Genomic DNA, 112,649 nt, shown 5'->3' with positions numbered 1-112,649 from the left:
TTTCAGGAGGCCGGGTATTCCGCCGTGATCTGTGGCCCCGGCGATATCGCGCAGGCCCATCAGCCGAACGAGTTTATCGAGGTCGCACAGTTCAATGCGGGACAGCGGTTCTTGCAGGATCTATTGGACCGGCTGGCCTGAGCGGTTCCGCCCTACCGCATAGTATTTCGACGCGACGGCATTTTTGCCGTCGCTTGATAAAACACATGAATTGACGGACGGTGGCGCATGTTTACGTTAGCGCTGCCACTAAGGTCGATCAGCCACCCGGATGGAGCCGTGTTTGGCTGGCAGCGCCAATGGCCCCGTTTTTGATGTCCAGGGGTGAGTTGGTTCAAATGGGTTCACTCACGGCCGGATAGGGTTAGACGAGGAAAGAGAGACTATGCCGATCAAAAACCGTCTCGCCGACATGCATGGCGAAATCACCGCTTGGCGCCATCATCTGCATCAGCACCCTGAACTGATGTATGATGTGCATGAAACCGCCGCTTTCGTCGTGGAAAAACTGCGCGGGTTTGGGATCACCGACATTACAACGGGCATCGGGCGCACAGGTGTGGTGGCGGTGATTGACGGAAAAACCAATACATCTGGTCGGGTGATTGGCCTGCGCGCTGATATGGATGCGCTGCCGATCACCGAAGCCACGGGGCTTGAATATGCCTCTACCAAACCGGGACTGATGCATGCCTGTGGCCATGACGGGCATACCTCAATCCTGATGGGCACCGCCAAATATCTGGCCGAGACGCGCAATTTTGACGGCCGCGTTGTGCTGATTTTTCAGCCCGCCGAAGAAGGCGGCGCCGGTGGTCTTGCGATGTGTCAGGATGGTCTGATGGATCGTTGGAACATTCAGGAGGTTTACGGGCTGCACAATGCGCCGGGCATTCCGGTTGGCAGCTTTGCCATCCGTCCGGGACCTTTGCTGGCGTCCTCGGATGAGTTTGAAATCACCGTGACGGGCGTTGGCGGTCACGCTGCCACGCCGCATGAGGCGGTTGATACCACTTTGGTGGCGGCACAAATCGTCGTCTCGCTGCAATCGGTGGTGGCGCGCAACGTGGATCCATTGAAATCCGTGGTGCTGACCGTTGGAACGTTTGAAACCGACAGCACGGCCTCCAACGTCATTGCCCATACCGCCCGGCTGCAGGGCACCGTGCGCACGCTGGCCTCCGAATGGCGCAGCAAGGCCGAAGAGCGCGTGCGCCGCATCGCGCAGGATATCGCAACAGCCTATGGCGCGCAGGCAGAGGTGGTCTGGACACCGGGCTATCCCGTGACGGTGAATTCCGAGGCGCAGACGGCCTATGCGGCGGAGGCCGCGCGCGCGGTGTCCGCCAATGTAGATGATGCCACCGATCCCATCATGCCATCCGAAGATTTCGCCTACATGCTGGAAGAACGCCCCGGCGCCTATATCTTTCTGGGAAATGGAGATACTGCGATGTGTCATCATCCCGCGTATGTGTTTGACGATGATGCCATCCCGCTCGGCTGTAGCTGGTTTGCTGAATTGGTCGAACGACGTATGCCCCCAAGCTGAGGACCCCGATGCCCGTCAAAAACCGCTTTGCAGATATGCACGCAGAAATCACCGCCTGGCGACACGACATTCATGAGAACCCGGAAATCCTGTATGAGACCCACCGCACCTCTGCGCTGGTGAAGGACAAGCTGGCTGAATTCGGCTGCGATGAAATCGTGACAGGCCTGGGCCGCACGGGTGTTGTGGGTGTGATCCGGGGCCGGGCGGATACGCAGGGGCGCTGCATCGGGCTGCGCGCAGATATGGATGCGCTGCCGATGCAGGAACAGACCGGGCTGGCCCATGCCTCGAAAATACCGGGTGCCATGCACGGCTGCGGCCATGACGGGCATACCGCGATGCTGTTGGGGGCAGCCAAATACCTCGCTGAAACGCGGAATTTTGACGGCACCGCTGTGGTGATCTTTCAACCGGCCGAAGAGGGCGGCAATGGCGCCGAAGCCATGGTGAAAGACGGGCTGATGGACCGTTTCGCCATCGACGAAGTCTACGCGATCCACAACACGCCCGGCCTGCCCACAGGTGCTTTTGCCATCCGCTCGGGCGCTTTGCTGGCGTCGGTGGATGAATTTGTCATTCGCCTTCAGGGGCGGGGCGGGCATGCGGCCAAACCCAATGAGACCGCAGACACCACGGTGATGATGTGCCAGCTGATCTGTGCCTTGCAGACTGTCGTGGCGCGCAATGTCGACCCTGTGATGCAAGGCGTGCTGACCGTCACATCAGCTGAAACCGCGTCGCACGCTTGTAACGTGATTGCGGACGCAGCTGAGCTGCGTGGCACCATCCGCACCCATTCCCGCGAGGTGCGCGCGCTGATCCCCGAGCGGCTGCGTGCCATCACCGCCGGGATCGCGGCGACGTTTGACTGCACCGCTGAGGTGGAGTTTGTGAACGGTGTGCCCGTTACCATCAATGATGCCACTGCGACCGAACACGCGCGCGCGGCAGCGGATGTTGTGTCGGGCGGCTGCACAGAGATGCCATTGTCGATGGGCGGGGAGGACTTTTCCTTCATGTTGGATGAACGCCCCGGCGCGATGATCCGGCTTGGCAATGGCGACAGCCACGGGCTGCACCACCCAAAATACGACTTCAACGATGAGGCCATCCCGGCCGGGTGCAGCTGGTTCGTCACGATGGTGGAGCAGCTGCTGCCGTTGGAATGAACACAACAGACGCAGGCCCATCCTGATGGGCCTGTGTAAGACATTTGAACCGCGCAGCCGACCGTCCGTGCCAGGATTTGCTGGTGCCGATACGGCCATCACAAAAGACGCGGCCATCACAAAAACGGTCGCCAGACAAACGGTGACCACACAAAACGGCCAGCAAAAGCGGCCTGCGCAATAAAGACCAATGCCAACACTGCCTGTGCAGAAAGGACCAGATTATGCCCGTAAAAAACCGATTTGCAGAAATGCAGGACGAAATCACCGCTTGGCGTCGTGATATCCACCAGCATCCTGAAATCCTGTTTGACACCCATCGCACCTCTGCGCTGGTTGCGGAAAAGCTCGAGGCGTTCGGTTGTGACGAGATCGCAACCGGGATTGGCCGCACCGGTGTTGTTGGCGTGATCAAGGGCAAGTCTGACACATCGGGTAAGGTCATTGGCCTGCGCGCTGACATGGATGCGCTGCCGATCCATGAACAGACGGGGTTGGAGTATGCGTCCAAAACCGATGGCGCGATGCATGCCTGTGGCCATGACGGGCACACTGCGATGCTGCTTGGTGCGGCGAAATACCTGGCTGAGACCCGCAATTTCGATGGCACTGTTGTCGTGATCTTTCAGCCCGCCGAAGAGGGCGGTGGCGGCGGTCGCGAGATGTGCGAAGACGGTATGATGGCGCGCTGGAACATCCAGGAGGTCTATGGCATGCACAACTGGCCTGGGCGTCCAGTCGGATCCTTTGCTATTCGCACCGGTGCTTTCTTTGCTGCCACCGATCAGTTCGACATCACATTCGAGGGGCGCGGCGGCCATGCGGCCAAACCGCATGAAACCATCGACACCACCGTGATGTCGGCGCAGGCCGTGCTGGCACTGCAATCCATTGCGGCGCGCAACGCGGACCCCATCGATCAGATCGTGGTCTCGGTGACCTCCTTCGCCACCTCCTCCAACGCGTTCAATGTCATCCCACAAAGCGTTGACCTGAAGGGGACTGTCCGCACCATGGACCCTGCGGTGCGCGATCTGGCGGAGCGGCGGATCAAGGAGATCTGTAGCGGTATCGCCGCAACCTTTGGCGGGACAGTCAACGTGCGCTACCACCGCGGCTATCCGGTGATGGTGAACCACGACGAGCAGACCGAATTTGCCGCCAAAGTGGCCGCAGACATCGCTGGATCCTGCGAGGAAGCCCCTTTGGTCATGGGCGGCGAGGATTTCGCCTTCATGCTGGAGGAACGGCCCGGCGCGTATATCCTGGTGGGCAATGGCGACACCGCTGCGGTGCATCATCCGGAGTATAACTTCACCGATGATGCCATTCCTGCGGGATGCAGCTGGTGGGCGGAAATCGTCGAACAGCGGATGCCAGCAGCCTGATCAGGGTAGGTTTACCTGTTGATTGACACGTGATGTCCGCCCCGCATGGTCGGGGCGGGCTTGATCCCAGGGCGCTTTGTTATCTGCCGGTGGCGATTTGTGATCCGGCAATGCCAGGCATTACCCCGCGGACCAAAGCGCCTCATAGACTGCATTGATGCCATCGGCCTCCGTGCGTGCACTAAAGCTGTGGATCGCCACGTCGCGGGCCCGCGCGGCCATCTCGGCGTAGCGCTCGGGTGACTGAAGGATGGCCTCTGCGGCCTCGACCGCGGGCGCAACCGCCCCAAGGGGCACCACCTGGCCCACCGTGCCTTGTGCCGAGAACGACGTGTAATACCCTGCATCAGTGCCCACAAAAGGCACGCCACTGGCCAGCCCTTCGAGCGGGGCCATGCCATAGCCTTCGTACCGTGGCAGCTGCATCACCAGTGACAGGGACCGCATGATGCGTGGCAGATTGGTGGCCGGAATTTCACCAGGAAACAGGATGCGCTCTGTCAGCCCTGCGGCGGCGATCGTCGCCCGCAGACCTTTCAGAAACCCCTGATGTTCACGCGCCGCTTTGCCCAGAACCAGAGCGATTGCGCCGGGGTGACTGGGCAGCAGGCGCACCATGGCCTCGACAAATTGATCGGTGCCTTTTTCCGGGCGGATGCGGCCGACGGTGGCAATGCCAAATGTGCCACCATACCCCAGAGCAGCCCAGGCGGTTTCGCGGTTGTCCGCGGGTTTGAACAGATCAGTGTCGACGCCATGTGGCACCACTGCGCGCACATGGGGGACATAGGTCGCGGCGGCCTCTGTGGTGGCGATCACCGCATCCATGCGGGAGATCAACCAACGCGGAAAGGCCGAGTGGCGACGCTGCGCTGCGGATGTGAACACGATTTTGATTGGCAGGCGTAACACATCCCGTGCCCAGAGGGCGGCGCGCATTTCGGTGTTGCGTCGCACATGCCAGATCGCAAAGGGACGGTCGGATGAGTGCACGCGGGATTGGGTCCGCGCCATCGCTACAGTGATCGGCTCCAGACAGCCGGGCAGGCCACGCCCCACCAGCGCCATATCGTGTTGGCCCATCTGCTGGCGCACCACATTGGCCGCGGTGGCCGAGACCCCGGTGAAGTTGCGATTGAAGTTGGTAACAAAGAGGTCTGGCATAATTTCGCAGGTTAGTTTTCTGGTCGGGCGACATCAGCCGCGCCAAGAGACAGCCGGTCGATCAGCAAATCCACCACGCCGTCCAAAGCAGCGGCCTGCCGGGTCACCACATCCGCAGCCGCGGCACGGGCCTGGTCGAGAGCGTGGGGATCACCCAGCCAATGACGTACTGCCGCGCCGAGGGTGGCGCTGTCGGTGACTTCGACCGCGCCGCCTGCATCGATCAGCGGCGGAAAAGTCTCCATGAAGTTGGTATAGCCCGGCCCCGTGATCACCGCAGCACCCGCCTGCGCAACCTCGAACGGATTGTGGCCGCCAATCGGGGCCAGGGATCCACCCAGAAACACAATGGGCGAAAGCGCATACCAACTGCCCAATTCGCCCAGCGTGTCAGCCAGATAGATCTGTGTTCGTGATGTCAGCGGCTCGGCGCGGCTGCGCTGCGCAACGGTCAGCTCCGCCGCACGGATCAGGTCGGATATCTCATCGGCCCGCTCTGGGTGCCGTGGCGCCAGCACAAGGCAGAGCTGCGGGTTCTCTGCCAGCAGGGCCTTATGGGCGGCCAAAACGGTCTCTTCTTCGCCCCGATGGGTCGAACTGGCCACCCATACGGGCCGTCCCGCAAGATCATCGCGCAGATCTGTCAGCAGGCTCTCATCCACGGGCAGTGGCGCGGACCCGGCCTTCAGATTGCCGCTGGGATGAACCGCAGCTGCATCAGCGCCCAGATCGATCAACGCATCTCGCATCTGGGCATTTTGGCTCAGCAGCAGATCAAACTGCTGCATCATGAAGGACGCGGTGGCAGGCTTTGATGCCCACCGTTTGATGGAGCTTTGCGACAGGCGGGCGTTGACCAAGGCCAATTTGACACCAGCATGTCGCGCCGCTTGCAAGGTAACGGGCCAGAGTTCGCTTTCGACAAACAGTGCGGCATCCGGGCGCCAATGGCTCAGAAAACGGCGCACCGCTGCGCTGCTATCAAGCGGCGCAAACTGGTGACGGCAGTGCGACGGCATGCGGCGCTCCAGCATCTGGGCTGATGTCGCCGTGCCAGATGTCAGCAGAAACTCTGCCGCGGGCAGCCGTAGTGTCAGTTTTTCGACCAGGTTCAGACCTGCCATGCTTTCGCCGACCGAGGCCCCGTGGATCCAGATCAGCGGGGCTGCTTTGTCGGTTGATGCTGTATCAGCTGCTGACGCGCTCTGGGGCGATGTCTGCGGGCGCGGCAATGTGGCAAACCCCAGCCGTTCGCGCTGGCGCTGATCTGGCACCCCCTGATCCGCCAGTTTGGCGGCCACTTTGCGATAGGCCAAAGGCGCAATCAGAGAGGTCGCCGCACGGTAGATGTGAAACAGCGCCGTCGGGTCATGGGAGGCGGGGGTCATTTCAGCCGCCGGTGTGGCTCATATGGCGGGGCATCTGACCATCCAGCCGCTGGCGGGAGTAGTCGAAATCATGGCCTTTGGGTTTCAGCGTGATCGCCGTACGAATGGCCTCTTGCAGCGCGGTTTCATCATCTGGATGCGCCCGCAAGGGCGCCCGCAGATCCGCCATGTCCTCTTGGCCGAGGCACATGTACAATTCACCCGTACAAGTCAGCCGCACGCGGTTGCAGCTTTCACAGAAGTTATGGGACAGCGGTGTGATGAAACCGATTTTCTGCCCGGTTTCTTCCAGCCGCACATAGCGCGCAGGCCCGCCCGTGCGCTCCACCAGATCGGTCACCGTGTAATGATCCTCATAGGCGCGGCGGACGTCTTTGAGGGACCAATATTGGCCCAGGCGGTTTTCGTTGCCGATGTCGCCCATGGGCATCACTTCGATCCAGGTCAGATCCATGTCCCGTTCTGCACACCAGCGCGTGATCAGCGGCAACTCATCTTCGTTGAAACCTTTTAGAGCAACAGCGTTGATCTTGATCCGCAGCCCGGCCTTCTGCGCCGCGTCGATCCCACGCATCACCTGCGGCAGACGCCCCCAGCGGGTGATATCGGCAAATTTGCCTTCGTCGATGGTATCAAGGGACACGTTGACCCGGCGCACGCCCGCATCGAACAGGGCCTGTGCGTATTTTTCCAGCTGCGAGCCATTGGTCGTCAGTGTCAGCTCTTTCAGAGCGCCGCTGTCGAGATGGCGGGTCATGGCGCGGAAAAACGTCATGATCTCGCGGCGCACCAAAGGCTCGCCACCGGTGATCCGCAACTTCTCCACCCCGAGCCCCACAAAGGTCGAGCACAGGCGATCCAGCTCTTCCAGCGTCAGGAGCTCCTTCTTGGGCAAGAAGGTCATGTTCTCGGACATGCAATAGACGCAGCGAAAATCGCAGCGGTCTGTCACTGATACGCGCAGATAGGTGATGGCGCGTGCAAAGGGATCGATCAATGGAGCTGTCATAGCCCATAGGTAAAGCTGGCGAGGCGCTGGGACAAGGGGGAGAGAGCGGCATCTGCATCGCAACAGACGATTTATTGTCATGAGCGTGTCACTGGCGGGTTCTACAGGTGAGTGTCGCAGATGATTGGCACGGGGATCTGTTGCCTGGTATTGGCGCTGGCCATTCCGATGGCACGCCGCTAGGGTCGGCTCATGCGGTATTCTGTTTTGTTATTTTCTTCGATCCTGGTGCTCGGTGGTTGCGGCCAACTGCAGTGGAGCTCGTCCATCCTGGGCCCCAAAGCCAGCGAGAGTGGGGCCGGGACATCATCGGCACTCGGAAACGCAGGCAGCGTGCCTGCGGCCCCGCCAGTGGACACAACGCCAATCGCGCCTGCTCCTGGCACCACAGGGACCATCGGATCTGGGACTGGTCAAACAGTTGATCCCTTTGCCACAACGGCCCGGCCATCCAGCGCTGCGCCTGCGCGCAGCTACACCGGACGCTCATCCACCATCGCCAGTCTGGGGGATCCTTCGCAGCCGGGGCTGTGGATGGAAACCTCGCTGGTCAGCACCCCGCAACGCGCCCGACTTGTCAGCGCGCGCGGCACCGAGGCTATCGTGACCCTGCGGCCAAGCGCCGGAACCGCGGGCGCTGGTAGCCGACTGTCGATTGATGCGATGCGCGCTTTGGGGTTGCCGTTGACGGAATTGGCGGAGCTGCAGGTGCTGCCCGCAGGCTGAGCCGCTTGATCTGACCCGCTCAATCCAACCTGCGTGATCCGCACAACCTGGGCTATGCCCAGGTTTAGTCGCCGGGGTCAGCTGCCGGTTTTTTCAGCTGCCCCAGTTTCCCCGGTTGGTTCAGCAGCCTTGCGCAGGTATTTTCCGGCTTCCTTGCGGGCAAACGCCTTCATCTGGGGACCGTGCAGATCCAGAAAATTCTGGCAGCGCGCAGCATCGTGTTTAGACAGATCACGCAGCCACCAGGCGATGCATTTCTGGATGAACCAGTCCCGGTCAGGCACATAGGTTTCCGCCCAGCCCAAGATCCGATCGCGGGCGGCGTTTTCGGCGGGCTTCGGATTGGGCAGCTTGGCCCAGGGCAGGGTGGCCACCATCGCGGCGCGCCGGGTCCACATATGCTCGGAGGTGGTCCAGCTCTCAACCGTATCCAGCCGCTCGGGGGCGGCCATCAGACGTTTGCTGAGCGCAGAGCACACATGATCGGCAATGGCCCAGCTGTCAAACTCCGGCACCCAGGATACCAGCAGATCCCAGACCTCTGCGTCGTCTTTGATGCGGGCCTGCGTCAGCAGCTTGGCGGCCAGAATACGGGCTTCAAAAATATCGCTCTGCCAGAGATCGCGCGCCAGGGTAACGCGCCCGGCCACATCCAGTTCCCGCCGCCAGTCTTTTGACAGCTCGTTCAGCACATCATTGGTGACGCCCAGAACCACGCGGGTTTGTTTGTGATAGGCGGTTTTCGCCCCCACCTGCGCCGGATCGGCGTGGTGGCGCAGGGTTTCCAGAGCGTCGTCAAAGGTCATCTGGGTTATTCCACCGTCACGGATTTGGCCAAGTTGCGCGGCTGGTCCACATCGGTGCCTTTGGCGATTGCGGTGAAATAGGCGATCTGCTGGGCCGGCACCGCATAAAGGATGGGCGCAAGCGCATCGGGCACCTGCGGCATGATGATGACCTCATGGGTGCCATCTCCGGCCAGTTTGGCGCCTTCTGCATCCGTGACAAGGATCACCTTGCCACCACGGGCCATGACTTCCTGCATGTTGGAGACGGTTTTTTCAAACAGCGCATCACGCGGGGCGAGCACAACAACCGGCACCTTTTCGTCGATCAGCGCGATGGGGCCGTGTTTCAGCTCGCCGCTGGCATAGCCTTCGGCGTGGATATAGCTCAGCTCCTTCAGTTTCAGCGCGCCCTCTAACGCCAGGGGATACAGCTGGCCACGGCCGAGAAAGATAATGTCCTGCGCCTTCGCCAGGCTGCGCGCAGAGCTTGCGATCTGCTTTTCACCAGCCAGCGACTGATGGACCAGTCCGGGCAGGGCGCGCAGATCACCCGGCATGCCGTCGGGCAGGGCAATGCCCCGCTGTTGGGCCGCCTTCAGTGCCAGCATCAGAAGGATCGACAGCTGGCAGGTGAACGCTTTGGTCGAGGCGACGGAGATCTCCGGCCCGGCGTGCAGCGGCAGCACCACATTGCTTTCGCGCGCGATCGAGCTTTCGGGAACATTCACAAGCCCCACGATCTGCTTGGCTTTGCCCTCCATGTAACGCAGTGCAGCCAGGGTGTCGGCGGTCTCACCGGATTGGGACACAAACAGCGCCAGCGTGTTGTCGGCAACCGGTGGCTCGCGGTAGCGGAACTCAGAGGCGACATCGACTTCGACGGGCATCCGCGCGATCTGTTCAAACCAGTATTTGGCGACCATGCAGGCGTAAAACGCTGTGCCGCAGGCCACCATGGTCAGGCGGTCGATCTTGGTGAAATCCAGATCGTCTGGCAGGGTGATGTCGCCATCTGCCCCACAATAGGCCTTGAGCGCGCGGTCGATGGCCACGGGTTGTTCGGCGATTTCCTTCGCCATGAAGTGTTTGTGGCCATCCTTGTCGACGCGGGCGTTGTCCAGCTGGATCTGGCGCTTCTCGCGATTGGCCTTGTCGCCGCGACTGTCCCAGACATCTAGGCTGGTGCGCGTCAGAACGGCGAAATCCCCCTCTTCGAGATAGGTGATCTGATCGGTAAACGGCGCCAGCGCAATGGCGTCAGAGCCCACAAACATCTCACCGGCACCGTGACCAACCGCCAGCGGCGATCCCTTGCGCGCGGCGATGATCAGATCTTCTTCGCCCTCGATCAAAAACGCCAGAGCAAAGGCTCCATCCAGCTGCGCCACCGTGGCGCGGGCGGCATCCACCGGCGCGTGACCATCGCGGATCAGGCTTTCACAGAGCAGCGCAACGGTTTCCGTGTCCGTATCGGTTTCAAAGGAAATGCCGCGTTTGCCGAGATCCGCGCGCAGATCCTTGAAATTCTCGATGATCCCGTTGTGAACAACCGCGACCGAGCCCGCGCGATGGGGGTGGGCATTGCCAACGGTGGGTGCACCATGAGTGGCCCAGCGGGTGTGGCCGATGCCGGATTTGCCCGCCAGCGGTTCATGGACCAGAAGATCCGACAGGTTGACCAATTTGCCAACCGCACGCCGCCGCGACAGGGTGCCTTTGTTGACGGTGGCGATGCCTGCGCTGTCATAGCCGCGATATTCGAGCCGTTTCAGGGCTTCCACCAGGATGGGGGCGACCTCGTGATTGCCCAGGACTCCGACGATGCCACACATTATTCGGCTCCTTTTTTCAAACGGGCTTTCTTGGCGCGCAAAATATCCATCAGCTTGCGCGCACGACCGGGTTTGTTTTCTTGTTCTGCACGACCGAGGGCCAGCGCGCCGTCTTCGATGTTTTTGGTCACGATTGTGCCAGTCGCTGTCATCGCTTCATTGCCGACGCTGACCGGTGCAATCAGCATGGTGTTCGAGCCGATAAAGCTGCGGGCGCCAATTTCGGTCCGATGCTTCATCACGCCGTCATAGTTGCAGGTGATGGTGCCGGCCCCAATGTTGGTTTTTTCCCCAACAGAGGCATCGCCGATATAGCTTAGGTGGTTGACCTTGGCGCCTGCGGCGATCTCGGCATTTTTGATTTCGACGAAGTTGCCGATATGCGTGTCTTCGGCCAATTCCGCGCCGGGGCGCAACCGGGCGTAGGGGCCCACTTTTGAACCGCGCGACACGTGGCAGCCCTCCAGATGGGAAAACGCGCGGATCTGCGCGCCGCTCTCAACGGTGACGCCGGGGCCAAAGACCACATTGGGTTCGATCACGCTGTCGCGGCCAATCACGGTGTCAAAGGCGAAATAGACGGTCTCTGGTGCCATCAGCGTCACACCGTCCTCCATCATCGCCATCCGGGTGCGGGCCTGAAACACCTGGTCGGCCTGGGCCAGATCAACGCGGGAGTTCACGCCCAGGGTCTCAGCCTCATCACAGGAAATCGCTGTCACGCGCAGGCCCTCGGCGCGCGCCAGTCCAACCAGATCCGTCAGGTAGTATTCACCCGACGCGTTGGCGCAATCGACCTTGTCGATCAGATCAAAAATTTGCGTGGCCTGGCCTGCCATGAGGCCCGAGTTGCAAAAATCGATCTGCCGTTCGGCGTCGGTTGCGTCCTTGTATTCGACGATCCGCTCCAGGCTGTTGCCGTCCATCACCAGTCGGCCATAGCGTCCGGGATCGGCCGCGGTAAAGCCCAGCACGACCAGATCCGCGTCGCTGTGCGCCTCAATCATGCGCTCCAGCGTATCTGCGCTGACAAAGGGCGTATCGCCATAAAGGACCACGATGTTACCCGCAAATCCGGCGAGAGCATCGCGCGCCTGTGCAACCGCATGAGCGGTGCCAAGCTGTTCTTCTTGAACGATAACCTCGACATCTTCGTCAATCTCGGCCAGCGCGGTGCGCACGGTTTCTGCGCCATGGCCTGCGATGACGATGGTGCGCTCCGGCTGGAGCGTTTGCCCCGCGACCAGCGCGTGTTGCAGCATCGGCGCATGGGCAATCGGATGCAGGACCTTCGGCAGATCCGAGTTCATCCGCGTGCCTTTGCCTGCGGCCAAAATGACGAGGGCTGTGCTCATGTTTTCTTTTCTCTTTGTCTTTTCAGCGTCTCCGTTTTATCCGCTAACAGCAGGCGTGCAAGGTAAAGCGCCATCAAACAACGTTGCGCCCTGCAATATGCGGTGGCGGAAATGTGCCGAAAGGGGGCGAAATGCGGACGGTGATATTCGATCTGGACGGGACGCTTGCGGATACATCCGGTGATCTCTTAGCCGCAGCAAACGCCTGTTTCCGTCAGATGGGGCTTGGCGATCTGCTGCATCCCCCTGCGGATTCCGGTATCGCGCTGCGCGGCGGGCGCGCGATGTTGACAGCCGGGCTGCAGCGGGCGGGCCAATTTGAAGAGGCTCTGGTGGATCGCTATTATCCCGTGCTGCTCGAACACTACCGCGAGGCCATTGATCTGCACACGGTTCTTTATCCTGGTGCGATGGCTGCGGTCGAACAGTTGAAGACCGATGGGTTTCGTGTGGGCATCTGCACCAACAAACCCGAAGCCCTGGCAGAGCAACTGATGCAGAGCCTTGGCGTGCGCGATGCATTTCATTCCTTGGTCGGTGCGGACACGCTGCCAGTGCGCAAGCCAGATCCCGAACCCCTGCGGGAGGCGGCGCGCCGCGCGGGCGGTGACCCGGAACGCACCATCTTGATCGGTGACACAGCCACAGACCGGAACACCTCGGCGGCGGCGGGCGTGGCCTCCGTGCTGGTGACCTTTGGGCCGGGCGCAGAGGATGTTTATGGGCTGGACCCCGAGGCGCTGTTGGCCCGCTTCGAGGATCTCCCGGCGCTGGCTGCACAACTCCTGCCGCTGTGAGGCCATTTATGATCGGGGTGATCTGCACAGGCGCAGCGGTCTAAGCGATCCGCCGGGACCAGTCTGGGCCGTGCCGTCATGCCAAAACCGACGGCGCGGATACATGCGGGCTTGACCTCCTGCCGTCGCGGTTTCACAAACATCCCATGAGCGAGATTTTCACTGGCAGTTTCACCCAGCAAGAACCCATCCCCGAAGCCGCGATCGATGCGGCTGTGGCCGTCATGCGCCATGGTCGTCTCCATCGCTACAACGTTGCGGAAGGGGAGGTTGGCGAGACCACACTCCTCGAAGAGGAATTCGCCGCGCAGATGGGCGTTCCTTATTGTTTGGCGGTGTCGTCCGGTGGCTATGCCTTGGCGACAGCCCTGCGTGCGGTGGGTGTGACGCCGGGAGATTCTGTCCTAACCAATGCCTTCACCCTCGCGCCCGTGCCCGGCGCGATTGCAGCGGTTGGGGCGCGTCCTGTTTATGTCGAGGTGACCGAGCAACTGACGTTGGATCTGGATGATCTGGCGCAAAAGCTGCGCGCGCCTGATGCTGCCAAAGTGCTGATGCTGTCCCATATGCGCGGGCATCTGTGTGATATGGACCGTTTGATGGAGATCTGCACCGCCGCCGGTGTCACGGTGATCGAGGACTGCGCTCATACCATGGGGGCATCCTGGAACGGGACGCCATCTGGCCTGCATGGGGCCGTGGGCTGTTACTCCTGCCAGACCTACAAACACGTCAATTCCGGCGAGGGTGGCCTGCTTGTCACCTCTGATCCGCAGATTGCGGCCCGCGCGATCATGATGTCAGGCTCCTATATGCTCTATGCCCGCCACCGTGCGGCGCCACCGCCTGATGTGTTTGAGGGCATCAAATATCACATGCCAAATATCTCCGGGCGGATGGACAATCTGCGCGCGGCGATCCTGCGGCCGCAGCTGGCCGATCTGGACCGGCAGGTCAGCCGTTGGAATGATCGCTATCGCCGCCTCGAGCAGGGGCTGCGTGAAACGCCAGGATTGACCGTGGTGGAGCGTCCCGAACAGGAAGTCTATGTCGGCTCCTCGTTCCAGTTCCTGCTGCTGGATTGGTCCGCGGCGGGAGTGGAACAGGTGCTGGAACGCTGCGCGCAACGGGGCGTGGAGCTGAAATGGTTTGGCGGCGCTGAGCCGGTGGCTTTCACGTCACGCTATGACAGCTGGCGCTATGCAGACGCCCCCCAAATGCCAGCGACAGATCGCATCCTGGCAGGTGTCATCGATATGCGGGTGCCGCTGACGTTTTCATTGGAAGATTGCGATCAGATCGCCCGCATCATCCGCGCAGAGGTCGCAGCCGCCTATCAGAGCCAGGGGCAGTTGCCCTTGCGCGACTGACGTCGGCGACTCCGTTTCAGGTGCTGGTCTCGCCGCCGGTGCTGCGCGGTCGCGCCAACCCTGGCGAAGCCGCAGCAATAACCAAGGGCCTCCGCTCAGCGGGTGTCGACGACGGGTTGATGGTTTTTCTGCAACCGCTCAATCAGCCGCTTTTGCCGGTTCCGAGCCGGGATCAGGCGCGCGCTATCACAGTCCCCCGCGAACCGATCAGTCAGATCCGGAAACAGCGTGCGCAGCTCGTCTTGCGCCGCAGGCGACAGGGCGCGCAGGGATTGGGCCGTCAGCAGTAGGCTCTCGCTCGGCGCGCCATTGGCCCGGATGATTTCATGATCGTCAAACACCAGATGGAAGTAGGACACCGCCTGCGCCGTTTCTGCCAAAGCGATACCGGGCAGTGACACCAGCCGGATTGCAGGCACCATTACCTCGGCCGCGCCAAACATGCGTTGCGCCACCTGAGACCGCACGACCATGCGATGCTGCCGCGACACCCGCAATGGCGCGTTGGGCACGCCGTGGCCCAGTGCGCCCGCCGAAATGCAGACCGGGCGCAGTTTGTCGTGCTGCTCCAGATCCTGCGCTGTCAGATTACTGCGGCCGATCCATCGCACTGGGCGAGGCCCGTTTTCGGTCGAAACCAGATCGCCTGCACGCAGCGTTTCGATTTTGCGGGGGCCGGAGGGCGTGTCGATCTCGGTGCCACCACAATAGCAGACCATGATGGCCACATTGTCGATGATCGCCCCAAGGCTGTCATTGTTGCCGATTTCCGTGAACCGAAGCGTGTAGTCGCCCGCATCGGTGAAATCCACCGCCAGTGTCACCTGGGTGAAGCTGTTGGTGGTCGGTAGAACCGTCATGCCGGAGATCACATTGCCGGATGAATCCAGGACCTCCATCACAAATCCATCGATGCCCGCCTGTCCCAGCGCCGCGTTGCGCAAGGCCACATCCAGCGTGACTTCGGTGGACACCGGATCGGTCACGGTGAAGGTCTGCTGCATCACTGTCGTGGCGCTGCCATTGCCATCAATTTCCGACACGCGATTGGACGAGCCGTTCCCGAGATAGGCGCCTTCGCGATAGCTCGCCTCAATATCGGTTCCGGTCCAAAAAGCCGAGCCGCTGTTGAACGTGCCGTTGAGGATAAGATTCTGCATTCTTTAACATCTTCACAAATGTATCGTTTACTCAATTCGCCGTTGAGTAGGGCGGTAATATGGCAGGGTACAGTCAAGAATGGGTGAATTCCGTCCGTTGCGTCATTTCAGCACGACATTTGCGGCGGCTTGTTGACTGTCGGGGCGGGTTGAGGCTATTAATGAACAAGTGTTCAATAAAGGGCGTCATGGGAGGATCACATGTTCACGGCCAGTATGACTTTCGATCTCGGCGATGAGGTCAACGCACTGCGCGATATGGTGCATCGCTGGGCGCAAGAGCGCGTCAAGCCAATGGCGCAAGAGATCGACCAGAAGAACGAGTTCCCTTCCGAACTGTGGAAGGAAATGGGCGATCTGGGCCTGTTGGGTATCACGGTGCCCGAAGAATACGGCGGGGCTGGCATGTCCTATCTGGCGCATACCGTCGCCATCGAAGAGATTGCCCGCGCCAGCGCGTCGGTCTCTCTGTCCTATGGCGCCCACTCCAACCTCTGCGTCAACCAGATCAAACTGAATGCCAATGACGCGCAGCGGGAAAAATATCTGCCGCGCCTGATCTCTGGCGAACACGTCGGGGCGCTGGCCATGTCCGAGGCGGGGGCCGGATCAGATGTTGTGTCCATGTCGCTGCGCGCGGAAAAGCGCAACGATCACTATCGTCTGAACGGCAACAAATACTGGATCACCAACGGCCCGGACGCCGACACGCTAGTGGTTTACGCCAAAACCGACCCCGACGCAGGGTCCAAGGGGATCACCGCGTTTCTGATCGAAAAAGAGATGACCGGTTTCTCCACCTCCAAGCATTTCGACAAGCTGGGCATGCGCGGCTCCAACACCGCAGAGCTGGTGTTTGAAGATGTGGAAGTGCCATTTGAAAACGTGCTCGGCGAAGAGGGCAAGGGCGTTCAGGTGCTGATGTCCGGCCTCGATTATGAGCGCGTGGTGCTGGCGGGTATTGGCACTGGGATCATTGCCGCCTGTATGGACGAGATGATGCCCTACATGAAAGAGCGCAAACAGTTCGGCCAGCCGATCGGGAATTTCCAGCTGATGCAGGGTAAGATTGCCGATATGTATACCGCAATGAACACGGCGCGTGCCTATGTCTATGAGGTGGCGAAAGCCTGTGACAACGGCACGGTGACCCGCCAGGATGCAGCGGCCTGCTGTCTTTATGCTTCTGAGGTGGCGATGACCCAGGCACATCAGGCAGTGCAGGCCTTTGGCGGTGCGGGCTATCTGAACGACAATCCGGTGGGGCGTATCTTCCGCGATGCCAAGCTGATGGAAATTGGCGCTGGCACCAGTGAAATCCGCCGGATGCTGATCGGCCGCGAATTGATGGGGCAGATGTAACTGGCCGCGCTCTGCTGGCTGCCACTGCACGTGAGGAGTGTCATGCGTCTGATGTTCTGGGCCCCATTTGTTCTGCTGACGGTGTTGTTGGCGGTTTTGGGGTATCGCTATGGCGGGCTGCGCCAGGGTCTGACAGAGACGGATGCCATCAACTTCTATGCGCAGCGCTATCTGCAGCAGCATGCCGAGGCGCAAATGCCAGGCACTGCGGCGCCGACCGATTGCTTCGCCACGCCAGGACGCGGTGTCTGGGTCTGGCTGGTGCTGACCTGTCAGCCCACGGCGAGCACGCCGGACCGGCTGTTTCGATATGAGATCAACTGGCTTGGTGGGCTCGTCTGCGAGAGCGGGCCAGACACAGCCACGCCATTGGCACCGCAGACCTGACCGGTCGCACAAATGCCGCGGGCTGGGTGCCTCACCCAGACCAGACGGGCGTAACAAAACAAAAAAAGACGCCGCAAGTGCGGCGTCTCATCAGTATCGCAATCGTTGCGGCCATCAGGCCTCTGCAACGAACAACAGGAATTGGGATCAGAACCGGTGCACGTAGCCGAAGCCGACAACAACCGGGTCAATCTCTGCGGTTCCCACTGCGGCACCGTTCAGGGTGACGTCGGTTTCGATATCCATGTAACGGACATTGAAGCGCAACGCCCCGCGGTCGGACACCTGCCAGTCGGCGCCAAGGTTCAGCGCCAGACCAATGCTGTCATCCAGCGAGATCACGCCAGCCGGTGTGGTTTCCTCAAAGAAGGTGGTGTAGTTCACACCAAGGCCCACAAAGGGTTTGAAGCGCCCTTCGGTGGGGAAGTGATAGTTGACCGACAGGGTGGGCGGCAGATGTTTGGTGGTGGCCGCATCGGCGCCATTCAGCCGGATATCATGTTTGAACGGGCTGGCGGCCAGCAGTTCGATGCCGATGTTGTCGCGGATGAAATACTCGGCGGTGAAGGTCAGCGCGGTGTCATCATCAATGGTTGCAGCAGCGCCGCCGACGGTGCCGTTGTCGGACTTCGGATTGACGTTGGCAATGCCGATGCCGACGGTCCAATCGCCCTGGGATTGTGCCACAGCCGGTCCAGCCATAGCGACGATGGCGCTCAGTGCGGTGCCCAGGGTCAGGGCGGAGATCATACGGGTCATTTGGGTTATCTCTCTTCTGTCTGTCGTGACAGGACCATGCACCACGATGCCCGCCCGTGCCCTGATCTGGATCAAGAACAGGGCATCCTATCCCCAAGACAAGTAAGACAAATCTGCATGGCTGCTATGCAGAAACCGGAGGGCTTCCACTCATGACAGCGACCACCTATCCGGGTTTGCAGCCCGATGGCTCCTGGCAGTTTCCCGAGACGCTGAATATGGCGGCGCAGGCGTTGGATCATCCCGATGCGCATCTGGCGCTGATTGATCTGACAGGGGCGGAGCGCCGGGATGTGACCTTTGGCGCGCTGCACGCCCACGTTGATCGCATCGCCCGCCATCTGATGACCATGGTTCAAAAGGGCGACCGGGTTGGCGTCTTGCTGAGCCAGTCGGTGGGCTGCGCCGCGGCGCATCTGGCGATCTGGAAAACCGGTGCCATTTCGGTGCCATTGTTCAAGCTGTTTCAGCATGACGCGCTGGCCACACGCATCAACGATGCGGGGCTGCGTTACGTTCTGACTGATGCGGCAGGCCAGCAGCAACTGGGTGATTTGGCACAGCCGCTGCGGGTGGAGCCGCTGTTGCAGCCTGATGCGGCTGTCGCGTCTGATGGAGCCGTCGGATCTGGGGACGCCGCCCCTGCGCGCCTGGCCTTTGCGCAAACGGGCCCGGACACCCCGGCCGTGCTGATCTACACATCCGGCACCACCGGAACCGCAAAGGGCGCGCTGCATGGCCATCGTGTGCTCTGCGGTCATTTGCCGGGGGTGGCGATTAGCCATGATCACCTCGGGCAGGCCGGGGATTGCCTGTGGACCCCTGCAGATTGGGCCTGGATCGGGGGCTTGTTTGATGTGCTGATGCCGGGTCTTGCGCTTGGCGTCCCTGTGGTGGCCGCGCGCCTTGATAAATTTTCGCCAGAGGCCTGCGCCGACATCATTGCCCGCGGCGCGGTGCGCAACGTGTTCTTCCCGCCCACAGCCTTGCGCGTGTTGAAATCTGCGGAGCAGGGGCTCGACGGTCTGCGTTCCGTTGCCAGCGGCGGGGAGCCCCTGGGCGCAGAGATGCTCGCCTGGGGCCAGCAGAATCTGGGCGTCACGATCAACGAATTCTACGGCCAGACCGAGTGCAATATGGTCGCCTCGTCCTGCGCTGTAGATTTTGCCCCGCGCCCTGGCTGCATCGGCAAAGCGGTGCCCGGCCATGGGCTGGCGGTGATTGATGCCGACGGCCACCCAACGAATGAGGAAGGCGATGTCGCGATCCGTCGAGGCTCTGCTTCTATGCTCTTGGAATATTGGAACCGGCCGGAGGCCACCGCCGAGAAGTTTCGCGGTGATTGGCTGATCACCGGAGATCGCGGCATCTGGGAGAGCGATTACCTGCGCTTTGTGGGCCGCGAAGATGATGTGATCACCTCTGCAGGTTATCGCATCGGTCCGGCAGAGATCGAAGATTGCCTGATGACCCACCCGGCTGTTGCAACGGTTGGGGTGGTTGGCAAACCCGATGAATTGCGCACCGAAATCGTCAAAGCCTATGTGGTGGTGAAACCGGGCTACGCCCCCGCCGAAAAAGAGCTGCAGGATTACGTCAAGCAACGCCTCGCACAATACTCCTACCCCCGCGAAGTGGAATTCCTCGACGCGCTGCCAATGACCGTGACAGGCAAGGTGATCCGCAAGGAGCTGAAGGCCCGCGCGATCGCGGAGGCCGGTCAATGATCTCGCCTGTTGCCACCCGACCGTGCGCACCCAGCACGTGCCGTACATTTTCACCCCTTAGACTGAGCCTGATTCTAGGAGAGAGCACATGAAACTCACATCCAAGGCGATGCCCTCGTCAGACGGCTTCAAACAGAACCGCTTCGCCCATCTTGAGGCCCTTGCACAGGTCAGTGAGGTGGCAGAGGCCGCGCGCATGGGCGGCGGCGAAAAATCTCGTGCCCGCCACGAAAGCCGGGGCAAGATGTTGCCGCGCAGGCGTGTGGCAAACCTGCTTGATCCGGGTGCTCCGTTTCTGGAAATCGGCGCCACCGCTGCGCATGCGATGTATGATGGCGCAGCACCCTGTGCGGGCGTGATTGCGGGCATTGGGCGGATCCACGGTCAGGACGTCATGGTGGTTTGCAATGATGCCACCGTGAAGGGTGGCACCTATTATCCCATGACGGTCAAAAAACACCTGCGCGCGCAGGAAATTGCAGAGGAAAACCATCTCCCCTGTATCTATCTGGTCGACAGCGGCGGCGCCAACCTGCCCAATCAGGACGAGGTCTTCCCGGATCGCGACCATTTCGGGCGCATCTTCTACAATCAGGCGCGGATGTCGGCGAAGGGCATTCCGCAGATTGCGGTCGTGATGGGGTCCTGCACCGCAGGTGGCGCCTATGTGCCCGCCATGTCCGATGTCACCATCATCGTGAAGGAACAGGGCACGATTTTCCTGGCAGGTCCGCCGCTGGTGAAGGCCGCCACCGGCGAAGTTGTCTCTGCCGAGGATCTGGGCGGTGGCGATGTGCACACCCGGCTTTCTGGCGTGGCGGATTATCTGGCCGAGGATGACGCCCATGCGCTGGCCCTGGCGCGCCGTGCGGTCCAGTCGCTCAACCTCACGAAGCCGCTGAATGTGAATTGGGCCTCTCCCGAAGATCCGGCCTATGATCCCGAAGAGATCCTGGGCGTGGTGCCGGGCGATCTGCGCACGCCCTATGACATCCGCGAGGTGATCGCACGGCTGGTTGACGGCTCCCGTTTTGATGAATTCAAACCGCGCTTTGGCGAAACCCTGGTGACCGGTTTTGCCCATGTCAAAGGCTGTCCCGTGGGCATCATCGCCAACAACGGCGTGCTGTTCTCCGAAGCCGCGCAGAAGGGCGCGCATTTCGTCGAACTGTGCAGCCAGCGCAAGATCCCGCTGGTGTTCTTGCAAAACATCACCGGTTTCATGGTGGGGCGCAAATACGAAAACGAAGGCATCGCCCGCCATGGCGCCAAGATGGTGACGGCGGTGGCGACCACCAATGTGCCAAAGGTCACAATGCTGGTCGGCGGCTCCTTTGGTGCGGGCAACTACGGCATGTCGGGCCGTGCCTATCAGCCGCGGTTCCTGTGGAGCTGGCCGAATTCGCGCATCTCGGTGATGGGCGGTGAGCAGGCGGCTGGGGTTCTGGCCACGGTCAAACGCGACGCCATCGAACGGCAGGGCGGCAGTTGGAGCGCGGCGGAAGAAGCCGCTTTCAAGCAACCCACGATCGATATGTTCGAGGAGCAGAGCCATCCGCTCTATGCCTCAGCGCGGCTGTGGGATGATGGCATCATTGACCCGCGCAAATCCCGTGACGTGCTGGCGCTTTCGCTGAGTGCGGCCCTGAATGCCCCGATCGAAGATACGCGCTTTGGCGTGTTCCGGATGTGAGGATCTCCGATGTTTGACAAAATCCTGATTGCCAACCGCGGCGAGATTGCCTGCCGTGTTATGGAAACCGCACGTGCGCTGGGCGTGAAAACCGTCGCGATCTATTCCGACGCAGATCGCGGCGCAAAACATGTCGCTCTGGCAGATGAAGCCTGCCACATCGGCACCGGACCGGCCCCTGCCGACAGCTATCTCTTGGGCGATGATATCATTGCAATCGCCAAATCAACCGGCGCGCAGGCGATCCACCCGGGCTATGGATTCCTGTCGGAAAACCCCGAATTTGTGGATGCCGTCGAGGCGGCTGGCCTGACGTTCATTGGCCCTTCAGCCGATGCAATCCGCAAAATGGGTTTGAAAGACGCCGCCAAAGTTCTGATGGAAGAGGCAGGCGTTCCGGTGGTTCCTGGCTATCACGGCGCCAATCAGGATCCGGACTTTCTGGCGGCTGAGGCGGAAAAAATCGGCTATCCGGTCCTGATCAAAGCCGTCGCGGGGGGCGGTGGCAAGGGCATGCGCCTTGTCGAGGCTGCCGGTGATTTTGCCGAAGCCTTGAAGAGCGCGCAGGGTGAGGCGACCACCGCCTTCGGCAACCCGGATGTTTTGATCGAGAAGTATATCCAACAACCGCGCCACATCGAAGTGCAGGTCTTTGGCGATGGCACCCAGGCGGTGCATTTGTTTGAACGCGACTGCTCGCTGCAGCGCCGCCATCAAAAGGTGATCGAGGAAGCCCCCGCACCGGGCATGACCGCGGAAATGCGCGCAGCGATGGGGCAGGCCGGTGTACGCGCAGCAGAGGCCATTGGCTATAAGGGCGCGGGCACCGTTGAATTCATCGTGGACGGCTCGGACGGGCTGCGCACCGACGGGTTCTGGTTCATGGAGATGAACACCCGACTGCAGGTGGAACACCCGGTCACGGAGCTGATCACCGGTGTCGATCTGGTGGAATGGCAGCTGCGCGTTGCCGCGGGCGAGAGCCTGCCTGTTCAGCAGGCGGAGCTGTCCATCACCGGCCATGCGTTTGAAGCGCGGCTCTATGCAGAGGATGTGCCCAAAGGGTTTTTGCCTGCCACCGGCACGCTGTCGCATCTGGCGTTTCCTGACAGCTGCCGCGCCGACAGCGGTGTGCGCACCGGTGACACGATCAGTCCCTGGTATGACCCGATGATTGCCAAGGTCATCGTGCATGGCACCACCCGCGATCTGGCGCTGTCCCAACTGCGTCAGGCCTTGGCGCAGACCGAAGTCGCGGGCACCGTGACCAACCTGTCGTTCCTCGCCGCTCTTGCTGCCCACGACGGCTTTGGCCGTGGGGCGGTGGACACCGGGCTGATTGCACGGGACCTGAGCGATCTGACGGCGATCCCGCCCCTCGCGGCCGCGCAATGGGTGGCTGCGGGACAGGCTGCGCTTGATCTGACAGGGGCAGAGGCCGAGGCTGGTTTCACGCTCTGGGCACCGTTGCGCCGTGCAGTGCAATTGCGGCTGGGGGAAGACCTGCTGGATCTGGCCGTGGAGGTTCTGGGGCCAAAAGCGCAGCGCTGGATCTGGGAGGACACCACCCAGGAGATCCATCACGATGGCCAGACCTGGCGTCTGAACGGCGTTACCCTGCCACAGGTCGCCGTTGCGGATGGGCAGATCACCGTCTTTGGCCGCCACAGCCTCGCTTTTGACCTTCTTGATCCGCTGGATCGTGCCAGCGACAGCGGCGGCGACAGCGCGGTGATCGAGGCGCCGATGCCGGGCCTTGTGAAGGCTGTGTTTGCCGAAACGGGCGCTGAGGTGAAAGAAGGCGACAGACTGGCTATCCTTGAAGCGATGAAAATGGAACACTCACTCTTGGCAGCGCGCGATGGGACCGTCGCCGAGGTGCTGGCAGCAGCGGGGGATCAGGTGGAGGCCGGTGCCGCGCTGGTGCGGTTGACCGAGGCGGACGACTGATCAGGGATGCCTGAGGATGTGGCGCGCATGGGCCAGCGTTTTAAAGAACAGGTTTAGGCGGAGGAGTTTTCATGGGTGACACTGTCGAGATTTTTGAAGTTGGGCCACGCGACGGGCTGCAAAACGAGAAACGCGATATTCCCGTGGCCGAAAAGGTCGCGCTGATTGACCGGCTCAGCCAGGCTGGGTTCCGCCGTATCGAGGTGGCCAGTTTCGTCTCCCCCAAATGGGTGCCGCAGATGGCGGGCTCGGGTGACGTGCTTGCAGCGATTTCTCGCACCAGCGGCATTCGCTATGCGGCGCTGACCCCGAATATGCGGGGGTATGAGGATGCGCTGGTCGCGAAGGCGGATGAGATTGCAATCTTTGCCTCCGCCTCTGAGGGTTTCTCCAAGGCCAACATCAACGCCAGCGTGGCAGAATCCATCGAGCGGTTCACCCCGATCATTGAGGCCGCGCGCCACATCGACCTGCCGGTGCGCGGCTATATCTCCTGTGTTGCGGACTGCCCTTTTGATGGCCCCACCGATCCGGGCAAAGTGGCTGATCTTGCGGATCGTCTGTTTGCCATGGGGTGCTATGAAATCTCATTGGGCGACACCATCGGACAGGCCACGCCCGATTCCATTGCGCGCATGTTGCTTGCGGTGCGTGACCGGGTGCCGGTTAGCCGTTTGGCGGGACACTATCACGACACCTCTGGCCGGGCGATGGACAATATCGACGCCTCGCTGTCGTTGGGGGTGCGGGTCTTTGATGCGGCGGTTGGCGGTTTGGGTGGATGCCCCTATGCGCCGGGTGCGGCGGGCAATGTCGCCACCGAAGCGGTTCATGATCATCTGACGCGTCTGGGATATGATACCGGGCTGGATGGTGCTGTCCTTGCCGATGCGGCCGATATGGCGCGGGCGATGCGGGGATAACATGGCGGGTCTCGTCTGCCTGTCCGGCCTGCCGGGCGTCGGGAAATCCAGTGTGGCGTGCGCGCTGTCTGATATGTCTGGCGCGATCTGGCTGTGTCTGGACGAGATCGAAACCGCGATGCGGCACTCGCATATGAAGACAGACGACCTGGCGGATGCGGGCTATGCCGCAGCGCAGGTGATGGCGCAGGCCGCGCTGCGACAGGGGCATTGGGTGATCTCGGATTGTGTCAATCCCATCGCCCTGACACGCACAGCCTGGCGCAAACCTGCGCAGAGCTTGGGGGCCAGACATATTGACGTCTGGCTGACCTGTTCTGATCTGGCGCAGCACAAACATCGCGTCGATCACCGCAGATCCACCATCGAAGGATGGCAGCCCGCTGACTGGGCCAGCGTGCAGCAGCGTCACTTCGAGCCGTTTGATGGCGCAGATCTGATCATCGATACGGCGGCACAGTCCCCCGAACATGTGGCGGCTGAAATTTTCCGCCACATCCAGACCACCTGAAAGGCAAGGCCATGTATGAAACTCTCCTCCTGTCCACGGACGCACGCGGCGTCGCCACGCTGACATTGAACCGTCCGGAGAAACACAACGCGATGTCGGGCCAGATGCTGCAGGAGTTGAAAGCAGCGGCCGCTGCGATTGCCGCCGACCAGAGCATTCGCGTGGTTGTCCTGACCGGCGCGGGTAAGAGTTTCTGTGCCGGGGGCGATCTGGGGTGGATGCAGGCGCAGATGTCTGCGGATCCGGTGACGCGCGGACGCGAGGCGCGGGTGCTGGCAGAAATGCTGATGGCGATCAACACGCTGCGGCAACCGGTGATTGGCGCCCTCCAGGGCAACGCCTTCGGGGGCGGGGTCGGCATGGCTTCGGTTTGTGATGTGGCCATCGGGGCGGATCATATCAAAATGGGGCTGACGGAAACCCGCTTGGGGCTGATACCGGCCACCATCGGCCCCTATGTGGCCGCGCGGATGGGCGAGGCGCGTGCCCGCCGTGTGTTCATGGCGGCCCGGCTGTTTGATGCGGCAGAAGCAATCGATTTGGGGCTTTTGGCCAAAGCCGTGCCCGCGCAGGATCTCGCCGCGGCGGTGGAGGCGGAGGTTGCGCCTTATCTCAGCTGTGCGCCCGGTGCTGTGGCCTCCGCAAAGGCACTTCTGCGTGATTTGGGGCCGAGAATTGATGATGCGGTAATTGATCGCACCATCGCCGCCCTGGTGGAGCGTTGGGAAGGTCCAGAGGCCCAGGAAGGGATCGCTGCATTTTTTGCCAAGGAAAAACCATCCTGGCAGCGTTAATGCGGACTTTATTGCCGCTTTTTCCTGTCAGATACGTGTCTTTTACCAATGGTGCCTTATCCTATGAAAAAGCTTGGGATTCTGTAGCGCCATACTGACCCTCCACACATGTTATCGTCGCGTGATCCATTAACCATGGGTTGGTTGACGGGTGGGGGGCAGGGGGGTAGACACAAGCCCAGTCAACACGCCAATTGACGGTGCATGATAGCTTGTGCGCGCGGAAAGGAGCTACTCGTGGAAGAGATGTTGAGGGAATACCTCCCTATTCTGGTGTTTCTGGCCGTGGCGGTCGGATTGGGGCTGGTCCTGATTCTGGCAGCTGTGGTGCTTGCGGTTCGCAACCCGGACCCCGAAAAGGTCAGCGCCTATGAATGCGGGTTCAACGCCTTCGATGACGCCCGCATGAAGTTTGACGTGCGATTCTATCTGGTGTCGATTCTGTTCATCATTTTCGATCTCGAAATCGCCTTCCTGTTTCCCTGGGCTGTCGCCTTCAAAGACATCAGCGATGCGGGGTTCTGGTCGATGATGGTCTTCTTGGCGGTCCTGACGATCGGTTTCGCCTATGAGTGGAAGAAGGGGGCCCTGGAATGGGAGTGATGACGGGAGCAAACACCGCCGGTGTCGACAAGGAAATGGTCACCCAGGCGCTGAACAACGAGCTGCAGGACAAAGGGTTCTTGCTGACCTCGGCAGAAGACATCATCAACTGGGCGCGCACTGGATCGTTGCACTGGATGACCTTTGGTCTGGCCTGCTGCGCCGTTGAAATGATGCACACCTCTATGCCCCGCTATGATGCGGAGCGTTTTGGCATCGCGCCGCGTGCCTCCCCGCGTCAGTCAGACGTGATGATCGTTGCGGGCACGCTGACCAATAAAATGGCACCCGCCCTGCGCAAGGTTTACGACCAGATGCCCGAACCTCGCTATGTGATCTCGATGGGGTCCTGCGCGAATGGCGGTGGCTACTACCACTACAGCTATTCGGTTGTGCGTGGCTGTGACCGCGTGGTGCCTGTGGACGTATATGTGCCGGGCTGCCCACCCACCGCAGAGGCGCTGCTCTATGGCCTGATGCAGCTGCAACGCAAGATTCGCCGCACCGGCACCCTGGTGCGTTGATCCGCTTTGGTTGGAGAAAAAGCGAATGACTGAAGCCCTGAAAGAACTCGGTGCCCTGATTGAGCTGAAGCGCCCGGACTGCGTGCTTGGCTGGGATGTCAGCTTTGGTGAGTTGAACGTGGATGTCGCCCCGGCCAATATCGCCGGTCTGGTTGAATTCCTGCGTGCCGAACCACGGTGCAAGTTTTCTTCGCTGGTGGACGTGACGGCGGTGGACTACCCCGAGCGCGCCAAGCGGTTCGATGTCGTCTATCACTTCCTGTCGATGTACCAGAACCACCGGATCCGCCTGCGGGTGTCGATCCGCGAAGATGAGATGCTGCCTTCTATTGTGGATGTGCATCCCTCTGCCAACTGGTTTGAGCGCGAAGTCTTCGACATGTTCGGCATCCTGTTCACAGGTCACCCGGATTTGCGCCGGATCCTCACCGATTATGGCTTCCGCGGATATCCGCTGCGCAAGGATTTCCCCACCACCGGATACACCGAGGTGCGGTATGACGAAGCGCAGAAGCGCGTGGTCTATGAGCCGGTGAATCTGGTTCAGGAATATCGTCAGTTTGACTTTATGTCTCCCTGGGAGGGCGCAGAGTACATCCTCCCCGGTGATGAGAAGGAGGGGGCGAAGTGATGGACGGCTCCAAAATGGATGATGCCCTGACGGGCGAACAGAAGATCCGGAACTTCAACATCAACTTTGGCCCGCAGCACCCTGCGGCGCACGGCGTTTTGCGTCTGGTGCTGGAGCTCGACGGCGAGATCGTCGAGCGCTGTGACCCGCATATCGGCCTGCTGCACCGCGGCACCGAAAAGCTGATGGAAAGCCGGACCTATCTGCAGAACCTGCCGTATTTTGACCGGCTGGATTATGTGGCGCCGATGAACCAGGAACACGCCTGGTGTCTGGCCATCGAAAAGCTGACAGGCACAGAGGTGCCGCGCCGTGCCTCGCTGATCCGGGTGCTGTATTCTGAAATCGGCCGCATTCTGAACCACCTGCTGAACATCACCACGCAGGCGATGGACGTTGGCGCGCTGACGCCGCCGCTCTGGGGGTTCGAAGAGCGCGAAAAGCTGATGATCTTCTACGAGCGTGCCTGTGGTGCGCGCTTGCACGCAGCCTATTTCCGCCCCGGTGGGGTGCACCAGGATCTGCCAGATGCGCTGATCGATGACATCGAAGCCTGGAGCCACACGTTTCCGGCCGTGATGGATGACATCGACGGTCTGCTGACGGAAAACCGCATCTTCAAACAGCGCAACGCCGATATTGGCGTCGTCACCGAAGAGGACATCCTGAAATACGGCTTCTCCGGTGTGATGGTGCGCGGTTCCGGCCTGGCCTGGGATCTGCGTCGTTCGCAGCCGTATGAATGCTACGACGAGTTCGAGTTCCAGATCCCAGTGGGCAAGAACGGTGATTGCTACGACCGCTATCTGGTCCGCATGGAAGAGATGCGCCAGTCGCTGTCGATCATCCGTCAGGCGATCAGCAAACTGCGCGAAACGCCCGGCGACATTCTTGCACGTGGCAAGCTGACACCGCCCAAGCGTGGCGACATGAAACGGTCGATGGAAAGCCTGATCCACCACTTCAAACTCTACACCGAAGGGTTCCATGTGCCCGCAGGCGAGGTTTACGCCGCGGTCGAAGCCCCGAAGGGCGAGTTCGGCGTCTACCTTGTGGCGGATGGCACCAACAAACCGTATCGCGCCAAATTGCGCGCGCCGGGGTATCTGCATCTGCAGGCAATGGATTACGTGGCCAAGGGTCACCAACTGGCTGATGTGGCGGCCATTATCGGCACCATGGATGTCGTATTTGGGGAGATCGACCGCTAATGCTTCGTCGTCTGCATTCCGAACAACCTGACAGTTTTGCCTTCACGGCGGACAACCAGACCTGGGCCGAGGCGCAGCTGACAAAGTTCCCTGATGGCCGTCAGGCCAGTGCGATCATTCCGCTGTTGTGGCGCGCCCAGGAACAAGAAGGCTGGCTGAGCAAGCCTGCGATTGAATATGTCGCGGACATGCTGGGGATGGCCTATATCCGCGCGCTGGAAGTGGCGTCCTTTTATTTCATGTTCCAGCTGCAGCCGACCGGGTCTGTTGCACATGTTCAGATCTGCGGCACCACGTCTTGCATGATCTGCGGTGCCGAAGATCTGGTTGCTGTCTGTCAGGAAAAGATCGCCAACAAGCCCTTCACCCTGTCTGCAGATGGCAAGTTCACCTGGGAAGAGGTGGAGTGTCTGGGCGCGTGCACCAATGCGCCGATGGCGCAGATCGGCAAAGACTACTACGAGGATCTGACAGCGGAAGGTTTCGCCAAACTGCTTGATGATCTGGCCGCCGGGCAGGTGCCCCTGCCGGGCCCACAAAACGGTCGTTACGCGGCAGAGCCCCGTACTGGTCTGACATCGCTCACCGACTATGAAAGCGGCAAGACGCAGTATAATGCCTCAGTGCAACTGGCGGCGGATATCGGCGATACGGTCAAGCGGATTGATGGTGGCGAAGTGCCGATCCTGACGCCTTGGGTTGCCGCTGATGGCAGCGTCGCGGGTCGTTCCGCCTCCGAGCAGCCGCCTGCCGCGCCCAAAGAACCTGTGACAGCCGCCAAACAAGCCGCTGCTGCCAAGGCCGCAGCACCGAAAGCACCGGCCGCCAAAGCACCAGCCGCCAAGGCGGATGTGGCCGATGCGGGCGAAGAAAAAGCCCCCGAAGTGCTCACTGCCTCGCGCGAGGGCGGTGCCGATGATCTGAAACTGTTGAAAGGCGTTGGTCCCAAATTGGAAAGCATGCTCAATGAGCTGGGCTTCTTCCACTTTGACCAGATCGCTGCCTGGAGCGAGGCAGAGATCGCCTGGGTTGACAACCGTTTGAAGTTCAAAGGCCGCATTCAGCGCGATGGCTGGATCGAGCAGGCCGGAAAGCTGGCGGCGGGTGAGGTCACCGAGTTTGCCAAGACGGCAAAGGCCGACGGCCGGTATAACGACGACTGAACGGCTGATCCCGCAGGGGATCGGTTGTGGATAGGAACATATGAGCGACGACCACAATAGAGCACTGGCGCAAAAGGGACGGCATATCGCCGTGGTGATTGCCGCAACCACCATCGGGTGGTTGGCGATGTCCCTGTTCGTCGGGCCCGCGCTTGGCCTGGCGGGACGCTATGCGCTTTTGTTCGACTTTGCCGCGCTTGGCGGTTTTGTCTACGCCGTGGTCAATATTTTTCAACTCTGGCGCATGCGCCAGGACAGTCAAAGGTAGGCACAAATGCTGAAGGACCAGGACCGGATCTTTACCAACCTTTACGGGATGCATGAGCGTACCCTGGCAGGTGCCAAGAAAAGGGGCCATTGGGATGGCACCGCGGGTCTTATTCAAAACGGTCGCGACTGGATCATCCAGACCATGAAGGATTCCGGGCTTCGGGGCCGTGGTGGTGCGGGTTTTCCCACCGGGCTGAAATGGTCGTTTATGCCCAAGGAAAGCGACGGGCGCCCATCTTATCTGGTGATCAACGCCGACGAATCCGAGCCCGGCACCTGCAAAGACCGCGAAATCATGCGCCACGATCCGCATACGCTGATCGAAGGGGCGTTGATTGCGTCTTTCGCGATGCAGGCGCACACCTGCTATATCTATCTGCGTGGCGAATACATCCGCGAGCGCGAAGCGCTGCAGGCGGCCATCGACGAAGCCTATGATTCAGGCCTGTTGGGTCGCAACGCTGCAGGCTCTGGCTGGGATTTTGATGTGTTCCTGCACCACGGTGCGGGTGCCTATATCTGTGGCGAGGAAACCGCCCTGATCGAGAGCCTTGAGGGCAAAAAAGGCATGCCGCGGATGAAGCCACCGTTCCCGGCGGGGGCCGGTCTTTATGGCTGCCCGACCACTGTGAACAACGTGGAATCCATTGCGGTTGTGCCGACCATCCTGCGCCGGGGCGCGGATTGGTTTGCCTCCTTTGGCCGTCAGAACAACGCAGGCACCAAGCTGTTTGCGATCTCCGGCCATGTGAATGCGCCTTGTGTCGTCGAAGAGGCGATGTCCATCAGTTTCGAAGAGCTGATCGAAAAGCACTGCGGCGGCATCCGCGGGGGCTGGGACAATCTGCTGGCTGTTATCCCCGGTGGATCGTCCGTGCCATGTGTGCGCGGTGAGAACATGAAAGACGCCATCATGGACTTCGACTACCTGCGGGGTGAGCTGGGCTCCGGCCTTGGCACCGCGGCGGTCATCGTGATGGACAAGCAGACCGATATCATCAAAGCGATCTGGCGGCTGTCGAAGTTCTACAAACACGAAAGCTGTGGCCAATGTACGCCCTGCCGCGAAGGCACCGGTTGGATGATGCGGGTGATGGAGCGCTTGGTGCGTGGCGAGGCCGAGCTGGAAGAGATCGATATGTTGTGGGATGTGACCAAACAGGTCGAAGGCCACACCATTTGTGCCCTGGGCGATGCGGCTGCCTGGCCGATCCAGGGTCTGATCCGCAACTTCAGAGAAGAGATCGAAGATCGCATCAAAGCGCAGAAAACAGGGCGTATGGGTGCGATGGCGGCTGAATGACAGTGAGAGTGTAAGACAGTTATGACCGTACGGATAAACAAAACCTTGGCAGCGCTCAGCGTTGGCATCCTGGCTCTGGCCGGATGCGGCGACCTGACCAGCAACCGACCGATTTATGCTGGTGTGCCGTTCAAGGCGAAGGCCAAAGCTGTCGACAAGAAAGACAGTCTTGCGCCGTTTACCGTCACGGTGAATGACGCCACACGATCGCTGGAGGGCGCACGCCTTGCAGCGCATCACGAAGGCACCCGGTATTGCGTGCAGGCCTATGGATCCTCGCAGATCACCTGGGCTGTAAATCCGCTTGATGCAGATGCAGCGGTGCCGCTGGTCGGTGCTGATGCGCTATATGAAGGGGTTTGCACTCCGTGAGCCAAACACTGGCATATCCTGTTGCAACGGCCTGCTCAGCCCGGGCGATGTTATTGACTAACATCGTTCCATCGCTGTGCTTTGCAGGACCACAAGCAACAAAAGGATGCGCTATGGTGCTGGCTGCTATCAAACCCCTGGTCGCCGCGATTGCGGCTGCGGTGCTGTTTCAACCCGGTGCTGCGGCTGCGAAACCTTCGCTGCGCGATGTGCCTGAAATTGAAAACCCTTTGTTTGCTGTCGCCGTGGCAAAAGAGGTCGCAGACCACTGTGATCGCTTGTCTGCGCGATTGTTCAAAGGGTTGGGTGAATTGCGCCGTCTGCGGGCGCGGGCCAATGACCTTGGCTACAGTGATACCGAAATCCGGGCCTACATCAGCTCGGACGCGGAAAAGAAACGGATGCGGGCCAAAGGCGAGCGCTTTCTGGCGCAAAATGGCGTGTCCTACGAGAAAACAGAAACATTCTGCACGTTTGGTCGCGCAGAAATCGAGAAAAACAGCGCGATCGGCGTTTTATTGAGGGCGAAATAGACCATGTCTGACCTCCGCAAGATCAATATTGACGGAACCGAGATCGAGGTGGATGGGGCGATGACCCTGATCCAGGCTTGTGAAGAGGCTGGGGTGGAAATCCCGCGTTTCTGCTACCACGAGCGCCTGTCCATCGCGGGCAACTGTCGCATGTGTCTTGTTGAAGTGGTGGGGGGCCCGCCGAAACCGGCAGCCTCCTGCGCGATGCAGGTGCGCGATCTGCGGCCGGGACCCGAGGGGCAGGCACCACAGGTGAAAACCAATTCACCCATGGTCAAGAAAGCCCGCGAAGGGGTGATGGAGTTCCTGCTCATCAACCACCCGCTGGATTGTCCGATCTGCGACCAAGGCGGCGAATGCGATCTTCAGGATCAGGCGATGGCATATGGCGTGGATTTCTCCCGCTTCCGCGAAGCCAAACGCGCCGTCGATGATCTGGACCTTGGTCCTTTGGTCGGCACCGCCATGACCCGCTGTATTTCCTGCACACGTTGCGTGCGCTTCACCACCGAGGTGGCGGGCATCACCCAGATGGGCCAGACCGGTCGAGGTGAAGATTCCGAAATCACCTCTTATCTGAACGAGACGCTGGATTCGAACCTGCAGGGCAACATAATTGACCTGTGCCCGGTGGGTGCTCTGACGTCGAAACCCTACGCGTTTACCGCGCGCCCTTGGGAGCTGGCGAAGACGGAAACCATTGATGTGATGGATGCGCTTGGTTCCAACATCCGGGTGGACACCAAAGGGCGTGAAGTGATGCGGATGCTGCCTCGCAACCACGACGGGGTGAATGAGGAATGGATCTCTGACAAGACCCGCTTTGTCTGGGACGGACTGCGCCGCCAGCGTCTGGACCGCCCCTATGTGCGTGTCGACGGACGGCTGCGTCCGGCAACCTGGCCCGAAGCCCTGGAAGCGGCGGCCACGGCCATGCGCGGCAAGAAGATCGCTGGCCTGATCGGTGATCTGGCCCCGGTCGAAGCGGCTTATGCGCTGAAACAGTTGGTTCAGGGTTTGGGTGGCGAGGTCGAAGCCCGCACTGACAATGCCCGCCTGCCGATCGGCAATCGCGCCGGTTACGTTGGTACCGCCGCCATCGAAGATATTGATACGGCACGTGAAATCATTCTGGTTGGCACAAACCCGCGCGATGAGGCACCGGTGCTGAATGCACGCATCCGCAAGGCCTGGCTGCGGGGCGCCAACGTCAAGCTGGTGGGGCAGCCTGTTGATCTCACTTTTGACTACGAACATCTCGGCACTGATCGTGCGGCGCTGTCTGGTCTTAGCGCCGCCGAGGGCACGCTGGTGATCGTGGGTCAGGGCGCGCTGCGCGAGGCCGATGGGCTTGCGGTGCTGGCCAAGGCACAATCGCTGGGCGCGCTGTTGGTTCTGCACACCGCAGCCTCCCGTGTTGGCGCGATGGACATTGGCGCTGTGACCGAGGGTGGCCTGCCTGCGGCCATTGATGGTGCGGATGTGATTTACAACCTTGGTGCGGATGAAGTCGACATCGATCCGGGCGTGTTTGTGATCTATCAGGGCTCTCACGGTGATCGCGGCGCGCACCGCGCGGACATCATCCTGCCGGGTGCTGCCTATACCGAAGAGCACGGGCTGTTCGTCAACACCGAAGGACGGCCACAGCTTGCAATGCGCGCGAGCTTTGCACCGGGTGAGGCGAAAGAGAACTGGGCAATCCTGCGGGCCTTGTCCGCAGAGCTGGACGCCAAACTGCCCTATGACTCGCTGGCGCAGCTGCGCAGCGCGCTGGTCGCAGAGGTGCCGCATCTGGCCCGCATCGATGAGGTAGCCGACAACACCGATGAGGCATTGCCCGCCGAACCCCTTGGCAAGGCTGACTTCTTGCTGGCGGTGAAAGACTTCTATCTGACCAACCCGATTGCGCGGGCGTCCCAGCTGATGGCGGAACTCTCCGCCGGTGCGAAGGCGCGCAATGCAGAGCAGATTGCGGCCGAGTGATCCGCGCCGCCCTCATATTGCCCTGGCTGGTTGCAGCCTGTGCCGAAGCGCCCTCCCGCGCGGAAGCGGCCTTTGCGCCCGAGTATCGCGGCGTGAAGACCGATCTTCTGGAGGGGGATCTGGTACAATTCCATGTCACCATGGTCGGCGCACGGTCGAGTGAGGATCTGGACAAATACGCGGCCTGTGCCGCAGCACAATACGCGCTGATCCGTGGTTACGGGTTTGCGCGTCATGTGCGCACAACAATGAAACAAACAGGTGGAGAGCAAATGGCAGATGCCGTTTACACAATCTCCCCAGCGCTCCCGAGCGGATTGCGCACCATCGACGCCGAAGTCGTGGTGGCGGACTGCGCGGAAAACGGAATACCCACGGTGTGAGGACCTATGGCTGACTTCTTTAACACCCCAGGCGGCATCGCCGTTTTGATATTGGCACAGGTCCTTGCGGTCGTGGCCTTTGTCATGGTTTCGCTTCTGTTCCTCGTTTACGGGGACCGGAAAATCTGGGCGGCGGTGCAAATGCGACGCGGCCCCAATGTGGTGGGGGCGTTTGGTCTGTTGCAGACTGTCGCTGACGCGCTGAAATATGTGGTGAAAGAGGTGGTGATCCCCGCTGGGGCGGATCGCGCCGTGTTCATTCTGGCGCCGCTCACCTCTTTCGTGTTGGCGATGATTGCCTGGGCGGTGATCCCGCTGAATGACGGCTGGGTCCTGTCTGACCTGAACGTCGCCATCCTCTACGTGTTTGCGGTCTCCTCCCTCGAGGTCTACGGCGTCATCATGGGCGGTTGGGCGTCGAACTCCAAATACCCGTTCCTTGGCTCGCTGCGGTCCGCGGCGCAGATGATCTCTTATGAGGTTTCTATCGGTCTGATCATCATTGGCGTCATCCTGTCCACGGGCTCCATGAACTTCGGTGACATCGTGCGTGCGCAGGACGGGGATCTGGGCCTGTTGAACTGGTACTGGCTGCCGCATTTCCCGATGGTGTTCTTGTTCTTCATCTCGGCCCTTGCGGAAACCAACCGCCCGCCGTTCGATCTGCCCGAAGCGGAATCCGAACTGGTTGCGGGCTATCAGGTGGAATACTCGGCGACTCCGTTTCTGTTGTTCATGGCCGGTGAATATATCGCGATCTTCTTGATGTGTGCGCTGATGTCGCTCTTGTTCTTCGGCGGCTGGCTGTCCCCGATCCCGGGCTTGCCTGATGGCGTGCTGTGGATGATCGGCAAGATGGCGTTCTTCTTCTTCCTGTTTGCGATGGTGAAGGCGATCACGCCGCGCTACCGCTACGACCAGCTGATGCGCCTGGGGTGGAAAGTCTTCCTGCCATTCTCCTTGGTCTGGGTCGTTTTCGTTGCCTTTGCGGCCAAGTTCGACTGGTTCTGGGGCATCTATGCCCGCTGGGCCATGGGAGGGTGAGCGGTGTTTGACACAACGATGGCAAATTCGGTCACGCAGAACTCCGTGACCACGAACAAACAACACGGTTTGCAGGCCCAGAACATGCGCGCCGCAAACCAAATGCGAGTAGGAGGCTGACCGATGGCCAATATCGACTACACACGCGCCGCCAAATACTTCCTGCTGCAGGATTTCTGGGTTGGTTTCAAACTGGGGCTGAAATACTTCTTCGCCCCGAAAGCCACGGTGAACTACCCGCACGAGAAAGGCCCTCTGTCGCCGCGTTTCCGTGGTGAGCATGCGCTGCGCCGCTACCCGAACGGCGAAGAGCGCTGCATTGCCTGCAAACTGTGCGAAGCGGTTTGTCCGGCGCAGGCGATCACCATCGACGCGGAACCGCGCGAGGATGGCAGCCGCCGCACCACGCGGTATGACATCGACATGACCAAATGCATCTACTGCGGCTTCTGCCAGGAAGCCTGCCCGGTGGATGCCATCGTCGAAGGTCCGAATTTCGAATTCGCCACCGAGACCCGCGAAGAGCTGTTTTACGACAAGGACAAACTGCTTTCGAACGGGGAGCGCTGGGAGGCGGAAATCGCGCGCAATCTGGAATTGGATGCACCTTACCGATGACAGACGCGAAGACCCCATTTGAAACCATGATGGCGCAGGCCCAGGAGATGGCCAAAGCGCTCAACCCTGCGTTGGAGAGCTTCGTGCCCTCCGGTGCCTTCAAGGAGTTTGAGACGCTGTGGCCCAAAATGCCGAAAGACGTGATGGAAATCATGTTCGGCAACGCGGTGAACGCGGACGGGCTGGATGCCAAAACGCGGCTGTTGCTGACGCTGGCGGGGCTGACCATGCAGGGTGCGCAAGCGGACACTGCGATCCGTCAAACCGTGCGCCACGCCTTAGAAGCGGGTGCCAAGAAACAAGAGATTGTTGAAACAATCGGGCAGATGTCGGTCTTTGCCGGCATCCCGGCCATGACCCGGGGGCTGGAATTGGCCCGCGAGGTCCTGGACGCCAAAGGGGACGATGTCACATGACTGTTTTTGCCTTTTACCTTTTTGCGCTGAGCGCGATTGCCGGCGGGTTGCTGACCGTGATCAGCCGTCAGCCCGTGCATTCGGTGCTGTGGCTGATTTTGGCCTTCATTTCTTCGGCAGGGTTGTTCGTTCTGCTCGGCGCTGAATTTGTCGCCATGCTGTTGGTGATTGTCTATGTGGGCGCGGTTGCGGTCCTGTTCCTCTTCGTTGTGATGATGCTGGACGTGGATTTTGCCGAGCTGAAGGCCGAGATGGCGCGCTATATGCCGCTCGCGCTGCTGATCGGGGTGGTGATCCTGATGCAGTTCGTGATGGCCTATGGCGCCTGGGAAAGCGCGCCTGCGGCGGCCGACCAGCTGGCACAGCCCATTCCAGATGATCGCCACAATTCAGAGGCGCTTGGCCTCATCATTTATGATCAATATTTCCTTCTGTTCCAACTGTCTGGTCTGATCCTGCTGGTTGCGATGATCGGCGCGATCGTGCTGACACTGCGCCATCGTCAGGACGTCAAGCGCCAGGACGTGGTCGCGCAGATGATGCGCGATCCAGCAGCTGCGATGGAGCTGAAGGATGTGAAACCGGGGCAGGGGCTTTGACGCGATGATCACCATTGAACATTATCTGACCGTCGCGGCGACCTTGTTCGTGATCGGCATCTTCGGTCTCTTCCTGAACCGTAAGAACATCATCATCCTGCTGATGAGCATCGAATTGATGCTCTTGGCGGTGAATATCAATCTGGTGGCCTTCTCCTCCTTCCTCGGCGATCTGGTCGGTCAGGTGTTTACCCTGTTTGTCCTGACGGTGGCCGCAGCCGAAGCAGCGATTGGCCTGGCGATTTTGGTCTGCTTCTTCCGCAACCGGGGCACCATTGCCGTCGAAGACGTCAACGTGATGAAGGGCTAAAGCACTATGGAAACCATCCTTCTCTTTGCCCCCTTGGTCGGGGCCATCCTGTGCGGCTTTGGCTGGAAGTTCATCGGCGAAACAGCCGCCACGGTGACCGCCACAGCGTTGTTGTTTTTCGCAGCCTTCCTGTCCTGGATCGTCTTCCTGACATTTGATGGCACCACCGAGACCATCAACATCCTGCGCTGGATCGAAAGCGGCTCGTTGTCGACCTATTGGGGGATCCGTCTGGACCGTCTGACCGCGATCATGCTGATCGTGATCACCACGGTGTCGGCGCTGGTTCACCTCTACTCGTTTGGCTACATGGCGCATGATCCGCAGTGGAAAGACGGCGAAAGCTACAAGCCTCGCTTCTTTGCCTATCTGTCGTTCTTCACCTTCGCGATGTTGATGCTGGTGACCTCCGACAACCTGGTGCAAATGTTCTTTGGCTGGGAAGGTGTGGGCGTTGCCTCCTACCTGCTGATTGGATTTTACTATCGCAAGCCGACGGCCAATGCCGCCGCGATGAAGGCGTTTATCGTCAACCGCGTGGGCGACTTTGGCTTTGCGCTGGGGATCTTTGGCCTGTTCCTGCTGACGGATAGCATCAACTTCAGCGACATTTTCGCAGCCACCCCTGAAATTGCCGAGACCCAGATTTCGTTCCTGTGGACGGAATGGAACGCTGCCAATCTGATTGCCGTGTTGCTGTTCGTGGGCGCGATGGGCAAATCGGCGCAGTTGATCCTGCACACCTGGCTGCCGGACGCGATGGAAGGGCCGACACCTGTGTCCGCGCTGATCCACGCCGCGACCATGGTGACCGCCGGTGTATTCCTGGTGTGCCGCATGTCGCCGCTGATGGAATTTGCAGACGAAGCGATGGCCTTTGTCACGGTTCTGGGTGCAACGACCGCATTCTTCGCGGCCACTGTTGGTCTGGTGCAGACTGACATCAAGCGCGTGATCGCGTACTCCACCTGTTCGCAGCTGGGGTATATGTTCGTGGCGGCCGGTGTTGGCATGTATTCCGCGGCGATGTTCCACCTGTTCACGCATGCGTTCTTCAAGGCGATGTTGTTCTTGGGTGCGGGCTCCGTGATCCACGCGATGCATCACGAGCAGGACATGACCAACTATGGCGGTCTGCGTAAAAAGATCCCTTATACCTTCTGGGCGATGATGATCGGGACCCTCGCCATCACCGGTGTTGGTATTCCGTTGACAGGTTGGATCGGCTTTGCAGGCTTTGTGTCCAAAGATGCGGTCATCGAAAGCGCTTATGCCGGTGGGTCGATGTATGGCTTCTGGATGTTGGTGATCGCGGCTGCGATGACATCCTTCTATTCCTGGCGTCTGATCTTCCTCACCTTCTATGGCTCGCCGCGTGGTGACAAACACACCCACGAGCACGCGCATGAAAGCCCCTTGGTCATGCTGATCCCGCTCGGTGTGCTGGCGCTTGGTGCGGTGTTCTCCGGTGCGATCTGGTACAAGAGCTTCTTTGGCTACACTGACACGGTCGGCAAATTCTATGGCATTCCCTATGCCGAGGCCGCTGCTGACAGCGCCGACCAGGCGGATCTGAGCCATTCAGACGATGCCGTGGCCAAAGGCAGCAAAGGTGCCAAAGAGGGCGCGCCGCATTATGTCTTCACCGGGCAGCCGGGAGAGGGTGCTTTGTATATCGCGCCGGACAATACCGTGCTCGACGATGCGCACGATGCCCCCAAATGGGTCAAGCTCTCGCCGTTTGCTGCGATGCTGGTCGGCCTGATTGGCGCGCTGTGGTTCTATATCTGGAACCCCTCGCTGCCAGCGCGGATGGCAAAAACGCACGAACCGCTGTACCTGTTCCTCAAGAACAAATGGTATTTCGACGAGCTGTATAACTTTGTCTTTGTCAAACCGAGCCTGGCCATCGGTCGGTTCTTCTGGAAACGCGGTGATGGCAGTGTCATCGACGGCGCCTTGAACGGTCTGGCAATGGGCATTATCCCCTTCTTCACGCGCCTCGCAGGGCGTGCCCAATCGGGTTATATCTTTACCTACGCCTTCTGGATGGTGCTGGGTATCGCGGCGCTGGTCACATGGATGTCGATCGGCGGAGGAGCGCACTGATGGACAATCTTCTTTCTATTGTCACCTTCATCCCGGCGCTTGCCGCGGCGATCTTGGCCCTGTTCCTGCGCGGAGACGACGAGGCTGCGCAGCGCAACGCCAAATACGTCAGCCTGTTTGCGACCACGATCACCTTCCTGGTCAGCCTTGGCATTTACCTGGAGTTCGACCCGAACAACACGGGCTTCCAGTTTGTGGAAGAGGCGGAGTGGATCTTTGGCCTGAAATACAAACTGGGCGTTGATGGGATTTCGGTCCTGTTTGTCATGCTGACCACCTTCGTCATGCCGCTGACCATTCTGGCCAGCTGGGATGTGAAAACGCGGGTGAAGGAATACATGATCGCGTTCCTGCTGCTGGAAACTCTGATGCTGGGCGTCTTTATGGCGCTGGATCTGGTGCTGTTCTACCTGTTCTTCGAAGCCGGTCTGATCCCCATGTTCCTGATCATCGGCATCTGGGGCGGCGCCAACCGGATCTACGCATCGTTCAAGTTCTTCCTCTACACCTTCCTTGGCTCGGTTCTGATGTTGGTTGCGATGATCGCCATGATCGCCGACGCCGGCACCAGCGATATCGAAGCGCTGCTGACGCATACATTTGCATCGGGCGCATTTGATCTGATGGGGCTGCATGTGGTTGGCGGAATGCAGACGCTCCTGTTCCTGGCGTTCTTTGCATCCTTTGCGGTGAAAATGCCGATGTGGCCGGTGCACACCTGGCTTCCGGACGCCCACGTTCAGGCGCCGACAGCGGGGTCTGTTGTGCTGGCGGCAATCCTCTTGAAGATGGGGGGCTATGGCTTCCTGCGCTTCTCCCTGCCGATGTTCCCGGTGGGTGCAGAGGTCATGGCCGATCTGGTGCTGTGGATGTCTGCCATCGCGATTGTCTACACCTCGCTGGTGGCGATCGTGCAGGACGACATGAAAAAGCTCATCGCCTATTCATCGGTCGCCCACATGGGGTTCGTGACCATGGGTATTTTTGCCGCAAACCAGCAGGGCATTGACGGTGCGATCTTCCAGATGCTGAGCCACGGCTTCATCTCGGCTGCGCTGTTCCTGTGTGTGGGGGTCGTTTACGACCGGATGCACACGCGCGACATCGATGCCTACGGTGGTCTGGTGATCCGCATGCCTGCCTATGCTTTGGTCTTTATGTTCTTCACCATGGGCAACGTTGGCCTGCCGGGCACATCTGGGTTTGTGGGTGAATTCTTGACCCTGATGGGCGCGTTCCAGAAAAACACCTGGGTTGCGGCTGTGGCGGCGACGGGTGTGATCTTCTCGGCCGGTTATGCGCTGTGGCTCTATCGCCGGGTGGTGTTTGGCGACCTGATCAAGGGCAGCCTGAAAACCATTCAGGACATGACCGGACGTGAGCGGTTCATCTTTGCGCCGCTGGTTGCCATGACCATCCTGCTCGGCATCTACCCGTCGCTGGTGACCGATGTGATCGGCCCGTCGACCGAGGCGCTGATCGCAAACTACAATCAATCTCTGGCCGCTGCGGATCTCACCTCAGCGACCCAGGTCGCATCTCAATAAGGGGGAAGGGGCGATGATCCCAGCTGATCTCACCGTTATCCTGCCAGAGATTGTTCTGGCGCTCTCTTCGATGGCGGCTCTTTTGGTCGCTGTCTACACCCGCAAGGATCTGCTCGCTCCGGCGCTGGTTTGGGGGATGGCCGCTCTGATGCTGATCCTGGCCATCTGGATCGGCACCAGCGGAGGCGCAAGCCGTCAGGCGTTCAATGGCATGTTCATTGACGACGGGTTCGCCCGGTTTGCCAAAGTGGCCATTCTTCTGTCTGCTGCCGCCGTGCTGGTGATGGGCCAGGAATACATGCAGCGGCGCAATATGCTGCGGTTTGAATATCCCATTCTCGTCGCGCTGAGTGCGGTTGGCATGATGGTGATGGTGTCCGCGGGCAACCTGATGTCGCTGTACATGGGGTTGGAGCTGCAGTCGCTTGCACTGTATGTGGTGGCCTCGCTGCGTCGCGACAGTCTGAAGTCGACCGAAGCGGGTCTGAAGTATTTTGTGCTCGGCGCGCTCAGCTCTGGTCTGCTGCTGTATGGCGCGTCTCTGGTCTACGGCTTTGCGGGCACCACGGATTTTGCAGGTATCTATGCGGTGGCGCAGCACGGCGAGGTGTCGCTGGGTCTGCTGTTCGGTCTGGTGTTTGTGATCTCCGGTCTGGCGTTCAAAATCTCCGCCGTGCCGTTCCACATGTGGACACCCGATGTCTATGAAGGCGCGCCCACACCGGTGACAGCGTTCTTTGCCTCCGCACCCAAAGTGGCGGCCATGGGTCTGTTCGCGCGCGTCATGCATGATGCATTCGGTGCTGCGGTTCAGGATTGGAGCCAGATTGTCGCCCTGCTGTCGCTGTTGTCGATGTTCTTTGGTGCCATCGCAGCAATCGGTCAGCGCGACATCAAGCGCCTGATGGCTTATTCCTCCATCGCGCATATGGGTTATGCGCTGATGGGGCTGGCCGCCGGCACCGCTTATGGCGTGCAGGCACTGCTGGTTTATATGGCGATCTACGTGTCGATGAATATCGGGACCTTTGCCTTTATCTTGATGCTGGAAAAAGACGGCAAACCGGTCACCGATATCAGCGCGCTGAACCTCTATGCGCGGCGCGAACCGGGCAAGGCGGCTGCGATGCTGATCTTGCTGTTCTCGCTGGCAGGTGTGCCGCCGATGCTGGGGTTCTTTGGCAAGATCTATGTGCTGACCGCAGCCTATGAGGCTGGGTTGGTCTGGCTGGTCGTCTCTGGTGTGATCGCGGCTGTGATCGGTGCATTCTACTATTTGCGCATCGTTTACTACATCTACTTCGGCGAAGAGGGCGAGGAGCTGGACAGCAATCGCTCGCCGGTGCTGTGGGGCTTCCTGATGGCTTCCGCTGCGGTGATGTTGCTGGGGATCATCAATATGTTCGGCCTCGAAGGTGCTGCGGCTGCGGCTGCGGCCACTCTGGTCAACTGATCGTTGATCGCATAAACAACAGATTGGAGGCCTGGTCCGCTGGACCGGGCCTTTTTGCCTTGAAGGGATGAAGCAATGACGGATTGGCCAGAGGGTTACGGGCGCACCATCCTGGAGGAGGTGGACAGCACGCTGGACGAGGCCGCCCGCCGGGCGCCAACCCTCAGCGGGCCGGAGTGGATCCTGGCGAAACGTCAGACCAAGGGGCGGGGGCGGCGTGGTCGCGCCTGGAAAGAGCCCAAGGGCAATTTCGCAGCAACGCTCGTGATGCACCCCAAAGGGCCGCCAGAAGATGCCGCGCTGCGCAGTTTTGTGGCCGCCCTTGCCGTGCACGAGGCCTGCACCGCGCTGTGTGGTGAACTGAGCGGTCTGGACGTCAAATGGCCCAACGACGTGCTGCTGAATGGTGGCAAGCTGGCCGGCATCCTGCTGGAAAGCGCAGGCAGCAATGGTGGCGTCAGCCATCTGTCTGTCGGGATTGGTGTCAATCTTGTTGAAACGCCGATGAGGGAATGGCTGGAACCCGAAGCGGTCTGGCCGGTGTCGCTGTTGTCTGAGACCGGTATTCAGGTCACGCCAGAGCAGTTTCTGTCGGAAGTGGCCTTGGCCTTTGCGCGGTTGGAGCTGCAATTCACCACCTATGGGTTTGGTCCCATCCGCACCGCCTGGCTTGCCCGTGCTGCCCGTTTGGGCGAAGTGGTGACCGCGCGGACCATGACCTCCGAAACCGAGGGCACGTTTGAAACGGTGGACGAACGCGGCAATCTGGTGTTGGTAACGGCCAAGGGTCGCGTCAGCATTCCAGCGGCCGAAATCTTTTTCTAGGCGAGGGGGCAGCACATGCTTCTGGCGGTTGATTGCGGCAATACAAATACGGTGTTTTCGATCTGGGATGGCGATGGTTTCATCGGCACCTGGCGCACGGCGACAGACTGGCGGCGCACGGCTGACCAGTATTTTGTGTGGCTGGACACGCTGATGCGGCTGCAGGGGATCGACGCCAAGATCACCGATATGATCATTTCCTCCACCGTGCCCCGCGTGGTGTTCAATCTGCGGGTGCTGGGGGATCGCTACTACAACACACGGCCTTTTGTGGTGGGCAAAGCCGATTGTGCGCTGCCCGTTGCCGTTCGGGTTGATGAGGGCACCAATGTTGGACCAGATCGTCTGGTGAACACGGTGTCGGGCTTTGACAAATATGGTGGCAACCTCATTGTCGTGGATTTTGGCACTGCCACCACCTTCGATGTTGTTGCTGAGGATGGCGCCTATATCGGTGGCGTGATTGCACCGGGCGTGAATCTCAGCCTCGAAGCCTTGCACCAGGCGGCTGCCGCACTACCACATGTGGATATCACCAAGCCACAGTCCGTGATTGGCACCAATACGGTGGACTGCATGCAATCCGGTGTCTTCTGGGGCTATATCGGTCTGGTGCGCGAAATTTGCGCCCGCATCAAAGCAGAGCGGGGCGTTGACATGAAAGTCATATCTACAGGCGGGCTGGCGCCTTTGTTCCAGCAAGCAGCGGATTTGTTTGACGCATGGGAAGACGATCTCACCATGCATGGTCTGCAGATCATTCACAGGTACAATAAGGAAAACGGTCTCTAAGTATGAGCACTGAACGTTTGATCTACCTGCCCCTTGGTGGGGCTGGTGAAATTGGCATGAATGCCTACGTCTATGGCTATGGAAAGCCGGGCAAGGAACGCCTGATCCTGGTCGACCTTGGGGTGACTTTCCCCGACATGGACAGCACACCCGGTGTGGATCTGATCATGCCTGACATCAGCTGGCTGCGTGAACGCGCAGATCAGCTGGAGGGGATTTTCATCACCCACGCCCATGAGGATCACATTGGTGCGGTGGCGCATCTCTACCGCGATCTGAACACACCCATCTATGCACGGGCGTTCACCGCCAATCTGGCGCGTCGCAAAATGGACGAAGCCGGGCTTGATAGTGAACAGGTCCACACCGTGTCGCCCTGGCCGGAGACGACCGCTCTGGGGCCTTTCTCGGTTGCGGTTGCGCCAATCTCGCACTCCATCCCCGAAAGCGGGGGGCTGGTGATCGACACGCCTGCCGGACGCGTGGTCCACACCGGTGATTTCAAAACGGATCCGACCCCAATTGTCGGTGAGCCGTTTGACCCAGACATGTGGGCGGAAATCGCGAAGGATGGGGTGAAGGCGCTGGTGTGTGATTCCACCAATGTCTTTACCCTGCATCCCGGCCGCTCCGAGCAAGAGGTCGGCCCTGAAATCGCACGTCTCGTCGGCGAGGCCGAGGGGATGGTTGTGGCCACCACGTTTGCGTCGAATGTGGCGCGGGTCAAAACCCTGGCAGAGGCGGGTCACGCTGCGGGCCGGTCCGTCGTGCTGATGGGGCGTGCCATGTTGCGCATGATCGAGGCCGCGACGGAAACTGGCGTGCTATCCAGCTTTCCCAAAGTTGTCAGCCCCGAAGCCGCACAAGAGCTGCCCCGTGAGCATCTGATGTTGATCGTGACCGGCAGCCAGGGGGAGCGGCGGGCGGCCTCTGCGCAACTGGCGCGGGGCAAGTATCGCGGCATCGAGGTCAAAGAGGGCGATCTGTTCCTGTTTTCCTCAAAGACAATTCCCGGCAACGAACGCGGCGTCATCCAGATCATCAACCAGTTTTCGGAAAAAGGCGTTGATGTGGTGGATGACAGCTCTGGGCTCTACCACGTGTCGGGCCACGCCAACCGCCCCGATCTTGAGCGGATGCACGATATCATCAAACCGCAGATCCTTGTGCCGATGCACGGCGAACACCGCCATTTGCGCCAGCACGCACGGCTTGGCGAGGCGAAGGGCATTGCCAGCATCGTCGCGGTCAATGGCATGATGATCGATCTGACCGGCGATGTCGCGAAGGTGGCAGAGTATATTGATACCGGCCGGACCTATCTGGATGGTACTGTCAAATACGGCGCCTTCGACGGTGTGGTGCGTGACCGCATTCGCATGGCGCTGAATGGTCATGTGGTGGTGACGCTGATCCTTGATGAAGAGGATGAACCGCTGGGCGAGCCGTGGTGCGACATCAAGGGGCTTGCCGAAACGGGCAGTTCCAACGCCGCATTGGTTGAAGTGATGGAAGAGGATCTGAACCAGTTTGTGATGCGCGCGGATGCAAAGACCCTGCGCAATGATGACAAGCTGGAGGAAAACCTGCGCCGCATCGTGCGCCAGACCGCACAAGCGGAGATTGGCAAGAAACCAGAAGTGACCGTGGTGATCAGCCGTATGCGCTGATCCCACGATCCTCTGTCTCAAACAGCAAAAGACCCGCGGCATCCTGGATGCGGCGGGTCTTTTTATTGGTGATCACCGGCTATCGCCAATCCCCAAAGGTTGGGGCCTAGGCTGCCAATCACGGCAGCCTGCGCTGATCAGGCGTGGCGTGGGCGCGCAAACAGGCCAGCAATTTTGCCGGGCAGGGCGGCGACGGCACGCCCAATGAAGCGCAGTCCATCGGCCATGGCTTGTGCGCGCAGTTCATGCGCACGTTTTTCGATCTCACGGATGTCTGCGGCGGTTACTTGGGGGAAATCCAGGTTGTCCATATCGGGCCTCGTTTCGGTCGGATGTCGTTCTGTCTTGACCAAGAGATAGACCCGCAGGCGGGAGACGACATCTGCCAAAATGATCATTGCCGCCATGCTGCAGATGCAAAGGTCAGGTTTGAAAGGCCATGTCTGTATGTCCTGGGGTCATGGCGCTGCACCATTTGGCAGAGCGCTGCCGTTCCTTATCGTATCAGCCCAAATGCAAAAGGCCGTCCACTGGGACGGCCTTTTGTCAAATGATCTCGCGAGCCATTTCGCATGAGGTCGTATGAGGTCGCATGAAGTGCTCAGTCAGCTGGCGCGGCGCTCTGCAAAGCTCAGGGCGATGAAGCTGGGCAGGTGGTCGCCCATGCCAACGACGACACGGTCGTTGTTGCCGTTGCGGCCGCGGGAGTGACCGGATTTCTGATGCCCTTTCGAAGCCGATTTGCCAGGACCAGAGGCCGGTTTGCTGTCCCCGGCGTTAGCGGCCTCGCTCTTTGCGGTGTCGCTCTGTGCGGTGTCAACTGGGCGATCTTCGACGTTGGCCGCCTCGGTGACGGTTGCGTCCTCCTTGGCGGCGTCCTTGTTGCGGCCACCACGGCGGCTGCGGGTCTTGCGCTCTGTCGCTTCACCGTCCTTGGCGTCGTCCTTATCTTTCGATTTGGCTTCTGCCTTGGCCTTTTTGAAGGGATTTTCGATGCGCGGGATTTCCTGTTGCACCAGACGCTCGATGTCTTCGAGGTTTTTTTCGTCCTTTGGCACACAGATCATCATCGCGGTGCCATCGCGCCCGGCGCGGCCGGTGCGGCCGATGCGGTGGACATAGTCCTCGGCGTGGCCCGGAACGTCAAAGTTGAACACATGGCTGACGCTGGGCACATCCAGGCCGCGTGCTGCCACATCAGAGGCCACAAGAATCCGCAGGGTGCCTTCGCGGAACTCATCAAGCGTTTTCATCCGCTGCGCCTGATCAAGGTCACCATGAATGGCCGCGGCGTTGTAGCCGTATTTGCGCAGCGATTTTGCGCAGATGTCCACATCCGTCTTGCGGTTGCAGAAGATGATCGCGTTTGTGCATTTTTCGCCTTCCTGATCAATCAGGTGGCGCAGCAGCTTCCGCTTCTCGCTGCCTTCGCGATCCCGGCGTGAGGCTTTGAACAGCACCACACCCTGTGTGATGTTTTCCGAAGTCGTCGCCTGACGCGCGACTTCGACCCGCTCGGGGGCAGACAGGAAGGTGTTGGTGATCCGCTCAATCTCGGGGGCCATTGTGGCCGAGAAGAACAGGGTTTGGCGCGTGAATGGTGTCAGCCCGAAAATGCGTTCGATGTCCGGGATGAAGCCCATGTCGAGCATCCGGTCCGCTTCGTCGACGACCATGACCTTTACGTCCGACAGGATCAGCTTGCCGCGTTCAAAATGGTCCAACAGACGGCCGGGCGTGGCGATCAGCACGTCAACGCCCTTGTCGATTAGCGCGTCTTGTTCTTTGAACGATACACCGCCGATCAACAGTGCTTTGGTGAGTTTCAGGTGCTTGGTGTAAGCATCAAAATTTTCGGCCACCTGGGCGGCCAGTTCGCGGGTCGGGCAGAGCACCAGGCTGCGCGGCATCCGGGCGCGGGCGCGGCCACGGGCGAGCAGGGTGATCATCGGCAGCGTAAACGACGCCGTCTTGCCGGTGCCGGTTTGGGCGATTCCCAACACATCACGGCCTTCGAGGGCGGGCGGGATAGCGCCAGCCTGAATCGGTGTGGGGGATTCGTAACCCGCTTCCTCAACAGCTTTGAGGACTTTGGGGTTCAGGTTCAGATCTGAGAATTTTGTCATTTGCGTCCGTTTTTGCGGACTCTGACCTGGCCCGCCCGTGTATCACAATGTCTGGCCCGCATGGTCTTGCGTCCTGTCTGGCCGGATCTGCCGCGGGGGATAGCAAAAACTGTTGTCACCGTCAATTAATGGGCGGTTTTCTCGCTCTGTTGGCTCAAAAACCGACAAATACGAAACAGTTTAGTCAAATCCTGGGAAGTGTTTTCGTCGCTTGCGGTTCAAATCCAGTGATCGGTGCCGAATGAGACCCGCAGCCTGCAACCGGTCAAACACCTGCGAGTCGACGGCATGCAGCTCATCATAGAAGCTGCGCAGCCCATCGTCGCCGCTCTCCGCTATAATCTGGGTCAGCAGATCATGGGTGTTTATTGCGTCCCTTTTGCCAAGGACACTGGGCTTCAGCTCTGCCCGGTAGGAGCCGCGGCGCAGGCGGAAGCTGTGCAGCTTTTGCCAGCTGTCCCAACTCGGCGCGTGAAAGTGGCAGAGGTCCACGCCTGTCAGCTCGGGTGTGGTGGGGCAGACGATGCCGTTTTGAAACAGGTTGTGGATTCTAAATTCGATGTCGGGCAACCCCGTCCGCGCGATCACCTTGCCTGCGGTATGGCTGAGGAAACCACCCGCAAGGTGGTGCCCATAGCGGGGATAGATCTCGCGCGTTTTTCTGATGCGTTCCGGGCCACGCGGCACCATCGCTTTGAAGCAACCTGTGCGGTCTGGCAGGGCTTCGATTGGGCGCACGCGTGTGGCCATCTGCTCAGGTGGCAGCGCCGCCAGCATCTGCCCCAAGGGGAGGGGATCCGCGAGCCCATCTGACCCGACCGGTTGTGGACACAGAAACTCATCCACATCGATATGGGCAATCCAGTCGGTCTGGATACGACCGTAGGCATGGGTGGCGTTCAGTGTCTGCCGCACCTGATGTTTCTTCGGGCGGGCCGTCTTGCGGCGGGACCAGTGCTGATCATCACATGTCGTGACCCGAATTTTTGGATGGGCCTTCAGGTGTGGAAACACCTCGGGGTTCGGCTCATCCAGATAGAGATGCAGCCGATGGGCGCCCAGATCCAGATGATGCGCGGCAAAATCGAGAATGGCCTGCGCGGGGGCTTTGATCGTGCTCACCACGCCCCAGGTTGCCGCGTGGCTCATCGGTGCGAATGCTTCTTGTAGCGTTGGATGCGGCCAAAAATACTGCGTTGGTCCGCCATCACAAAGCGCAACAAATGTTGGCCAAGGGGTCGGAACACCTCATCGGTTTCGCTCATCCGCCACAACCGGGCCAGCATCTGTTTATCAAGATCCCCATGCGGCAGGTTATAGGGTTTTTGGCCAAAGCCCAGATCATCCAGTTTCTTGCCGCGCACCCGAGGGAACCCGTTGTCATTGGCCCGACCGCTGAGCCTGCGTTCGCTGTCATGCAGTTGCATCAGCTGAAACAGCATGTGCAGACCCTGACCGCCAAGCCGCTGTTCGATGGTGTCGCCGTGATCGGCGAATGTGGCGGCAGCCGAAACCAGCCAGCGGATCGGCAGTTGATCGGCAAGCGCATCGCCCTGTTCCTGCCATATGCGCAGGAACAGATGCCGGGCTTCGGGCGGCGGGGTGCGCCTGCGCAGGATCGCGATGACCAAGGCATGGAGCGCCCAGAGTTGCGGCTGGCCGGTAAATTCGTGCTGGAGCGCCTGCCACTTGTGGTCGATATGGCGCGGTGGCAGGGCGTCGGTGTCCGGGGAACGGTCGACATCTGCCACTGGCGCCCAAAGCGCGGCAAGGTTCACGGTCGATTTCGGCAGGGCTGAAAGCGGATCCAGAAAGGTCGCTTCCTTGCGCTCGAGATCGCGCATCAGTTTGAAGAACCCGCCTGGATAGGTTTCCTGTTCTAGATCCATGGCGGGGTCTTCCCTGGGCTTGGCCTGGATGTGGCCTGGTTTGGCTGTAGGATTGAAAGGGCACGTTGGCCTAGACCATCATTTCCTTCGTCGCGGTCAGTTTCAAGTCCGGATAGTCGCGCTCTACGCGATCAATGTCCCACTGAAGTCGCGTCAGATAGACGATGTCGCCATCATGATCGTTTGCGATGTGCTGTTTGTTTGCGGTGACGAATTTATCCAACGCCTGTTTGTCGCCGCTGACCCAACGCGCAGAGGTAAACTGCGAGGCTTCAAATCGCACTGGCAGCCCGTATTCCATTTCAATACGCGAGGCCAGGACCTCGAACTGCAGCTGGCCGACCACCCCGACGATGAAGCCTGAACCAATGGAAGGTTTGAAGACTTTGGCGGCGCCTTCTTCGGCAAATTGCATCAACGCTTTTTCCAGATGCTTGGCCTTCATCGGATCACCGGCCCGCACGCCTTGCAGCAATTCGGGGGCAAAGGACGGAATGCCGCTGACCCGCAGTGCTTCGCCCTCGGTCAGCGTATCGCCGATGCGCAGCTGGCCGTGGTTCGGGATGCCGATGATATCGCCTGCCCAGGCCTCTTCGGCCAATTCGCGGTCAGAGGCGAGGAACAGAACCGGGTTTGACACGGCCATCGGTTTTTTGGTGCGCACATGGGTCAGTTTCATGCCGCGTTTGAAATGCCCGGAGGCCAGCCGCACAAACGCCACGCGGTCGCGGTGTTTGGGGTCCATATTGGCCTGCACTTTGAAAACAAAGCCGGCCACTTTCTTTTCGTCTGGTGCGATCTGACGGGGATTTGCGGATTGGGGCTGCGGCTCGGGGCCATAGGTCGAAATCCCGTCCATCAGCTCTTTAACCCCAAAAGAGTTGATCGCGGAGCCGAACCAGATCGGCGTCATATGGCCTTCCAGCACGGATTGCGGGTCGAGTGCGGGCAACAGCTCGCGCGCCATTTCGACCTCTTCCAGCAGCTTTTCCAACAGATGTTCGGGCACGTGTTCCGCGAGCTTGGGATCATCCAATCCGTCAATCTGGATGCTCTCGGCAATCTTGTTGCGGTCCGCGCGGTCCATCAATTCCAGGCGATCGCGCAGCATGTCATAGCAGCCGATGAAATCGCGCCCAACCCCGATGGGCCAGCTGGCCGGGGTCACGTCGATCGCGAGGTTTTGCTGGATCTCGTCAATGATTTCGAAGGTATCGCGGCTTTCCCGGTCCATCTTGTTACAGAAGGTCAGGATCGGCAGGTCGCGCAGGCGGCAGACCTCAAACAGCTTCTGTGTCTGACTTTCCACGCCCTTTGCGCCGTCAATCACCATCACGGCCGCATCCACTGCGGTCAGTGTGCGATAGGTGTCTTCGGAAAAGTCGGAGTGACCGGGCGTGTCCACCAGGTTGAAGCGATAGTTCGCAAAGTCGAACGACATGGCCGATGCGGATACGGAAATACCGCGGTCTTTTTCCATCTGCATGAAGTCGGAGCGCGTCCGCCGTGCTTCACCCTTGGCGCGGACCTGACCGGCCATTTGGATCGCACCACCGTACAACAGGAATTTTTCGGTCAAGGTGGTCTTGCCGGCATCCGGGTGTGAGATGATCGCAAAGGTGCGGCGCCGGGCGATTTCAGCAGGCAGGTCGGGGCGGTTTGTGACGGTATCGAGCATGCCCGCGCGTATATCAGGAATGGGGGGCGAGGCAAGGAAAACAACGTCTTTGCCGGGCCAGGACAGGCCGCGGCGCAACTCTGCACGTCAAGCGGGCCATGTGGGAAGATCATGCAGGCGGGTAGCGCGCGGCGCTGTGCAAACATCGGACAGGCCGCCATGGCAAACAGGGATGTAAGATGGCCCGGAGGAGAACCTAGAGACTGGCGGCTGTTCTGTGGTCCTTTGTCTGTTGCTGCGGTCTAGCGGGCTTTGCCAGATCGGAGTTTGCTGTGCTCTCTGTCGTGTCGCCTGTCGTGCGCAGACCACTGGCGGTGCGGAAATGACCTGCGGCAATCTCGCTTCGCCGCTCCAACCAGCCGTTGGGCAGAACTGTGCGGGTCACCGGGGTCAACAGCAGGCTTTCTGCTGCGATGTGATCGGCAAAAACGATATGATGCCGGTTCAGCAACAGCATGAAATAGTCCACAAACCCGTTGTCAGCCTCGACAATGTCGATCCCATTGATCAGATCGCGGGCCCGGACCAGATATTTCGCAGGCCCCCGTTTGCGCAGATCGTCGCGATCATGCACCAGCAGGCGATGGTCGGGGCCAAAGATCACATCGCGCTCGTTGCATAGGGCTCCGGCGCGAACAAGAACCGGTTTCTCTGTTCCCACGCTTTGGCTGGTGGTCTGTCCGATCCAACGCACCTCTTGTGCGCCTGCGTCGCGTGTCAGCAGCCGGTCGCCTGGGCGAATGGTTTCGATGCGGCGCTGTGTGCCGTCGGCCAAGGTGATCTGTGTGCCACGGCTGAAGGCAACACAGGCCAGGCGGGCAAATCGCTCTGCCAGGCCCTCGCGGGTTTTGCCAATCAGGGTGTAACGTTGTCTTGGCACATGGGGCGTCAGCGGCAGCAGGTAGGTTTCTGCCACGCAGGTATCGTCTGTCAGTTCGACCAGAACCAGCGCCTCCATCACGCCGCCATCCGTGGCCATGAAGGTCACAAGACTGTCCAGCGCAATCGTCGCGCCAATCCTACCGGTTTTGCTGCCCTTGCAGATCTGCAGTGGCCCCGATCCATTACGCCCCAGCCGAATTGGCTGGCCCAGTGCGGTTGCGGTGAACTGATAGATGTCATCCAAGGCCAGATCATCATAAAGGCCAAGCCCGTCGCCGAGGTTAGCACCGCAGTCCACCCGCAGATCCTCAGCCTTGAACACGCGCAAAATCTGTACGGCAGAGGGCGGAGGGGAGATTGAGGAGACCATGGACACACCTGGAGACGTCGAAAACACGGCGCACGCGCCTAGTGTTTCGTATCGGCGGTGATTGTGGCGACAAGCGGACCGAAGCGGGGTCGTTTTGCGAACAGACCGCGGGCGATGTCCCACTGCGCATCATGTCACGGGGGGCGTCGTTTTTTCCTGCCGCCGTCTGGCCAAGCTGGCCCGAACCGTGCAAGGGTCTGGCAAACCCGGGAAACGCGCCAGCAAACGGCCGCGTGGTGGGTGACAAGATGGTTTTGTTTCGCAGCGGTTCGAATCGCTGGGACAGGCCCCGTGATAGAGATGGAGGATTGGCCATGGATTTGGGATTGGCAGGTAAGCGCGCGTTGGTTTGTGCCAGCAGCAAAGGTCTGGGGCTGGGCTGCGCAGAAGCGTTGGCCGAAGCTGGCGTCGATCTGATCATGAACGCCCGCGGCGAACAGGCGCTGGAGGCGTCTGCCGTAGCAATCAGAGATGCCTACGGTGTGAAGGTTGTGACCGTTGCTGCCGATATCACATCCGCGGACGGGCAAGCCGCGGTTATCGCCGCCGCCGAAGGGGTCGATATTTTGGTGAACAACGCGGGTGGCCCACCACCGGGCCTCTGGAGCGATTGGGACCGGGATGATTTCATCGCGGCTCTGGACGCCAACATGTTGGCGCCAATCGCCCTGATCAAAGCGCTGGTGCCCGCGATGATGGATCGCGGCTGGGGTCGGGTGGTAAACATCACGTCGCAATCGGTGAAAGCCCCGATCCCGGTGCTGGGCCTGTCCAATTCGGCCCGTGCAGGTCTGACAGGCTATGTGGCGGGCACCTCCCGTCAGGTTGCAGGGTCTGGTGTGACCATCAACAACCTGTTGCCCGGTATCCACGCCACGGATCGGGCGGTCTCACTTGATTCCGGCGTGTCCGCCGCACAGGGTATTTCCATGGAAGAGGCCAAGGCACAGCGCTGCGCAACCATTCCGGCAGGCCGCTATGGCACCCGCCAGGAATTTGGCGCGACCTGTGCGTTCCTGTGTTCGCAGCATGCCGGGTTCATTGTCGGGCAGAACATTCTGTTGGACGGTGGCGCAGTGAACGCAACCCTTTAAGGTTGACCCGTGGCATCCGGCTTTTCCTTGAAAGATCAGCTTTTCAACGGCGAGAAAGTCACATTTCTCGCCGGGCTTTTTGCGGCTGTTGAGCCGGGCTTTGATGCTGAGCGGTTCCACCGGGAGGTGATGGCCGAGCTGCCGCAGCTGGAGTTGAAGCAACGCATCAGCTTGATCGCGCAGGTGCTGGATCGCCATCTGCCGCAATCGTTTGATCAATTGAGTACTGTGCTGTTGGCGGCGCTGCCTGCGCCGCTGGATCCGGCAAAGTCTGATGATGATTTTGGCGATTTCATCTTTGCGCCCCTGGGTGAACTTGTGGGTTTGCGCGGGTTGGATACTGCGCCTAAGGCGTCCCTGGATCTCTTGGCGGAACTGACGAAGCGGTTTTCGATGGAATGGGCGGTGCGGCCGTTTCTGACCCGTTGGACAGATCTGACCTTGCGGCGAATGGAAACCTGGGCCGAGGACGACAACTATCACCTCCGCCGGTTGGTGAGCGAAGGCACGCGCCCACGTCTGCCCTGGGGGCAGTCGGTGCCTTTGCGGCTGGATCAGCCGCTGCCTTTGCTGGACAGGCTCTATCAGGATCCCACCCGCTATGTGATCCGATCGGTGGCCAACCATCTGAATGACATCACCAAAAAAGATCCCGATCTGGTGATGCAGCGGTTGCAGCAGTGGCGCGCCCAAGACCTGCGCGATCCGGCAGAGTTTGATTGGCTGACCGGGCACACATTGCGGGGGCTGGTCAAACAGGGCCACAGTGGCGCGATGGAAATGCTGGGCTATGACCCTGCGGCTCCGGTGACGGCGCATCTGCAGCTTGCGGCCTTGCCGGTCCGCATCGGACAAGCGCTGGAGTTTGAATGCCAGCTGAATGGCCCAGCTGGAACGCCCGTGCTGGTCGACTACCGGCTGCATTTCCAAAGACCGGGTGGGCGGTTGTCGACCAAAGTCTTCAAGCTGAAGCAAACGCGCCTAACGGGCGGCAACACCGAGCTGCGCAAACGCCACCCGCTGAAAGCGGATGCCAGCACCTTCACACTCCTGCCGGGACGCCACCGGCTCGATCTTCTGGTGAATGGCATTGAACGCGGCAGCCTGACCTTCGATTTGCTGGATCGGAGCACATGACCGACTGTCCCTGCTGTTCTTGGATGACAGGCTGTTTATGTCGCAGCATTCGGGTGCCTCTTGCCGCATCGATTTTTGATTGCTATGGCGCGGATCAACGGCGCATCTGCCGTTTGTCTGATGTCTTGCCACCTGTGAAAGTCCGGATATGAGCCAAACTTCGCCCCTGTCGGCGCCTGATGCAGGTCAGACCACGGCAGCCAACCGCCGCCCGCCGCGGTTGGAAATCCGCAATCTGTCCCGCAGTTTTGATGGCCGCACCGTTGTTGACAACGTGTCGCTGCAGATCGAAGCAGGGCAGGTGATGTGTCTGCTCGGCCCTTCTGGCTGTGGCAAATCCACGACGCTGCGGATGATCGCCGGTGTGGAAATGCAAAACGCGGGCGAGATCTATGTTGATGGCGAGTTGATCTGCGACACCGTGTTTCGTGTCCCGCCGGAGCGGCGAGAGATCGGGCTGATTTTCCAGGATTTTGCGCTGTTTCCGCATCTGAGCGTGGCGGACAATGTCGCCTTCGGCCTGAAGGGCAGCAAAGAACAGAAGCGCGCGCGCGTGGTTGAATTGCTCGACCGTGTGTCGCTGTCGCGTCATATTGATGCGTTCCCTCATCATCTGTCTGGTGGTGAACAGCAGCGCGTGGCCCTGGCGCGGGCACTGGCGCCGAAACCGCGCATCATGTTGATGGACGAGCCTTTTTCTGGTCTCGACAACCGGTTGCGTGATGGCATCCGGGATGAAACCCTGGCCTTGTTGAAAGAAGAAGACGCAGCCGTTCTGTTGGTGACCCATGAACCCGACGAAGCGCTGCGGATGGCGGATGAAATCGCATTGATGCGGGGCGGCTGCATCGTGCAACAGGGTGCGCCCTATACGGTCTACACCCATCCGGTTGATCGCGCTGCGGTGAGCTTTTTCAGTGATATCAACGTCCTGACCGCAACCGTACAGGATGAGGTCGCGCAGACGCCTTTTGGTGCGTTTGCAGCAACCGGCCAGGCCAATGGCAGCCAGGTCGATATCGTGTTTCGCCCGCAGCATGTGAAGATTGATTTCGATCGCTCGGGGCGCGGCCCCAATCCGACGGCGCAGGACGGCACGGCCGCCCGTGCCACCGTGCAGCGGGCACGGTTTTTGGGCAACGAAAGCCTGGTTGAATTCCGGATGGATTTTGACGACCGCGTGCTGAAAGTCACCGTTCCAAACGTGTTCCTGCCTGAACCCGGTCGAGTGATGTGGCTGGCGGTTCGGCGCGATCGCTGCTTTGTCTTTCCGGCAAAGACCTAGGATGAGCCGCGTCTATGGTGCCGCCTATTGGTCCGCTGTTTTTGTGGGACCAGAGGTGGGGTCATAGTCTTCCAGCCGTTTGCCCGGCTCGTCCACAAAGAGTTCGGGCAGCGCCTTGGCAATTTCGATCAGATCAACGCGAAACACCCGAAAATCCTCCCGCATTTCGCACCACCCGGTCAGGGTCCAGACACGCCCCCAGTATTCCATATGCAGGGGTCGAATGACCCGCTCGGTGAGGGTGCCATCAACGCGACGATAGGCAAGGTGCAGTTTCTGGCGCGCTTTGATTGCGGCGCGCAGCACTGGCATTTGGGAAAACCCGCGTGCTGCATCCGCAAAAGGGTAGACCGCAAATTTCCAGGCATCGGCCTCGGCAATTGTCTTCTCCGGCAAAACCGCATCAATTTTAGAGGCCAGTGAATCGGCGGCAGATTTCAATTCAGGGTCCGCCGCCTCTGCCACAATGGCCATACCGAGGTTCAACGCCTCCAGCTCTTGGGGTGTCAGGGTCAAAGGCGGCAGGCTGATTTGTTCCCGCACGAGATAGCCGACGCCGCGCTCCCCTTCGACCGGGATGCCAGAAGCGACCAGCGTGTCCATGTCACGATAGATCGTGCGCACAGACACCTCCAGTCGTTCGGCAATATCCTTTGCCTTATGGAGTTTTCCGTCTCTCAGGATCTGAATGATATCGAACAGGCGGTCGGTGCGGCGCATGGTGTAGCCTTGAAGGTCCGACCAACGAAGGTCAAGGCCCGTGGCGCCCAGCAGGCCGCCGTTGCCCCGGGTGCCACAGGGCACATGGGGTGAGCGCGGCCTACTGCGGCGCTGTCATGATAACACGTCTGGCTTAGCCCACGTCAGGAAGGGCGAGAACAACCGTTTCATGCCGCATATTTGCACTGTCCGGGGCAATCGCGGCAAAGATGTCAGGCGCAAAGGCTTGCTGTTCAAATGCGGCTGCGGCCTGCGCTGCGCTTTGGTGGTCGTGCCAGAGAACGTAGTCGGTCCATTGTCCGTCTGGTCCTTCGCTCAGCTGACGATGGCAGAACCCGGCTTGGTCTTTCACAAACGCCTCTGTCTGCTGCATCAGCGCGAGGAATGCCTCTCGCTTGATGGTGTCGCGCAATTTGAATGTCACGATCTCGGCTGTCTGTTTGTCCATCTCATGTCTCCTTTGGTTGGGATGGGTGAGATTTACCAAGGTGCAACTGACATAAACCTGTCAGTTGCGTGTCTAGCTGGTCCAAATCGCCCGGTTTTATTCATCTCAAGCTAGCAGAAACCCGGCTCAGCCCTTTGTGAGCGCCGGTGCCCGGCGTAAAACCAAGACAAACAACTTTACGGGTCTGCTACCTGCGACCCGCTGCAGAAGGAGACACTGCTCATGCTCAACAATATTGGTCTTCCGGGCCTGCTGCTCATCGCCGTTGTGGTTCTGGTTCTTTTTGGCCGTGGCAAGATTTCGTCCCTCATGGGTGAGGTCGGCAAAGGCATCACCGCCTTCAAGAAGGGCGTGAATGACGGTACCAAGGAGCTGGAAGAGGACGTCGACGCCGAAGCCGCGCGCGACATCACCCCGGCTGCTGACAAAGACAAGGCCTGAGACGCGGATGTTCGATCTCGGCTGGACCGAACTTCTGGTCATCGGGGTGGTGGCATTGATTGTTGTGGGGCCAAAGGACCTGCCGGTTCTGTTCCGCAACGTGGGTCGGTTTGTCGGCAAAGCCAAAGGCATGGCGCGTGAATTCAGTCGCGCGATGAACGACGCTGCCGATGAATCCGGGATGAAGGATGTCGCCCAGGGCTTCAAGGCTGCGGCCAATCCGATGAACACAGCCATGGATGGCGTCAAACAGGCGGCGCAGGACATGGCAAAGTCCATTGATCCGACCAAATACGAACCGGGCAGCGAGACTGAAAAACTCTCCGCCGAGCGGGCTGAGGCTGCCAAGAAGATCCAGGCCGCCACTGCACGCGCTGCGGCAGAGCGCAAAGCGCGCGAGGCGCAGGAAGCGCTTGCCAAAGCGGATGAGGCAGAGGCTGCGCTGACCCGAAAGGATGAGGCCCAATCATGAGCAAGACGGAGGAGATAGACGACTCAACCGCGCCGTTGATCGAACATCTGGCCGAGCTGCGCTCGCGCCTGATCCATTCTGTTATGGCCTTTATTGTCGGCATGGTGATTTGTTTCACCGTGGCCACGCCCATCTTCAACTTCTTGACCGCGCCGCTGTGTCAGGTGCTGGCCGAAGGGGGGCAAGACTGCGCCCTGATCTTCATCAGCCCACAGGAAGGTTTCTTTGTGGCGATCAAGATTTCATTCTTGGGCGGTTTCATTCTGGCATTTCCCTACATCGGCTTGCAGATGTGGCGGTTTGTGGCGCCGGGCCTTTACAAGAGTGAAAAGGGTGCGTTTCTGCCGTTCCTGGTTGCTTCGCCCTTCATGTTCCTGCTGGGCGCGAGCTTTGCGTTCTATGTCGTGACACCGCTGGCATATGATTTCTTCCTGGGCTTCCAGCAATTTGGTGCCTCTGGCGAGGCTGTGACCGGCGAAGAAGTGAACCAAGGGCTGAGCGTTGTGTTTCAGGGCTCCGCGCAGGAGTATCTGAACCTGACGATCAAGTTCATCGTGGCTTTCGGTTTGTGTTTCCAGCTGCCGGTGCTGCTGACCCTGATGGGTAAGGCCGGTTTGGTCAGTGCCGATGGCTTGGGCGCGGTGCGCAAGTATGCGGTTGTGGCGATTTTGGTCCTGGCTGCGCTGGTGACGCCACCGGATGTGATCACCCAGATCATTTTGTTTGTCGTGGTCTACGGGCTGTATGAGGTCTCCATTTTCCTTGTGCGCCGGGTCGAGGCCAAACGCGAAGCAAAGCTGCGGGCCGAGGGCTACTATGATGATGAGGATGGCCTTGATGCCCATCCAGAGGATGATCTGGCCGCTCTGGACAGCAAGGCAGACAACAAAGAGTGATCCGCTCTTCAGGTTTTGAATTGGAAAAGCGCGCTGTCCTGGCGCGCTTTTTCTTTGTGGGATGTTGCGAAATCGCTGCGCTCTGACTATTGAGCCGGGGAACGCAGGACCATTGCCCGTGCGGGCGTTTGATTGTCTTTTGCGCGCCAAACCGGAGATGACATCATGACCGACAGCAAACGCATTGTTCTTTCCAGCGATCACGCGGCGATTTCTTTGCGCCAGAGCGTGGCCGAACATATCGCCAAACAGGGCTGGGAGGTGGTCGACATCGGTCCAACCACGCCGGAAAGCACCCATTATCCGCTGCATGGTGCGGCTGCCGCCGAACGCGTGGCTTCCGGAGACTGTGCGTTGGGCATCATCCTGTGCGGCACCGGGCAGGGCATCATGATGGCCGCCAATAAGGTCAAGGGCATTCGCTGCGGCGTCTGCTCCGACACGTTCTCGGCTGCGATGATCCGTCAGCACAACAACGCCAACATGCTATCGATCGGCGCACGTGTGGTCGGCGAGGGGCTCGCGCTCGATATCGTGGATGCCTTCCTTGGCGCCGAGTTCGAAGGCGGTCGCCACGCCACCCGTGTGGACATGATCGAGCCATCCTGAGCCTCCGGGCATCTGCCGCCGCACTGATCTGCGGTTTCTGCCGCAAGCACATCGTAGAAAATCATAATTCTGGACCGCGCGGTGGCCTGCCGTGCGGTCCATTTGCGTTTTGCGGCTCCGGGTTCTTGCCCGTCCCAACAGAACGTGCTTTGTCGCGGTAAGACCCAGGTTCGAGACAGGGAGAGAACTGATGGATCAAGCCGCATTGACCCGTATCGCCGAAGCGCTTGAGCGGATGTCGCCTGCGCCTTTGGAGGCGCCTGATTTCTCTGCCGCGTCCGCCTTTGTCTGGCATGTCGGGCCGGACCGGTTGGAGCCGGTGCCGCAGGTCAGCCGCGTTGATCTGGACTTGTTGGTGGGTATTGACCGCGCGCGAGAGACACTGTTGGACAACACCCGCCGCTTTGCCGAAGGGTTTTCGGCCAACAACGCCCTGTTGTGGGGCGCGCGGGGGATGGGCAAATCCAGTCTGGTCAAAGCTATTCATGGCCGCCTGTCCGCCGAGCATTCGGATTTGAAGCTGGTGGAATTGCAACGCGAGGATCTGCCATCGGTTGCCAGATTGCTCAATCATCTGCGCTCCGCCTCGCAGCGGTTCCTGCTGTTTTGTGACGATCTGTCGTTTGGCCATGATGACCAGCATTACAAAAGCCTGAAAGCAGTCTTGGATGGTGGTATTGAGGGACGGCCAGAGAATGTGCTGTTTTATGCCACTTCCAATCGGCGTCATCTGATGCCACGGGACATGATCGAAAACGAACGCTCCAGCGCGATCAACCCATCCGAAGCGGTGGAGGAAAAGGTGTCGCTCTCCGATCGGTTCGGGCTGTGGCTTGGCTTTCATCCCTGTGATCAGGATGCGTATCTGTCGATGATTGCGGGCTACTGCGAGGCCTATCGCGTCGTGGTGGATGCCGAAACGCTGAAAGCTGAGGCCATCGAGTGGCAGGCTACGCGCGGGTCACGCTCTGGTCGTGTGGCCTGGCAGTTCTTTACTGATCTGGCGGGGCGGCATGGGGTTGCGCTGCGCTGATCCCGGTTGATCTGAACTATTCTGAAACATGACAACACCCGCCTGCGCCTGTTTGGCATCACGCGGGTGTTGGAAGCTGCTCACCTGCTGGAGGTCGTCTGCCCGAGGCCGGTCCTCGCAGCGTGATCACTGCAGATATGGCAGCGGGTCGACGCTCTCAAATCCGTTGCGCACTTCGAAATGCACATAGGCGGATGGATCGTCGCGCAGCGTGGCAATCGTCTGGCCGCGGGTGACACGATCTCCTTTGTTGACGGCGATGTTGTCCACATTGGCATAGACCGTCAGCAGCTTGGCATCGTGGCGCACAACGATGATCGGGACATCGTTTGAATCCTTGGTGATGGCGGCCACGGTGCCTGCGTCGGCGGATTTCACTGCGCTGCCCGGTGCGGCTGCGATATCGATGCCATCATTCTTGCCCTTGGCATAAGTGCGGGTGATCTTTCCCTGAACCGGGTAGATCATGGCCGCTTCGCTGCTGCGTGTGGGTGTTGGCACATCCACTGTGGGCACTTCTTTGGGAATCTCTGCGGCGGCCACCACGGTTTCCTGTGGCAGCGGTTTTGTCGCGCTTGGCGGTGTTGGGGTTGTGCTGCCTTCACCGGGGGCGGTGACACTGACCTCGTTGTCGCGGGTGGCCGTGTTTCTGGCCGGGGCGCTTTGATCTTTCAGGGGGATCAGCAGATATTGCCCCTCGCGGATCGCAAAATCACTGCCGAGGCCGTTCCAATCCGCCAGGGATTTCACCGGCACCTGATAGAGGCGTGAGATGGTGTAGGCGGTTTCACCCCGTTTGACTTTGTGGCGCACGGGTTCGGGCCCATCCTGGACCTTTGGTGCAGCTGCGGCAGTTTGCGCGGGTTTTGGCGCAACGGTTGATCCCGCGCCCGGCGTCAGCGGTTTTGTGCTGATGTCCGACTGGGATGAGCCATCTGTTGCCGATGAGGGCGCATTGTCGATCGCCTGGCCCGCGAGCGATGCGATGTCCACGCCGCCATTGTTGATCTGGCGGGGCTGTTCTGGTGCGGAGGAATTCGGCGCGCGGCGGGGTAGGGCGATGATCTCGCCCTGGCGCAGCGGATCGCCGGCCGCGATCCCGTTGAAGCGCGACAGCTCTCCGACGGGCAGGTCAATCCGCTCTGCCACAGAGGCCAGCGTATCCCCACGGCGCGCAACAGCGACCTGGTAGGACGGATAGGTGATCAACCCGCGGCTATCGGGTTTGGGGCGGCTCACCGTGGCGGTTTGGGCAGCTTCAGTGGTGTTGAACGCACCGATCTGGCCCCGCAAATCGTAATCGAGTGGCCCCTCACAAGCCGCGAGAACAGCCAGCAATGGCACGGCAATCGCGGCCCGGCGGAAGGGGGAATGGTGTGCGGTAAACTTCATTGTTGCTCTCCTCGGAACTCTGGTCCTGCATTGCTTCTCCCCTTGTCCCAGGGGTTTTGCAGCCGCCATCTAGATCAGTCCCTAGATGGGTCGGCAGGAGCGGTGGGGCAAGTACCCCTCCCTTACGTGTCTTTGCCAATTCCCTCAAGGAGGGGAACAAAACGCACTGGGCGCAATTCATCGTATTGCAGGCCGGTTTCGGTCTTTTGGACGCGGATCAGGGTCTGGACGGCGTCCGATTGGCCCACAGGCACCACCATGATACCGCCGGTCTTCAACTGCGCCAAGAGCGGACCAGGCGGATCCTCCGCCGCGGCGGTCACGATAATGCGGTCAAAGGGGGCCTGTTCGGGCAAACCATGGCTGCCATCACCAACCATCGAGGTGACATTGGGCAGATGCAGCTGTTCAAAGACCTGCCGGGCCTCGCGCACCAGCCGGGCATGGCGGTCGATGGTGTAGACGCGGCGCGCCAGCTTGCTGAGGATTGCCGCCTGATAGCCTGATCCCGTGCCCACCTCCATCACCGTATCGCGTGGGGAGATCTGCAAAGCCTGGGTCATCAGACCGACAACAGACGGCTGTGAGATGGTCTGCCCGCAGGCAATCGGCAGTGGCGTATCCTCATAGGCACGCTCGGCAAAGAGGCCGCGGACAAAATGCCCGCGGTCAATCTGTTCCATTGCATCCAGCACCAGCGGGTCCGTCACCCCACGGGAGCGCAGCGCAAAAAGGAACTGCATTTTGGTTTCGGCAGAAGGGGCGGTCATTCGATCCCCGTCAGGTGGTCCATGGCATCTGTTGCCGTCAGATCCGCGCGCATCGGCGTGATCGAGATATAGCCGTCCAGATTGTTCGCCGCATCGGTGCCTGCTTCGGTTGCGACCTGTTGGTCACCACCCCGGATCCACAGATAGCGGCGGCCATTGGGGGACAATTGTTCCTGCGCCGAAAAATGGCTGCCTTTGCGAAAGCCCTGGCGAGAGATGCGACGACCCTTCACGTCGGCTGCGGGCACAGGGGGGAAGTTGATGTTGTAAAACAGGCGGTAGTCCGATGGGTTCTCTGGCGATGCTGCAAGGATTGACTGGATCAAATCCGCGCCGTGATGTGCGGCTGCTTCATAGGGGACATCGCTGTTTGCATTTCTCGGCCCCAAGTATTGCGACAGTCCCATTGCCGGAATGCCCTGCAACGCGGCCTCCATCGCACCACCCAAGGTGCCGGAATATAGTACATTTTCTGCCGAGTTGTTGCCCCGATTCACGCCCGACAGCACCAGATCGGGTGGGTTGTCTTTCATCACCACATGCAGCCCGGCCAAGACGCAATCCGCAGGCGAGCCTTCGGCGGCGAAGCGGCGCTCCCCCAGCTGGCTCAGCATGAAGGGGCGGGTGTAGCTGATGCAATGGCCAACGCCGGATTGTTCAAACGCGGGCGCGACTGTCCAGACCTCACCGTCGGGGCCTGCAACCTCGGCAGCGATCTGCTCCAGAACTGCCAGCCCTGCGGCGCTGATGCCGTCGTCATTGGTGATCAGAATGCGCATTGCCTTGCCCCCTCATGGCCCTGTGCGATCCAGACGGGCCCCTGTTGTTCCGATGAATGCGACCTGAATATGTGGCAGGGGGAATTGGGGCAAGTCTTTCCCAGTGCTGGGGCGAAAGACAAAGACTGGCGGTGGAACATGGCGGCATAGCTGCCACAGGTGGGGCGCCCACGCGCCCCGCGTGCTGTCAGGATGGGCACAGGCTTCACCGCCGACCTGCCCGACAATTTGGGGAGGGCAGGTCGTAGGTTAGAGTAGGTCCGGATAGACCGGGGTTGCCGATGTCAGTCTGCAGTTCCCAGGATCTGGGGCAACAGGCGCGCGGCCTCATCCTTGGGGCCCGCCAATGCCTCACGATCCTCACCCGGGAAGAAGCGGCCGCGCAGGGCGGTCGACATCGGTGCGGGTTCAAGGATCTCCACACGGGGTCCAGTTTTTTCGGTTTCAACCTGCCAGCTGTGGGCCAACGCCATTTGCGCTGCTTTGGTCGCGCCATAGGTGCCGAAGAATTTGTCGCCGGCGCGTTTGTCGTCAAAGAAAACCGCTTTGCCTGATTGTCCGAGCAGCGGCGCGACATAGGGGATCAGAACGGATGTGGCGGTTGCATTGACAGCCAGCGATTTGGCCCAGTCCTTGGCGGCGACAAAATTGGCCGGGCTGAGCGGGGCTGCGTGGATCGCGGTGTGCAGCCACAGATCCAGCTGTCCCCAGCGGTCGTGAATGCCACGGCACAGGGTGGCCATGGCGTCTGGCACGGTGATGTCCATTGGCGCCAGCGTCGCTGAGCCACCGGCCGCTTTGATCCGATCGTCCAGTTCCTCCAGCGCGCCGGTGGTGCGGGCGACGGCCACGATGTGGTGGGTCGGGGCCAGCGCCTCTGCCAAAGCCGCGCCCAGGCCGCGAGAGGCCCCAGTGATAAGAGCAAGTTTCTGTGTCATGGCCGTCTTGTGCGGTGCCCGGCGGCTTGGGTCAAGAGCGGAAGCGCGCCCGCAGGCGTGGTTGGGTATGTGTCGCAGGTAGGGAGGCGGGCACAGGGAGGGACACGGGAGAGGGGAGACGTGGGTGCGCGTGGTCAGCGCCCTGGCATCGTCAGACGGGAGGATTCGCCACGGCGGTGCAAAATGAGCCCCTGGTGATCGATGGCGATCACTTCAGAACCAGATACGCGGCTGCCCAATTGCACAATGCGGGTGCGCCCGCTGGGCAGGCGGACCATCGCATTCATGCGGGTGCTTTCGCCAAACAGCCCCAGCAGGCTGATGTCGCCTTTGGGCAGCGCGTCAGTTTGGGTGGCGTGATGCGCCACATTTGCAGGTGTGCGATCTTTGCGGTTGATGGATGTCATTGGGTTTGAAACGTCTCTTCTGTTTCGCTGTGACTGCGCGGGGCGTGCGCGGCTTTATGGGGACAACGCGGGGAGTGACAGTGCAAAGCGCATGGGCCGCGCAATGCAGGCAAAGCCTCGCTTGTCAGGGTGGAAGGGGCGGCATCAGATTGCCGAATGCCACGATGCTGGGGTGTGCGAATAGCGCGCACCCTCTTGACGTCGCAGATGTGCCACGGCGTCTGCGCAGGCCATGGTCTGGCCTGTTCTGGGTTAGGAGTCGTAGACCAAAGACGGCAGATCGTGGCCGTAGGCAAACAATAGGCTCAATAGCTCTTCAAGGTTGGCGCCGATCATCTGCAAATTATAGAGCGGGTTTTGCGGATCAGAGATCTGCAGGTCTGGGTATTGTCCCTCGGGGCGCATATGCAGCATGGCGGCAACCGCAGGGGCCCCCTCGGGTGGGATGGCATTTGCCAGTTCGGCCCGCTGGCTGCCCAGCTCTTCGGCATCGCCCATTTCGAAGCGCTCCAGAAAGGCGTCGAAATCGCTCTGCTCCAGCCGTGCCCAGGTGCCGAGGATGAACTCCTCGCCGCGGGCATCGGTCAGCGGGATCGCCAGCACAGCACGGATGAACCGCAACTCACCCAGGCGGCAGAAATCCTCGGTCAGGATATCTCCCTTTTCAGCGTTCAGCGCAGAATTGTCCTGCACCAGCAAATCATCGGGGCAAATATCAGGACGGTCGCAGCTGAGGCTGAGCAACTGGGCAAATGTCGCCCCACAGCAGCGGCATTGACGCTGTGAGCTGAGCATACGGGCGAGATGAGGATCCAATGGGCGGCCTTTCCGCTGAGGCAATAGGGCACAGAAAAAGGCGCTGATCCGCTGATCGGCGCCTTTCCTGAGTCGATCTGATGTGACTGCGCTCTTACTCTGCCGCGCTCTTCATTTCAAACCCTTGATCCACCATATCGGCCGGAACCACGGGATATTCGCCGGAGAAGCAGGCGTCACAATACTGCGGGCAGTCGGCATTGCGGCCTTCCACCTGACCGACAGCGCGATAAAGCCCGTCCAGCGAGATGAATTTCAGACTGTCGACCGCCAGATGCTGGGCCATTTCGCTTTCGGACATGGTCGCTGCCAGCAGCTTGTCGCGGTCTGGCGTGTCGACACCGTAGAAACAGGGCCAAGCCGTCGGAGGGGAGGCGATGCGGAAATGGACCTCTTTGGCGCCCGCATCCAGGATCATCTCCTTGATTTTGCGCGACGTGGTGCCCCGCACAACAGAATCGTCAACGAGGATGACCCGTTTGCCTTCGATCAGAGCGCGGTTGACGTTTAGTTTCAGACGCACGCCCATGTTGCGGATCTGCTCTGTCGGCTCGATGAAGGTCCGTCCCATGTATTGGTTGCGAATGATCCCCATCGCGTATGGGATGCCCGATTCCAGCGAATAGCCAATGGCAGCAGGTGTGCCACTGTCGGGCACCGGACAAACCAGATCGGCTTCGACCGGGTTTTCTTTGGCCAGCTCACGCCCGATGGCTTCGCGGGTCTCATAGACAGAACGCCCGCCCAGAATTGAATCAGGACGGGAGAAATAGACATGCTCAAAGATGCAGAACTTGGAAGGTTGCTGGCGGAACGGAAACAGGCTTTCGATCCCGTCGCTGGTGATCACCACCATTTCCCCCGGTTCGATCTCTCGCACAAAATCGGCACCGATGATGTCCAGCGCGCAGGTTTCAGAGCTGAGCGCATAGCCATCCCCGATCTTACCCAGAACCAGCGGGCGAACACCCAGCGGGTCTCTGACGCCGATCAGCTTGGTCCGGGTCATGGCAACAACAGAGAACGCACCCTCGACGCGGCGCAGGGCATCTTCCATCCGTTCTGGAATGTTGCGCTGCAGTGAGCGGGCCATCAGGTGGATGATGCATTCACTGTCAGATGAGCTTTGAAAAATCGAGCCCCGTTCAATCAGTTCACGGCGCAGGGCATTGGCGTTTGTGATGTTGCCATTATGCGCGATGGCCGCGCCGCCCATGGCAAATTCACCAAAAAACGGCTGCACGTCGCGGATCGCGGTCTGGCCTTTGCTGCCCGCAGTGGAGTAGCGCACATGGCCAATCCCGATGGGGCCCGGCAGGGCAGACATAACATCCTGAGAGGTAAAGTTGTCGCGGACATAGCCAAACCGGCGGGCGCTCTGGAACCCTTCGACCGGGTCATGGGTCACAATACCGCCGGCCTCCTGTCCTCGGTGCTGCAACGCGTGCAGGCCGAGTGCGACGAAATTGGCAGCGTCCTTGACGCCGACGACGCCGAAAACGCCACATTCTTCGCGCAGCTTGTCATCATCAAACGGGTGGGCGGGGGGCATTTGCGGCATCGGCAAGGCGGTTTGGCTCCGAATCCGGTTTTGAGGATGCCCTGCACATAGTGCCTTTGACCCGATATGTCACCTAAGGATAACAGTTTCACGTCAGAAGGATGAAAAAACCGCGCTCTGGTTGTGCTGGGGTGATCCGGGGTGTCGGATCTGACGCTGCACTCCATGAGAGGTCGGGTTGAACACGCGCGCAGCAGGCCGAGGCTCAACAGTTGGGATATGTACGGTATGTGGTGGCAGTCGTGTGCGCTGCCGCCGGTATCATGCCGCCAGAAGGCCACGCAGCATGTCGAAGGCAGAGACCATGTCATCCTGATCGTCGGTTGCGTTTTCGTCGGTGCCTGCAACCTCTGCCAGCGATTGGCCGTTTTCTTCGGCCAGGATTTCGCGGGTTTCGATCAGGGACAGATCGCAGAAGGCCGACTCGCCGCCGTTGTCAGCAGGCACATGGATCAGCATGCCGCATTCGGCCCAGATCATTTCTTCTTCTTCAAAGGTCAGGAAAATCCGCGCCATCTTGTCTGGCAGGGCGCTGGTGATGCCGTTGTGGCCCACCAGGGAAATCGCCTTGGTCATGGCGGTTGGCACGTCAAAGCGCTGCTCAATGCTGGCCAGTTCCAGACCAACCTTCTGGTCTGCAGGCAACAGCAGGTCGTTGTCATTGCCCAATGCGCCTGCTGGCACATGCACCAATGGCGTCAGGCGCGGAACAGCGTGCTTCACGGATTTGACTTCCTGCGCACCGCCATCAAGCGTGTAGACCATGTCGCCTGGTTTGATGTGGCGCGCCTGAACGAACCCACGGTCTGTTTCGACCATCATATGCGGCACCAGCCCACCATTGCGCGGACGCGGACGGCTGCGCGGCGCTGCGGTTGTCTGCACAGAAGGAAAGTCCAGCAGCAGACCAACAGGCTGACAATCGGCGAATGATGTCGAATGATCCAGCAGCATGGCGATGTCCTTCTAAACGAGTGGGTGACGTTCTGTCTGACACCAATGTGCGCTGCGAATTGGGACGGAAATGGGGCAAGCTTTGGGCCGAATGAGACAAACCAGGGGTTTTCGGGGGATAATCCTGCCCAATTTGCCCGATTGGACCCGATATTGCGAAAAAATCACAGGATTTGTTAACTCTTTTGGGTCTTCGCACCGCTCTTCGTGTCTTCGGGAAGCCCCGAAATAAGACCGTCTAGATCCGATTCTTATTGGTTAATAAAGCGTTAATAAGGCTTTTTCATGTTAATCAGTGTTAATGCGCAGGCGGAGGCGCAAGTGCACCTGTTTGTTGAATTTTCACAAGTGTCTCGGCTGAGATTTCCCAGCTGCGGTGCGCCTTCGCGCCGCTTTGACCGGCCGCTGTTGCCTAACAGGACTTCTGTTTTGCGAGTTGTGTTTGCACTGCCTAAACCGGCACGGCCGTCGCCTGGCACCCGAGGGTCACAATAAAAAGAGCGCCCCAAAGGGCGCTCGATCACATCTGGCTCTGACCCGATAAGGGGCAGGGATCAGCGGTTGCAGGCGCTGATCAGCGTTTCATATTGGCTGGTGACCCAACCAAGCGCATCTTCCGGGTTGCGCTCTTCGATCTTGCCAATCATCCGTTCAAACACGACTGCGGATCGGCTGTCATCAACGATGGTAAAGCTCTGACCCGTCATCACAACGTTATAGAGGAAGAAGGAAATCGCAACGAGCAGGATGCCCCGCAGCACCCCAAAGAAGAAGCCGATGCCCTGATCCAACCCGCCAAGGGCAGAACGCTGTACCAGCGAGGCAAACAGCGGTGTGAAGAAAGACACCACAATCAAGGCGATGGCAAAAACGGCGGCAAATGCGGCGATAATAGACAGTTCACAGCTGTCAGCGATGAATTCGCCGATCACCGGGATCTCCGCCATCAGCGGCTCTACCTGTGGTGCGAAAAGAAACGCAAGCACCGCCGCAGCAATCCATCCGGCAATTGCCATAGCCTCGCGGACAAAACCGCGTGAATAGGCCAAAAGCGCTGATACAACGATGACCAGGGCCACAACCCCGTCGATAATGGTGAAACCTTCCATGTCCCTCGCCCGTTAACCTGCGGTCCGTATTTTATGCGGCACTAGCCGGCGCCGAAGTAGTCTCCGACAAATCCCGCCAAATCGGAGGCCTGACGCTGCGCCAGCCCTTCGATCGATACGGATTTGCCGCCACCCGGTGCTATAGCAGCCGTGAAACCAAGTTTTTGCGCTTCTTTCAACCGGTTTTCCGTCTGAGGTGCGGGTCGAAGGGCTCCTGAGAGCGATATTTCTCCAAATACCACCGTATCGCGTGGCAGGGCGGTGTCTTCTCGCGCACTCAGCAGCGCAGCGGCAACCGCAAGATCAGCCGCCGGTTCCGAGATCTTCATGCCTCCCGCGACATTCAAATAAACATCCAAGCCCGCAAACGGGATCCCACAGCGGGCCTCAAGCACCGCAAGGATCATAGCAAGGCGCGAGCTGTCCCATCCCACAACGGCGCGTCTGGGCTGTGAATGCGGGGATGGCGCCACAAGGGCCTGCATCTCCACCAACACGGGCCGCGTGCCTTCGATGCCGGAAAACACCACGGATCCCGGTGATGGGTTGCCGCGTTCTGACAGGAACAGAGCCGAGGGGTTCACCACCTCGCTCAGGCCGCCGCCGGTCATTTCAAACACACCAATCTCGTCAGCAGGACCAAAGCGGTTTTTCACCGCCCGTAAAATGCGGAATTGGTGGCCGCGCTCGCCTTCGAAATAGAGCACGGTATCGACCATATGTTCCACCACGCGCGGCCCTGCGATTTGGCCCTCCTTGGTGACATGGCCGACCATGATGATCGAAATCCCGTTGGTTTTGGCGAAGGTCGTCAATTCATGCGCTGCGGCGCGCACCTGGCTGACAGAACCGGGGGCGCTGTCAACGTGATCGGCCCACATGGTCTGGATAGAATCGATGATGGCGAGTTGTGGTTTTTCCGCCTCCAGCGTGGTCAGGATGTCGCGCAGATTTGTTTCAGCGGCCAGTTTCACAGGCGCCTTTGCCAGGCCAAGCCGCTGTGCGCGCATCCGAACCTGAGCGCTGGCCTCTTCGCCGCTGACATAGATCGTCTTCAGGCCACTATGGGCAAACTGCGCAGCCGCCTGCAGCAGGAGGGTGGATTTGCCGATCCCGGGATCGCCGCCCACAAGAATGGCCGAGGCAGGCACCAGCCCGCCGCCAAGGACACGGTCCAGCTCGCCAACACCACAGCAGGTACGTGGCGGCGGTGTCTCTTCGGTCGCCAGATCACTCAAGGGGATGGTCTTGCCCCGCCGCATGCCAAGAGACTTGGAGGCAGGACCGCCCTTGGAGAGGCCTTTGTCTTCGGTGATGCTGTTCCATTCACCGCAACCATCGCAGCGCCCGGACCATTTTGAGAAAGAGGCTCCGCACGCAGAGCAGGAATAGGTTGTTTTTGCCATGGGGCTGATCTTGCAGATGTTTCCGGTTTGTTCAAGAGTGCGCGTTGACGCGAATGTCAGATGCGAGGCTCTGCCTCGCGCTCCGGGATATTTATGGCAAGAGGAAAACAGCCCACTCTTCCTCTTGCCCCAAAAATCCCGGGGGAGGCCGCAGGCCGGGGGCAGCGCCCCCACTATGGGGTTTGTTTATTTATGGTTTCGCTCACCAGCGATAGACATAGCGAGGCTATAATGCAGGCCGAAAACAGGTAGAGACCCCAGGCAGGTTCAATGGTGGCATAGCCAATGCCTTTCACCAGTGTAATGTAGAGCGCGATCAGAAAGATATCTGCCATCGCAAGTTTGCCGAGGACATGCAAAACGGGGTGAAGCCTGGGATCCAGCAGTTGCCACTGCACCAGCGCAAGACCAATGGTTTTGAGGTAGGGCGCAAAGATCGCAAAGACGGTGACGATCAACGCCAGCACCTCGTCACTGCCCCAAAGGGACTGCAGGCCTGTGATCACTGAAATCTCGTTCAGCCCAAAAATCGGCAACAATCCTGCCCGTATCAAGGGCGTAAACCACGCGACAGGGTAGAGGATCAGCAAAGATAGGGTGAGGAGGCGGAGGGTCATGGCGGCTCGTTTTCATGCAATTCCGCCCAGATTTGGGTTTTCCGAACCAGATTGGAAAGGGGAAAACTCCGTGAACCTTTCCTGCTGAGGCTTCTATGGCCTTGTGAAGGAAGCCTCCGGCGGGAGTATTTGGGGAAGGTGAAAAGGGGGACAACGCTTCCTACCATAAGCGGTCTTCGCATACTGGTTTTGCGGGGATGCTTGCAGCGTAGCCCATTGTGGGCGGGGCGGCAATGAGGAGGAGGACAAACGCATCATTCAGGCTCGGGCGCAGCTTGTTGCGAAACGCTTGGGCAGCGCAGTCAAGCATGGTGTTGGTGAACAGCAGCACAAAAATCAGCCTGTCCAGGTCTCGCGGCAAGAGCCGGGCGATACCCAGTTTGCCGCCAGCAAGTCGGATTAGAGAGGTGAAGAGGCGATCCCGATCGCGATGTGGGACTAGGTTTGCCCATGCCGTCGTTTAGTGATCAGGGAAAAGTCGGCGACAATATGCAGGGCCAGGTTGATGTAGAACATCGCAACCGCATAAGGGTTCTGGGAGGAGCTAAGAAGGCTATATAGCGCAAGGCAATCCTTGGGCATGCCTCACCGCACCGCCTCGATTGGGCCCTCCGCGCGGCCGTGGATGAATTGCTCCATGTAGGGATCGCCCGATGCATCCATCTCGGCGACCGGACCGGTCCATTGGATCACGCCTGCGTGCAGCATGGCCACATTGTCGGCAATGGCGCGGACTGAGGTCATGTCGTGGGTGATGGTCATCGCGGTTGCGCCCATTTCCACCACGATCTCGCGGATCAGGTCGTTGATCACGCCCGACATGATCGGGTCGAGGCCCGTGGTCGGCTCATCGAAAAAGATGATCTCCGGCTCTGCGGCGATCGCGCGCGCAAGGCCCACGCGTTTTTGCATGCCGCCGGACAGCTCTGCGGGCAGGCGGTCGGCCACATCGGCCTTCAGCCCCACGCGGCGCAGTTTGTCGATGGCGATTGCGCGGGCTTCTTCGGTGGGGCGTTTGAGCGATCCGCGCAACAGGCGGAAGGCCACGTTTTGCCAAACCGGCAGCGAGTCAAACAGGGCCGCGCCCTGAAACAACATGCCAAACCGCGCGAGAAACGCATCGCGATCACCGCTGTCTGCCGGTTTGCCATCGACATGAATGGTGCCACTGTCGGGTTTGATCAGGCCGAGGATGCTCTTGAGAGCTACGGATTTGCCGGTGCCCGAGCCGCCGATGATCACCATGGAGGTGCCCTTGGGGATCGTCAGGGTCATGCCCTGCAATACCTTGTTGTCGCCAAAGGCCTTATGGACGTTTTCCAGTCGGATCATAGCGAGAAGAACACCCCGGTCAGAACAAAGTTGGCAGCTAGGATCAGCACGGCCGCAGCCTCCACCGAGCCTTTGGTGGCGCGACCCACGCCTTGGGCACCGCGGCCAGACTGCATGCCATAGTAACAGCCCATGGTGGCGGCGATGGTACCAAAGGCCGCGCCTTTGACCAGCGAGGAGACGATGTCGCGCAGCTCCAGGAAATCCACCGTGTTCTTGAGATAGGCCGCAGGATTAAAGCCGAGGTTCTGCGTCGCCACGATGTAACCGCCCATGATCCCGATGATATCGCCAACCCCCACCAGGACCGGTACGGTGATCAGCGCGGCCAGAACACGGGGCGCGACCAGATATTTCATCGGATGGGTCGAGAGGGTCACCAGCGCGTCGATCTGTTCGGTCACTTTCATTGTTGCGATTTCAGCGGCGATGGACGAGGTGACCCTTGCGGCGATCATCAGACCGACCAGAACGGGACCGAGTTCGCGCACCATACCGATGGCAACGATCTGTGGCACCACCGCTTCGGCGTTGAAGCGAGCGCCACCAGCATAGATCTGCAACGCCAACGCGCCACCGGTGAAAATCGCCGTGAGCCCAACAACCGGCAACGAGAGCCAGCCAACCTGCAGCAGCGCATTCAGTACCTCACGTGGGTAAAAGGGCGGGCGCAGCATATGGCTGAAGGTCGACAGCCCGAAGATCGCCACCCGGCCCACAGCGCCGAGCGCGCCAAGCACCATTTGCCCCAGGCGCGCCAGGGCGCCGATGGGCGAGAGCGGCGAAGGTTGGCTCATCCGGTGTAGCTCCGTGCATAGCGCGCGCCCAAAGAGGTCAGCAGCTCATAGCCAATGGTGCCTGCTGCATCGGCCAGCATGTCGACGGTTTGCTGTTCATCCAGGATGGTCAGATGATCGGGGGTGTCTGCCAGATCGGTGATGTCCACGGTGATCAGATCCATGGACACGCGCCCAACCACCGGGCAACGGGTCTGTCCCGCGAATACGCCAATCTCACCAGCGCCAAGGGCACGGTGCAGCCCATCCGCATAGCCCGCGGCAACGGTTGCGATCCGGCTTGGGCGGGCGGCGGTCCAGGCATTGCCGTAGCCCACGGTTTCGCCCACATCGAGGTCGCGGGTTTGGATCACCGGCAGGTCCAACTGCACAACCGGCAACCCGTCGCTGAAGGGCAGACCGCCATAGAGGCCAATTCCGGGACGACAGAGGTCAAAGTGATAGTTGCGCCCAAGCAAGAGCCCTCCGGTGGCCGCAAGGGAGCGGGGCACGTCCAACCCATTGGTCAGCTCGATGAAGGTCTGCAGTTGCTGTGCATTCATCGGGTGGTTTGGCTCATCCGCGCAGGCCAGATGCGACATCAGCAGAACCGGCTGCTGGCCAAGGGCGATGTCGCGCACGGCGGCCCATTCGGCAGCCTCCATGCCGAGGCGGTTCATGCCGGTGTCCAGCTGCACGCCGAAACTATGCCCGGGCAGCACCTCAAAGTGGCGCAACATCTGGTCAAGCGAGTTGAGCATGGGCGTCAGCTGGAACTCCCGCAGAAGTTTGCTGTCGCCCTCCATGTGACCGGAAAACACTGAAATTCCCGGACCGGCACCAATTGCACGACGCAGCGCCACGCCTTCTTCGGCGGCGGCCACGAAAAAGTTGCGGGCGCCAGCCTTGGCGAGCGCCTGGCCCACCCGTCCGGCATCCAGGCCATAGCCATTGGCTTTGACCACGGCTGCGGTTTCGCAGGTGGTGAGGGCATCCAGATTACGCCAGTTGGTGGCCAGCGCGTCGAGGTTGATTGTCAGTTTTGCGGTACTCATGGGCTGTTCATGACATGGGCGCACCACAGGTCAAGAGGGAAACAGCATTCTGACCCCGGCTTGAGCGGTCTTCGGCGTGTTTTGCAGCGAAGCAGATTGGAGATGGGCGGGCTGCACCGCAGGGCGGGCCTTTTGCCGAGTGGCAAACGATTTCGTCGGATCCGCGATGACCAATCCAGCTGCAAACCATCTGGGGCCGGAGGTTGCCCACCACCGACAGGGGCGGGTATGCCCAGCCCGGCGGCAGCAGATGGCCAGTGTCTCTGGTGCCGCCGGGCTATGTAGGGTCAGTATTCCGGCGCGTGTTCCTGCTGCCAGGCTTTGGCGAGGTTGCCGAAGCGGGTGAACTGCGCCTCAAACGCAAGCTCCACGGTGCCGATGGGGCCGTGGCGCTGTTTGCCGACGATCACTTCGGCTTTGGCATGGAGCCGCTCCATCGCCTGTTTCCACTCTTCCATCTTGTCCAATTCGTGATCGCCGGGTTTTTCGCGTTCTTTGTAGTATTCCTCGCGAAACACGAACATCACCACATCGGCATCCTGTTCGATCGATCCCGATTCCCGCAGGTCCGACAGCTGGGGGCGTTTGTCTTCACGGCTTTCCACCTGGCGCGACAGCTGGGACAGGGCGATCACCGGGATGTTCAGCTCTTTGGCGATGGCTTTCATCCCCATGGAGATTTCGGCAATCTCGTTCACGCGGTTGTCGGCCATACCACGGCACAGCTGCAGATAGTCGATCACCAAGAGATCAAGCCCATGGGTCCGTTTCAGACGGCGCGCCCGCGCGGCCAACTGTGAGATCGGCAGGGCGGGGGTGTCATCGATGAACAGTGGGCAGCTTTCGAGATCCTTTGCCGCTTGCACGAACCGGCGGAATTCATCCTCTGTCATGTCGCCCTGACGAATTTTATGCGAGGAGATTTCCGAGGCTTCGGCGAGGATACGGCCAGCCAGCTGTTCGGCGGACATTTCGAGCGAGAAAAACCCGACCACGCCGCCATCCACTGCGCCTTCGGTGCCATCGGGTTTGGTGCCACGTTTGTAGGCCTTCGCAACATTGAAGGCGACGTTTGTCGCAAGGGAGGTTTTCCCCATCGACGGGCGTCCCGCAAGGATCAAAAGGTCAGAGGGGTGCAGACCACCAAGCTGTTTGTCGAGATCCGACAGTCCGGTGGAAATCCCGGCCATGCCGCCACCGCGTTGATAGGCCTCGTTGGTGACATTCACCGCTTCGGTGACGGCCTTCAGGAAGGATTTGAAGCCGCTTTCCGTCTGGCCTTGTTCGGCCAATTTATAAAGCGATTGTTCGGCTTCGACGATCTGTTCTTTGGGCTCTGAGGCCACATCTACGCGGCGGGCCTTGTCGGCGATGCTGCGGCCCAGGGCGATCAATTCGCGCCGGATCGCCAGGTCATAAATCATCTGCGCATAGTCGCGCACCGCAAAGGCAGAGATCGATGCGCCTGCAAGCTTCGCCAGATACGCCGGGCCGCCCAACTCGCGCAGCCCTTCGTCATCTTCCATGAAGGCCTTGAGCGTCACCGGTGAGGCCAGCGCGTTTTTCGAAATGCGGGCCGCTGCAATTTCATAGATGCGCGCATGAACCGGATCGTAGAAATGCGCCGATGTGATGATCGAGGCGACCCTGTCATAGACATCATTGTTGGTGAGGATCGCACCCAAAAGCTGTTGTTCCGCCTCCACGGAGTGCGGCAGAACAGCGGCATCGTCGGCGGCAGCATCCTCGCCCTGTGGCGCAGAGGGCAAATTGGGGTCAAAAGGCGTGATGTCGTTCATTGCAGCTCTCGATTTTTGCATCGTACATAGCGTATTTTTCGGGGTGATGGCTATCGGGAAAACCCTGTTGATGGCCTGTTGATCACCTGTGGATAAGCGCCCGCCACTTGTGGGCAACCTGCGAACGCCTTGTGGGATCATGTGGCGGTTCGCTCTTTTGCCGCCCTCGCGTTGTGGTGCTAACATATGCGCCAAAGACCCGCGTAAAATCGTCTGGCGGCGTAATTTGGCTTCTGCTGCCTGCGGTTAGGCGCTGAGCGGTGCGGGCAACCGTCCGTCCAAATGGCAAAGGCACCGCAGAGTTGCGATGCCTTTTTGTTTTGTGGCTGCTTATATCATAAACAAGCTGCTCGGAGCTCCGTGCCCCATCGGCCTTATGGGCGCTGAGCTGGACTGGGCGGGCCTGACGTGCGATCTGCGCTGGACTTGAGCCTCAGCCCGCAGCGTGCGCCTCTTGCCAAGCGCGAGGGCCCTTCAGGAAGCGCTCCACCTCATCCAGTGTGGCTGCAGAGAAAGCCTCTTGTTGGCGGGCCTCCGCCAGCACGTCCCACCAGGTGCACAGGTAATGCAGCGCAACCCCGTGATCGCCCAGGGTTTTGGTGGTTTCCGGGAAGATGTCGTAGTAGAAGATCACCGCCGTGTGACCACAGCTGGCGCCTGTTTCGCGGATCGCATCCACGAAGGACAGTTTGGAGCCGCCATCGGTTGTCAGATCCTCAACCAGCAGCACCCGCTCGCCCTCTTGCATGGCGCCCTCGATCCGGGCGTTGCGGCCATAGCCCTTCGGCTTTTTGCGCACATAGCTCATCGGCAGCGCCATGCGCTCTGCCACCAGGGCTGCAAAGGGAATGCCTGCGGTTTCGCCGCCGGCGATATTGTCGAAGGCTTCAAAGCCCGCATCCCGCATCACGGTGACCACCATGAAATCCATCAAGGTCGAGCGGATGCGCGGAAAGGAGATCAGCTTGCGGCAATCGATATAGCTGGGCGATGGCAGACCGGAGGCTAGCGTGTAGGGCGTTTCGGTGTTGAAGTTCACCGCGCCAATCTCCAGCAGCATGCGGGCGGATAGGCGGGCGATCTCATCTTTGCTCGGGAAGGAAGAGGGGATCATGGCAGTGTCCTTATGTCGGCGCGAGCCGCCGGGTGCGGATGCCTCCGGCGGGGATATTTTTGGCAAGAGGAAGGCTCAGGTGACTTTCCAGAAGATGTCAAAGCCCGGATCGAAGACGGTGACGGGGCCGTCCTCTGTGACGATCTGTTCAGGGAAGCGCACGGGGCTGTCTTGTTTTGTCAGCGTCAGCGTTTCGCGGTTCACCGGCAGACCGTAGAACGCCGGGCCGTTTTCGCAGGCAAAGCCCGCCAGCGCGTCGAGGGCCTGTTCTTCCTCAAAGACATGGGCCAGCAGCGGCATGGTGTTGGGCGCGGTGAAACAGCCCGCACAGCCGCAGCTGCTGAGTTTGTTGGGATCGGTGTGGGGTGCGGAATCCGTGCCGAGGAAGTAGCGCGGATCGCCGGATGTTGCCGCCGCGCGTAGGGCGAGGCGGTGTTCTTCGCGTTTGGCCACCGGCAGGCAGTAATAATGTGGTTTGATGCCGCCCGCCAGGATGTGATTGCGGTTCAGTATCAAGTGATGAGTGGTGATGGTTGCGCCGAGCTGGCCACTGCTGTCTTCGCGGACATAGTCCACGGCGTTACGGGTGGTGATATGTTCCATCACCACACGCAAGCCCGGTGTTGATTTGCGGATCGGGTCCAGGACGCGGTCGATAAACACCGCCTCGCGGTCGAAGATATCGATGTGATCTTCGGTGACTTCACCGTGGGTGCAGAGCGGCAATCCGATGTCGGCCATGCGCTCCAGCACCGGGCGGATGCGGTCGAAATTCCGCACCCCGGAAGCCGAGTTGGTGGTTGCGCCTGCGGGGTAGAGTTTTACCGCTTTCACCAGCCCGCTTGCGTGGGCGGCGGCGACATCATCGGGATCTGTGTCCTCGGTCAGATAGAGCGTCATCAGCGGCTCGAAGGTCATCCCCTCGGGCAGAGCGGCAAGGATGCGCGCGTGGTAGGCGGCGGCATCTGCGCTGGTGACCACCGGTGGCACCAGATTTGGCATGATGATCGCGCGGGCGAAATCGCGGGCAGATTCGGGCAGGACGGCTTGCAGCATGGCGCCATCGCGCAGATGCAAGTGCCAGTCATCGGGGCGGGGGAGGGTCAGCTGGGAGGTCATGAGGTCCGCCTAGCACAGGGGCGGGCAGAGGGGAAGCGGGACCCGCAGATGTGGCGTCATTCGCTTTGGCCCAGCCGGGGTTGCTCGCGTTGGGAGCTGTTGAGTTGAATTCCAGTGTGCAGGATTGTGCGGATGCGCAGGATTGGGCGGAAAGACCGCGCTGCGCAACAACGCCGTTTGGTTACGCAGCCGGAGGCAGGTGAAACTCTCCGGCTTCGGCGCGTTTTTCCAATTGCTGCAAGCGGCGGCGGAAGCGCGGTGCGCGCATCCGCTGGGCCACATTGCGGCACAGCAGTGTCATCAGATAGGGGCGGTCTTCGCGGTCGAGCCGTGCCAGCAGGTGACGCAAATAGGGCGCATTGTTGCGGCGCGCGCGGTAGAGTTTGTAAAACCGCTGCCGTGTCAGACGGCCGGCGCCAGCCAGCGCGATCACGTGATAAAGAATGTCCATTTCGATCAGCCGTGTCTGCACCGTGCCGCCAAGATGGGCCATCGGCAAGCGGGTCACCGCCTTGCGGGCAAAGAGTGCGGCATGCATCGCATCGAGGTGTTCCTGGGGGTCGAACAGAACAAAAGCGTCCTGCGCAGCGTCCAGCATATCGGGGGCATAGCCATAGCGGCTGGTGAAATCGAGGCCCCGTTGCTCGCTAAAGCGATCATCCCAATTGGTCAGTTGCGGGTCCAGCGTCGCTTGCGGTTGGATCGCCACCACGGTGGCGCCTGGCGCGGCCACCGAGAATGCAGCCGCGGCATAGCCGCAGGGTCCGGCACCGTAAAACACCACCTTGTCGAATTCGTCAAAGAACCCATCGTCGATCAACTGGTCAAAGAACCCATAGATGGTCTCTTCTCGAAACCAGGTGTCACCGTTGGACACAAGGCACAAATGCGACCAACCCAGATTGCGCACCAGATCGAATCCGAGCGGTTGTGCCTGTTCAGACAGGTTATGGATGCCCTGGCGTGTTTCGAAGCTGACAAGGAGCGTGTTGCCCTGATCAATGAAGGTTGCGAAGTGGTTGGCGCCCAGGCTCTGATACATGCCGTTTTCCTCTGCCAGGGCGGCCATCCGCTCCTGCCATTGGGCCGGCTTCAATCCGGACAGATCTTCGTCCAGTGTATCCAGGGTGTCCTGTTGCATTGCCTTGTCCTTTTGCCCCGTTTTGGCCTTGTCTCGGCTTCGTCTTGCCGGTCGCTGTTGTACCGTGCGCGACACTCCAAAGACGTTTGACCACGATGATGCGCTGCCGCTGTCAGCCGAGGGGGGTATTTCGCCTTACTCATTGCTACCTGCGAAATAAGGCTAAAATTGGAAATTGTAAGGCCGCTTTGTCGGCCAGATGAGTGGCCTGATGGTTGGTAAGAGCGCCAGTCAGTCGGTTTACCTGCCGCTTCAAACGACGGTTAGCCGTCAGATCGAAGAGCGCCTGTCGCGCAGATCCACAGCCCGACGCGCCATCACGGGTCGTGGCGGGATTTTTGCGCTGCGGCCTTTCGCCCGAGTTCGGCAAAACCCGCGAGCGTGCGTGCGGTGGTTGCGCTGATCGGCCGAGACGGTGGGGTCATCAACAGGCGGGAGAACAGGCTGCGAAAGCGATCCTCCTGCATCAATTGGCGAAAGCGGTCATGGCGCCAATGGACCGCCTTGCCATGCAGCTCAGTGATCTGCTCGTCCGCCAGCAAGGTTGCCATGATCTGCTGCCGTGCCTCTGCGTAGCGGCTGATCGACTGGTCGGTGTCGCTGTTGAAGTTGCGCTCCACCCAATAGTCCATGCCCAACTGATCATCTGCATGAACGGCCCTGCCACGATCGGCTTTCAGCAGAAAACTCTCCATCGCGCCAAGGGGATAGTGGTTCAACTGGACGAGACCGAAGTTGGGTTGGCCATAGGTGGAAAACACCCGTTCTCGCTGAAATCCGCTGTCCAGCAGGCGGCCTTCGCCATCGTACCAGCGATAGGCTGACAGATCCGCATCCGGGGCGGCGTTGCGCGGACGGTGAACCCCCAGTTTCTGATAGGTGCCATTGTTGCGATACAGCGTTTTGAACATGGCGGCACGCCATGGCCAGTGGATCACCGTAGGTGCGCAGCGGGTGAATTGCTCGGTCACGGGGCGGTCTTCGTAGCGGGTGATATCGGCATTGCCAAACAGCCGCCAGGTCAGGGTGATGGCATCTGCGTCTGGCAATGCGGCCAGCAGATCCTCCAGCCTTCCCGCACCGACGTGGATGTTGACAAATTCATCGATATCAAGAGCCAGTATCCAGTCCGCTTTCCGCACTAGCCGGTGTTTGCCTGCTTTTTTCAAGCCACTGAACTGGATGCCGGATTTGTCGTAGGGCGGATCATTGCGCAGATGCGTAAGCAGGCCAAGCGCATCGAGACGGTCCAGCATCTGGTCGCTGCCATCCTGGCAATTGTTGGACAGCACCAGAATGTCGCGAAAACCCACAGCCTTGTGATGGGCGATCCATTCCAGCAAAAACGCGCCTTCGTTGCGCTGGGTCAGCACGGCCAGGCTGCGCATCTTAGACATGCCCCCGTTGGGTTTGACCGGATGATGCGACCGGATACGCGGACGGTTGGGCCATGGCTCAGCTCTCCAGATCCAAGGCGAGCGCATAGGCGACCCGCTCTTCTGCCGTCAGTTTCAGGCGTGTCGCTTGCGAAAACAACTCTTCAAATTCGGGCAGCTCATGCAGCTCTGCGGCCTTTTGGCGGTGCCAGCGCAGGCCGTCTTCGTGCAATTGGCGCAGCTGCGGGTCGGACAGAAGCCGGTCATATTCAGCGCGCAGTCTGGGCAGATTGCGCTTGATCGTCAGATCGGTGTGATCGTTCCAATCCATCCGGATCCAGTAGTTCAGGCCGATGGAGCGATCCACATGCAGGGCGCGCCCGCGCTGACGCTTGATCAAAAAGCTCTCGGCAGAGCGCAGCGCATAGTGGTTCAGCTGAACCAGATCGTAACCAATGGTGCTGCGCGAACTGCGCCAGCCATTGGTGATGTTGTCGGCGGTCATGTCCTGCCCAGATCCATTGACCCATTTTACCTGATCGCGCTGGGCGTCGACCAGTTTGTTGGGGCGGTGGCAACTGATTTTCTGATAGGCGCCAATGTTGCGGAACATGGTCTTGAAGCCCCAGACCGTGTGGGGCTTGGGGCAATATTTCGGCGCGCAACTGTCGAACCGATCGATCACAAAACCCGGGTCGAGCCGGGTCTGACCGTTGTGGCCGAACAGCCGCCAGGTCATTGCGATGTTGCTGGCATCGGGCACCGCTGCAAACAGATCCGTCAAGGTGCCATTGCCGCATCGGATGTTGATGAACTCGTCCACATCGATGTGAATGATCCACTCTGCGGATTGGATGATGGGTTCTTTCAGCGATTGGTTGAGCGCGAATTGCTGTGGCGAGTTTCCGCGCCAGTTGTCGTTGTTGCGATGCTGCAGAACACCCATCTCCTGAAGCCGGTCCAACAACTCTGAAGTGCCGTCTTCACAGCCATTTGTGTAGATCAGGAAATTGTCGACGCCGATGGCGCGGTGATAGGCCACCCATTCAAGGATATAGGGCGCTTCGTTTTTCATGCAGCCGACAATGACCGCGCCACCACCCTCGCAGGGTATGTCACGCGGGGATGCCTCGCTATAGGGCGCGACCGGTGCGGTTTCATCGATCCGACCCATCCGATTGTGTGGTGCCAGCGCGGAATTGCGCAGTTTTGCGAGGTTTTCCAGCGCGCGCGGTGGCAGGATATCACGGGCACCGGGCGACAGTGGCGTCAGATCTTTGGCCGATGATGCGCCTTTGCTGTTTGACGCTGCGCTGGCGGCGCGATCTCGCTGCGCAGCGGCGCTCGCAGCGTCCAACTGCGGCAGGGCTGCGAGCAGCGCGTGGCTGGCGCGAAAGCCAAACTCTGGGTCAGCCTCTCGCCAGTGTGGAGTGACCGCAGGTTTTTCGATTTGCTGACTGCCCGGATTATCGCCCTGACAATTGCCCTGACTATTGCCCAAATGGTCGCTCAGCTGATCGCTCTCTTGTTGCACGGGTTGGATGGTGTCAGCCAACCCCAGAAGACGTGCCCGCAGGCCGGGATGGCGCCGCAGCAGCTTTTGGTTCTGTTCCTGAAACCGTGCGTTGACCGCCTGCACAAAGGGTAGGTCAGGGGGCGTTTCGGATCCTGGCGGGAGGGCTGCGTCATTCAACAGGGAGCGCCAGGCCGGACGCGGCACAATCATATGGGGGCGGGCCTGCAGCAATTGTTGCAGACGATGGTTTAGCCGCCGCCAGCGTGTTTGCGTCGCCGCCGAGGGCAGAGCAGGCACATCGTGGGCGGTCTGCCCGATGTGCAAGGACGGCACATCGAAGGTCTGGCTCAGTTCCTCCACCAGGCCCGGTCCGGCAAATGCTGCCGCGTCATAGCTGCGCAACTGCAGCGAGCCCGGACCAAACACAGCCTCCCAGCGGCTCTGTAGCGATGCATAGTCCAGCCAGAATGGCGCGATCTGCGTGGTTTCAAACAGGCCCGCGCGCGGGTCAATCTCGCGCGTGGCGAGATCCTCCAGGCACAGATCCCACCAACAGCCGGGCTGCGCCAAACACTCCAGATCCCGCGTCAGCGGCAGCGAACGGCCCTCGGCCAATTGTCCGGCATAGCCGCGCAGCAGCCCCTCTGCCGGTTCGGGAACATGGGCCACGACGGAAATATCAGCGCTGAAACGCCCTAGCAGATCCCGCAGCCGCGCCATCTCTTCCTCGCGGTGGATCTGGCTGCCCAATTGTTCTGCAGACAGCAGGATCACATCCGGGCGGGCGACGCTCACCTCGCGGTCCAGATCGGACATCAACCGCTCGCGCAGCTTGCTCTGTGAGGCCGCATCGCGGAACCCGCGATTGTAGCGCAGCGGATCCACATGATCCGGGTTGGTGATGGCCATGAACAGGCGGGTGTGGTTCTGCCGCCCCGGGCTGCGTGGAAATAAAATACCATGGCTGCGCAGTTGGTCGCGCCCGGCCGCCAGCGCCGCCTGCAAGCGTTGCGCCCCTAGGTAATCTGGCCCGATATGCAGGATGATCCGCGTCATGTCTCGTCTGTCCGGGCCTGGCTGATGTTGGTTTTACCCCACCAGGGCAGATCGCAGCCCACAAAGGCCGAGACAGCGGCCTGCGCGTCGGGGTCGGCCACATCGATCTCTAGATATCCGGGGTCATTGCGGAACCACTGGGCCAGCGCCCCATAATGTCCGTCGATCCAGCGCATCTGTTGATCGCGGGTCTTTCCATAGCCCACCGGCAATCCAGGCACGGTGCTGTTGGGCAGGCGTTGCGTGCCCAGGTTGCTCCAAAAGGTGATCGAGCGCGCATGCTGCGCCGTATCCCGTCGGGTTGCGATGAATTTCACCTCCGGGTGGTGATGGCGCAGGGCCTGCAACAGGGCAAAATCGAACTGGGGCCAGACCGAGTGTTTGCCGTAGATGTAGGAAATTTCCGCCAACGCATCATATTCAGGCATAAGCGCCATGGGATCGCCGCTTTCGTAAAGCCCCTGATACAACAGCGCGCCGACAAAAACGCGCTCCTGATCGGGATCTGACCGGCTCTCGCGCTCTTTCAGCCGGTGATCGGCGACACTGAAACCGCCCGCAGAGAGAGCCGTGGCCAGCGTGGTGGTGCCGGATTTCGGAAGGCCCAGGTTAATGACAAGTGGTTTCATGCCTGCGCCTCCAATTCCTGCAACAGAGCCACCTCAGCCGCGGGCAGGGTGGGGGTTGCCAGCAAACGCGCGCGCAGGGTTTGATAGGCCGGTTGCGTCATCAATTCGGCGCAGCGCGCGCGGTGTTTGTCGACACAGCGGGTATGCAGCGCCGCGATTTCTGGGTCAGCCAGCATATCACGCAACGCCGCCTCCAGGGCTGGCAGATGGCGCTGGATCGAGCGGTCCTCCCAGGCGGGATCATTGCGATCCTGCCAATAGGCCAGATCAAAATCCCGGTGTTCCCGGTTGACGTCGCCGCGGTCGTTTTTCACCAGATAGCTGTCCAGTGATCGCAGCGCATAGTGGTTCAGTGTGGCCAGCTGGCGCGCGCCTTTGGCGTTGTATTTGCGGATCCAATCCTGCGCTGCAGCCACAAGAAAACGATGCGGCACAGTGCGGCCAGACCCATCGGTCCATCGCGGGCGGCTCTCTTTTGGCAACTTGCTCGGGAAAAAAGGGCGATGCGCGCCGTAATATTGCAGCGGGAAATCCTGGCGCACCAGGGTCTTTACCTCGATGGCCCGGCTGCCATTCCACAGATCCGGCGTGTGACTGTGGTTGAATTGCGCAATCACGGGCTGGTCCTCGAACCGCTCCACGCCGCCGTTGGCAAAGAATTGAAAGGTCACCGAAATCGCCTGCACATCTCCGGCGGCTGCAATCAGCGCGGGCAGGCGATGATCGCCTACGTGGATGTTCAGGAACTCATCAACATCAGCGATCCAGACCCAATCGGCCTCTGCCACAATCGGTTGATGGCGCGCATGTTTCAGCGCCTCCATCTGATAGTTGCGCCCCTGTGCCGGGTTCGCCAGATGCTGCACCACACCGCGCTGCGCCAAGGCATTCAGCAACTCATCCGTGCCGTCGCTGCAGTCATTGGAATAAAACAGAAAATCAGTGACGCCGATCAGCCGATTATAGGCGATCCACTCCAACAGGAACGGGCCTTCATTCTTGACACATGTCACAGCTGTGATGCGCATTCTGTCTCCTGCCTGCGGCCGGTGTGCCCGGCTCTTTGGGACCCCATCGGGATGTGGCCCGTCTCCACCTTAGCGGTGTTTGCACGGCTCTGCACCCTTTGGTGTGTCGCAGGCGGAATCGCATTGCCCGCAACCAAGGTCAACGGCCCTGATCCGAGGTCTCGTCTGCCATCACCGAAGTGTTGCCTATTGGACCAAAGTGGCAGGCTCGGATGCTTGACCCGGATCTGGGGACGTGGCCCACTGCGGCGAACGGCGGCGAAAAGGAGGGGTGAGATGGCACAGGGCAATCCAGACGAAATGGCAACCCATGGCGGGGAGGCAGGCCGCCCCGCGCTGCCCGGAAGCATTGATGCAGTGTCTGATTTGCTGGCCGATGGCGGCTATGTCGCGGATCGCGGCTTGGCGACTGTTGTGTTCTTGGCCCTGAAACTGGGCCGTCCCCTGTTTCTGGAGGGCGAGGCAGGCGTCGGCAAAACCGAAATCGCCAAAACCCTGGCCTCCGCCCTGCAACGTCGCCTGATCCGGCTGCAATGCTACGAAGGGCTGGATGCGGCAAGCGCTGTTTACGAATGGAATTTTGCCGCCCAGATGATTGCCATCCGCACCGCAGAGGCCAGTGCCGCTGGCACGGATCGCGCCGCCTTGCAGGCGGAGCTGTTTGGGGATGACTTCCTCATTCGGCGTCCCTTGCTGGAGGCAATGGAGCCCGACCCAAGCGGCGCGCCGGTGCTTTTGATCGACGAATTGGACCGGACCGATGAACCGTTTGAGGCCTTTCTGTTGGAGGCTTTGTCAGATTTTCAGGTCACGATCCCCGAACTTGGCACGGTAAAAGCGCCGGAGCCTCCGATTGTGATCGTGACCTCCAACCGCACCCGAGAGGTGCATGATGCGCTGAAACGGCGCTGTTTGTACCACTGGGTGGATTATCCCGATTTCGACCGCGAGATGGAGATCCTGACCGCGCGCGCCCCTGATCTGCCCGCGCGCCTGTCGCAGGAGGTGGTGGCCTTTGTGCAGGCGCTGCGGACCGAGGATTTGTTCAAACACCCCGGTATCGCCGAGACGATTGATTGGGCCAACTGCCTGTTGGCATTGGACGTGATCGACCTGTCGCCCGAGGTCATCGCCGACACGCTAGGCGCGGTGCTAAAATACCAAGACGACATCACCCGGCTGCAGGGCTCGGAGGCCAAGCGGATTTTGGATCAGGCGCGCAGTTCTCTTGGCTCTGGCGACGCTGATCCGGCGGGGTGAGCCCTCGACATGCCCGAGTTTCCACCGCTCCCACTGCCTGACACGCCGCGTCTGGCGCAGAATATCACCCATTTTGCGCGCGCGCTGCGGCGCGCTGGCCTGCCGATTGGGCCAAGCCGGGTGGCACAGGCGGTGGCGGCTGTGGCGGAGGCAGGGGTGTCGTCACGGCGTGATTTCTATTGGACGCTGCACGCCTGCCTGGTCTCCAAACCAGAACATCGCACGGTGTTTGCACAGATTTTCCGCCTCTATTGGCGCGATCCTCGGTTTCTGGAACATATGATGGCGGCCATGCTGCCTGCGATCCGCGGCACGCAAGAACAACAAGCCGCCAAACCCGCGCAGAAACGTGCAGCCGAGGCGCTGCTCGATGGTGCCACCGACCCAGACGTTGCCCCGCAAGAGGCCGATGCGCCGATGGAGCTGCAGCTGGATGCGACGCAAACCATGTCGGATCAGGAACGCCTGCGGCAGCTGGATTTCGAACAGATGAGCACCGCTGAAGTGGCAGAGGCCAAACGCATGCTGTCCCAGATGCACCTGCCGATACAGCCCCTCAACAGCCGCCGTCTGGTGCCCACGGCCGGGGGGCGTCGTGCCGATTGGCGGCGCACGCTCCAGCAGGCCGCCCGCCGAGGAGGCGACGTTGCCGCCATGGCGCGCAGCGACCGCCGCCTGCGCTGGCCCAATCTGGTGGTGATCTGCGATATCTCTGGCTCCATGAGCCAATATTCGCGGTTGATCCTGCATTTTCTGCATGCTGTTGCCAATCGTAAGGGACCGGGTTGGGCGCGGGTTCATGGCTTCACCTTTGGCACCCGGCTCACCAATATCACCCGGCATCTGGCGCAGCGGGACGTGGATGCGGCTCTTGCAGCAGCTGGGGCAGAGGCGCAGGATTGGGAGGGCGGCACCCGGATCGGCGCCTGTCTGCATCGCTTCAACCGCGACTGGTCGCGCCGGGTCATGGGGCAGGGTGCCGTAGTGCTGTTGATCACCGATGGTCTGGACCGAGACGATCCGGCCCAGCTGAGCGCTGAAATCCAACGCCTGCAGTTGGCATCACGGCAGCTGATTTGGCTGAACCCGCTTTTGCGGTTTGATGGCTTTGCGCCGAAGGCCAGCGGCATACGCGCGATGCTGCCGCATGTGGACAGTTTTCGGGCTGGTCATTCGATTTCCGCACTGCAAGATCTGGCCGACGCCCTGCGCACAGGCACCGACCAGTCCGAGAAGCAGCGGTTGATGGAGCTGTTGAATGAGGATCCAGCCTGAACCGCCGGGGCAAGCGGCGCAGAAACCCCTGCGCGGATCACCCCGGCTGAGCTTGGTATGGCCTAACGCCTTATGGAACCGGGCCCCTACATGATCGGGCCTGCTCCAAATAGCCGGTCAGACCATCACTTGCGGCCGCGTTTCCGGCTGGCTTTGGCGGTTTTTGCCCCTTTGACCATTTTGCCAAAGGCCTTGTCCTTGGCGCGCCGCTGCGCCAGCGAGGCGGAGTTATGGGCCTCTTCTGCGGTCAGCTTGCGCCACCGCTCCAACCTGTCAGGATCGACCTCTCCGGCCGCGATGCCCGCCTGGATGGCACAGCCTGGTTCGCCTTCGTGGTTGCAGTTGCGAAACTTGCACTGCGCCGCCAGCTCTTCGAGGTCGACAAACACATCGCTGACGCCAGCGGCCGCGTCAGTCAGTTGCAATTCCCGCATGCCCGGCGTGTCCAGCACCCCGCAGCCACCTTCGATAAAATAGAGCTGTCGCCGCGTCGTGGTGTGCCGTCCGCGCGCATCGTCTTCGCGAATGCCCTGCGTTTCGATATCAAGATCGTCGCCCAACGCCTTGGTCAGGGTGGATTTACCCACACCCGAAGTACCGAGAAATGCAATGGTCTGGCCGGGTTTGACCCAGGCGCCCAGTTTTTCGCGCACATCATCGGCCTTTGCGTTCAAGGCCACAACAGGCACTTGATCGGACAGGGTCTCCGCCTCGCTGATGTAGGGCTGCGGGTCGTCACATTTGTCGATTTTGCTCAGCACGATCACCGGCGGCACCTCAGCGTCAAAGGCCATGGCGATAAAGCGCTCCAATCGGGCGATATTGAAATCGGCATTGCAGGAGGTCACGACAAACATCGTGTCGATATTGGCCGCAATCAACTGGATCTTGCGATCCTTGCCGGGGGCGCGTCGCCGGATCAGGCTTTTGCGTTCTAGAATGCGGCTGTGGGTCGGCAGATCTTTGTTCAGCATCAACCAGTCGCCCACCGTTGCCTCGGGCCCTGGTGGGATCACAAGGTCCACGCCATCGCCAAGAGCGCGCAGCCCGTTGCGATTGACTTCGGTGATGCGCACAGGAGGGGCGCCGGCCATTTCGTCCAGATCCGTTTGGCGGGCAAAAAATGACTGCCACCCCAACTGTTCCAGCGGTGACGGGGCGGGTTTCGGGTTCTCAGTGGAAGAGAGGAATTGGGAGTAATCCCGGATCATTGGGAAAGTCTTTCATGATCGGATCGCAGGTCGAGCCTGGATCTAGGTGTCAGGTAAAGCGCGCGCAGAACACTCCCGTCGCCTGCCCGGGTGGGCGGCGTTTCAATTCCGGAGCAATCTGCATACCGGGGTGGCCTCTGCCGCCCCCTCTTCACCAGGACATAAACTCTCCATTTCGCTCCGCGTCAGATAGCGGAGTTGGTGACTTTTTGCAAGCGGGCCACGGATTTGGCAGGCTCACCGTGTCAGCTCTCGCATCCCTCGATCCAGACCTGCCAGGGTCATGGGCACCATCTGATCCTCAAAAATCTCCCGGATCATCTGGATCGAATGGGTGTGCCCCCAATAGGCTTCTGGCACCGGGTTGATCCACAGATTGGACGACCATTGCGCCCGCGCCCGTTCCAGCCAGACCTGACCAGCTTCCTTGTTCCAATGCTCATTGGCGCCACCGGGATAGGCGATTTCATAGGGCGACATCGACGCATCGCCAACAAAGATGCATTTATAATCAGGCCCATAGGTGCGCAGAATGTCATGGGTGGAGGTCTGCGCATCCCAGCGGCGCCGATTGTCCCGCCACACCCCTTCATAAAGGCAGTTGTGGAAGTAGAAATACTCCAGATGTTTGAATTCAGCCCGGGCTGCGGAAAACAGCTCTTCGACCACTTTGATATGGGGGTCCATTGAACCGCCAACGTCGAGAAACAACAGAACTTTTACGGCGTTGTGCCGCTCGGGTCGCGTTTTCACATCCAAATAGCCGTGTTCCGCCGTGGCGCGGATGGTGCCCGAAAGGTCCAGCTCTTCGGCGGCGCCTTCGCGCACCCAGCGGCGCAGCCGTTTCAGCGCCACTTTGATGTTGCGGGTGCCCAGTTCGACATCTCCGTCAAGGTTCTTGAACGCGCGCTTGTCCCAGACCTTCACAGCCCGCTGATGGCGGCTTTCTTTCTGGCCGATGCGCACGCCTTCGGGATTGTAGCCATAGGCCCCAAATGGCGATGTCCCGGCGGTGCCAATCCATTTGTTGCCGCCCTGATGACGGCCTTCCTGGTCCTTTAGTCGCTGTTTCAGCGTCTCCATCAGCTTGTCAAATCCGCCAAGCGCCTCTATCTCCTGGCGCTCTTCCTCGCTGAGGTGTTTTTCCGCCATTTTGCGGATCCACTCTTCGGGAATATCAACAGCATTCAGCACGGCCTCGGCGGGCAGGGCGTCCAACCCCGAAAAGCTGGCCGCAAAGGCGCGGTCGAATTTGTCGATGTTGCGTTCATCTTTCACCATCGCCGCACGGGCGAGGAAGTAGAACGCTTCGATGTCATATGTGACGAGCCCGGCCTTCAACCCCTCCAGAAAGGTGAGGTATTCTCTCAACGACACCGGGATCGCGGCGCTGCGCAGGTTTTCAAAGAACGGCTGAAACATCGAAGTCTCCGTCTGACAGTCTGCCACGCGCCAGGCCAGCCACCTATCGCTGTGGCCAGCCCAAGATCGGACCTTTGGTTCAGATCGCCAAGGCGCGGTGGATGAAGATTGTGATCAGCAGCCCGGCGACACCCAAAATCATGGCAAGAACAGTGCCATATTGCAGCATGTCGGCCAGGTTGCCACCGCGTTTTTTGGCCGAAAGAGCCCCGAAAATTGCACCAAAAAGCACTGCGCCGATTACGATCATGGTTGTTTCCGTCTTATGTCTGTCTGTTTGATCGTCAGATGGGGCCGGCCAGTCCTTGGTCAAGGCAGCGGTCTCGTCTGACGATGCATTTGGCTGTATATCTGACTGTGTGTCCGAATGGGTATGCGTTGCGGATCTACATGGCAGATCATCGGCGCATATGCCAGCCATCTGCGGGCAGCGCGACATTTTAGGGCGGCATCGGCGGTGATCAACAGCGGTGATCAATTGCTCTGCCGTTGCGCCGCGGTCACGATGGCCCGGTGGCTGCCCCAGTCGGGGCCAAACCCGTAGCGCGCCCAGCCCTGACTGTCGAGCACCAGCGCATGGGCTCTGGCGCGTTGTCCCAGTTGATATCGCGCCTCCGCCTCTTGCAGCATCAAGGTCGCCAGGAGGCCCGCATTTTCGGCCCGCGCAGCTACCGGTATGGCAGGGCGCAACCGCGCCAGCGCCTGGGCTCCATCGCCTTGGCTCAGATCATAGGCTGCCATCTGCGCCGCAATACGGGCGCGCAATATCGGACTGTCGCGGCCCCCAGCCATGACCTGCAACGCGGTGGTGAAATGCTGCTGTGCGAGGTCTGGGTCTTCGGCCTGCAATATCCGGCCCAGCACATAGTGGTTGAAGGCCCGCCGGTGATCGCGCCAGCCCAAATCACGGGCAATTGCCGCGGCGCGATAGGCCGAAGGCAGTCGGGCGTGGCGTGGACGATTGGGCGCCAGCGCGCCCTCCAGTGCGCGGATCCAGCTGCGCGGTGTGGCAGGCAGTGGCCGCGCGGGCAGGCGCTCGCCGGCGGGGTTGAGCCGGGCCAGAATTGCGGGCAGGCGCGTGGCCACCTCGCTGCGGGTCATGCCGGTGCGCAACTCCGGGGCGTAGCTCGCCCGCAGGATCAGCATGTCAAACCCGGTCAGCACCGTGTGAATGTTGTCGTCGTTGAAGATCGAATTGGGCAGGCGGTAGAGATCATTCAACGGGCCGATGGCTTGTGCCAGTTCCTCGTGCAGGCAATCGCGGGTTTCCTGCGGGCTGACATCATTGGGGACGATAATGGCCAGTCGCTGCCGCTGGCGAAGATCGGCCCAGCTGGTCCGCGCTTGACGCTTGTTGCGCCGAAACTCTGCCAGCGACGCCACATTGGGGACCACAAAACAGGCCGCACCCGGGGACGCACGCAGGATCGCGCGGCGGGGCACCGCCTCAAGGGTGATTTCCGCGTCATCGGCGTTGGTCAGCGCAATCGCGATGCCCGCTTCGCTGCGCAGCCGCGCGAGCAGAGCCTCCAGATCCGGTCGCATCCCCGCGCTCGGATTGCCAGAGATGCGCAGCCGGATGGGGCGGTCAAACCGCGTGAACACCGGCAACTGGGTGCCACTTTCCAGCTGAAAGTGCAGGTCCAGAAAATCCCGGGCAATGTCGATGTTGGAGATCCGTGGCGCGACCGGGTGGGGGCGGGCAAATCGTTTGATCGGCGGCAGCACGGCAACGGCGAGCTCCGCACGGTCCGGCGGGCTGTTGGACGGGTGCGGCGCACAGGCTGTCAGCCCCCCGACCAGCACAAGCGCGCCAAACAGCCCACGGGTGAGGGGGCGGTTGCGCGACTGTCCTGTTGCTGCCGGGCGGTCACATCCGGCTTCAATGATCACAGATGTTCGGACCACAGCCGAAGGCTTTCGGATCGTGGTTAGTGAGCGGATCAGGGGCAGTGAAGTGAACAGCCGGATTGGCAAGATCTGTCTCCTGTAGGTCTGTCCCCAGCTTGTGCCCAAAGCCCGTTAACAATCAATGCTCTCTCTGACAGACAATGCGCGCCTCGGCCAAACGTCGCGCGGATGTGATCCGCACATATGCGCGTTCCACCCTGCAGGCTGATCTGTGTTGCGACCCTGCGTCAGACGCTAAGGTCCCAGACATGATGACCTCAGCCGCCCTGGGCCAGGCGCTCGGGGGCAGGCGCTGCGGCCGTCAGTATCGCCCTGTCGCGCTGGTCCTACTGCGCCGGGCGCACGCGGTTTTCTTGCGTGCCCAGCCCACTGATGCCCAGTTGCAGCACCTCGCCCCCGCGCAGATAGCGCGGCGGTGTCTGCCCCATCCCGACGCCGGGCGGGGTGCCGGTGGAAATGATATCGCCGGGCTGCAGGCTCATGAACTGGCTGCAATAAGACACCAGATGGGGGATCTTGAAGATCAACGTCGAAGTGCTGCCGCTTTGTTGACGCTCGCCATCCACATCCAGCCACAGATCCAGCGCATCCACATCCGCGATTTCATCCGGTGTCACCAGCCAAGGGCCAGTAGGGCCAAAGCTGTCGCAGCCTTTGCCCTTGTCCCAGGTGCCGGACCGGTTCAGTTGAAAATCCCGTTCAGAGACATCGTTCACGATGCAGAACCCGGCCACATGGGACAGGGCGTCATCCGCATCGATATAGCTGCCAGCGGTGCCGATCACGACGGCCAGCTCCACCTCCCAATCGGTCTTCTCGGACCCGCGGGGGATCTGAATTTCATCATTGGGCCCAACCACAGCAGAGGTCCATTTGTTGAAAATGATCGGCTCATCGGGAACCGGCATCCCCGCTTCTTCGGCGTGATCCGCGTAGTTCAGCCCGATACAGATGAATTTGCCGATCGCCCCAACACAGGGCCCCAGCCGCAGATCCTGTTGCGGCACGCCCGCCACCAGAGGCAGCGAGGTCGGGTCGAGCTCGCGCAACCGCTGCAGCGAACTGGGCGACAGTGCATCGCCTGCAATATCATCAACCAATGCCGACAGGTCGCGCACCGCGCCATCGGCGTCCAGCAGCCCCGGTTTCTCCTGACCTACCGGTCCGTAGCGCAACAGTTTCATCTCGTTTCCTCCCGCTTTGCCGTCTCGTTACGCGCCGCACGGCACCTGCTGTGCCAACGCGTGGCGCTCCCCCTCAGCGCCGTCCCCGCGCCATGAACGCAAGGCGCTCGAACAAATGAACGTCCTGCTCGTTTTTCAGCAAGGCGCCATGGAGTTTGGGCAGTGCATCCGCGCCATCGCGTTTCAGATCCTCAGGGCTCAGATCTTCGGCCAGCAGCAGTTTCAGCCAGTCTAGAACTTCCGAGGTGGAGGGCTTCTTTTTCAGCCCAGCCGTGTCGCGGATTTCATAGAATTGCGTCAGCGCGGTGGTCAGCAGGCTGTCTTTGATACCGGGATGGTGTACCGCGACGATTTTCTTCATCGTTTCGGCATCTGGGAACTGGATGTAGTGGAAAAAGCAGCGGCGCAAAAACGCATCCGGCAGCTCTTTTTCATTGTTGGAGGTGATGATGATAATGGGCCGATGGCGGGCGCGGATGGTTTCACCGGTCTCGTAGACGTGGAACTCCATCTTATCGAGCTCTTGCAGCAGATCGTTGGGGAATTCGATGTCTGCTTTGTCGATTTCATCAATCAGCAGAACGACTTTTTCGTCCGCCTCGAAGGCTTCCCAGAGTTTCCCTTTTTTCAGGTAGTTGCGCACATCATGCACGCGCTCTTCGCCCAATTGGCTGTCGCGCAGGCGGGACACGGCATCATATTCATACAGTCCCTGTTGCGCGCGCGTTGTGGATTTGACGTTCCATTCGATCATCCGCAGCCCCATGGCCCCTGCCACTTGCCGGGCCAATTCGGTCTTGCCTGTGCCCGGCTCACCCTTGACCAAGAGCGGACGCTCGAGGGTGACAGCGGCATTCACCGCGATTTTCAGATCGTCTGTCGCAACGTAGTCTTTGGTGCCTTGAAACCGCATATCTCTGGTGTCTCCATCGAAGTCTTCTGCTTTTCTGCCCAATGCAGCCTGGCAGGTCCAGACCGAACTCGGCCATATCGAACTGGGCCAGATCGAATTGAAACAGACAGAACTGAAATAGGCCCGCGCGAGGCGCAGGGCGATACAACGCCCGGTGGCGTTCTTATGCAGGTTTTAACCTTTTGTACGTATTATTGTGTAGTGACAACTGCCGTGCCAGAAGATAAACGCAGCGACATGCGGGGGGAGCCGCTGTGTTTTCGTTAACAAGACTGAAGAGAGACGGCAGTATGGGGCAGACCAAAGGTACCGAAATGAAGCAAGAAACGTTTCTTCCGGATGACTATCGTCCAGCCGATGATGAACCATTCATGAACGAGCGGCAGATGGAATATTTCCGCCGGAAGCTGCACGATTGGAAGCAGGATCTTCTGTCAGACAGCCGCGATACCATCGAAGGGCTGCAGGACAACACCCGCAACATTCCTGACGTGGCCGACCGCGCCAGCGAAGAAACAGACCGCGCACTGGAACTGCGCACCCGCGATCGCCAGCGCAAATTGGTCGCCAAAATCGACTCCGCGCTGCGCCGCATCGACGAAGGCGAATATGGCTACTGCGAAGTGACCGGAGAGCCGATCTCTCTGAAACGTCTGGATGCGCGTCCCATCGCCACCATGAGCCTCGAGGCACAAGAAAGACACGAGCGCCGCGAAAAAGTGCACCGCGACGATTGATTTGTTGAAATTTCGTAAGAAATCTGACGCCGGGGCCTGTTGCTCCGGCGTTTTTCCGTTATCTGGGGAAGACAGTTTTTTGCAGGGCCACCACACCCACCGCAGATAGTCAGGTTGCAATGGAATTGAACGACCAGAACATCACCATCATCGGCGCCGGAATTGGCGGGCTTGCGGCTGCGTTGGCGTTTGCCCAGCGGGGCGCAAAGGTGACCGTGCTGGAACAGGCCGAGGCGATCTCCGAAGTGGGCGCCGGGTTGCAGATCAGCCCCAACGGCTTGGCTGTCTTGCGGGCGCTGGGCCTGGCAGATGACATCGCCTGGAGCAGCCCGCGCGCGCGCGCGGTGGTGTTGCGCAGCCACCAGAAGGGCCGAGAGGTCCTGCGTCTGGACCTGGACCAATATTCCCCAGGTCAGAATTTCCATTTTGTTCACCGCGCTGATTTGATTGATATCCTGGCCTCAGCGGCGCGCCGTCGCGGGGTTCGTGTTCGCTTGCTGCAAAAGGTCGACCGGGTGCTGCCAGGTGACAAGCCCATGGTCTACCTGGCCAATGGTGCGCAATGCGGGGGCGATCTGGTGGTCGGCGCAGACGGGGTGCATTCGCACGCGCATCAGGCGCTCAATGGGGCATCAAAGCCCTGGTTTACCGGCCAGGTTGCTTGGCGCGCGCTGGTCCCCAACACCGCAGGTCTGCCCGCAGAGGCGCAGGTCTTCATGGGGCCGGGCAAGCATCTGGTGACCTACCCGTTGCGCGACGGCAATCTGGTCAACATCGTTGCGGTGCAGGAACGGCGCGCCTGGGCCGAAGAAAGCTGGCACATCGAGGATGACCCCGACAACCTGCGCCAGGCCTTTGCCGAGTTTGGTGGCGCCGCCGCAGAGCTGCTGGCCGAGGTCGACCAAGTGGCGCTTTGGGGGCTGTTTCGCCATCCCGTCGCTGAGCGTTGGCATCAGGGGCGGCTGGCAATCCTTGGCGATGCGGCGCACCCGACGCTGCCCTTCATGGCGCAGGGGGCCAATCTCGCGCTGGAGGATGCTTGGGTTCTGGCCGAATCCCTGCGCCGCGCCTCCACCACGGCCGAGGGGCTGGCGCTCTATCAAACCCGCCGCCGCGACCGGGCTGCACGCATTGTGCAGGCAGCCAATGGCAATGCCTGGAAATACCATCTGCGCCAGCCACTTGCCTGGCCCGCCCATCAGATTCTGCGCCTTGGTGGCCGCTATGCGCCCGAGCGTATGGTGCGCCAGTTCGACTGGATCTACGGACATGATGTGACCGGCGGTTATGTCCCTCCCGAAGAAGACAGCGGGCAGAATTCCGGCGGCTCGCTGGTGTCCCCGGCCTGACACCTGCCTGACACCTGCCTCAGCCCAGGGTTCGCCTGGGCCTGATCGGGCTGCCTTAAACTGTGCTTCCCTAAAAGCTTGCCGACACACAGTTTTTCCAAACCCACACAGGCCAAACCCGCACAGGCCAAACACAGGCAGGCCGATCCCCGGGCGAGCGGTCTGTTGGCAGGCGGGGTGCGCGTGGCAAACCTGTGTCAGAGATCCAGTTCGACCCAAACAGGCACGTGGTCCGATGGCTTGTCCCGGCCGCGCACATCTTTGTCGATTTCACAGGCCTGCAACAGATCCGCGGCCTGCGGGCTGAGCAGGAAGTGATCGATGCGGATACCGTTGTTTCGCTGCCAGGCACCTGCCTGATAATCCCAGAATGAATAGTGACCCGGACCCTGATGGCGGCTGCGGAAGGCTTCGGTGAAGCCGAGGTTCACGATCCGCTGAAACGCTGCGCGGCTTTCCGGGCGGTGCAGCGCGTCTTCGGTCCAAGCCTCTGGTTTCTTGGCATCTTCAGGCTGCGGGATGATGTTGTAGTCGCCCGCCATCAGCGCGGGCATCTCATCCGCCAGCAGATCTTGCGCGCGTTTGTACATCCGCTCCATCCAGGCCAGTTTGTAGGCATATTTGCCTCCTTTCACCGGGGTGCCATCGGCGTTCAACTCCACCGGGTTGCCGTTCGGCAGGTAAAGCCCGCAGACCCGCAGCGCCTGTTTGCCGACCACCGTCGCCTCGATCCAGCGGGCCTGCACATCGTCGTCATCACCGGGCAGCCCGCGGCGGACATCCTCCAGCGGCAGTTTCGACAGGATCGCAACGCCGTTAAAGCTCTTCTGGCCGTGGGTTTCCACGTTGTAGCCGCGCTCTTCAAACAGGTCGCGCGGGAAGGCCTCGTCCACCGATTTGATCTCCTGCAGGACAACCACATCCGGTTGCGCCTCATCCAGCCATTCTGGCAGGGCATTGATCCGGGCTTTGATGCCGTTGATGTTGAACGTGGCGATTTTCATGTCCGCTCTCCTGCCTGGCTCGCGTTGCTGCGTGCCTGTCCGTGTGATCCGCCAATTTGGCGGATCTGTGTCGCCAAGGGCCTTGCCGATCTATCGCCCAAACCGGCGGAGGGGGCAAGAGCGCGCCACCAGCCCGGCCCGCAGATCCGCCCGAATCGCCCGCGAAATATCGCGGCAGCGCAGCACAGGCCGGCGATGTTGTGCAGCGGCTTTGCAGATTGCGCGCTGCGCTTGCGTCAAAAGACGTAAAACCTTTGCCGCGTTGGGCTGTGGATAACTCTGTTGGCAAGCTGTGGCAAACATGTGGGTGGCCGGGTTCTGACCCTATCTTTCGACAGTTGCCGCAGCAAGCTCTTCCATTGCGGGCGCGTTAAATCAACCAAAGGTGGTAGATCGCGCTTGTTCCGGGCCGTTCGACGCGCGAGCCTGCAAATGTGAAGGGCGATGACTGTCTCGCCCCTCACACGGCCAGACCGGGAAGGGTGGACCAATATGTCCCGGTCATGGGTCTGCCGCCGCGGCAGGGATCCTTTTGGATCTGGTCCGGGGCGGAGTGGGGGCAATCCTGGGCCGTGCCCGCGCGGCACGCCCAGGCGCTCCAATCCGAGTATTGATCCAAAGCGCGCGGTGAAACCCGTGGGCATGTGTTGCGCGCGATTAAAGCTGGGGCAGGTGCAAAACGGGGCAAGCGTATAAGGGGGCAGGACTGTCAGGCACAGACAATTGGGCACAGATAGTCAGGTATAGGCAATCAGGTACAGACAATCGCGGACAACTGCCGTGAGGCGGCGGGCAGCACGGCCGGGCGATAAGAGCAGGGCGATAAGATCTGGCAAGACGACCTGGCAAGACGATCTGGCGACAGGGCAGTGGGCCAAAACAGGGCAGACCAAACCGGGCAGTTGGTCGGAGATGGGAAGAGGCAGCCCAGGCTCCACCGCCAGCCTGTGTTGCTTCACACTCGCTTCGGACTGACCACAGAACTCGGCGCGCTGACTGCCACGCGATTGATGTAACAGCGGCTCAGCGCCGGGATGTTACATCGAAAAGGACGTGCCACAGCCGCAGCTTGAGGTCGCATTCGGATTGTTGATCACAAACCGCGCGCCAATCAGCTCTTCGGTGAAATCGATCACAGCGTTTTCCAGAAACGGCAGCGATACCTCATCCACTACGACTTTCTCGCCCTGACCCTCCAGGATCAGATCATCCGCCTGTGGCGCGTCCAGTGCGATTTCGTACTGAAAGCCGGAACAGCCACCGCCCTCGACAGCGATGCGCAGCGCCTGGCCCTGATCAGATGCACCGATTTCGGCCAGCCGCGCAAAAGCACGTTCGGTCACTTTTGGGGGCAATTGCATGGCAGGTCTCCAAAGCCAGGGCACTGCCCAGTTGCGGCAGCCTCCATAATATAGAAAGGTGATCGCAAAGGGACAAGATTAACCGGGAAAAGATTAGTGAGCTATGCGCCTTATGCGACGATGCCGGACCGCAGCCGCGGCCGCCAAATCCCTGAGGAAGAGAGCAATTTTCGCTCTCCCTACCAACGTGATCGCGACCGGATCATTCACGCCAGCGCATTTCGCCGCCTGAAGCACAAGACCCAGGTCTTCGTCGAACACGAAGGCGACAGCTATCGCACCCGGCTCACCCATTCGATCGAAGTGGGGCAGGTGGCCCGCACCATCGCCGGGGCGCTTGGGCTCAATCAGGAACTGACCGAAGCGGTGGCCTTGGCCCATGATCTGGGGCACACGCCCTTTGGTCACACCGGAGAGGACGCGCTACATGCCCTGATGGCGCCTTATGGGGGCTTTGACCACAACGCACAGGCCATCCGCATCGTCACCTCGCTCGAACGCCACTATGCAGAGTTTGATGGGCTCAACTTGACTTGGGAAACGCTGGAGGCCATTGCCAAACACAACGGGCCAGTGGTGGGCGATCTGCCCTGGGCCCTGGCCGAATGCAACGCGGCGATGGATCTGGAATTGCACACCCACGCCAGCGCCGAAGCGCAAGTGGCCGCGCTCGCCGATGACATCGCCTACAACAACCACGATCTGCATGACGGTCTGCGGGCCGGGCTGTTCGGGGATGACGATATCGCTGGCCTGCCCGTGATTGGCGCGGCATACCGCCAGGTTGATGAACGCTATCCCGGGCTGGACCGCCGCCGCCGCCGCCACGAAGCGCTGCGGCGTGTGTTCGGCGTGATGGTGGGCGACGTGATCGACGTGGCCCGCGCGCGATTGATGGACAGCGGCGCCACCAGCGTCGAGGATGTGCGCAATCTGGGCGCGCCGGTGGTGGTGTTCTCTGATCAGCTCTGGTCCGATCTGAAAGAAATCCGTGCGTTCTTGTTCACGCGCATGTATCGCGCGCCCAGCGTCATGCGCAAACGGGCAGAAGTGTCCAAAGTGGTGGAAACCCTGTTTCCCCATTTCCTGGCCCGCCCACAGGATATGCCCGCGCGCTGGCAAGGGGATGTGGCCAAAGCGGGCGATCAAACCGCGCTGGCCCGGCTGGTGTCGGATTATATTGCAGGCATGACCGACCGCTTCGCCCTGCAGGAGTATCGCCGCCTGTTTCCGGACAAAGCTGCGCGCGCCGACGCAGAACTGAACATCTGATCCTCTACCCATGCCTAGTGCCGAATACACGGCACAGCGCAGGGTAATGCAGATGGTAAAGCACATGGCAAACCCATGCGAACGCGCCGCTCACCCCAGCGGCGCAAACCGTGTGACTGGCGGTAGAGCCTGACAAAACTGGCCCTACAAGCCGGGGGTGTTTTGCCCTTTCTTCACCCTATACGTCCAGCCAACCCGGCCAAATGTGGTTCCGTGCCGAAAGGCTGGGCCACATCAATAGCCGCACCGCCCGCCGCGATTCACGTCAAACCAAAGAGCCCAGCGATGACCCATTGGACCGTGACTTTTCAAGATGCCCCCGAAATGGGCCGCATCCGCGCCGACCGCACCCGTCGTGATGCCCATATCGCGTATGTTCGCGCGCATCCGCAGCTGCAGATCGGCGGCGCCTTGGCGATGCGCCCGGAACAGGATTTCCCCGGCGCTGTCTGGAACGTGGAGGCAGAGAGCCGCGATGAAGTGGAGCGGTTGATCCTGCGCGATCCTTATTATGTCGCCTCGCTGCGCCGCTACCAGATCACCGAATGGGGCCGCTTGCCGGTCACCGACGCGCCCGTCGCCTGATCCAGGGCACCAGAGCACAGGGGCAAACGCTGCGGCTCTGCCAAACCCTGACATCTCTGTACGTGATATCTACATCGCTCAGCGCCCCACCGCCTGCACCCTAGCTACGCGGCAAAGCGATACCGAATGCCTGGCAGGCCGCCACCCAAAGTCCGCCCAAAGGACACCAAAAGCCCCCGCAAACGCAGGGTGGCGCGTCCGCCGTGCGCGGCTGCGGGGTTGACCATTGGGCTGGGCGTGGTAAGCCGCAAAGTCGAACCAATGGGACGCCAGACATGAACCTCTTTACCGATATCCGCGCGCTTGTGCTTGACTGCCTCAATGCAATGGTGGCCGAGGGCGCATTGCCCGAAGGGCTCGATTTTGCCAATGTTGCCGTCGAACCGCCTCGCGACGCAGCTCATGGGGATATGGCGACCAACGCGGCGATGGTGCTGGCCAAACCGGCCAAGATGAAACCACGCGACATCGCGGATGCGCTGGCCGGTCGGCTGGCGGCCGATCCACGGGTGACCTCAGCGGAGGTTGCAGGCCCCGGCTTCCTGAACCTGCGGCTCGATGCGGGCTGCTGGCAGTCCGTCCTGTCCACGGTTCTGGCGCAGGGCACCGGCTTTGGCCGCTCCGACATGGGCGCCGGCCAGAAGGTGAACGTGGAATATGTCTCTGCCAACCCAACTGGCCCCCTTCACGTCGGCCACACCCGCGGCGCGGTCTTTGGCGATGCGCTGGCCAGCCTGCTGGATTTTGTCGGCTACGACGTCACGCGCGAATATTACATCAACGATGGCGGTGGCCAGGTCGATGTGCTCGCCCGGTCCGTGTACCTGCGCTACCTCGAAGCTCACGGCCAGGAAGTCGCCTTTGTCGATGGCACCTATCCTGGCGACTACCTGGTTCCTGTCGGCGAGGCGCTGAAAGCCAAAGTGGGCGAGGCCTATGTCGACCAGCCCGAAGATGTCTGGCTGGAAGAGATCCGCAATTTCGCCACCGACGCGATGATGGATCTGATCCGCGAGGATCTGGCCTCCCTCGGCGTCAAGATGGACAAATTCTTCTCGGAAAAATCCCTCTATGGCACCGGGTTGATCGAGGCCGCATTGCAAAGCCTTGATGACAAGGGTCTGATCTACGAGGGCGTGCTGGAGCCGCCAAAGGGCAAAAAGCCCGACGATTGGGAGCCGCGCGAGCAGACGCTGTTCAAATCCACCGAACATGGCGATGACGTCGACCGCCCGGTCAAAAAATCCGATGGCGCCTGGACCTATTTCGCGCCGGACATCGCCTATCACTTCGACAAGGTCGAGCGTGGCTTTGATATGCTGATCGACGTCTTTGGTGCCGATCACGGTGGCTATGTCAAACGGATGAAGGCGGCGGTCTCTGCGCTGTCTGATGGCCGGGTGCCGCTGGACATCAAGCTCTGTCAGCTGGTCAAACTGTTCAAGGACGGTCAGGAATTCAAAATGTCCAAACGGGCAGGGACCTTTGTCACCCTGCGCGATGTGGTGGACGCTGTGGGCGCGGATGTGACTCGTTTCATGCTGCTCACCCGCAAGAATGATCAAGGCTTCGACTTCGATCTGGACAAGGCACTGGAACAGTCCAAGGACAACCCCGTGTTCTACGTCCAATACGCCAACGCCCGGATCTGTTCGAGCCTGCGCAAAGCACAGGAAGCGGGCATCGCGGTGGATGACGCCACTTTGGCGGCGGCAGACCTGTCCTTGCTGAGCGAGCCTGCCCAGTTGGCAGTCGCCCGCAAGATCGCGGAATGGCCGCGTCTGGTGGAAATCGCAGCCCGCACCAACGAGCCGCACCGCGTGGCCTTCTACCTCTATGATCTCGCATCCGAGCTGCACGGTCTGTATCACCTTGGCAAATCGAACGAAGGTTTACGATTTGTTAATGAGAGCAGCCCTTCTGCAACACATGCAAAAATGGCGCTGGCAAAAACCGTTTCCATTGTCATTTCTGCCGGTCTTGGTATTCTTGGCGTCACACCGGCGCAGGAGATGCGATAAGCCAATATCGCCCAGGCCGCCGGATTGAGGCAGATCATCAACGAGAACCCGAGCGCGGCGCATCCTTTGCGCCTTGCCCGGGCAGTGAGGCGGAAATGGCGTATTTCACGCAGGCAGGTCACGGCCAGTCGTATTCCAATGGAGCAGAGGGCCAAACCGGGGCCCCCTCCCGTCAGGCCAGCGATGCAGCCCCCGCAGCCGGGAGCGATGGCCGCCATGTCTTTGGCCAGCCGCAACCCGTGACCGCCCCCGCACAGCGTGAACCCCAGCAACCGCATCCGTCGCAATTCCAACCGGCGCAGCCAAGTCCGGTGGCCACGACACATGTGTTTGCCCAGCAGCCCGCCGCGCCGTTCCAGCCCCGCCACGACGATGCGCGCGATGACGCGCAATCGGGCATGGCACAATCAGGCATGGCGGCACCGTCGCCCTTTACCCCGGCGGCACCCAGCTGGCAGCGACCGCAGGCCCCTCAGGTGGCACAGGGTGCCACGCACACCGATTATTTCGCCCAGCCTCACGCCCAGTCTCACTCGCGGGCCGGAACAGATCCCCGCCTGGCCCATGGCGCTGGCGATGCGCAGGATGCCTATACCGGTCCTGGCATGGGGCTTGGCACGGCCTATGATCCGCAGGGCTACGTTCCCGAAACCCCAGCAGGCAAGGGCGGTGGATATGGCAACACCCTCAGATCTCTGGGTGCAGTTGCGTCCCTGGCGCTGGTTGTCGGCATCGGCCTATGGGGCTATCAGCTGATTTCGCGCGATGTCTCCGGCGTGCCAGTTGTGCGTGCCGTCGAAGGCCCGCTCCGCATCCAACCCGAAGATCCCGGTGGACGTCAGGCCGATCACCAAGGGCTCGCAGTCAACGCCGTGGCCGCCACAGGCAATGTGGAACGCCCCGCCGATCGGTTGACGTTGGCGCCGCCCAGCTTGTCACTGAGCGAAGATGACCAGCCTGTGCGCGCCGCAACCGATGTATCCGCCACAGGCGCTGATCCGCAAAATGGCGAACCTGCCTCGACCCTTGCGTCGGGGGAGGCAGTGGCAGCCTATCAGGGCGGTGAAATCGACGCGCTGGTGGCAGAGCTGACCGCTGGCGTGCAGCCGCTTGATGGTGCAGGCACCGCGTCTGCGCCGACACCGGCTTCTGTGCAGGCGGCGCTGACAGCGGCGATTGATACGGCCAACACCAACAGTCTCAGCGGCAATCTGGCCGTGACAAGCCCCGCCATCGTGCAACCGGAACCGCTGCAGCCGGTGACAGTTGCGGCCGTTGCGCCAGCCACGAATCAAATCACGAATCAAAGCGAGGCCGCAAGCCAGACATCTGCTGCGGCGCTGGCGTTGCGCAATGCTCCGGGCGTGCGGGTCTCGCTGCGCCCGGCCACCCGGCCTGCGCGCTTCACCCCGGCACCGGCATCCACCCAGGCGGCCAGTCGCGCCACACAGGATGTCTCTCCCGACAGCCTGCCTGCGGGCACCCGTCTGGCACAGCTTGGCGCCTATGAAAGCGCCGAGGTGGCCCGCGCCGAATGGGACCGGATCGCTGGCCGCTTTGGCGATTACCTCGAAGGAAAGAAACGCGTGGTTCAGCGGGCAGAAAGCGGTGGGCGCACCTTCTATCGCCTGCGCGCCATGGGGTTTGCCGACCTTTCGGATGCGCGTCGCTTCTGCTCTGCGCTGGTGGCGGGCAACGCCGACTGCATTCCTGTCACAACCCGCTAAGCTCATGCCACGCGGCAAGCTTTATCGCGCCCGGCCCGAGCCGGGCGTTTGCTGTTGGGGCTGCTGGGAAAGATGGCAATCTCTTGCCATTACCCCATCTGTTTTAACGATCCTGCCATGGCGCACCGACTGGTGCTGATGTATCAGCGCCCCAGCACAAGAGGACAGCAATGCCATACGGAGCCACAATTCTAGATGCCGAAGGCACCCGCCTCAGCGCCGCGGAAAAGGCGTTGTTTCAGCGCGTCGATCCCTTTGGCTTCATCCTGTTTGCCCGCAACATCGACAGTGCCGAGCAGACCCGCGCTCTGTGTGATGAGCTGCGCAGCGCGGTCGGGCGGGACTGTCTGATCACGGTCGATCAGGAAGGTGGCCGGGTGCAGCGGCTGCGCCCACCGCTGGCGCGGCAATGGCGGCCCGCCTTGGATCACGCGCAGGCGGCCCTGGACCACGCGCAGGCGGCACAGAATCAGGCACAGGATCACGCGCAGGCGGCAGGCGACGGAGCCGTCCGCGCGATGTACCTGCGCGCCCGGCTGATCGCAGAGGAGCTGCGTTCGCTTGGCATCGACAGCAATTGCGCACCGTTGGCTGATGTGGCCGCGGATCAGACCCATCCGTTCCTACGCAATCGCTGCTACGGGGATGGTCTGGCCGATGTCGTGGCGCGCGCGCGTGCCACCGCCGACGGGTTGCTGGATGGCGGTGTGGTGCCGGTGGTGAAACATATCCCCGGCCACGGTCGCGCCACATTGGACAGCCACCATGATCTGCCTCGTATCGCCGCGCCGTTGGATGCGCTACGCGCCGTGGATTTTGCCGCCTTCCGGGCGCTCAACGATCTTCCGATGGGGATGACTGCACATCTGGTCTATGAGGCGCTGGACACACACCCCGCCACGCTCTCGTCCACTGTGATGCAGATGGTGCGTGACGATATCGGTTTTGACGGGCTGATCATGAGCGATGACATCTCGATGAAGGCCCTGAATGGTACGCCTCAGGACATCGCGCGCGACACCATCGCCGCGGGCTGCGATGTGGTGTTGTTCTGCAACGCGCCGCTTGATCAGCGCACCGCCGTGGCCGAGGCTGCAGGCACGATGTCACCGGCCGCTCAGGCCCGTGCAGAGGCTGCAGAGGCAGCCCGCCGCACGCCCGCACCGCTTGACACCGAAGCCGCAGAGGCAGAACTATCAGCCCTCATGGGCGGACAGGTATATGGCTGAAACACTCTTTGAAGACGACAGCATCAGCGTCGAAGACCGGCTCGCCGCCGAAGCGCTGATTGTGGATGTGGATGGCTACGAGGGCCCGCTTGACGTGCTCTTGTCCCTGTCGCGCACCCAAAAGGTCGACCTGCGCCGCATCTCGGTGCTGGAACTGGCCCGGCAGTATCTCGCGTTTGTCGAAAAAGCCGGAGAGCTGCGCATCGAACTGGCGGCGGATTATCTGGTGATGGCGGCCTGGCTTGCCTATCTGAAATCCCGCCTGCTGCTGCCACCTGACCCCACCGAGGACGGCCCATCCGGCGAAGAGCTGGCCGCGCATCTGGCCTTTCAGCTGGAGCGTCTGCAGGCCATGCGCGATTGCGCCGCAAAGCTGATGGCGCGCGATCAGATGGGGCGCAATTTCTTTGCTCGCGGGCAGGGCGAGGATGTCACCCGCATCCGCACCGTCAGCTATTCGGCCAATCTGCTGGATCTGATGCAGGCATATGCCCGCATCCGCACACGCGATGATTTCCGCCCCTTTGTGCTGGACCGCGAAGCTATTTTCACCATGGAAGAAGCGCTGGAACGCATGCGCCACCTGATCGGCTACACCGGCAGCTGGACCGATATGCTCACCTATTTGCCGGACGGCTGGCACGGGGACCCGATGAAACGGCGCTCTGCCACTGCTTCCACCTTTGCCGCCTCGCTGCAGCTGGTCAAAGAAGGCCGGCTGGAGCTGCGCCAGACCGAGACCTATGCGCCGATCCAATTGCGCATTCGTGACAAGGATACCTGATGGACGACCACAGCCAGGCTTCTGCCGAAGCGCAAACCGAGACCCTGTTTGATGCCCCCCCCCTAGCAGAGCAGGAACGCATGGTGGAGGCGGTGTTGTTTGCCAGCACAGAGCCCGTCACCATCCGGGATCTGGAAGCGCGCATGCCGCATGGATGCACACCGGCCACCGCGATTGAGCATCTGCGCAAACGCTACGAAGGTCGCGGTGTGCGGGTGGTGCGCATTGGTGACGCTTGGGCCTTGCGCACGGCGCCGGATCTTGGTTTCCTGATGCAGAAGGAAACGGTCGAGACCCGCAAACTCTCTCGTGCGGCCATCGAAACGCTTGCGATCATTGCCTACCACCAGCCGGTCACACGCGCCGAAATCGAAGAGGTGCGCGGCGTATCCGTATCACGTGGCACCATTGATCAGCTGTTGGAAATGGATTGGATCCGCCTCGGCCGACGCAAGATGACGCCCGGCCGCCCCGTGACCTTTGTGGTGACGCCGACGTTTCTGGATCATTTCGGCCTCGAAAGCGCCCGGGATCTGCCCGGCCTGAAAGAGCTGCGTGCCGCGGGTCTTCTGGAAAATCGGCCCCCGCCGGGCAGCTTGCCCATGGGGGGCAACAGCGATGGTGACGAGGTTGAGGATCAAGCAGAGCTGTTTGAAGACGACTAACCGCAGCGGGTCGCCAGATGCGCTGGGAACGTTAGGTGTCGGTCGGCCTTTGACCCGCCCTGAAAACACCGCATTTCACCCGTAGGTGTTATATGGGCAGCGGCGGGTGTCGGTGGCCTTTGCCGGTGGCCTTTGACGGTGGCCCTTAATGGTCGCCTTCGCCGGTCACTTGTGGCCGCCGTGTTTGAAAAGAGGGTTCGGAGAGGTTCGGGATGAATATAGACATGCTTCTGCGCATGATCGTGCGCCGCCTGATCGGGCGGGCGGTGAATGCTGGGGTCGATGCGGGCCTCAAAGCGGTCAAAAACCGCACAGCCACCCCGCCAAAGTCGACCGCAAACGCCCGTCGCAACGCGCCAGCGGCGCCAACCGATCTGTTGCAGGAGCCATCTGCGCAAACGTCACGAGAAGACGCAGACCGCGCCGAACGGCGGCAGCGACGCCAGGCCCGCCGCGCACGCCGGGCTGCGCGGGAAAACGCATCCTCTTCTGACAAACAGCTCTGACACATAACCCTGACACACAACCCTGATACACAGCGCCTAGATTAAAACCTGATCCCAGATCGCCATTCGGCGCATCTTGGTCGGTTCCGGCGTCCAGTCCCCAGTCTCAATGCCAGGATCCGTGAGGCACGTTTTAACTGCGCGGACTGAACTGCGCCGTCTTAACTGCGGAAGTGTTTCGACAGCTTCAGATCCTGCCCCTGATAGTTCGAGGCGATCTCCGCCCCATAGAGCTGCTCGGGCAGGGCCGACATCCGCTCATAGACCAGCCGACCCACGATCTGGCCATGCTCCAACACAAATGGCGCATCGTGGCAGCGCACCTCCAGCACACCGCGCGATCCCGCACCGCCCGCAGCCGCATGGCCAAAGCCCGGATCAAAAAAGCCCGCGTAATGCACCCGGAATTCGCCAACCATGGCCAGATAGGGCGCCATTTCCGCAGCATAAAGCGGTGGAATCACAATCGATTCCCGGCTTTTCAGGATGTAGAACGCACCGGGATCCAGAATGATCTGCCCCTTGGTGGTCCGCACTTCTTCCCAGTAATCCGCCGGGTCATAGTGGTTCAGTTTGGACAGATCGACGACGCCCGTGTGATGTTTGGCGCGATACCCCACCAGATCCCCCGTGTCAGGGCGCAGATCCACGGAAAAGCCAAGCCCATCAGAGATCACAGGATCGCCGGACACGATGGGGGTGGTGTCATGCACCGCGCGCAGTTCCGCGTCGCTCAGAAAGGTGCGGCCCTGCCGGAAAATGATCTGCGTCAGCAAATGGCCAGGCTGCACCAGAACCGAAAAGCTCTGCGGACAGATTTCCGCATAAAGCTGGCCCTTATAGCCATCAGGCACCCGATCAAACTCCACCCCCTGATCGGTAATCACACGGGTCATCACATCCAACCGCCCGATGGAGGATTTCGCGCTGGCCGCCGCTGTCATGCCCTGCGGCAGACGGATGCGCTCCATCAGCGGCACGACATAAACGCAGCCTTTTTCCAGCACCGCACCACCTGTCAGCGCGACCTTGTGCATCGTCAGATCTTCCAGCCGATCCGCGACGCTGCGGCCCTGACCTGGCAAGAAAGAGGCGCGCACCCGGTAGGCGCAATCGCTCAGCCGCAAATCAAGGCTGGCGGGCTGGATCTGATCGTTCAGGATCGGGGCTGCAGCAGCGATCGCGCCTTCGGTGATCATCTGCCGGATCTGCAGATCTGCCAGCACGCCGTGGTCGCAAGTCGCAGATGGCGGCGGGGTGCCCGCACGGGACGTCGCTGTCTCAGATCGCATCGCAGTCTCCCAACGCCCTGATTTCTGTAGGCTTTCCTGATCGGATCGACCGGGACCGCAGATACAAAAACACCCACCCCAAGTCAGGGGCGGGCGTTTTTAGGCCCCTTGAACAGGGCGGGGTATTTGGTCGGGCTAGCAGGACTCGAACCTGCGACCTTCCGTCCCCCAGACGGACGCGCTACCAGGCTGCGCTATAGCCCGTTGCGCTGGTTTCTACCCTTTTTTCGCACAAGGGCAAGCGAAAAAGCCGAAGTTTTCTCTCCGCTTGCCAAGTTTCTCATGCGCGCGCCGCCGTCAGGACGCAAAGCGGCGCAGCGCCTCGGCGCAGTCAGCCGCCTCCGCCTGTGACGAAGCAGGCAGGCGATCAACCTGCGCCAACAGGCTCAGCGGGCCTGCAACAGGATCTGGCACGCCGCGCGCCATATCTGGCACCACCACAACCCGTGGTTTGACAGGGGCCGCCGCCGCACCTGCGCCGGCAGGTTCAACTGCGGGTTCAGCTACCGGTTCCGGAGTGGGTTCCGGCGCAGGATCAAAGGCCACGTCGAATTCGGGCTCAATGGCGCTTGTTACGTCCGGTTCAGGTATTTGCTCAGGCTCGTATCCAGGCACATGTTCAGGATCTGGTAGCGCCGCAGCGGGCGCTTCCAGCGCCTCCTCAGGTGCATCTGGGATCGGCGCTGGATCAGCCACTGGCTCTTCCGTCTGCGCCGCCTCAGCGCTTGGCACCTCTGCCAGAACTGGCTCAGCCACTTCGCTCTCAGAGGGCACCTGTTCAGAGGGCGCGGGGTCAGACATTACTGGGTCAGCCAGTTCAGGTTCAGACTGGGCTGATTCAGACATTGCCGGTTCAACCAGCAGGTCGACCAATGCCTCAGGCTCGGGCTGTTCCGCGTTGACTGGTTCCGCTTGGGTCTGCTCGCCAGGGGGCTGCTCGGTAAGGACCTGTTCGCTAAGGCCCTGTTCGCTAAGGGCTTGTTCGGCAGCGGTTTCCTCGACGAGGAGCTGGGCCTGTTCGGGCTCTGCTGTCTCGACTGGTTCTGCGTCGCTCAGCTCTGCAGCAAAGGCAGGTGTTTCCGGAAGTTGCGGCTCCTCTTGCGCCAGATCACTTGCGGCCGCGCCGAGAGTGCCCAGATCAGCGCCCATATCCCCATCGGACAGTGGCTGGGTGTCTGTATCATCGACCGCTGGCGACAACAGCTCCTGCGCCGCGCCTTCGGAGTGCGGCGCGACCTCCAGTTCCGGCTCAATCTCTTGATCAGCGGCCACGATATCTTCGACGGCGGGCGCGGGCTCTGTCGAGGTTGCGGTCTGCTCGACATCGGCATGGCTTGTGGAGAGGCCCATTTCGGGATCGCCGCTGTCTGTCAGGGCAACGCTCTCAATCGGGTCTTCCGCCGCAGGCAGGTCGATCTCCGCGGTCTCGGCCGGGGTCTCTGCCTCGGCTGCGGCGGGAGCAAGCGTTGCATCGGGCGAAGCAGGCGGTGGGATATCACCAACTGCAGGCGCAGGCGCGCTGTCCATAACCACATCCGCAGGAGATACCGATGGTTGAGCGTTCAGCGGGGTCCCTGAAGGTTCAGCCTGCGGGATGCTGTCCTGGGCGGTGCTGTCCTGGGCGATGTTGTGTTGGGCGGCGCTGTCTTGCCCGGTGGCCTCAGGCGTGTCCGATGCTGGGGCGTGCAAGGCCGCGGTTTCGACTTGCTCTGCCGCAGCCTGTGCGGCTGGCGCAGCAGCCGTTGGGGCGGGGGCGGCAGGGGAAGGCGCCGCCAGTCCAGACAGCAGATCCGGCTGCTCGGCGTCCTCGCTTGGTTCTGCAAGCGGTGGGGCGGAGGGCTGCTGCGCGGCTGCGTACGAAGGGTCTCCATGCTGCGGGGCAGCGGCGGCGGGTTGGGCCGGTTCAAACCCCATGGAGGTCTGCGCCTCAGCCGGTGCCTCGGCCGCAGGCGCTGTCATTGGTGCCGCCGGTGTGGGCTGCGCAGTCGGGGCGGGCGCGTCAGGAACCTGTGCCGCCTCCACCGATGGCGGCGCAGCCGGGGCCGCAGCGGGAGCGGGCGCCGCAGTGCTCAGCGGGGCACTTGCCACCGGATCTGCACTCGCCGACGTAGCAACCGGATCTGCCGAATCTGCAGGGGCAGTGGCCCCGGTCTCCGGCAACGGTTCGGTCACAGGCGGTTGCTGCGGTGCAGCGGGCTGCGCAGATGCTGGCGCGGCTGTCGAGGTCGTTGTTGTTTCAGCCAAGGCCTGTGGCGCAGGCTGCGGAGCAGGTGATTGCTGCGCCGCTGATTGATCTGTTGCTTGACCTGTCGGCTCACCTGTTGGCTCGACGACTGGTTCGACCGGGGGCGGGAGAGGCGCCTGTTCGGCTTCTCGACCAGCGGCTTGGCCACTTGTTTGCCCGGCGGTTTGTCCGCTGGTTTGGACGGCGCCCTGTGAGATAGGCTGCGCAGCCGGCGTCGCGATCGGTGCTGCTGCCGGTGTCGCTGCTGCCGGAGTTGCTGCGGGCTGTGCCAGCGGTGCAGCGGGCGCGGCCGTTGGCGCGGCGGCTTGTACCGGTGTCTGACGGGGTGTTTGGCTTTGCGTCTGAACAGGTGCTTGACCGGGTGCCTGCGCTGGCATCGACGCGGCCGTTTGCTCCACTGCCGGGGCGGCGGCGGCAGGTTCAGCAGCAACAGGCGCGGGTGGGATAGGCTCGGCTGTCTTTGCGACCTCAGTGCGTGCCACTGGTGTCGGCTCTGGCGCGACATTAGTATCTGCCGGAGTATCGGCCTGCGTTACTGCCTGACTGTCTGGTTCCACCTGCGGAACTGGAGGTATTGGCGCGCTCTCAGATACCGGTTCCTGCGCAACAGCTGCCTCGTGTAAATGCCGTTTCAAAAATCCCCAAAAGTGGCGAAGTAAAATTCCCCACTTTCTGGTCTCGGTGATCAGCCGGTTGTTGCGATCAGTTTCTCCTTTTTTGGTGGTCGGCCGCGTCGCTTTGGTGCGGGCGGTGGTGT

General features: G+C 60.7%; 106 protein-coding genes and 1 tRNA gene (1 of these 107 running past the window's edge). 58 read left to right on the top strand and 49 right to left on the bottom strand.

Features of this window, described 5'->3' with window-relative positions; translation table 11 throughout:
* The 4 genes from argE to Q0C28_RS03220 all read left to right on the top strand — a co-directional run.
* Window positions 1–141, top strand: the end of a protein-coding gene (gene argE, locus Q0C28_RS03235) for an acetylornithine deacetylase (protein ID WP_293573210.1). 1,023 nt of this gene lie to the left of the window's left edge; 141 of the gene's 1,164 nt are visible here — the last part of the coding sequence; the start codon falls outside the window, past its left edge; it ends in the stop codon at window positions 139–141.
* Between the two features lie 244 nt (window positions 142–385).
* On the top strand, window positions 386–1,552 hold the full coding sequence (locus Q0C28_RS03230) for a M20 aminoacylase family protein (RefSeq protein WP_293573209.1): 1,167 nt from the start codon (window positions 386–388) through the stop codon (window positions 1,550–1,552).
* Window positions 1,553–1,560: 8 nt separating this feature from the next.
* Complete coding sequence (locus tag Q0C28_RS03225) at window positions 1,561–2,724, top strand: M20 aminoacylase family protein (protein ID WP_293573208.1); 1,164 nt, start codon at window positions 1,561–1,563, stop codon at window positions 2,722–2,724.
* Between the two features lie 224 nt (window positions 2,725–2,948).
* Window positions 2,949–4,112 carry a M20 aminoacylase family protein gene (locus tag Q0C28_RS03220; protein WP_293573207.1) on the top strand — a complete coding sequence of 388 codons (1,164 nt, stop codon included), beginning with the start codon at window positions 2,949–2,951 and terminating at the stop codon, window positions 4,110–4,112.
* Between the two features lie 120 nt (window positions 4,113–4,232).
* Here Q0C28_RS03220 and Q0C28_RS03215 read toward each other — a convergent pair whose 3' ends face one another.
* From Q0C28_RS03215 to moaA, 3 genes are read right to left on the bottom strand one after another with little or no spacing between them, the layout of a single operon-like run.
* On the bottom strand, window positions 4,233–5,276 hold the full coding sequence (locus tag Q0C28_RS03215; protein ID WP_293573206.1) for a glycosyltransferase family 4 protein: 1,044 nt from the start codon (window positions 5,274–5,276) through the stop codon (window positions 4,233–4,235).
* Between the two features lie 11 nt (window positions 5,277–5,287).
* Window positions 5,288–6,664, bottom strand: coding sequence for a 3-deoxy-D-manno-octulosonic acid transferase (locus Q0C28_RS03210; protein WP_293573205.1), 1,377 nt, complete (start codon window positions 6,662–6,664; stop codon window positions 5,288–5,290).
* Between the two features lies 1 nt (window position 6,665).
* A complete protein-coding gene (moaA, locus tag Q0C28_RS03205) occupies window positions 6,666–7,673 on the bottom strand; it encodes a GTP 3',8-cyclase MoaA (protein WP_293573204.1) in 1,008 nt (335 codons plus the stop codon).
* Window positions 7,674–7,865: 192 nt separating this feature from the next.
* Between moaA and Q0C28_RS03200 the strand changes: the two genes are divergently transcribed.
* Window positions 7,866–8,399 (top strand): hypothetical protein, encoded by a 534-nt coding sequence (locus Q0C28_RS03200; protein ID WP_293573203.1) that lies wholly within the window; start codon window positions 7,866–7,868, stop codon window positions 8,397–8,399.
* Between the two features lie 77 nt (window positions 8,400–8,476).
* Here Q0C28_RS03200 and Q0C28_RS03195 read toward each other — a convergent pair whose 3' ends face one another.
* The 3 genes from Q0C28_RS03195 to glmU are packed head-to-tail and all read right to left on the bottom strand — an operon-like array spanning window position 8,477 to window position 12,374.
* Window positions 8,477–9,205, bottom strand: a complete 729-nt coding sequence (locus Q0C28_RS03195; protein ID WP_293573202.1) for a DNA alkylation repair protein — start codon at window positions 9,203–9,205, stop codon at window positions 8,477–8,479.
* A gap of 5 nt (window positions 9,206–9,210) precedes the next feature.
* The gene (glmS, locus tag Q0C28_RS03190; RefSeq protein WP_293573201.1) at window positions 9,211–11,019 is read right to left on the bottom strand and encodes a glutamine--fructose-6-phosphate transaminase (isomerizing); all 1,809 of its coding nucleotides are present in this window, start codon (window positions 11,017–11,019) and stop codon (window positions 9,211–9,213) included.
* Window positions 11,019–12,374 (bottom strand): bifunctional UDP-N-acetylglucosamine diphosphorylase/glucosamine-1-phosphate N-acetyltransferase GlmU, encoded by a 1,356-nt coding sequence (gene glmU / locus Q0C28_RS03185; protein WP_293573200.1) that lies wholly within the window; start codon window positions 12,372–12,374, stop codon window positions 11,019–11,021. Before glmU ends, glmS begins: the two co-directional genes overlap by 1 nt.
* Window positions 12,375–12,505: 131 nt before the next feature.
* On the opposite strand from glmU, the gene Q0C28_RS03180 reads away from it, so the two are divergent.
* The gene (locus Q0C28_RS03180) at window positions 12,506–13,171 is read left to right on the top strand and encodes an HAD-IA family hydrolase (RefSeq protein WP_293573199.1); all 666 of its coding nucleotides are present in this window, start codon (window positions 12,506–12,508) and stop codon (window positions 13,169–13,171) included.
* 146 nt (window positions 13,172–13,317) lie between these two features.
* A complete protein-coding gene (locus Q0C28_RS03175; protein WP_293573198.1) occupies window positions 13,318–14,541 on the top strand; it encodes an aminotransferase class I/II-fold pyridoxal phosphate-dependent enzyme in 1,224 nt (407 codons plus the stop codon).
* Window positions 14,542–14,636: 95 nt separating this feature from the next.
* Here the strand turns inward: Q0C28_RS03175 and Q0C28_RS03170 are convergent, their stop codons facing one another.
* The gene (locus Q0C28_RS03170) at window positions 14,637–15,701 is read right to left on the bottom strand and encodes a Hint domain-containing protein (protein WP_293573197.1); all 1,065 of its coding nucleotides are present in this window, start codon (window positions 15,699–15,701) and stop codon (window positions 14,637–14,639) included.
* Between the two features lie 201 nt (window positions 15,702–15,902).
* Between Q0C28_RS03170 and Q0C28_RS03165 the strand changes: the two genes are divergently transcribed.
* Both Q0C28_RS03165 and Q0C28_RS03160 read left to right on the top strand, forming a co-directional pair.
* Window positions 15,903–17,063, top strand: a complete 1,161-nt coding sequence (locus Q0C28_RS03165; protein WP_293573196.1) for an isovaleryl-CoA dehydrogenase — start codon at window positions 15,903–15,905, stop codon at window positions 17,061–17,063.
* Window positions 17,064–17,114: 51 nt separating this feature from the next.
* Window positions 17,115–17,450, top strand: a complete 336-nt coding sequence (locus Q0C28_RS03160) for a hypothetical protein (protein ID WP_293573195.1) — start codon at window positions 17,115–17,117, stop codon at window positions 17,448–17,450.
* Between the two features lie 147 nt (window positions 17,451–17,597).
* Here Q0C28_RS03160 and Q0C28_RS03155 read toward each other — a convergent pair whose 3' ends face one another.
* Complete coding sequence (locus Q0C28_RS03155; RefSeq protein WP_293573194.1) at window positions 17,598–18,209, bottom strand: OmpW family outer membrane protein; 612 nt, start codon at window positions 18,207–18,209, stop codon at window positions 17,598–17,600.
* Window positions 18,210–18,361: 152 nt separating this feature from the next.
* Here Q0C28_RS03155 and Q0C28_RS03150 point away from each other — a divergent pair, with 152 nt between their 5' ends.
* The 28 genes from Q0C28_RS03150 (at window position 18,362) to Q0C28_RS03015 (ending at window position 46,169) form a co-directional block, all read left to right on the top strand.
* Entirely contained in the window at window positions 18,362–19,936 is a 1,575-nt protein-coding gene (locus Q0C28_RS03150) for an AMP-binding protein (RefSeq protein WP_293573193.1), read from the top strand.
* 88 nt (window positions 19,937–20,024) lie between these two features.
* Window positions 20,025–21,629: a carboxyl transferase domain-containing protein gene (locus Q0C28_RS03145; RefSeq protein ID WP_293573192.1), complete on the top strand. Its 1,605-nt coding sequence runs from the start codon at window positions 20,025–20,027 to the stop codon at window positions 21,627–21,629.
* A gap of 9 nt (window positions 21,630–21,638) precedes the next feature.
* The gene (locus Q0C28_RS03140; RefSeq protein WP_293573191.1) at window positions 21,639–23,579 is read left to right on the top strand and encodes an acetyl/propionyl/methylcrotonyl-CoA carboxylase subunit alpha; all 1,941 of its coding nucleotides are present in this window, start codon (window positions 21,639–21,641) and stop codon (window positions 23,577–23,579) included.
* A 71-nt stretch (window positions 23,580–23,650) separates the two neighbouring features.
* A complete protein-coding gene (locus Q0C28_RS03135; RefSeq protein ID WP_293573190.1) occupies window positions 23,651–24,502 on the top strand; it encodes a hydroxymethylglutaryl-CoA lyase in 852 nt (283 codons plus the stop codon).
* 1 nt (window position 24,503) lies between these two features.
* Window positions 24,504–25,013 carry an AAA family ATPase gene (locus tag Q0C28_RS03130; RefSeq protein WP_293573189.1) on the top strand — a complete coding sequence of 170 codons (510 nt, stop codon included), beginning with the start codon at window positions 24,504–24,506 and terminating at the stop codon, window positions 25,011–25,013.
* Between the two features lie 11 nt (window positions 25,014–25,024).
* Window positions 25,025–25,807, top strand: a complete 783-nt coding sequence (locus Q0C28_RS03125; RefSeq protein WP_293573188.1) for a crotonase/enoyl-CoA hydratase family protein — start codon at window positions 25,025–25,027, stop codon at window positions 25,805–25,807.
* Between the two features lie 237 nt (window positions 25,808–26,044).
* Window positions 26,045–26,410: an NADH-quinone oxidoreductase subunit A gene (locus tag Q0C28_RS03120; protein ID WP_293573187.1), complete on the top strand. Its 366-nt coding sequence runs from the start codon at window positions 26,045–26,047 to the stop codon at window positions 26,408–26,410.
* Entirely contained in the window at window positions 26,401–26,934 is a 534-nt protein-coding gene (locus Q0C28_RS03115) for an NADH-quinone oxidoreductase subunit B family protein (RefSeq protein WP_293573186.1), read from the top strand. The genes Q0C28_RS03120 and Q0C28_RS03115 overlap by 10 nt, the downstream gene beginning before the upstream one ends.
* A 25-nt stretch (window positions 26,935–26,959) precedes the next feature.
* Window positions 26,960–27,565 carry an NADH-quinone oxidoreductase subunit C gene (locus Q0C28_RS03110; protein WP_293573185.1) on the top strand — a complete coding sequence of 202 codons (606 nt, stop codon included), beginning with the start codon at window positions 26,960–26,962 and terminating at the stop codon, window positions 27,563–27,565.
* A complete protein-coding gene (locus Q0C28_RS03105; protein ID WP_293573184.1) occupies window positions 27,565–28,776 on the top strand; it encodes an NADH-quinone oxidoreductase subunit D in 1,212 nt (403 codons plus the stop codon). Before Q0C28_RS03110 ends, Q0C28_RS03105 begins: the two co-directional genes overlap by 1 nt.
* On the top strand, window positions 28,776–29,939 hold the full coding sequence (locus Q0C28_RS03100) for an NADH-quinone oxidoreductase subunit E (RefSeq protein ID WP_293573183.1): 1,164 nt from the start codon (window positions 28,776–28,778) through the stop codon (window positions 29,937–29,939). Before Q0C28_RS03105 ends, Q0C28_RS03100 begins: the two co-directional genes overlap by 1 nt.
* 40 nt (window positions 29,940–29,979) lie before the next feature.
* Complete coding sequence (locus Q0C28_RS03095; protein WP_293573182.1) at window positions 29,980–30,207, top strand: DUF5337 domain-containing protein; 228 nt, start codon at window positions 29,980–29,982, stop codon at window positions 30,205–30,207.
* 6 nt (window positions 30,208–30,213) lie between these two features.
* The gene (nuoF, locus tag Q0C28_RS03090) at window positions 30,214–31,512 is read left to right on the top strand and encodes an NADH-quinone oxidoreductase subunit NuoF (protein WP_293573181.1); all 1,299 of its coding nucleotides are present in this window, start codon (window positions 30,214–30,216) and stop codon (window positions 31,510–31,512) included.
* 21 nt (window positions 31,513–31,533) lie between these two features.
* A complete protein-coding gene (locus Q0C28_RS03085; protein WP_293573180.1) occupies window positions 31,534–31,884 on the top strand; it encodes a hypothetical protein in 351 nt (116 codons plus the stop codon).
* 113 nt (window positions 31,885–31,997) lie between these two features.
* Window positions 31,998–32,417 carry a DUF5333 domain-containing protein gene (locus tag Q0C28_RS03080; protein ID WP_293573179.1) on the top strand — a complete coding sequence of 140 codons (420 nt, stop codon included), beginning with the start codon at window positions 31,998–32,000 and terminating at the stop codon, window positions 32,415–32,417.
* Window positions 32,418–32,420: 3 nt separating this feature from the next.
* Complete coding sequence (nuoG, locus tag Q0C28_RS03075) at window positions 32,421–34,403, top strand: NADH-quinone oxidoreductase subunit NuoG (RefSeq protein WP_293573178.1); 1,983 nt, start codon at window positions 32,421–32,423, stop codon at window positions 34,401–34,403.
* Window positions 34,400–34,786: a hypothetical protein gene (locus Q0C28_RS03070; protein WP_293573177.1), complete on the top strand. Its 387-nt coding sequence runs from the start codon at window positions 34,400–34,402 to the stop codon at window positions 34,784–34,786. Before nuoG ends, Q0C28_RS03070 begins: the two co-directional genes overlap by 4 nt.
* A 6-nt stretch (window positions 34,787–34,792) precedes the next feature.
* Entirely contained in the window at window positions 34,793–35,830 is a 1,038-nt protein-coding gene (gene nuoH, locus Q0C28_RS03065) for an NADH-quinone oxidoreductase subunit NuoH (RefSeq protein ID WP_293573176.1), read from the top strand.
* A 123-nt stretch (window positions 35,831–35,953) separates the two neighbouring features.
* Entirely contained in the window at window positions 35,954–36,448 is a 495-nt protein-coding gene (gene nuoI, locus Q0C28_RS03060; RefSeq protein ID WP_293573175.1) for an NADH-quinone oxidoreductase subunit NuoI, read from the top strand.
* A complete protein-coding gene (locus Q0C28_RS03055) occupies window positions 36,445–36,864 on the top strand; it encodes a carboxymuconolactone decarboxylase family protein (RefSeq protein WP_293573174.1) in 420 nt (139 codons plus the stop codon). Before nuoI ends, Q0C28_RS03055 begins: the two co-directional genes overlap by 4 nt.
* Window positions 36,861–37,463, top strand: coding sequence for an NADH-quinone oxidoreductase subunit J (locus tag Q0C28_RS03050; protein ID WP_293573173.1), 603 nt, complete (start codon window positions 36,861–36,863; stop codon window positions 37,461–37,463). Before Q0C28_RS03055 ends, Q0C28_RS03050 begins: the two co-directional genes overlap by 4 nt.
* Before the next feature lie 4 nt (window positions 37,464–37,467).
* Window positions 37,468–37,773, top strand: a complete 306-nt coding sequence (gene nuoK, locus Q0C28_RS03045) for an NADH-quinone oxidoreductase subunit NuoK (protein WP_008560402.1) — start codon at window positions 37,468–37,470, stop codon at window positions 37,771–37,773.
* 6 nt (window positions 37,774–37,779) lie between these two features.
* Window positions 37,780–39,882, top strand: coding sequence for an NADH-quinone oxidoreductase subunit L (gene nuoL, locus Q0C28_RS03040; RefSeq protein ID WP_293573172.1), 2,103 nt, complete (start codon window positions 37,780–37,782; stop codon window positions 39,880–39,882).
* Window positions 39,882–41,429 carry an NADH-quinone oxidoreductase subunit M gene (locus tag Q0C28_RS03035; RefSeq protein WP_293573171.1) on the top strand — a complete coding sequence of 516 codons (1,548 nt, stop codon included), beginning with the start codon at window positions 39,882–39,884 and terminating at the stop codon, window positions 41,427–41,429. Before nuoL ends, Q0C28_RS03035 begins: the two co-directional genes overlap by 1 nt.
* A gap of 13 nt (window positions 41,430–41,442) precedes the next feature.
* Window positions 41,443–42,882: an NADH-quinone oxidoreductase subunit NuoN gene (gene nuoN, locus Q0C28_RS03030; protein WP_293573170.1), complete on the top strand. Its 1,440-nt coding sequence runs from the start codon at window positions 41,443–41,445 to the stop codon at window positions 42,880–42,882.
* 75 nt (window positions 42,883–42,957) lie between these two features.
* Window positions 42,958–43,707 (top strand): biotin--[acetyl-CoA-carboxylase] ligase, encoded by a 750-nt coding sequence (locus tag Q0C28_RS03025; protein WP_293573169.1) that lies wholly within the window; start codon window positions 42,958–42,960, stop codon window positions 43,705–43,707.
* A 15-nt stretch (window positions 43,708–43,722) separates the two neighbouring features.
* Entirely contained in the window at window positions 43,723–44,499 is a 777-nt protein-coding gene (locus Q0C28_RS03020) for a type III pantothenate kinase (RefSeq protein ID WP_293573168.1), read from the top strand.
* 2 nt (window positions 44,500–44,501) lie between these two features.
* Window positions 44,502–46,169, top strand: a complete 1,668-nt coding sequence (locus tag Q0C28_RS03015) for a ribonuclease J (RefSeq protein WP_293573167.1) — start codon at window positions 44,502–44,504, stop codon at window positions 46,167–46,169.
* Window positions 46,170–46,306: 137 nt separating this feature from the next.
* On the opposite strand, the gene Q0C28_RS03010 is transcribed toward Q0C28_RS03015, so the two are convergent.
* From Q0C28_RS03010 to Q0C28_RS02985, 6 genes are all read right to left on the bottom strand, one after another.
* Window positions 46,307–46,567, bottom strand: a complete 261-nt coding sequence (locus tag Q0C28_RS03010; protein WP_293573166.1) for an RSP_7527 family protein — start codon at window positions 46,565–46,567, stop codon at window positions 46,307–46,309.
* 207 nt (window positions 46,568–46,774) lie between these two features.
* Complete coding sequence (locus Q0C28_RS03005) at window positions 46,775–48,295, bottom strand: DEAD/DEAH box helicase (RefSeq protein WP_293573165.1); 1,521 nt, start codon at window positions 48,293–48,295, stop codon at window positions 46,775–46,777.
* Between the two features lie 180 nt (window positions 48,296–48,475).
* Entirely contained in the window at window positions 48,476–49,444 is a 969-nt protein-coding gene (locus tag Q0C28_RS03000; protein WP_293573164.1) for a glycosyltransferase family 2 protein, read from the bottom strand.
* The gene (locus Q0C28_RS02995; protein WP_293573163.1) at window positions 49,441–50,184 is read right to left on the bottom strand and encodes a hypothetical protein; all 744 of its coding nucleotides are present in this window, start codon (window positions 50,182–50,184) and stop codon (window positions 49,441–49,443) included. Before Q0C28_RS02995 ends, Q0C28_RS03000 begins: the two co-directional genes overlap by 4 nt.
* Before the next feature lie 70 nt (window positions 50,185–50,254).
* Window positions 50,255–51,862: a peptide chain release factor 3 gene (locus Q0C28_RS02990; protein ID WP_293573162.1), complete on the bottom strand. Its 1,608-nt coding sequence runs from the start codon at window positions 51,860–51,862 to the stop codon at window positions 50,255–50,257.
* A gap of 196 nt (window positions 51,863–52,058) precedes the next feature.
* Window positions 52,059–53,114, bottom strand: a complete 1,056-nt coding sequence (locus Q0C28_RS02985) for a Hint domain-containing protein (protein ID WP_293573161.1) — start codon at window positions 53,112–53,114, stop codon at window positions 52,059–52,061.
* A gap of 314 nt (window positions 53,115–53,428) precedes the next feature.
* Between Q0C28_RS02985 and Q0C28_RS02980 the strand changes: the two genes are divergently transcribed.
* The 3 genes from Q0C28_RS02980 (at window position 53,429) to Q0C28_RS02970 (ending at window position 56,630) form a co-directional block, all read left to right on the top strand.
* Window positions 53,429–54,208 carry an SDR family oxidoreductase gene (locus tag Q0C28_RS02980; protein WP_293573160.1) on the top strand — a complete coding sequence of 260 codons (780 nt, stop codon included), beginning with the start codon at window positions 53,429–53,431 and terminating at the stop codon, window positions 54,206–54,208.
* A 9-nt stretch (window positions 54,209–54,217) separates the two neighbouring features.
* Window positions 54,218–55,345, top strand: coding sequence for a hypothetical protein (locus Q0C28_RS02975; protein WP_293573159.1), 1,128 nt, complete (start codon window positions 54,218–54,220; stop codon window positions 55,343–55,345).
* 148 nt (window positions 55,346–55,493) lie between these two features.
* The gene (locus Q0C28_RS02970; RefSeq protein WP_293573158.1) at window positions 55,494–56,630 is read left to right on the top strand and encodes an ABC transporter ATP-binding protein; all 1,137 of its coding nucleotides are present in this window, start codon (window positions 55,494–55,496) and stop codon (window positions 56,628–56,630) included.
* Between the two features lie 24 nt (window positions 56,631–56,654).
* Here Q0C28_RS02970 and Q0C28_RS02965 read toward each other — a convergent pair whose 3' ends face one another.
* Both Q0C28_RS02965 and Q0C28_RS02960 read right to left on the bottom strand, forming a co-directional pair.
* Window positions 56,655–57,350, bottom strand: a complete 696-nt coding sequence (locus tag Q0C28_RS02965) for a YafY family protein (RefSeq protein ID WP_293573157.1) — start codon at window positions 57,348–57,350, stop codon at window positions 56,655–56,657.
* A gap of 133 nt (window positions 57,351–57,483) precedes the next feature.
* Window positions 57,484–57,798: a hypothetical protein gene (locus tag Q0C28_RS02960; RefSeq protein WP_293573156.1), complete on the bottom strand. Its 315-nt coding sequence runs from the start codon at window positions 57,796–57,798 to the stop codon at window positions 57,484–57,486.
* Window positions 57,799–58,020: 222 nt separating this feature from the next.
* Here Q0C28_RS02960 and Q0C28_RS02955 point away from each other — a divergent pair, with 222 nt between their 5' ends.
* The 5 genes from Q0C28_RS02955 (at window position 58,021) to Q0C28_RS02935 (ending at window position 61,249) form a co-directional block, all read left to right on the top strand.
* On the top strand, window positions 58,021–58,239 hold the full coding sequence (locus tag Q0C28_RS02955; RefSeq protein WP_293573155.1) for a twin-arginine translocase TatA/TatE family subunit: 219 nt from the start codon (window positions 58,021–58,023) through the stop codon (window positions 58,237–58,239).
* A gap of 7 nt (window positions 58,240–58,246) precedes the next feature.
* Window positions 58,247–58,711: a Sec-independent protein translocase protein TatB gene (tatB, locus tag Q0C28_RS02950; protein ID WP_293573154.1), complete on the top strand. Its 465-nt coding sequence runs from the start codon at window positions 58,247–58,249 to the stop codon at window positions 58,709–58,711.
* Window positions 58,708–59,607, top strand: a complete 900-nt coding sequence (gene tatC / locus Q0C28_RS02945) for a twin-arginine translocase subunit TatC (protein ID WP_293573153.1) — start codon at window positions 58,708–58,710, stop codon at window positions 59,605–59,607. Before tatB ends, tatC begins: the two co-directional genes overlap by 4 nt.
* A 165-nt stretch (window positions 59,608–59,772) precedes the next feature.
* Window positions 59,773–60,216 (top strand): ribose 5-phosphate isomerase B, encoded by a 444-nt coding sequence (gene rpiB / locus Q0C28_RS02940; RefSeq protein WP_293573152.1) that lies wholly within the window; start codon window positions 59,773–59,775, stop codon window positions 60,214–60,216.
* 190 nt (window positions 60,217–60,406) lie between these two features.
* A complete protein-coding gene (locus Q0C28_RS02935; RefSeq protein ID WP_293573151.1) occupies window positions 60,407–61,249 on the top strand; it encodes an ATP-binding protein in 843 nt (280 codons plus the stop codon).
* Between the two features lie 126 nt (window positions 61,250–61,375).
* On the opposite strand, the gene Q0C28_RS02930 is transcribed toward Q0C28_RS02935, so the two are convergent.
* The 22 genes from Q0C28_RS02930 to Q0C28_RS02825 form a co-directional block, all read right to left on the bottom strand.
* A complete protein-coding gene (locus Q0C28_RS02930; protein WP_293573150.1) occupies window positions 61,376–62,641 on the bottom strand; it encodes a peptidoglycan DD-metalloendopeptidase family protein in 1,266 nt (421 codons plus the stop codon).
* Between the two features lie 122 nt (window positions 62,642–62,763).
* Entirely contained in the window at window positions 62,764–63,411 is a 648-nt protein-coding gene (locus Q0C28_RS02925) for a protein-L-isoaspartate(D-aspartate) O-methyltransferase (protein ID WP_293573149.1), read from the bottom strand.
* Complete coding sequence (gene surE / locus Q0C28_RS02920; RefSeq protein WP_293573148.1) at window positions 63,408–64,190, bottom strand: 5'/3'-nucleotidase SurE; 783 nt, start codon at window positions 64,188–64,190, stop codon at window positions 63,408–63,410. The genes Q0C28_RS02925 and surE overlap by 4 nt, the downstream gene beginning before the upstream one ends.
* Window positions 64,191–64,474: 284 nt before the next feature.
* Window positions 64,475–65,128 (bottom strand): SDR family NAD(P)-dependent oxidoreductase, encoded by a 654-nt coding sequence (locus Q0C28_RS02915; RefSeq protein ID WP_293573147.1) that lies wholly within the window; start codon window positions 65,126–65,128, stop codon window positions 64,475–64,477.
* 134 nt (window positions 65,129–65,262) lie between these two features.
* Window positions 65,263–65,535 (bottom strand): hypothetical protein, encoded by a 273-nt coding sequence (locus tag Q0C28_RS02910; RefSeq protein WP_293573146.1) that lies wholly within the window; start codon window positions 65,533–65,535, stop codon window positions 65,263–65,265.
* A 252-nt stretch (window positions 65,536–65,787) separates the two neighbouring features.
* Window positions 65,788–66,330 carry a DUF2199 domain-containing protein gene (locus tag Q0C28_RS02905; protein WP_293573230.1) on the bottom strand — a complete coding sequence of 181 codons (543 nt, stop codon included), beginning with the start codon at window positions 66,328–66,330 and terminating at the stop codon, window positions 65,788–65,790.
* Between the two features lie 115 nt (window positions 66,331–66,445).
* Complete coding sequence (gene purF / locus Q0C28_RS02900) at window positions 66,446–67,912, bottom strand: amidophosphoribosyltransferase (RefSeq protein WP_293573145.1); 1,467 nt, start codon at window positions 67,910–67,912, stop codon at window positions 66,446–66,448.
* Window positions 67,913–68,173: 261 nt separating this feature from the next.
* Window positions 68,174–68,866 (bottom strand): Hint domain-containing protein, encoded by a 693-nt coding sequence (locus tag Q0C28_RS02895; protein WP_293573144.1) that lies wholly within the window; start codon window positions 68,864–68,866, stop codon window positions 68,174–68,176.
* A gap of 554 nt (window positions 68,867–69,420) precedes the next feature.
* Window positions 69,421–69,975 carry a CvpA family protein gene (locus Q0C28_RS02890; RefSeq protein WP_293573143.1) on the bottom strand — a complete coding sequence of 185 codons (555 nt, stop codon included), beginning with the start codon at window positions 69,973–69,975 and terminating at the stop codon, window positions 69,421–69,423.
* A 41-nt stretch (window positions 69,976–70,016) separates the two neighbouring features.
* Window positions 70,017–71,381 (bottom strand): DNA repair protein RadA, encoded by a 1,365-nt coding sequence (gene radA / locus Q0C28_RS02885; protein ID WP_293573142.1) that lies wholly within the window; start codon window positions 71,379–71,381, stop codon window positions 70,017–70,019.
* 173 nt (window positions 71,382–71,554) lie between these two features.
* Complete coding sequence (locus Q0C28_RS02880) at window positions 71,555–71,998, bottom strand: paraquat-inducible protein A (protein WP_293573141.1); 444 nt, start codon at window positions 71,996–71,998, stop codon at window positions 71,555–71,557.
* Window positions 71,999–72,583: 585 nt separating this feature from the next.
* A complete protein-coding gene (locus tag Q0C28_RS02875) occupies window positions 72,584–73,330 on the bottom strand; it encodes an ATP-binding cassette domain-containing protein (RefSeq protein ID WP_293573140.1) in 747 nt (248 codons plus the stop codon).
* Complete coding sequence (locus tag Q0C28_RS02870; protein WP_293573139.1) at window positions 73,327–74,127, bottom strand: ABC transporter permease; 801 nt, start codon at window positions 74,125–74,127, stop codon at window positions 73,327–73,329. Before Q0C28_RS02870 ends, Q0C28_RS02875 begins: the two co-directional genes overlap by 4 nt.
* Window positions 74,124–75,161 (bottom strand): alanine racemase, encoded by a 1,038-nt coding sequence (gene alr, locus Q0C28_RS02865; protein ID WP_293573138.1) that lies wholly within the window; start codon window positions 75,159–75,161, stop codon window positions 74,124–74,126. Before alr ends, Q0C28_RS02870 begins: the two co-directional genes overlap by 4 nt.
* A gap of 287 nt (window positions 75,162–75,448) precedes the next feature.
* Entirely contained in the window at window positions 75,449–76,960 is a 1,512-nt protein-coding gene (locus tag Q0C28_RS02860) for a replicative DNA helicase (RefSeq protein WP_293573137.1), read from the bottom strand.
* Between the two features lie 433 nt (window positions 76,961–77,393).
* Complete coding sequence (locus Q0C28_RS02855) at window positions 77,394–78,074, bottom strand: orotate phosphoribosyltransferase (RefSeq protein ID WP_293573136.1); 681 nt, start codon at window positions 78,072–78,074, stop codon at window positions 77,394–77,396.
* Between the two features lie 75 nt (window positions 78,075–78,149).
* Entirely contained in the window at window positions 78,150–79,193 is a 1,044-nt protein-coding gene (gene pyrC, locus Q0C28_RS02850) for a dihydroorotase (protein ID WP_293573135.1), read from the bottom strand.
* 181 nt (window positions 79,194–79,374) lie between these two features.
* On the bottom strand, window positions 79,375–80,334 hold the full coding sequence (locus tag Q0C28_RS02845) for a phosphoadenosine phosphosulfate reductase (RefSeq protein WP_293573134.1): 960 nt from the start codon (window positions 80,332–80,334) through the stop codon (window positions 79,375–79,377).
* Between the two features lie 317 nt (window positions 80,335–80,651).
* Window positions 80,652–81,722, bottom strand: coding sequence for a glycosyltransferase family 2 protein (locus tag Q0C28_RS02840; protein ID WP_293573229.1), 1,071 nt, complete (start codon window positions 81,720–81,722; stop codon window positions 80,652–80,654).
* A 67-nt stretch (window positions 81,723–81,789) separates the two neighbouring features.
* Window positions 81,790–84,282 carry a glycosyltransferase family 2 protein gene (locus Q0C28_RS02835; RefSeq protein ID WP_293573133.1) on the bottom strand — a complete coding sequence of 831 codons (2,493 nt, stop codon included), beginning with the start codon at window positions 84,280–84,282 and terminating at the stop codon, window positions 81,790–81,792.
* On the bottom strand, window positions 84,279–84,911 hold the full coding sequence (locus Q0C28_RS02830; RefSeq protein WP_293573132.1) for a sulfotransferase: 633 nt from the start codon (window positions 84,909–84,911) through the stop codon (window positions 84,279–84,281). The genes Q0C28_RS02835 and Q0C28_RS02830 overlap by 4 nt, the downstream gene beginning before the upstream one ends.
* Window positions 84,908–85,939, bottom strand: a complete 1,032-nt coding sequence (locus Q0C28_RS02825) for a glycosyltransferase family 2 protein (RefSeq protein ID WP_293573131.1) — start codon at window positions 85,937–85,939, stop codon at window positions 84,908–84,910. Before Q0C28_RS02825 ends, Q0C28_RS02830 begins: the two co-directional genes overlap by 4 nt.
* Before the next feature lie 300 nt (window positions 85,940–86,239).
* Between Q0C28_RS02825 and Q0C28_RS02820 the strand changes: the two genes are divergently transcribed.
* Both Q0C28_RS02820 and Q0C28_RS02815 read left to right on the top strand, forming a co-directional pair.
* Window positions 86,240–87,199: a MoxR family ATPase gene (locus tag Q0C28_RS02820; RefSeq protein WP_293573228.1), complete on the top strand. Its 960-nt coding sequence runs from the start codon at window positions 86,240–86,242 to the stop codon at window positions 87,197–87,199.
* Between the two features lie 9 nt (window positions 87,200–87,208).
* Window positions 87,209–88,474, top strand: a complete 1,266-nt coding sequence (locus tag Q0C28_RS02815; RefSeq protein WP_293573130.1) for a VWA domain-containing protein — start codon at window positions 87,209–87,211, stop codon at window positions 88,472–88,474.
* 125 nt (window positions 88,475–88,599) lie between these two features.
* On the opposite strand, the gene rsgA is transcribed toward Q0C28_RS02815, so the two are convergent.
* The 6 genes from rsgA to Q0C28_RS02785 form a co-directional block, all read right to left on the bottom strand.
* Complete coding sequence (gene rsgA / locus Q0C28_RS02810) at window positions 88,600–89,685, bottom strand: ribosome small subunit-dependent GTPase A (protein WP_293573129.1); 1,086 nt, start codon at window positions 89,683–89,685, stop codon at window positions 88,600–88,602.
* Window positions 89,686–89,922: 237 nt separating this feature from the next.
* Window positions 89,923–91,107 carry a VWA domain-containing protein gene (locus tag Q0C28_RS02805; RefSeq protein WP_293573128.1) on the bottom strand — a complete coding sequence of 395 codons (1,185 nt, stop codon included), beginning with the start codon at window positions 91,105–91,107 and terminating at the stop codon, window positions 89,923–89,925.
* A gap of 79 nt (window positions 91,108–91,186) precedes the next feature.
* Window positions 91,187–91,357 (bottom strand): hypothetical protein, encoded by a 171-nt coding sequence (locus tag Q0C28_RS02800; protein ID WP_293573127.1) that lies wholly within the window; start codon window positions 91,355–91,357, stop codon window positions 91,187–91,189.
* Between the two features lie 224 nt (window positions 91,358–91,581).
* Window positions 91,582–93,015 (bottom strand): DUF2927 domain-containing protein, encoded by a 1,434-nt coding sequence (locus tag Q0C28_RS02795; RefSeq protein WP_366934222.1) that lies wholly within the window; start codon window positions 93,013–93,015, stop codon window positions 91,582–91,584.
* 329 nt (window positions 93,016–93,344) lie between these two features.
* Window positions 93,345–94,202 (bottom strand): fumarylacetoacetate hydrolase family protein, encoded by an 858-nt coding sequence (locus tag Q0C28_RS02790; protein ID WP_293573126.1) that lies wholly within the window; start codon window positions 94,200–94,202, stop codon window positions 93,345–93,347.
* Between the two features lie 73 nt (window positions 94,203–94,275).
* Window positions 94,276–95,115, bottom strand: a complete 840-nt coding sequence (locus Q0C28_RS02785) for a MoxR family ATPase (protein ID WP_293573125.1) — start codon at window positions 95,113–95,115, stop codon at window positions 94,276–94,278.
* A 314-nt stretch (window positions 95,116–95,429) separates the two neighbouring features.
* On the opposite strand from Q0C28_RS02785, the gene dksA reads away from it, so the two are divergent.
* Together dksA and Q0C28_RS02775 are read left to right on the top strand one after the other, a co-directional pair.
* Window positions 95,430–95,852 carry an RNA polymerase-binding protein DksA gene (gene dksA / locus Q0C28_RS02780; RefSeq protein WP_293573124.1) on the top strand — a complete coding sequence of 141 codons (423 nt, stop codon included), beginning with the start codon at window positions 95,430–95,432 and terminating at the stop codon, window positions 95,850–95,852.
* Between the two features lie 119 nt (window positions 95,853–95,971).
* Window positions 95,972–97,201 carry an FAD-dependent monooxygenase gene (locus Q0C28_RS02775; RefSeq protein ID WP_293573123.1) on the top strand — a complete coding sequence of 410 codons (1,230 nt, stop codon included), beginning with the start codon at window positions 95,972–95,974 and terminating at the stop codon, window positions 97,199–97,201.
* Window positions 97,202–97,398: 197 nt separating this feature from the next.
* On the opposite strand, the gene xth is transcribed toward Q0C28_RS02775, so the two are convergent.
* Entirely contained in the window at window positions 97,399–98,205 is an 807-nt protein-coding gene (xth, locus tag Q0C28_RS02770; protein ID WP_293573122.1) for an exodeoxyribonuclease III, read from the bottom strand.
* 1,037 nt (window positions 98,206–99,242) lie between these two features.
* A complete protein-coding gene (locus tag Q0C28_RS02765; RefSeq protein ID WP_293573121.1) occupies window positions 99,243–99,566 on the bottom strand; it encodes an iron-sulfur cluster assembly accessory protein in 324 nt (107 codons plus the stop codon).
* A gap of 96 nt (window positions 99,567–99,662) precedes the next feature.
* On the opposite strand from Q0C28_RS02765, the gene Q0C28_RS02760 reads away from it, so the two are divergent.
* The 8 genes from Q0C28_RS02760 (at window position 99,663) to Q0C28_RS02725 (ending at window position 108,355) form a co-directional block, all read left to right on the top strand.
* The gene (locus Q0C28_RS02760) at window positions 99,663–100,838 is read left to right on the top strand and encodes a deoxyguanosinetriphosphate triphosphohydrolase (protein ID WP_293573120.1); all 1,176 of its coding nucleotides are present in this window, start codon (window positions 99,663–99,665) and stop codon (window positions 100,836–100,838) included.
* A 285-nt stretch (window positions 100,839–101,123) separates the two neighbouring features.
* Window positions 101,124–101,423, top strand: coding sequence for a YciI family protein (locus Q0C28_RS02755; protein ID WP_293573119.1), 300 nt, complete (start codon window positions 101,124–101,126; stop codon window positions 101,421–101,423).
* Window positions 101,424–101,698: 275 nt separating this feature from the next.
* Entirely contained in the window at window positions 101,699–103,444 is a 1,746-nt protein-coding gene (gene argS / locus Q0C28_RS02750; protein WP_293573118.1) for an arginine--tRNA ligase, read from the top strand.
* Between the two features lie 95 nt (window positions 103,445–103,539).
* Window positions 103,540–105,171, top strand: coding sequence for an SPOR domain-containing protein (locus tag Q0C28_RS02745; protein WP_293573117.1), 1,632 nt, complete (start codon window positions 103,540–103,542; stop codon window positions 105,169–105,171).
* Between the two features lie 170 nt (window positions 105,172–105,341).
* Window positions 105,342–106,400 (top strand): beta-N-acetylhexosaminidase, encoded by a 1,059-nt coding sequence (gene nagZ / locus Q0C28_RS02740; RefSeq protein WP_293573116.1) that lies wholly within the window; start codon window positions 105,342–105,344, stop codon window positions 106,398–106,400.
* A complete protein-coding gene (locus Q0C28_RS02735; protein WP_293573115.1) occupies window positions 106,393–107,184 on the top strand; it encodes a ScpA family protein in 792 nt (263 codons plus the stop codon). The genes nagZ and Q0C28_RS02735 overlap by 8 nt, the downstream gene beginning before the upstream one ends.
* Entirely contained in the window at window positions 107,184–107,849 is a 666-nt protein-coding gene (gene scpB / locus Q0C28_RS02730; protein WP_293573114.1) for an SMC-Scp complex subunit ScpB, read from the top strand. Before Q0C28_RS02735 ends, scpB begins: the two co-directional genes overlap by 1 nt.
* A gap of 224 nt (window positions 107,850–108,073) precedes the next feature.
* Entirely contained in the window at window positions 108,074–108,355 is a 282-nt protein-coding gene (locus tag Q0C28_RS02725; RefSeq protein WP_293573113.1) for a hypothetical protein, read from the top strand.
* A gap of 161 nt (window positions 108,356–108,516) precedes the next feature.
* Here Q0C28_RS02725 and Q0C28_RS02720 read toward each other — a convergent pair whose 3' ends face one another.
* From Q0C28_RS02720 to Q0C28_RS02710, 3 genes are all read right to left on the bottom strand, one after another.
* A complete protein-coding gene (locus Q0C28_RS02720) occupies window positions 108,517–109,647 on the bottom strand; it encodes a 2'-deoxycytidine 5'-triphosphate deaminase (protein ID WP_293573112.1) in 1,131 nt (376 codons plus the stop codon).
* A 127-nt stretch (window positions 109,648–109,774) separates the two neighbouring features.
* A tRNA-Pro gene (locus tag Q0C28_RS02715) sits at window positions 109,775–109,851 on the bottom strand.
* 93 nt (window positions 109,852–109,944) lie between these two features.
* Window positions 109,945–111,819: a hypothetical protein gene (locus tag Q0C28_RS02710; protein ID WP_293573111.1), complete on the bottom strand. Its 1,875-nt coding sequence runs from the start codon at window positions 111,817–111,819 to the stop codon at window positions 109,945–109,947.
* A 296-nt stretch (window positions 111,820–112,115) separates the two neighbouring features.
* On the opposite strand from Q0C28_RS02710, the gene Q0C28_RS02705 reads away from it, so the two are divergent.
* Window positions 112,116–112,340, top strand: coding sequence for a hypothetical protein (locus Q0C28_RS02705; protein WP_293573110.1), 225 nt, complete (start codon window positions 112,116–112,118; stop codon window positions 112,338–112,340).
* Window positions 112,341–112,649: the final 309 nt, after the last annotated feature.

Origin of the sequence: Phaeobacter sp., from assembly GCF_022825805.1 — a bacterium.
Classification (GTDB): domain Bacteria; phylum Pseudomonadota; class Alphaproteobacteria; order Rhodobacterales; family Rhodobacteraceae; genus Phaeobacter.
The sequence above is the reverse complement of the archived record's forward strand: the minus strand, read 5'-3'. Positions and strand labels throughout refer to the sequence as shown.

What these genes read in the sequence shown, in the direction of transcription:
- Q0C28_RS02835 (WP_293573133.1), bottom strand. Translation starts at nt 84,282, where the DNA reads ATGACGCGGATCATCCTGCATATCGGGCCAGATTACCTAGGGGCGCAA.
- Q0C28_RS03000 (WP_293573164.1), bottom strand. Translation starts at nt 49,444, where the DNA reads ATGAGCCACGCGGCAACCTGGGGCGTGGTGAGCACGATCAAAGCCCCC.
- purF (WP_293573145.1), bottom strand. Translation starts at nt 67,912, where the DNA reads ATGCCGCAAATGCCCCCCGCCCACCCGTTTGATGATGACAAGCTGCGC.
- scpB (WP_293573114.1), top strand. Translation starts at nt 107,184, where the DNA reads ATGGACGACCACAGCCAGGCTTCTGCCGAAGCGCAAACCGAGACCCTG.
- Q0C28_RS02765 (WP_293573121.1), bottom strand. Translation starts at nt 99,566, where the DNA reads ATGCAATTGCCCCCAAAAGTGACCGAACGTGCTTTTGCGCGGCTGGCC.
- Q0C28_RS03010 (WP_293573166.1), bottom strand. Translation starts at nt 46,567, where the DNA reads ATGATCATTTTGGCAGATGTCGTCTCCCGCCTGCGGGTCTATCTCTTG.
- nuoG (WP_293573178.1), top strand. Translation starts at nt 32,421, where the DNA reads ATGTCTGACCTCCGCAAGATCAATATTGACGGAACCGAGATCGAGGTG.
- radA (WP_293573142.1), bottom strand. Translation starts at nt 71,381, where the DNA reads ATGGCAAAAACAACCTATTCCTGCTCTGCGTGCGGAGCCTCTTTCTCA.
- moaA (WP_293573204.1), bottom strand. Translation starts at nt 7,673, where the DNA reads ATGACAGCTCCATTGATCGATCCCTTTGCACGCGCCATCACCTATCTG.
- Q0C28_RS03110 (WP_293573185.1), top strand. Translation starts at nt 26,960, where the DNA reads ATGACTGAAGCCCTGAAAGAACTCGGTGCCCTGATTGAGCTGAAGCGC.
- nuoK (WP_008560402.1), top strand. Translation starts at nt 37,468, where the DNA reads ATGATCACCATTGAACATTATCTGACCGTCGCGGCGACCTTGTTCGTG.
- Q0C28_RS02725 (WP_293573113.1), top strand. Translation starts at nt 108,074, where the DNA reads ATGCTTCTGCGCATGATCGTGCGCCGCCTGATCGGGCGGGCGGTGAAT.
- Q0C28_RS02990 (WP_293573162.1), bottom strand. Translation starts at nt 51,862, where the DNA reads ATGCTCGATACCGTCACAAACCGCCCCGACCTGCCTGCTGAAATCGCC.
- Q0C28_RS02735 (WP_293573115.1), top strand. Translation starts at nt 106,393, where the DNA reads ATGGCTGAAACACTCTTTGAAGACGACAGCATCAGCGTCGAAGACCGG.
- tatB (WP_293573154.1), top strand. Translation starts at nt 58,247, where the DNA reads ATGTTCGATCTCGGCTGGACCGAACTTCTGGTCATCGGGGTGGTGGCA.
- Q0C28_RS02960 (WP_293573156.1), bottom strand. Translation starts at nt 57,798, where the DNA reads ATGGACAAACAGACAGCCGAGATCGTGACATTCAAATTGCGCGACACC.
- Q0C28_RS02755 (WP_293573119.1), top strand. Translation starts at nt 101,124, where the DNA reads ATGACCCATTGGACCGTGACTTTTCAAGATGCCCCCGAAATGGGCCGC.
- Q0C28_RS03085 (WP_293573180.1), top strand. Translation starts at nt 31,534, where the DNA reads ATGACCGTACGGATAAACAAAACCTTGGCAGCGCTCAGCGTTGGCATC.
- Q0C28_RS02775 (WP_293573123.1), top strand. Translation starts at nt 95,972, where the DNA reads ATGGAATTGAACGACCAGAACATCACCATCATCGGCGCCGGAATTGGC.
- Q0C28_RS03025 (WP_293573169.1), top strand. Translation starts at nt 42,958, where the DNA reads ATGACGGATTGGCCAGAGGGTTACGGGCGCACCATCCTGGAGGAGGTG.
- Q0C28_RS03100 (WP_293573183.1), top strand. Translation starts at nt 28,776, where the DNA reads ATGCTTCGTCGTCTGCATTCCGAACAACCTGACAGTTTTGCCTTCACG.
- Q0C28_RS02875 (WP_293573140.1), bottom strand. Translation starts at nt 73,330, where the DNA reads ATGATCCGACTGGAAAACGTCCATAAGGCCTTTGGCGACAACAAGGTA.
- Q0C28_RS03105 (WP_293573184.1), top strand. Translation starts at nt 27,565, where the DNA reads ATGGACGGCTCCAAAATGGATGATGCCCTGACGGGCGAACAGAAGATC.
- Q0C28_RS02895 (WP_293573144.1), bottom strand. Translation starts at nt 68,866, where the DNA reads ATGCTGCTGGATCATTCGACATCATTCGCCGATTGTCAGCCTGTTGGT.
- Q0C28_RS03220 (WP_293573207.1), top strand. Translation starts at nt 2,949, where the DNA reads ATGCCCGTAAAAAACCGATTTGCAGAAATGCAGGACGAAATCACCGCT.
- Q0C28_RS02805 (WP_293573128.1), bottom strand. Translation starts at nt 91,107, where the DNA reads ATGTTTCAGCCGTTCTTTGAAAACCTGCGCAGCGCCGCGATCCCGGTG.
- Q0C28_RS02930 (WP_293573150.1), bottom strand. Translation starts at nt 62,641, where the DNA reads ATGAAGTTTACCGCACACCATTCCCCCTTCCGCCGGGCCGCGATTGCC.
- Q0C28_RS03005 (WP_293573165.1), bottom strand. Translation starts at nt 48,295, where the DNA reads ATGACAAAATTCTCAGATCTGAACCTGAACCCCAAAGTCCTCAAAGCT.
- Q0C28_RS03140 (WP_293573191.1), top strand. Translation starts at nt 21,639, where the DNA reads ATGTTTGACAAAATCCTGATTGCCAACCGCGGCGAGATTGCCTGCCGT.
- Q0C28_RS03160 (WP_293573195.1), top strand. Translation starts at nt 17,115, where the DNA reads ATGTTCTGGGCCCCATTTGTTCTGCTGACGGTGTTGTTGGCGGTTTTG.
- Q0C28_RS02980 (WP_293573160.1), top strand. Translation starts at nt 53,429, where the DNA reads ATGGATTTGGGATTGGCAGGTAAGCGCGCGTTGGTTTGTGCCAGCAGC.
- Q0C28_RS03225 (WP_293573208.1), top strand. Translation starts at nt 1,561, where the DNA reads ATGCCCGTCAAAAACCGCTTTGCAGATATGCACGCAGAAATCACCGCC.
- Q0C28_RS03165 (WP_293573196.1), top strand. Translation starts at nt 15,903, where the DNA reads ATGTTCACGGCCAGTATGACTTTCGATCTCGGCGATGAGGTCAACGCA.
- Q0C28_RS03080 (WP_293573179.1), top strand. Translation starts at nt 31,998, where the DNA reads ATGGTGCTGGCTGCTATCAAACCCCTGGTCGCCGCGATTGCGGCTGCG.
- Q0C28_RS03130 (WP_293573189.1), top strand. Translation starts at nt 24,504, where the DNA reads ATGGCGGGTCTCGTCTGCCTGTCCGGCCTGCCGGGCGTCGGGAAATCC.
- Q0C28_RS03020 (WP_293573168.1), top strand. Translation starts at nt 43,723, where the DNA reads ATGCTTCTGGCGGTTGATTGCGGCAATACAAATACGGTGTTTTCGATC.
- Q0C28_RS02815 (WP_293573130.1), top strand. Translation starts at nt 87,209, where the DNA reads ATGCCCGAGTTTCCACCGCTCCCACTGCCTGACACGCCGCGTCTGGCG.
- nuoL (WP_293573172.1), top strand. Translation starts at nt 37,780, where the DNA reads ATGGAAACCATCCTTCTCTTTGCCCCCTTGGTCGGGGCCATCCTGTGC.
- Q0C28_RS02995 (WP_293573163.1), bottom strand. Translation starts at nt 50,184, where the DNA reads ATGGATCTAGAACAGGAAACCTATCCAGGCGGGTTCTTCAAACTGATG.
- nuoI (WP_293573175.1), top strand. Translation starts at nt 35,954, where the DNA reads ATGGCCAATATCGACTACACACGCGCCGCCAAATACTTCCTGCTGCAG.
- Q0C28_RS02825 (WP_293573131.1), bottom strand. Translation starts at nt 85,939, where the DNA reads ATGCGCATCACAGCTGTGACATGTGTCAAGAATGAAGGCCCGTTCCTG.
- Q0C28_RS03180 (WP_293573199.1), top strand. Translation starts at nt 12,506, where the DNA reads ATGCGGACGGTGATATTCGATCTGGACGGGACGCTTGCGGATACATCC.
- Q0C28_RS02910 (WP_293573146.1), bottom strand. Translation starts at nt 65,535, where the DNA reads ATGACATCCATCAACCGCAAAGATCGCACACCTGCAAATGTGGCGCAT.
- Q0C28_RS02840 (WP_293573229.1), bottom strand. Translation starts at nt 81,722, where the DNA reads ATGCGCAGCCTGGCCGTGCTGACCCAGCGCAACGAAGGCGCGTTTTTG.
- nuoF (WP_293573181.1), top strand. Translation starts at nt 30,214, where the DNA reads ATGCTGAAGGACCAGGACCGGATCTTTACCAACCTTTACGGGATGCAT.
- Q0C28_RS03210 (WP_293573205.1), bottom strand. Translation starts at nt 6,664, where the DNA reads ATGACCCCCGCCTCCCATGACCCGACGGCGCTGTTTCACATCTACCGT.
- Q0C28_RS03175 (WP_293573198.1), top strand. Translation starts at nt 13,318, where the DNA reads ATGAGCGAGATTTTCACTGGCAGTTTCACCCAGCAAGAACCCATCCCC.
- surE (WP_293573148.1), bottom strand. Translation starts at nt 64,190, where the DNA reads ATGCGCATTCTGATCACCAATGACGACGGCATCAGCGCCGCAGGGCTG.
- tatC (WP_293573153.1), top strand. Translation starts at nt 58,708, where the DNA reads ATGAGCAAGACGGAGGAGATAGACGACTCAACCGCGCCGTTGATCGAA.
- rsgA (WP_293573129.1), bottom strand. Translation starts at nt 89,685, where the DNA reads ATGATCCGGGATTACTCCCAATTCCTCTCTTCCACTGAGAACCCGAAA.
- Q0C28_RS02955 (WP_293573155.1), top strand. Translation starts at nt 58,021, where the DNA reads ATGCTCAACAATATTGGTCTTCCGGGCCTGCTGCTCATCGCCGTTGTG.
- Q0C28_RS02790 (WP_293573126.1), bottom strand. Translation starts at nt 94,202, where the DNA reads ATGAAACTGTTGCGCTACGGACCGGTAGGTCAGGAGAAACCGGGGCTG.
- Q0C28_RS03230 (WP_293573209.1), top strand. Translation starts at nt 386, where the DNA reads ATGCCGATCAAAAACCGTCTCGCCGACATGCATGGCGAAATCACCGCT.
- nagZ (WP_293573116.1), top strand. Translation starts at nt 105,342, where the DNA reads ATGCCATACGGAGCCACAATTCTAGATGCCGAAGGCACCCGCCTCAGC.
- dksA (WP_293573124.1), top strand. Translation starts at nt 95,430, where the DNA reads ATGAAGCAAGAAACGTTTCTTCCGGATGACTATCGTCCAGCCGATGAT.
- Q0C28_RS03035 (WP_293573171.1), top strand. Translation starts at nt 39,882, where the DNA reads ATGGACAATCTTCTTTCTATTGTCACCTTCATCCCGGCGCTTGCCGCG.
- Q0C28_RS02870 (WP_293573139.1), bottom strand. Translation starts at nt 74,127, where the DNA reads ATGAGCCAACCTTCGCCGCTCTCGCCCATCGGCGCCCTGGCGCGCCTG.
- Q0C28_RS02935 (WP_293573151.1), top strand. Translation starts at nt 60,407, where the DNA reads ATGGATCAAGCCGCATTGACCCGTATCGCCGAAGCGCTTGAGCGGATG.
- Q0C28_RS03015 (WP_293573167.1), top strand. Translation starts at nt 44,502, where the DNA reads ATGAGCACTGAACGTTTGATCTACCTGCCCCTTGGTGGGGCTGGTGAA.
- Q0C28_RS03145 (WP_293573192.1), top strand. Translation starts at nt 20,025, where the DNA reads ATGAAACTCACATCCAAGGCGATGCCCTCGTCAGACGGCTTCAAACAG.
- Q0C28_RS03095 (WP_293573182.1), top strand. Translation starts at nt 29,980, where the DNA reads ATGAGCGACGACCACAATAGAGCACTGGCGCAAAAGGGACGGCATATC.
- Q0C28_RS02925 (WP_293573149.1), bottom strand. Translation starts at nt 63,411, where the DNA reads ATGACCGCCCCTTCTGCCGAAACCAAAATGCAGTTCCTTTTTGCGCTG.
- Q0C28_RS02845 (WP_293573134.1), bottom strand. Translation starts at nt 80,334, where the DNA reads ATGCAACAGGACACCCTGGATACACTGGACGAAGATCTGTCCGGATTG.
- Q0C28_RS02720 (WP_293573112.1), bottom strand. Translation starts at nt 109,647, where the DNA reads ATGCGATCTGAGACAGCGACGTCCCGTGCGGGCACCCCGCCGCCATCT.
- Q0C28_RS02890 (WP_293573143.1), bottom strand. Translation starts at nt 69,975, where the DNA reads ATGGAAGGTTTCACCATTATCGACGGGGTTGTGGCCCTGGTCATCGTT.
- pyrC (WP_293573135.1), bottom strand. Translation starts at nt 79,193, where the DNA reads ATGACCTCCCAGCTGACCCTCCCCCGCCCCGATGACTGGCACTTGCAT.
- Q0C28_RS02915 (WP_293573147.1), bottom strand. Translation starts at nt 65,128, where the DNA reads ATGACACAGAAACTTGCTCTTATCACTGGGGCCTCTCGCGGCCTGGGC.
- alr (WP_293573138.1), bottom strand. Translation starts at nt 75,161, where the DNA reads ATGAGTACCGCAAAACTGACAATCAACCTCGACGCGCTGGCCACCAAC.
- Q0C28_RS03115 (WP_293573186.1), top strand. Translation starts at nt 26,401, where the DNA reads ATGGGAGTGATGACGGGAGCAAACACCGCCGGTGTCGACAAGGAAATG.
- rpiB (WP_293573152.1), top strand. Translation starts at nt 59,773, where the DNA reads ATGACCGACAGCAAACGCATTGTTCTTTCCAGCGATCACGCGGCGATT.
- Q0C28_RS02855 (WP_293573136.1), bottom strand. Translation starts at nt 78,074, where the DNA reads ATGATCCCCTCTTCCTTCCCGAGCAAAGATGAGATCGCCCGCCTATCC.
- Q0C28_RS02985 (WP_293573161.1), bottom strand. Translation starts at nt 53,114, where the DNA reads ATGGTCTCCTCAATCTCCCCTCCGCCCTCTGCCGTACAGATTTTGCGC.
- Q0C28_RS03195 (WP_293573202.1), bottom strand. Translation starts at nt 9,205, where the DNA reads ATGACCTTTGACGACGCTCTGGAAACCCTGCGCCACCACGCCGATCCG.
- glmU (WP_293573200.1), bottom strand. Translation starts at nt 12,374, where the DNA reads ATGAGCACAGCCCTCGTCATTTTGGCCGCAGGCAAAGGCACGCGGATG.
- glmS (WP_293573201.1), bottom strand. Translation starts at nt 11,019, where the DNA reads ATGTGTGGCATCGTCGGAGTCCTGGGCAATCACGAGGTCGCCCCCATC.
- Q0C28_RS03150 (WP_293573193.1), top strand. Translation starts at nt 18,362, where the DNA reads ATGACAGCGACCACCTATCCGGGTTTGCAGCCCGATGGCTCCTGGCAG.
- Q0C28_RS03135 (WP_293573190.1), top strand. Translation starts at nt 23,651, where the DNA reads ATGGGTGACACTGTCGAGATTTTTGAAGTTGGGCCACGCGACGGGCTG.
- Q0C28_RS02830 (WP_293573132.1), bottom strand. Translation starts at nt 84,911, where the DNA reads ATGAAACCACTTGTCATTAACCTGGGCCTTCCGAAATCCGGCACCACC.
- Q0C28_RS02745 (WP_293573117.1), top strand. Translation starts at nt 103,540, where the DNA reads ATGGCGTATTTCACGCAGGCAGGTCACGGCCAGTCGTATTCCAATGGA.
- Q0C28_RS03170 (WP_293573197.1), bottom strand. Translation starts at nt 15,701, where the DNA reads ATGCAGAATCTTATCCTCAACGGCACGTTCAACAGCGGCTCGGCTTTT.
- xth (WP_293573122.1), bottom strand. Translation starts at nt 98,205, where the DNA reads ATGAAAATCGCCACGTTCAACATCAACGGCATCAAAGCCCGGATCAAT.
- Q0C28_RS02965 (WP_293573157.1), bottom strand. Translation starts at nt 57,350, where the DNA reads ATGCGCCGCACCGACCGCCTGTTCGATATCATTCAGATCCTGAGAGAC.
- nuoH (WP_293573176.1), top strand. Translation starts at nt 34,793, where the DNA reads ATGGCTGACTTCTTTAACACCCCAGGCGGCATCGCCGTTTTGATATTG.
- Q0C28_RS02905 (WP_293573230.1), bottom strand. Translation starts at nt 66,330, where the DNA reads ATGCTCAGCTCACAGCGTCAATGCCGCTGCTGTGGGGCGACATTTGCC.
- Q0C28_RS03055 (WP_293573174.1), top strand. Translation starts at nt 36,445, where the DNA reads ATGACAGACGCGAAGACCCCATTTGAAACCATGATGGCGCAGGCCCAG.
- Q0C28_RS03050 (WP_293573173.1), top strand. Translation starts at nt 36,861, where the DNA reads ATGACTGTTTTTGCCTTTTACCTTTTTGCGCTGAGCGCGATTGCCGGC.
- Q0C28_RS03155 (WP_293573194.1), bottom strand. Translation starts at nt 18,209, where the DNA reads ATGACCCGTATGATCTCCGCCCTGACCCTGGGCACCGCACTGAGCGCC.
- Q0C28_RS03125 (WP_293573188.1), top strand. Translation starts at nt 25,025, where the DNA reads ATGTATGAAACTCTCCTCCTGTCCACGGACGCACGCGGCGTCGCCACG.
- argS (WP_293573118.1), top strand. Translation starts at nt 101,699, where the DNA reads ATGAACCTCTTTACCGATATCCGCGCGCTTGTGCTTGACTGCCTCAAT.
- Q0C28_RS02785 (WP_293573125.1), bottom strand. Translation starts at nt 95,115, where the DNA reads ATGCGGTTTCAAGGCACCAAAGACTACGTTGCGACAGACGATCTGAAA.
- Q0C28_RS02860 (WP_293573137.1), bottom strand. Translation starts at nt 76,960, where the DNA reads ATGAACGACATCACGCCTTTTGACCCCAATTTGCCCTCTGCGCCACAG.
- Q0C28_RS03215 (WP_293573206.1), bottom strand. Translation starts at nt 5,276, where the DNA reads ATGCCAGACCTCTTTGTTACCAACTTCAATCGCAACTTCACCGGGGTC.
- Q0C28_RS02970 (WP_293573158.1), top strand. Translation starts at nt 55,494, where the DNA reads ATGAGCCAAACTTCGCCCCTGTCGGCGCCTGATGCAGGTCAGACCACG.
- Q0C28_RS02880 (WP_293573141.1), bottom strand. Translation starts at nt 71,998, where the DNA reads ATGACCCTCCGCCTCCTCACCCTATCTTTGCTGATCCTCTACCCTGTC.
- Q0C28_RS03200 (WP_293573203.1), top strand. Translation starts at nt 7,866, where the DNA reads ATGCGGTATTCTGTTTTGTTATTTTCTTCGATCCTGGTGCTCGGTGGT.
- Q0C28_RS02800 (WP_293573127.1), bottom strand. Translation starts at nt 91,357, where the DNA reads ATGATCGTAATCGGCGCAGTGCTTTTTGGTGCAATTTTCGGGGCTCTT.
- Q0C28_RS02820 (WP_293573228.1), top strand. Translation starts at nt 86,240, where the DNA reads ATGGCAACCCATGGCGGGGAGGCAGGCCGCCCCGCGCTGCCCGGAAGC.
- nuoN (WP_293573170.1), top strand. Translation starts at nt 41,443, where the DNA reads ATGATCCCAGCTGATCTCACCGTTATCCTGCCAGAGATTGTTCTGGCG.